The sequence below is a fragment of the Cyanobium sp. PCC 7001 genome, from assembly GCF_000155635.1.
In the GTDB taxonomy this organism is placed as follows: domain Bacteria; phylum Cyanobacteriota; class Cyanobacteriia; order PCC-6307; family Cyanobiaceae; genus NIES-981.
The window spans coordinates 861,051-969,999 of sequence record NZ_DS990556.1 but is presented as its reverse complement, the minus strand read 5'-3'; the positions used below and the strand labels follow the sequence as shown (position 1 = coordinate 969,999).

112 protein-coding genes and 2 tRNA genes are annotated in these 108,949 nt (G+C 69.1%); 63 read left to right on the top strand and 51 right to left on the bottom strand.

Annotated elements, in window-relative coordinates:
* Positions 1-58 precede the first annotated feature (58 nt).
* Positions 59-1,243, top strand: coding sequence for an FAD-dependent monooxygenase (locus CPCC7001_RS04785; protein WP_006910014.1), 1,185 nt, complete (start codon positions 59-61; stop codon positions 1,241-1,243).
* Between the two features lie 9 nt (positions 1,244-1,252).
* On the top strand, positions 1,253-1,465 hold the full coding sequence (locus CPCC7001_RS04780; RefSeq protein WP_006910793.1) for a DUF2949 domain-containing protein: 213 nt from the start codon (positions 1,253-1,255) through the stop codon (positions 1,463-1,465).
* A gap of 5 nt (positions 1,466-1,470) precedes the next feature.
* Here CPCC7001_RS04780 and CPCC7001_RS04775 read toward each other — a convergent pair whose 3' ends face one another.
* Positions 1,471-1,995 (bottom strand): adenine phosphoribosyltransferase, encoded by a 525-nt coding sequence (locus CPCC7001_RS04775; RefSeq protein ID WP_006909458.1) that lies wholly within the window; start codon positions 1,993-1,995, stop codon positions 1,471-1,473.
* A gap of 41 nt (positions 1,996-2,036) precedes the next feature.
* On the opposite strand from CPCC7001_RS04775, the gene CPCC7001_RS04770 reads away from it, so the two are divergent.
* From CPCC7001_RS04770 to CPCC7001_RS15005, 6 genes are all read left to right on the top strand, one after another.
* On the top strand, positions 2,037-2,597 hold the full coding sequence (locus CPCC7001_RS04770) for a DUF3038 domain-containing protein (RefSeq protein WP_006909986.1): 561 nt from the start codon (positions 2,037-2,039) through the stop codon (positions 2,595-2,597).
* Between the two features lie 87 nt (positions 2,598-2,684).
* Positions 2,685-3,287 carry a DUF4335 domain-containing protein gene (locus CPCC7001_RS04765; RefSeq protein WP_006911203.1) on the top strand — a complete coding sequence of 201 codons (603 nt, stop codon included), beginning with the start codon at positions 2,685-2,687 and terminating at the stop codon, positions 3,285-3,287.
* 61 nt (positions 3,288-3,348) lie between these two features.
* Positions 3,349-3,597 carry a hypothetical protein gene (locus tag CPCC7001_RS04760; protein ID WP_043368614.1) on the top strand — a complete coding sequence of 83 codons (249 nt, stop codon included), beginning with the start codon at positions 3,349-3,351 and terminating at the stop codon, positions 3,595-3,597.
* Positions 3,594-3,965: a hypothetical protein gene (locus CPCC7001_RS04755; RefSeq protein ID WP_006910550.1), complete on the top strand. Its 372-nt coding sequence runs from the start codon at positions 3,594-3,596 to the stop codon at positions 3,963-3,965. Before CPCC7001_RS04760 ends, CPCC7001_RS04755 begins: the two co-directional genes overlap by 4 nt.
* A 30-nt stretch (positions 3,966-3,995) precedes the next feature.
* A complete protein-coding gene (gene ppk2, locus CPCC7001_RS04750) occupies positions 3,996-4,934 on the top strand; it encodes a polyphosphate kinase 2 (protein WP_006910653.1) in 939 nt (312 codons plus the stop codon).
* Between the two features lie 239 nt (positions 4,935-5,173).
* Positions 5,174-5,530: a hypothetical protein gene (locus tag CPCC7001_RS15005; RefSeq protein ID WP_006909375.1), complete on the top strand. Its 357-nt coding sequence runs from the start codon at positions 5,174-5,176 to the stop codon at positions 5,528-5,530.
* Between the two features lie 117 nt (positions 5,531-5,647).
* Here the strand turns inward: CPCC7001_RS15005 and CPCC7001_RS04735 are convergent.
* Positions 5,648-5,732 (bottom strand) — tRNA-Ser (locus tag CPCC7001_RS04735).
* Between the two features lie 182 nt (positions 5,733-5,914).
* Between CPCC7001_RS04735 and CPCC7001_RS04730 the strand changes: the two genes are divergently transcribed.
* From CPCC7001_RS04730 to siaD, 4 genes are all read left to right on the top strand, one after another.
* The gene (locus CPCC7001_RS04730; RefSeq protein WP_006910585.1) at positions 5,915-7,084 is read left to right on the top strand and encodes a SpoIIE family protein phosphatase; all 1,170 of its coding nucleotides are present in this window, start codon (positions 5,915-5,917) and stop codon (positions 7,082-7,084) included.
* Between the two features lie 65 nt (positions 7,085-7,149).
* Positions 7,150-7,740 carry a SiaB family protein kinase gene (locus CPCC7001_RS04725; RefSeq protein ID WP_006909068.1) on the top strand — a complete coding sequence of 197 codons (591 nt, stop codon included), beginning with the start codon at positions 7,150-7,152 and terminating at the stop codon, positions 7,738-7,740.
* Between the two features lie 45 nt (positions 7,741-7,785).
* On the top strand, positions 7,786-8,181 hold the full coding sequence (siaC, locus tag CPCC7001_RS04720) for a biofilm regulation phosphoprotein SiaC (RefSeq protein ID WP_043369556.1): 396 nt from the start codon (positions 7,786-7,788) through the stop codon (positions 8,179-8,181).
* A gap of 4 nt (positions 8,182-8,185) precedes the next feature.
* Positions 8,186-9,013, top strand: a complete 828-nt coding sequence (gene siaD / locus CPCC7001_RS04715) for a biofilm regulation diguanylate cyclase SiaD (RefSeq protein ID WP_006911094.1) — start codon at positions 8,186-8,188, stop codon at positions 9,011-9,013.
* 46 nt (positions 9,014-9,059) lie between these two features.
* Here siaD and nrdJ read toward each other — a convergent pair whose 3' ends face one another.
* The gene (gene nrdJ, locus CPCC7001_RS04710; protein WP_006910623.1) at positions 9,060-11,477 is read right to left on the bottom strand and encodes a ribonucleoside-triphosphate reductase, adenosylcobalamin-dependent; all 2,418 of its coding nucleotides are present in this window, start codon (positions 11,475-11,477) and stop codon (positions 9,060-9,062) included.
* A gap of 120 nt (positions 11,478-11,597) precedes the next feature.
* Here nrdJ and CPCC7001_RS04705 point away from each other — a divergent pair, with 120 nt between their 5' ends.
* Positions 11,598-13,394 (top strand): peptide chain release factor 3, encoded by a 1,797-nt coding sequence (locus CPCC7001_RS04705; protein WP_006910463.1) that lies wholly within the window; start codon positions 11,598-11,600, stop codon positions 13,392-13,394.
* On the opposite strand, the gene CPCC7001_RS04700 is transcribed toward CPCC7001_RS04705, so the two are convergent.
* Positions 13,384-13,668 carry a hypothetical protein gene (locus CPCC7001_RS04700; protein WP_043368612.1) on the bottom strand — a complete coding sequence of 95 codons (285 nt, stop codon included), beginning with the start codon at positions 13,666-13,668 and terminating at the stop codon, positions 13,384-13,386. The two genes, CPCC7001_RS04705 and CPCC7001_RS04700, sit on opposite strands and share 11 nt — an antisense overlap.
* A gap of 265 nt (positions 13,669-13,933) precedes the next feature.
* Here CPCC7001_RS04700 and CPCC7001_RS04695 point away from each other — a divergent pair, with 265 nt between their 5' ends.
* Positions 13,934-14,857 (top strand): phycobilisome rod-core linker polypeptide, encoded by a 924-nt coding sequence (locus CPCC7001_RS04695; RefSeq protein ID WP_006909425.1) that lies wholly within the window; start codon positions 13,934-13,936, stop codon positions 14,855-14,857.
* Between the two features lie 34 nt (positions 14,858-14,891).
* Here CPCC7001_RS04695 and CPCC7001_RS04690 read toward each other — a convergent pair whose 3' ends face one another.
* The 3 genes from CPCC7001_RS04690 to CPCC7001_RS04680 all read right to left on the bottom strand — a co-directional run bounded on the left by CPCC7001_RS04690 (position 14,892) and on the right by CPCC7001_RS04680 (position 17,507).
* A complete protein-coding gene (locus CPCC7001_RS04690) occupies positions 14,892-16,049 on the bottom strand; it encodes a cell wall metabolism sensor histidine kinase WalK (RefSeq protein WP_006909943.1) in 1,158 nt (385 codons plus the stop codon).
* 31 nt (positions 16,050-16,080) lie between these two features.
* The gene (locus tag CPCC7001_RS04685; RefSeq protein ID WP_006909321.1) at positions 16,081-16,797 is read right to left on the bottom strand and encodes a response regulator transcription factor; all 717 of its coding nucleotides are present in this window, start codon (positions 16,795-16,797) and stop codon (positions 16,081-16,083) included.
* Positions 16,798-16,874: 77 nt separating this feature from the next.
* Positions 16,875-17,507: a Crp/Fnr family transcriptional regulator gene (locus tag CPCC7001_RS04680; protein WP_006910265.1), complete on the bottom strand. Its 633-nt coding sequence runs from the start codon at positions 17,505-17,507 to the stop codon at positions 16,875-16,877.
* Between the two features lie 260 nt (positions 17,508-17,767).
* Here CPCC7001_RS04680 and CPCC7001_RS04675 point away from each other — a divergent pair, with 260 nt between their 5' ends.
* On the top strand, positions 17,768-18,610 hold the full coding sequence (locus CPCC7001_RS04675) for a cation diffusion facilitator family transporter (RefSeq protein ID WP_225867172.1): 843 nt from the start codon (positions 17,768-17,770) through the stop codon (positions 18,608-18,610).
* Between the two features lie 19 nt (positions 18,611-18,629).
* Here CPCC7001_RS04675 and CPCC7001_RS04670 read toward each other — a convergent pair whose 3' ends face one another.
* The gene (locus CPCC7001_RS04670; RefSeq protein ID WP_006911062.1) at positions 18,630-18,971 is read right to left on the bottom strand and encodes a helix-turn-helix transcriptional regulator; all 342 of its coding nucleotides are present in this window, start codon (positions 18,969-18,971) and stop codon (positions 18,630-18,632) included.
* A gap of 237 nt (positions 18,972-19,208) precedes the next feature.
* Between CPCC7001_RS04670 and CPCC7001_RS04665 the strand changes: the two genes are divergently transcribed.
* The gene (locus CPCC7001_RS04665; protein WP_006909601.1) at positions 19,209-19,511 is read left to right on the top strand and encodes a hypothetical protein; all 303 of its coding nucleotides are present in this window, start codon (positions 19,209-19,211) and stop codon (positions 19,509-19,511) included.
* A gap of 23 nt (positions 19,512-19,534) precedes the next feature.
* Here the strand turns inward: CPCC7001_RS04665 and CPCC7001_RS04660 are convergent, their stop codons facing one another.
* On the bottom strand, positions 19,535-20,113 hold the full coding sequence (locus tag CPCC7001_RS04660; RefSeq protein WP_006910796.1) for a ferritin: 579 nt from the start codon (positions 20,111-20,113) through the stop codon (positions 19,535-19,537).
* A 924-nt stretch (positions 20,114-21,037) separates the two neighbouring features.
* Between CPCC7001_RS04660 and CPCC7001_RS04650 the strand changes: the two genes are divergently transcribed.
* Positions 21,038-22,867: a glycosyltransferase family 39 protein gene (locus CPCC7001_RS04650; RefSeq protein WP_156796678.1), complete on the top strand. Its 1,830-nt coding sequence runs from the start codon at positions 21,038-21,040 to the stop codon at positions 22,865-22,867.
* Here the strand turns inward: CPCC7001_RS04650 and pstS are convergent.
* Positions 22,864-23,853: a phosphate ABC transporter substrate-binding protein PstS gene (gene pstS / locus CPCC7001_RS04645; RefSeq protein ID WP_043369553.1), complete on the bottom strand. Its 990-nt coding sequence runs from the start codon at positions 23,851-23,853 to the stop codon at positions 22,864-22,866. The two genes, CPCC7001_RS04650 and pstS, sit on opposite strands and share 4 nt — an antisense overlap.
* Between pstS and CPCC7001_RS15485 the strand changes: the two genes are divergently transcribed.
* Positions 23,762-24,007, top strand: coding sequence for a hypothetical protein (locus CPCC7001_RS15485; protein ID WP_198006528.1), 246 nt, complete (start codon positions 23,762-23,764; stop codon positions 24,005-24,007). The genes pstS and CPCC7001_RS15485 overlap by 92 nt on opposite strands.
* A gap of 315 nt (positions 24,008-24,322) precedes the next feature.
* On the opposite strand, the gene CPCC7001_RS04640 is transcribed toward CPCC7001_RS15485, so the two are convergent.
* The 4 genes from CPCC7001_RS04640 to CPCC7001_RS04625 form a co-directional block, all read right to left on the bottom strand.
* Positions 24,323-25,798 (bottom strand): iron uptake porin, encoded by a 1,476-nt coding sequence (locus tag CPCC7001_RS04640; RefSeq protein WP_006911340.1) that lies wholly within the window; start codon positions 25,796-25,798, stop codon positions 24,323-24,325.
* A gap of 253 nt (positions 25,799-26,051) precedes the next feature.
* A complete protein-coding gene (locus CPCC7001_RS04635) occupies positions 26,052-27,533 on the bottom strand; it encodes an iron uptake porin (protein ID WP_006910858.1) in 1,482 nt (493 codons plus the stop codon).
* A gap of 109 nt (positions 27,534-27,642) precedes the next feature.
* The gene (locus tag CPCC7001_RS04630) at positions 27,643-28,572 is read right to left on the bottom strand and encodes a CHAD domain-containing protein (protein WP_043368608.1); all 930 of its coding nucleotides are present in this window, start codon (positions 28,570-28,572) and stop codon (positions 27,643-27,645) included.
* Between the two features lie 62 nt (positions 28,573-28,634).
* Entirely contained in the window at positions 28,635-30,128 is a 1,494-nt protein-coding gene (locus CPCC7001_RS04625) for a Na/Pi cotransporter family protein (RefSeq protein ID WP_006909198.1), read from the bottom strand.
* 139 nt (positions 30,129-30,267) lie between these two features.
* On the opposite strand from CPCC7001_RS04625, the gene CPCC7001_RS04620 reads away from it, so the two are divergent.
* The gene (locus CPCC7001_RS04620; protein ID WP_006909274.1) at positions 30,268-31,335 is read left to right on the top strand and encodes an acetate/propionate family kinase; all 1,068 of its coding nucleotides are present in this window, start codon (positions 30,268-30,270) and stop codon (positions 31,333-31,335) included.
* A 22-nt stretch (positions 31,336-31,357) separates the two neighbouring features.
* On the opposite strand, the gene CPCC7001_RS04615 is transcribed toward CPCC7001_RS04620, so the two are convergent.
* Positions 31,358-32,590 carry an FAD/NAD(P)-binding oxidoreductase gene (locus CPCC7001_RS04615; RefSeq protein ID WP_050757188.1) on the bottom strand — a complete coding sequence of 411 codons (1,233 nt, stop codon included), beginning with the start codon at positions 32,588-32,590 and terminating at the stop codon, positions 31,358-31,360.
* 165 nt (positions 32,591-32,755) lie between these two features.
* The gene (locus tag CPCC7001_RS04610) at positions 32,756-32,983 is read right to left on the bottom strand and encodes a DUF3136 domain-containing protein (RefSeq protein ID WP_006911641.1); all 228 of its coding nucleotides are present in this window, start codon (positions 32,981-32,983) and stop codon (positions 32,756-32,758) included.
* A 222-nt stretch (positions 32,984-33,205) separates the two neighbouring features.
* Between CPCC7001_RS04610 and pyrC the strand changes: the two genes are divergently transcribed.
* Positions 33,206-34,255 carry a dihydroorotase gene (gene pyrC / locus CPCC7001_RS04605; RefSeq protein WP_006911064.1) on the top strand — a complete coding sequence of 350 codons (1,050 nt, stop codon included), beginning with the start codon at positions 33,206-33,208 and terminating at the stop codon, positions 34,253-34,255.
* A 27-nt stretch (positions 34,256-34,282) separates the two neighbouring features.
* On the opposite strand, the gene CPCC7001_RS04600 is transcribed toward pyrC, so the two are convergent.
* A complete protein-coding gene (locus CPCC7001_RS04600; protein WP_006909708.1) occupies positions 34,283-35,659 on the bottom strand; it encodes a cation:proton antiporter in 1,377 nt (458 codons plus the stop codon).
* Between the two features lie 169 nt (positions 35,660-35,828).
* On the opposite strand from CPCC7001_RS04600, the gene CPCC7001_RS04595 reads away from it, so the two are divergent.
* From CPCC7001_RS04595 to CPCC7001_RS04585, 3 genes are all read left to right on the top strand, one after another.
* Complete coding sequence (locus CPCC7001_RS04595; protein ID WP_006909412.1) at positions 35,829-37,397, top strand: bifunctional orotidine-5'-phosphate decarboxylase/orotate phosphoribosyltransferase; 1,569 nt, start codon at positions 35,829-35,831, stop codon at positions 37,395-37,397.
* 79 nt (positions 37,398-37,476) lie between these two features.
* A complete protein-coding gene (locus CPCC7001_RS04590) occupies positions 37,477-37,692 on the top strand; it encodes a DUF3136 domain-containing protein (protein WP_006909337.1) in 216 nt (71 codons plus the stop codon).
* Positions 37,693-37,793: 101 nt separating this feature from the next.
* Positions 37,794-40,949 (top strand): efflux RND transporter permease subunit, encoded by a 3,156-nt coding sequence (locus tag CPCC7001_RS04585; RefSeq protein ID WP_006911474.1) that lies wholly within the window; start codon positions 37,794-37,796, stop codon positions 40,947-40,949.
* On the opposite strand, the gene CPCC7001_RS04580 is transcribed toward CPCC7001_RS04585, so the two are convergent.
* Entirely contained in the window at positions 40,946-41,746 is an 801-nt protein-coding gene (locus CPCC7001_RS04580; protein WP_050757068.1) for a potassium channel family protein, read from the bottom strand. The two genes, CPCC7001_RS04585 and CPCC7001_RS04580, sit on opposite strands and share 4 nt — an antisense overlap.
* A 106-nt stretch (positions 41,747-41,852) precedes the next feature.
* On the opposite strand from CPCC7001_RS04580, the gene CPCC7001_RS04575 reads away from it, so the two are divergent.
* The gene (locus CPCC7001_RS04575; protein WP_006911366.1) at positions 41,853-43,037 is read left to right on the top strand and encodes a DUF389 domain-containing protein; all 1,185 of its coding nucleotides are present in this window, start codon (positions 41,853-41,855) and stop codon (positions 43,035-43,037) included.
* On the opposite strand, the gene CPCC7001_RS04570 is transcribed toward CPCC7001_RS04575, so the two are convergent.
* From CPCC7001_RS04570 to CPCC7001_RS04550, 5 genes are all read right to left on the bottom strand, one after another.
* Entirely contained in the window at positions 43,034-44,680 is a 1,647-nt protein-coding gene (locus CPCC7001_RS04570; RefSeq protein ID WP_006909248.1) for a bifunctional aminoglycoside phosphotransferase/ATP-binding protein, read from the bottom strand. The genes CPCC7001_RS04575 and CPCC7001_RS04570 overlap by 4 nt on opposite strands.
* 37 nt (positions 44,681-44,717) lie before the next feature.
* Positions 44,718-45,602: a ferredoxin:protochlorophyllide reductase (ATP-dependent) iron-sulfur ATP-binding protein gene (bchL, locus tag CPCC7001_RS04565; RefSeq protein ID WP_006910747.1), complete on the bottom strand. Its 885-nt coding sequence runs from the start codon at positions 45,600-45,602 to the stop codon at positions 44,718-44,720.
* Positions 45,603-45,701: 99 nt separating this feature from the next.
* Positions 45,702-47,348 (bottom strand): ferredoxin:protochlorophyllide reductase (ATP-dependent) subunit B, encoded by a 1,647-nt coding sequence (locus CPCC7001_RS04560; protein WP_006911396.1) that lies wholly within the window; start codon positions 47,346-47,348, stop codon positions 45,702-45,704.
* Positions 47,348-48,682, bottom strand: coding sequence for a ferredoxin:protochlorophyllide reductase (ATP-dependent) subunit N (locus tag CPCC7001_RS04555; RefSeq protein WP_083782577.1), 1,335 nt, complete (start codon positions 48,680-48,682; stop codon positions 47,348-47,350). The genes CPCC7001_RS04560 and CPCC7001_RS04555 overlap by 1 nt, the downstream gene beginning before the upstream one ends.
* A gap of 109 nt (positions 48,683-48,791) precedes the next feature.
* On the bottom strand, positions 48,792-50,867 hold the full coding sequence (locus tag CPCC7001_RS04550; protein WP_225867171.1) for a transglutaminase family protein: 2,076 nt from the start codon (positions 50,865-50,867) through the stop codon (positions 48,792-48,794).
* Between the two features lie 168 nt (positions 50,868-51,035).
* On the opposite strand from CPCC7001_RS04550, the gene CPCC7001_RS04545 reads away from it, so the two are divergent.
* Positions 51,036-52,163 carry a TrkA family potassium uptake protein gene (locus tag CPCC7001_RS04545; RefSeq protein WP_006909702.1) on the top strand — a complete coding sequence of 376 codons (1,128 nt, stop codon included), beginning with the start codon at positions 51,036-51,038 and terminating at the stop codon, positions 52,161-52,163.
* 4 nt (positions 52,164-52,167) lie between these two features.
* Here the strand turns inward: CPCC7001_RS04545 and CPCC7001_RS04540 are convergent, their stop codons facing one another.
* Complete coding sequence (locus tag CPCC7001_RS04540) at positions 52,168-52,743, bottom strand: hypothetical protein (RefSeq protein ID WP_006909131.1); 576 nt, start codon at positions 52,741-52,743, stop codon at positions 52,168-52,170.
* Positions 52,744-52,873: 130 nt separating this feature from the next.
* Here CPCC7001_RS04540 and CPCC7001_RS04535 point away from each other — a divergent pair, with 130 nt between their 5' ends.
* Together CPCC7001_RS04535 and CPCC7001_RS04530 are read left to right on the top strand one after the other, a co-directional pair.
* Complete coding sequence (locus CPCC7001_RS04535; protein ID WP_006909429.1) at positions 52,874-53,065, top strand: hypothetical protein; 192 nt, start codon at positions 52,874-52,876, stop codon at positions 53,063-53,065.
* A gap of 2 nt (positions 53,066-53,067) precedes the next feature.
* The gene (locus CPCC7001_RS04530; RefSeq protein ID WP_006911648.1) at positions 53,068-54,480 is read left to right on the top strand and encodes a cytochrome P450; all 1,413 of its coding nucleotides are present in this window, start codon (positions 53,068-53,070) and stop codon (positions 54,478-54,480) included.
* Here the strand turns inward: CPCC7001_RS04530 and CPCC7001_RS04525 are convergent.
* Positions 54,418-55,377 carry an EamA family transporter gene (locus CPCC7001_RS04525; protein ID WP_043368605.1) on the bottom strand — a complete coding sequence of 320 codons (960 nt, stop codon included), beginning with the start codon at positions 55,375-55,377 and terminating at the stop codon, positions 54,418-54,420. The two genes, CPCC7001_RS04530 and CPCC7001_RS04525, sit on opposite strands and share 63 nt — an antisense overlap.
* A gap of 35 nt (positions 55,378-55,412) precedes the next feature.
* Positions 55,413-55,976 (bottom strand): hypothetical protein, encoded by a 564-nt coding sequence (locus CPCC7001_RS13975; protein ID WP_006909616.1) that lies wholly within the window; start codon positions 55,974-55,976, stop codon positions 55,413-55,415.
* A gap of 115 nt (positions 55,977-56,091) precedes the next feature.
* On the opposite strand from CPCC7001_RS13975, the gene psbA reads away from it, so the two are divergent.
* The 4 genes from psbA to CPCC7001_RS15000 all read left to right on the top strand — a co-directional run bounded on the left by psbA (position 56,092) and on the right by CPCC7001_RS15000 (position 60,519).
* Positions 56,092-57,171 (top strand): photosystem II q(b) protein, encoded by a 1,080-nt coding sequence (gene psbA, locus CPCC7001_RS04515; RefSeq protein ID WP_006910002.1) that lies wholly within the window; start codon positions 56,092-56,094, stop codon positions 57,169-57,171.
* A gap of 96 nt (positions 57,172-57,267) precedes the next feature.
* Positions 57,268-57,918, top strand: coding sequence for a DUF3365 domain-containing protein (locus CPCC7001_RS04510; protein WP_071778267.1), 651 nt, complete (start codon positions 57,268-57,270; stop codon positions 57,916-57,918).
* Complete coding sequence (locus CPCC7001_RS04505) at positions 57,911-59,200, top strand: FAD/NAD(P)-binding oxidoreductase (RefSeq protein WP_006910723.1); 1,290 nt, start codon at positions 57,911-57,913, stop codon at positions 59,198-59,200. Before CPCC7001_RS04510 ends, CPCC7001_RS04505 begins: the two co-directional genes overlap by 8 nt.
* A gap of 284 nt (positions 59,201-59,484) precedes the next feature.
* Positions 59,485-60,519, top strand: a complete 1,035-nt coding sequence (locus tag CPCC7001_RS15000) for a hypothetical protein (RefSeq protein WP_156796677.1) — start codon at positions 59,485-59,487, stop codon at positions 60,517-60,519.
* 166 nt (positions 60,520-60,685) lie between these two features.
* Here CPCC7001_RS15000 and CPCC7001_RS04500 read toward each other — a convergent pair whose 3' ends face one another.
* The 6 genes from CPCC7001_RS04500 to CPCC7001_RS04475 all read right to left on the bottom strand — a co-directional run bounded on the left by CPCC7001_RS04500 (position 60,686) and on the right by CPCC7001_RS04475 (position 65,939).
* Positions 60,686-61,402, bottom strand: coding sequence for a VIT family protein (locus CPCC7001_RS04500; protein WP_006910917.1), 717 nt, complete (start codon positions 61,400-61,402; stop codon positions 60,686-60,688).
* 10 nt (positions 61,403-61,412) lie between these two features.
* Entirely contained in the window at positions 61,413-62,168 is a 756-nt protein-coding gene (locus CPCC7001_RS04495) for an amino acid ABC transporter ATP-binding protein (RefSeq protein ID WP_006910709.1), read from the bottom strand.
* Positions 62,165-63,421, bottom strand: a complete 1,257-nt coding sequence (locus tag CPCC7001_RS04490) for an amino acid ABC transporter permease (RefSeq protein ID WP_006909453.1) — start codon at positions 63,419-63,421, stop codon at positions 62,165-62,167. The genes CPCC7001_RS04495 and CPCC7001_RS04490 overlap by 4 nt, the downstream gene beginning before the upstream one ends.
* Before the next feature lies 1 nt (position 63,422).
* Positions 63,423-64,418, bottom strand: a complete 996-nt coding sequence (locus CPCC7001_RS04485; RefSeq protein WP_006909448.1) for an ABC transporter permease subunit — start codon at positions 64,416-64,418, stop codon at positions 63,423-63,425.
* A complete protein-coding gene (locus CPCC7001_RS04480) occupies positions 64,418-65,452 on the bottom strand; it encodes an amino acid ABC transporter substrate-binding protein (protein WP_006911813.1) in 1,035 nt (344 codons plus the stop codon). Before CPCC7001_RS04480 ends, CPCC7001_RS04485 begins: the two co-directional genes overlap by 1 nt.
* Before the next feature lie 166 nt (positions 65,453-65,618).
* On the bottom strand, positions 65,619-65,939 hold the full coding sequence (locus CPCC7001_RS04475; RefSeq protein ID WP_043369541.1) for a helix-turn-helix transcriptional regulator: 321 nt from the start codon (positions 65,937-65,939) through the stop codon (positions 65,619-65,621).
* Between the two features lie 268 nt (positions 65,940-66,207).
* Here CPCC7001_RS04475 and CPCC7001_RS04470 point away from each other — a divergent pair, with 268 nt between their 5' ends.
* The 4 genes from CPCC7001_RS04470 to CPCC7001_RS04455 all read left to right on the top strand — a co-directional run bounded on the left by CPCC7001_RS04470 (position 66,208) and on the right by CPCC7001_RS04455 (position 69,245).
* Positions 66,208-67,308, top strand: coding sequence for a rhodanese-like domain-containing protein (locus CPCC7001_RS04470; RefSeq protein ID WP_006910805.1), 1,101 nt, complete (start codon positions 66,208-66,210; stop codon positions 67,306-67,308).
* Between the two features lie 64 nt (positions 67,309-67,372).
* Positions 67,373-67,936 carry a rhodanese-like domain-containing protein gene (locus CPCC7001_RS04465; protein ID WP_006911390.1) on the top strand — a complete coding sequence of 188 codons (564 nt, stop codon included), beginning with the start codon at positions 67,373-67,375 and terminating at the stop codon, positions 67,934-67,936.
* Positions 67,933-68,796 carry a sulfite exporter TauE/SafE family protein gene (locus CPCC7001_RS04460; RefSeq protein ID WP_225867170.1) on the top strand — a complete coding sequence of 288 codons (864 nt, stop codon included), beginning with the start codon at positions 67,933-67,935 and terminating at the stop codon, positions 68,794-68,796. The genes CPCC7001_RS04465 and CPCC7001_RS04460 overlap by 4 nt, the downstream gene beginning before the upstream one ends.
* The gene (locus CPCC7001_RS04455) at positions 68,796-69,245 is read left to right on the top strand and encodes a hypothetical protein (RefSeq protein ID WP_006909291.1); all 450 of its coding nucleotides are present in this window, start codon (positions 68,796-68,798) and stop codon (positions 69,243-69,245) included. Before CPCC7001_RS04460 ends, CPCC7001_RS04455 begins: the two co-directional genes overlap by 1 nt.
* Positions 69,246-69,265: 20 nt before the next feature.
* On the opposite strand, the gene CPCC7001_RS04450 is transcribed toward CPCC7001_RS04455, so the two are convergent.
* The 3 genes from CPCC7001_RS04450 to CPCC7001_RS04440 form a co-directional block, all read right to left on the bottom strand.
* Positions 69,266-70,261, bottom strand: a complete 996-nt coding sequence (locus tag CPCC7001_RS04450; protein WP_006910614.1) for a lytic transglycosylase domain-containing protein — start codon at positions 70,259-70,261, stop codon at positions 69,266-69,268.
* A 56-nt stretch (positions 70,262-70,317) separates the two neighbouring features.
* Entirely contained in the window at positions 70,318-72,501 is a 2,184-nt protein-coding gene (gene katG / locus CPCC7001_RS04445; protein WP_006909365.1) for a catalase/peroxidase HPI, read from the bottom strand.
* Positions 72,502-72,619: 118 nt separating this feature from the next.
* Positions 72,620-74,389 (bottom strand): mechanosensitive ion channel family protein, encoded by a 1,770-nt coding sequence (locus tag CPCC7001_RS04440; protein WP_006911771.1) that lies wholly within the window; start codon positions 74,387-74,389, stop codon positions 72,620-72,622.
* Between the two features lie 82 nt (positions 74,390-74,471).
* Between CPCC7001_RS04440 and def the strand changes: the two genes are divergently transcribed.
* Positions 74,472-75,014: a peptide deformylase gene (gene def / locus CPCC7001_RS04435; RefSeq protein WP_006910009.1), complete on the top strand. Its 543-nt coding sequence runs from the start codon at positions 74,472-74,474 to the stop codon at positions 75,012-75,014.
* Between the two features lie 31 nt (positions 75,015-75,045).
* On the opposite strand, the gene CPCC7001_RS04430 is transcribed toward def, so the two are convergent.
* The 4 genes from CPCC7001_RS04430 to CPCC7001_RS04415 all read right to left on the bottom strand — a co-directional run bounded on the left by CPCC7001_RS04430 (position 75,046) and on the right by CPCC7001_RS04415 (position 78,386).
* Positions 75,046-75,558, bottom strand: a complete 513-nt coding sequence (locus CPCC7001_RS04430) for a hypothetical protein (RefSeq protein ID WP_006910539.1) — start codon at positions 75,556-75,558, stop codon at positions 75,046-75,048.
* 108 nt (positions 75,559-75,666) lie between these two features.
* Positions 75,667-77,223, bottom strand: coding sequence for an NAD(P)/FAD-dependent oxidoreductase (locus CPCC7001_RS04425; RefSeq protein ID WP_006911507.1), 1,557 nt, complete (start codon positions 77,221-77,223; stop codon positions 75,667-75,669).
* A 97-nt stretch (positions 77,224-77,320) separates the two neighbouring features.
* Positions 77,321-77,800, bottom strand: coding sequence for an Hsp20/alpha crystallin family protein (locus tag CPCC7001_RS04420; RefSeq protein WP_006909468.1), 480 nt, complete (start codon positions 77,798-77,800; stop codon positions 77,321-77,323).
* A 157-nt stretch (positions 77,801-77,957) separates the two neighbouring features.
* Positions 77,958-78,386 (bottom strand): VOC family protein, encoded by a 429-nt coding sequence (locus CPCC7001_RS04415; RefSeq protein WP_198006452.1) that lies wholly within the window; start codon positions 78,384-78,386, stop codon positions 77,958-77,960.
* 611 nt (positions 78,387-78,997) lie between these two features.
* Here CPCC7001_RS04415 and CPCC7001_RS04410 point away from each other — a divergent pair.
* From CPCC7001_RS04410 to CPCC7001_RS04395, 4 genes are all read left to right on the top strand, one after another.
* Positions 78,998-80,041 (top strand): retropepsin-like aspartic protease, encoded by a 1,044-nt coding sequence (locus CPCC7001_RS04410; protein ID WP_043368604.1) that lies wholly within the window; start codon positions 78,998-79,000, stop codon positions 80,039-80,041.
* Positions 80,042-80,268: 227 nt separating this feature from the next.
* Positions 80,269-80,919, top strand: a complete 651-nt coding sequence (locus CPCC7001_RS04405; RefSeq protein WP_006911602.1) for a cation transporter — start codon at positions 80,269-80,271, stop codon at positions 80,917-80,919.
* A 27-nt stretch (positions 80,920-80,946) separates the two neighbouring features.
* Complete coding sequence (locus CPCC7001_RS04400) at positions 80,947-81,204, top strand: hypothetical protein (protein ID WP_006910870.1); 258 nt, start codon at positions 80,947-80,949, stop codon at positions 81,202-81,204.
* Positions 81,205-81,261: 57 nt separating this feature from the next.
* Positions 81,262-81,960: a putative 2OG-Fe(II) oxygenase gene (locus CPCC7001_RS04395; protein ID WP_006910716.1), complete on the top strand. Its 699-nt coding sequence runs from the start codon at positions 81,262-81,264 to the stop codon at positions 81,958-81,960.
* 15 nt (positions 81,961-81,975) lie between these two features.
* On the opposite strand, the gene CPCC7001_RS04390 is transcribed toward CPCC7001_RS04395, so the two are convergent.
* Positions 81,976-83,301 (bottom strand): MSMEG_0569 family flavin-dependent oxidoreductase, encoded by a 1,326-nt coding sequence (locus CPCC7001_RS04390; protein WP_006910027.1) that lies wholly within the window; start codon positions 83,299-83,301, stop codon positions 81,976-81,978.
* A gap of 183 nt (positions 83,302-83,484) precedes the next feature.
* Here CPCC7001_RS04390 and CPCC7001_RS04385 point away from each other — a divergent pair, with 183 nt between their 5' ends.
* The 10 genes from CPCC7001_RS04385 (at position 83,485) to CPCC7001_RS04340 (ending at position 91,041) form a co-directional block, all read left to right on the top strand.
* Entirely contained in the window at positions 83,485-83,967 is a 483-nt protein-coding gene (locus CPCC7001_RS04385; RefSeq protein WP_006909830.1) for an MSMEG_0572/Sll0783 family nitrogen starvation response protein, read from the top strand.
* Positions 83,968-83,992: 25 nt separating this feature from the next.
* Complete coding sequence (locus CPCC7001_RS04380; RefSeq protein ID WP_083782666.1) at positions 83,993-85,078, top strand: Nit6803 family nitrilase; 1,086 nt, start codon at positions 83,993-83,995, stop codon at positions 85,076-85,078.
* Entirely contained in the window at positions 85,071-86,198 is a 1,128-nt protein-coding gene (locus CPCC7001_RS04375; protein WP_006910369.1) for an MSMEG_0568 family radical SAM protein, read from the top strand. The genes CPCC7001_RS04380 and CPCC7001_RS04375 overlap by 8 nt, the downstream gene beginning before the upstream one ends.
* Positions 86,199-86,214: 16 nt before the next feature.
* Positions 86,215-86,847 (top strand): MSMEG_0567/Sll0786 family nitrogen starvation N-acetyltransferase, encoded by a 633-nt coding sequence (locus CPCC7001_RS04370; RefSeq protein WP_006909353.1) that lies wholly within the window; start codon positions 86,215-86,217, stop codon positions 86,845-86,847.
* Positions 86,844-87,830 (top strand): sll0787 family AIR synthase-like protein, encoded by a 987-nt coding sequence (locus CPCC7001_RS04365; RefSeq protein ID WP_006909318.1) that lies wholly within the window; start codon positions 86,844-86,846, stop codon positions 87,828-87,830. Before CPCC7001_RS04370 ends, CPCC7001_RS04365 begins: the two co-directional genes overlap by 4 nt.
* 64 nt (positions 87,831-87,894) lie before the next feature.
* Positions 87,895-88,170 carry an MSMEG_0570 family nitrogen starvation response protein gene (locus CPCC7001_RS04360; protein WP_006910508.1) on the top strand — a complete coding sequence of 92 codons (276 nt, stop codon included), beginning with the start codon at positions 87,895-87,897 and terminating at the stop codon, positions 88,168-88,170.
* Between the two features lie 85 nt (positions 88,171-88,255).
* Positions 88,256-88,723 carry a nuclear transport factor 2 family protein gene (locus CPCC7001_RS04355; RefSeq protein ID WP_006909775.1) on the top strand — a complete coding sequence of 156 codons (468 nt, stop codon included), beginning with the start codon at positions 88,256-88,258 and terminating at the stop codon, positions 88,721-88,723.
* Positions 88,724-88,763: 40 nt separating this feature from the next.
* Positions 88,764-89,366, top strand: coding sequence for a triacylglycerol lipase (locus CPCC7001_RS04350; RefSeq protein ID WP_043368603.1), 603 nt, complete (start codon positions 88,764-88,766; stop codon positions 89,364-89,366).
* 55 nt (positions 89,367-89,421) lie between these two features.
* Complete coding sequence (locus tag CPCC7001_RS04345; protein WP_006910348.1) at positions 89,422-90,546, top strand: glycosyltransferase family 2 protein; 1,125 nt, start codon at positions 89,422-89,424, stop codon at positions 90,544-90,546.
* A 24-nt stretch (positions 90,547-90,570) separates the two neighbouring features.
* Positions 90,571-91,041 (top strand): hypothetical protein, encoded by a 471-nt coding sequence (locus CPCC7001_RS04340; RefSeq protein ID WP_071778266.1) that lies wholly within the window; start codon positions 90,571-90,573, stop codon positions 91,039-91,041.
* Here the strand turns inward: CPCC7001_RS04340 and CPCC7001_RS04335 are convergent.
* Positions 91,028-93,256: a beta-glucosidase gene (locus CPCC7001_RS04335; protein ID WP_006911442.1), complete on the bottom strand. Its 2,229-nt coding sequence runs from the start codon at positions 93,254-93,256 to the stop codon at positions 91,028-91,030. The genes CPCC7001_RS04340 and CPCC7001_RS04335 overlap by 14 nt on opposite strands.
* A gap of 682 nt (positions 93,257-93,938) precedes the next feature.
* On the opposite strand from CPCC7001_RS04335, the gene CPCC7001_RS04330 reads away from it, so the two are divergent.
* The 9 genes from CPCC7001_RS04330 to CPCC7001_RS15745 all read left to right on the top strand — a co-directional run bounded on the left by CPCC7001_RS04330 (position 93,939) and on the right by CPCC7001_RS15745 (position 98,172).
* Positions 93,939-94,184 (top strand): GlsB/YeaQ/YmgE family stress response membrane protein, encoded by a 246-nt coding sequence (locus CPCC7001_RS04330; RefSeq protein ID WP_006910538.1) that lies wholly within the window; start codon positions 93,939-93,941, stop codon positions 94,182-94,184.
* A gap of 39 nt (positions 94,185-94,223) precedes the next feature.
* The gene (locus CPCC7001_RS04325) at positions 94,224-94,619 is read left to right on the top strand and encodes a hypothetical protein (protein ID WP_006909363.1); all 396 of its coding nucleotides are present in this window, start codon (positions 94,224-94,226) and stop codon (positions 94,617-94,619) included.
* Positions 94,620-94,650: 31 nt separating this feature from the next.
* Entirely contained in the window at positions 94,651-94,941 is a 291-nt protein-coding gene (locus CPCC7001_RS04320) for a helix-hairpin-helix domain-containing protein (RefSeq protein WP_006910501.1), read from the top strand.
* A 94-nt stretch (positions 94,942-95,035) separates the two neighbouring features.
* On the top strand, positions 95,036-95,656 hold the full coding sequence (locus CPCC7001_RS15480; RefSeq protein WP_006909170.1) for a glycine zipper 2TM domain-containing protein: 621 nt from the start codon (positions 95,036-95,038) through the stop codon (positions 95,654-95,656).
* A 45-nt stretch (positions 95,657-95,701) separates the two neighbouring features.
* Complete coding sequence (locus tag CPCC7001_RS13970; protein WP_006909820.1) at positions 95,702-96,148, top strand: hypothetical protein; 447 nt, start codon at positions 95,702-95,704, stop codon at positions 96,146-96,148.
* Positions 96,149-96,910, top strand: a complete 762-nt coding sequence (locus tag CPCC7001_RS13965) for a S1C family serine protease (protein ID WP_083782573.1) — start codon at positions 96,149-96,151, stop codon at positions 96,908-96,910. It begins immediately after the preceding gene.
* A 6-nt stretch (positions 96,911-96,916) separates the two neighbouring features.
* The gene (locus tag CPCC7001_RS04305) at positions 96,917-97,447 is read left to right on the top strand and encodes a hypothetical protein (RefSeq protein WP_071778265.1); all 531 of its coding nucleotides are present in this window, start codon (positions 96,917-96,919) and stop codon (positions 97,445-97,447) included.
* Entirely contained in the window at positions 97,431-97,835 is a 405-nt protein-coding gene (locus tag CPCC7001_RS13960) for a hypothetical protein (RefSeq protein WP_006909587.1), read from the top strand. Before CPCC7001_RS04305 ends, CPCC7001_RS13960 begins: the two co-directional genes overlap by 17 nt.
* A gap of 43 nt (positions 97,836-97,878) precedes the next feature.
* Positions 97,879-98,172 (top strand): hypothetical protein, encoded by a 294-nt coding sequence (locus CPCC7001_RS15745; RefSeq protein WP_006909665.1) that lies wholly within the window; start codon positions 97,879-97,881, stop codon positions 98,170-98,172.
* A gap of 104 nt (positions 98,173-98,276) precedes the next feature.
* On the opposite strand, the gene CPCC7001_RS04290 is transcribed toward CPCC7001_RS15745, so the two are convergent.
* Positions 98,277-98,801: a thermonuclease family protein gene (locus CPCC7001_RS04290; protein ID WP_225867168.1), complete on the bottom strand. Its 525-nt coding sequence runs from the start codon at positions 98,799-98,801 to the stop codon at positions 98,277-98,279.
* A 57-nt stretch (positions 98,802-98,858) separates the two neighbouring features.
* On the opposite strand from CPCC7001_RS04290, the gene CPCC7001_RS04285 reads away from it, so the two are divergent.
* The 3 genes from CPCC7001_RS04285 (at position 98,859) to CPCC7001_RS04275 (ending at position 101,303) form a co-directional block, all read left to right on the top strand.
* Positions 98,859-100,067, top strand: coding sequence for a sodium:proton antiporter (locus CPCC7001_RS04285; RefSeq protein WP_006909341.1), 1,209 nt, complete (start codon positions 98,859-98,861; stop codon positions 100,065-100,067).
* 76 nt (positions 100,068-100,143) lie between these two features.
* Entirely contained in the window at positions 100,144-100,518 is a 375-nt protein-coding gene (locus CPCC7001_RS04280; protein ID WP_006910178.1) for a glutaredoxin domain-containing protein, read from the top strand.
* A 68-nt stretch (positions 100,519-100,586) separates the two neighbouring features.
* Entirely contained in the window at positions 100,587-101,303 is a 717-nt protein-coding gene (locus CPCC7001_RS04275) for a superoxide dismutase (protein WP_050757063.1), read from the top strand.
* Positions 101,304-101,396: 93 nt separating this feature from the next.
* On the opposite strand, the gene CPCC7001_RS14995 is transcribed toward CPCC7001_RS04275, so the two are convergent.
* From CPCC7001_RS14995 to CPCC7001_RS04260, 5 genes are all read right to left on the bottom strand, one after another.
* Positions 101,397-102,428, bottom strand: a complete 1,032-nt coding sequence (locus tag CPCC7001_RS14995) for a hypothetical protein (RefSeq protein WP_156796675.1) — start codon at positions 102,426-102,428, stop codon at positions 101,397-101,399.
* A gap of 642 nt (positions 102,429-103,070) precedes the next feature.
* Positions 103,071-103,505, bottom strand: coding sequence for a PPC domain-containing DNA-binding protein (locus CPCC7001_RS04270; protein ID WP_043368598.1), 435 nt, complete (start codon positions 103,503-103,505; stop codon positions 103,071-103,073).
* A complete protein-coding gene (locus tag CPCC7001_RS14990) occupies positions 103,502-103,669 on the bottom strand; it encodes a hypothetical protein (protein ID WP_006911450.1) in 168 nt (55 codons plus the stop codon). The genes CPCC7001_RS04270 and CPCC7001_RS14990 overlap by 4 nt, the downstream gene beginning before the upstream one ends.
* Before the next feature lie 517 nt (positions 103,670-104,186).
* The gene (locus CPCC7001_RS04265) at positions 104,187-104,615 is read right to left on the bottom strand and encodes a hypothetical protein (RefSeq protein ID WP_006911769.1); all 429 of its coding nucleotides are present in this window, start codon (positions 104,613-104,615) and stop codon (positions 104,187-104,189) included.
* Positions 104,616-104,629: 14 nt separating this feature from the next.
* A complete protein-coding gene (locus CPCC7001_RS04260; protein ID WP_083782572.1) occupies positions 104,630-104,881 on the bottom strand; it encodes a DUF3721 domain-containing protein in 252 nt (83 codons plus the stop codon).
* Between the two features lie 159 nt (positions 104,882-105,040).
* Here CPCC7001_RS04260 and CPCC7001_RS04255 point away from each other — a divergent pair, with 159 nt between their 5' ends.
* Positions 105,041-105,454 carry a MerR family transcriptional regulator gene (locus CPCC7001_RS04255; RefSeq protein WP_369699342.1) on the top strand — a complete coding sequence of 138 codons (414 nt, stop codon included), beginning with the start codon at positions 105,041-105,043 and terminating at the stop codon, positions 105,452-105,454.
* A gap of 658 nt (positions 105,455-106,112) precedes the next feature.
* Here CPCC7001_RS04255 and CPCC7001_RS15740 read toward each other — a convergent pair.
* From CPCC7001_RS15740 to CPCC7001_RS04235, 4 genes are all read right to left on the bottom strand, one after another.
* Complete coding sequence (locus CPCC7001_RS15740; RefSeq protein WP_225867166.1) at positions 106,113-106,463, bottom strand: CsbD family protein; 351 nt, start codon at positions 106,461-106,463, stop codon at positions 106,113-106,115.
* A 411-nt stretch (positions 106,464-106,874) separates the two neighbouring features.
* Positions 106,875-106,948 (bottom strand) — tRNA-Pro (locus tag CPCC7001_RS04245).
* A gap of 18 nt (positions 106,949-106,966) precedes the next feature.
* Entirely contained in the window at positions 106,967-108,481 is a 1,515-nt protein-coding gene (locus tag CPCC7001_RS04240; protein WP_225867165.1) for a hypothetical protein, read from the bottom strand.
* A partial coding sequence (locus CPCC7001_RS04235) for a hypothetical protein (protein ID WP_198006451.1) occupies positions 108,478-108,949 on the bottom strand: 472 nt, incomplete at its 5' end. The genes CPCC7001_RS04240 and CPCC7001_RS04235, both read right to left, overlap by 4 nt.

Here is a 108,949-nt window from a genome sequence, read left to right as displayed (position 1 = left end):
AGCCAGCAACACCCAATCCATTGAGCTCCAAAGCCGCAGACTGTCTGCGGCTTTTTTCATGCCCAGCTCCTCCATGGCCACTGCCGACCTCCGGGCCCTGGTGCACGGCGCCGGTCCCACGGGGGCGCTCACGGCCCTGGCCCTGGCGGAGGCGGGATGGACGGTGCACCTGAGCGATCCCCTCGACGCGGCCCAGCTCCGGGCCCGCAACCGTGCCTACGCCTTCAACCACTCCAGCCGGCGCCTGCTGGAGCGGCTGGGTCTCTGGGAGCTGGTGCGACCCAGCCTGATGCCGTTCCGGCGCCTGCAGCTCTGCGATCTGGGAACGGGGGCGGAGGTGCCGTTCACGACGGCGGACCTGGGGCGACGAGTGGCGAGCGGCGCCGATGGCAGCGCCGCTGCCGTGGGCTGGATCGGCCTGCATGGACCGCTGATGGAGCTGCTGCAGCGGCGGCTGGCCGCCGAGCCCCGGGTCAGCCAGGCCATGGGGGTGGGCTCCGAGGCGGAACCGTGGCCGGAGACGGCCCCCGATCTGGTGGTGGCGGCGGATGGCCCCCATTCCCCCCACCGCGAGGGCCTCGGCATCCGCGTGTGGCAGCACACCTACTCCCAGAGCTGTCTGACGGCCCAGGTGGCCCTGCGGGGCACCGACGCCGACCAGGCCTGGGAACTCTTCCGGCCGGAAGGCCCCTTCGCCGTGCTGCCCCTGGAGCCCGGCCGGGCCCAGCTGGTGTGGAGCGCCCCTAGCAGCCGCTGCCGCCGGCTGGAGAGCCTCGGTGCCGATGGCTTCCTCGACGCGCTGGCCGGGGCGCTCCCCGATCGCTTCCAGCCGGACGGGCTGCTGGATCAGCCGCGCAGCTTCCCGGTGGGGCTGCTGCTGGCCCGCCGCCTGCAGCGTGGCTGCACGGTGCTGGTGGGGGAGAGCGCCCACCGCTGCCACCCGGTGGGAGGCCAGGGGCTCAACCTCTGCTGGCGTGATGTGGCGGTGCTGCACCGCCTCGCCCGCAAGGCCTCGGCCGGTGCCCTCGCCCCGAGCCGTCTGCCCCGGGCCTATGCGCGGCGGCGCTGGCCCGATCTGCTGCTCACCCTGCTGGCCACGGATCTGCTGATGCGCGTGTTCTCCAACCGCTCCCGCCTGCTGCTGCCGCTGCGGCGGCTCGGCCTGGCGGCCCTGGCCAACCTGGCCCCGCTGCGCCGCCTCAGCCTCGGCGCCATGACCAACGGCCCCTGCCGGCCGTGGTGAGATGACGCCATGGTGAACAGCTCCAGCCCCCAGTCACCGCCGCCCCAGGCCCTGCTGCGCTACCTGCGCCATCAGCTCGGCCTGGGGGAGAGTGCCCTGGCGCTCGGCATCAAGCAGGCCCAGCAGGAGCAGGCACCCCTGCCGGTGGTGCTGTGGCGTTACGGGCTGATCAGCCTGGAGCAGCTGGAGCAGGTGCTGAGCTGGCAGGACGCCAATCTCTGAAGCCGTCAGTCGTAGATGATCAGCGACTCCACCGGCTGGGAGGCCGGCAGCCGCCGTCGCCCCTCCAGGGCGGCCAGCTCGGCCACGAACCCGAAGCCGCAGAGCGATCCGCCCGCCGCCTCCACCAGCTGGGCGCAGGCGGCGGCCGTGCCCCCCGTGGCCAGGAGATCGTCGATCACCAGCACCTTCGGCCCGCCCACCAGCGCATCGCTGTGGATCTCCAGCCGGTCGCTGCCGTATTCGAGGGCGTAATCCACTCCGGTCACGGCCCCGGGAAGCTTGCCAGGTTTGCGCACCGGCACGAAGCCCAGCCCCACCCTGGTGGCCACCGCCATGCCCACGATGAAGCCGCGGGACTCGATCCCCACGATCAGGTCGGGCTGGAGCCGCTCGCACACCTGCTCCAGCTGGCGCATGGCCTCCTGCCAGCCGCGGGGGTCGCGCATCAGCGGCGTGAGGTCGCGGAACAGGATCCCGGGCTTGGGGAAGTCCGGCACGTCGCGCACGTACTGCCGCAGATCGAGAGCCATCGGCGTGACGGTGGGGTGCGGGAGCTGGCATCATCGCAGCCATGAGCCAACCCGCCGCCGCGCCACCAGCGTCCCCCCGCAGCGTCGCCCCGGCCCGGCTTCCCCGCCGGGGACTGGAGCGGCTCGATCTGCTGCTCCTGGCGGTGGAGGCCCTCGACCTCAACGGCGGTGAGGCGATGGTGTGGATGAGTGAGCAGATGGGCTTCACCGGCCTCTTCCCGAACCGGGTGGAGCTGTGGAAACGCCGCTGCTACAACCCCCTGCGCCGCACCACGCGCCGGGGCGAGCTCGACCCGGCCGAGACCGATGCCCTGATCCGCATCCTCTGCGCTCTCGCCGATCGGCTCTATCCGCTGCTGCGGGCCCTTCTCTCCAGCACCGACCCGCCGCAGGTGGTGGCCCAGCGCTGGGAGCTGTTCCAGGGGCGGCTGGCCGCCCTGCTGCGGGAGCGCATGAATCCCCGCCGGGTGGGGGTGCAGCGCCTGCTCGATCCCGAGCTCGGCGCCGGCCAGCGGCGTCAGCTGGTGCAGACCCTGGCCCTCGGTGGTGGCGTGGGGGGCTTCGAGCGGCTGCGCGCCAGCCTGCTCGATCCGGCGGTGTGACACCCCGGCCGGCGCCGCCGGCGCTTCGTTCTACCCGTCCCTTCCCTCCCGCCAGGCGTTGGCCATGGTGATCACCCCGACTCAGCCATGAAGCAGACGCTGCGCTACGAGCAACTGAGCTGCCGCCTTCAGGTCGATGGCCTGCCCGACGTCTCGGCGGGTCAGTCCGGCGATGCCCTCGGCATCATCACCGGCTGGAGTCTGCGCTGGATGGGCAGGCCGGAGCTGGAGGGGCGCAAGGAGCATCTGATCGCCCTGATGGAGGTGGTGCTCCCCTATGCCCGCCACCTGCTCAGTGGGGTGGAGCGCCGTTTCGGCCAGGAGGATTCCCCGGTGGAGATCGGCCCTCGCCCCGCCGGTGGCCACAGCCTGCTGCTGCGCAGCAGCCAACCCGGCACCCCGCCGCTCGAGGTGGTGCTGGACGACGCCGAGCTGGCCGATCTGGTGCGGGTGCTCGATCAGCTGCGGCTGGATGCGCGCCTGCAGCTGCCGCTCGACCTGCCCCAGCCCCGGCCGCTGCGGCCGCGGGAGATGCAGGAGCGGGTGCCGCGGCGCCAGAGGCTGGCGGCCCCGGTGGGCGGTGCCCTCGTGCTGGTGCTGGCGGCCGGCCTCGGCCTGCTGCTCCCGGAACCCCGCCCGCTGCCCGCCCCCTCACCTTCAAGCCCAGCGGCTGGTCAGGATCGGCCCTGAGCCCAAGCGGGCCCTGAGGTTGTGAGGTTGACGCCACCGCCTGGCTGGTCACACTGTGACCATGACGTCGATGACCTGGTCAGAGCTGCGCATCCGGGTGGCCCGGCTCGGGGCCGCTCTGGATGTGGTGGTGCGCAGTGACCCCGAGGTGTGCGGCCTCAGCGGCGACGACTTCCGCCTCTCCCTCCACCACGGCGGCCAGGGGGACTGCTCCGTCGGCAACCTGAGTCTGATCGACTGCCCCAATGAACTGGTGCTGATGGAGTTCGAGCGCTGGATGCGTGGCGCCGGTCACACCCTGCAGGCATGACATCCTCCCGCAGGCCCCTGCTGCAGCTGCCGGCCAACGCGTCGCAGAGCCGCAAGGTGTTCCGCCGCAAGCGCCCCCCCTCCCGCCTGCGGCAGTTCGCCACCGGGGTGCTGCTGGGCAGCCTCGGAACCGGGGTGCTGGTGGCCCTGATGCAGATCCCGGAGCGCTTCAACACCTTCCTGCTGCTCAGCGATGCCATCGCCAATCTCATCGGCGGCCTGCAGGAGTTTCTGCTTGGCCTGGTGCAGTTGCTTGCCGTGGTGCTGCTGGTGGCCGTGGCGCTGGCGGCGCTGGTGTTGATCGTGGCAGGGGTGGTGCGACTGGTGCGCGCCTGCCTGCCCCGCCCCCGCAGCTCGGCCAAGTCCTGAAGCCGTTCACCCTCCATCGCCGCGACCGCCATGGGCAAAAAGAAGAAGAAGGCCAGGCATCAGACCGACGATCAGGAGCCGCTTCAGCCCCACTTCGGGCCGTTCTCCGACCGCTACTACCCCTCGGGCCTGCTGGATGACCTGCGCAACGGTGAAGGCGTGCCGCTGCCTCCCCAGACGGCAGGGCTGGGCAAGCTCGATCGCAAGCTCTACGAGAAGGAGCTGACCCGGCTGCAGGTGGAGCTGGTGAAGATGCAGTACTGGATCAAGGCCACCGGCTTTCGCCTGATCGTGCTGTTCGAAGGGCGGGACGCCGCCGGCAAGGGGGGCACGATCAAGCGCATCACCGAACCGCTCAATCCGCGCGGCTGCCGGGTGGTGGCCCTGGGAACCCCCAGCGATCAGCAGAAGACCCAGTGGTACTTCCAGCGCTATGTGGAGCACTTCCCGAGCGCAGGGGAGATCGTGATCTTCGACCGCAGCTGGTACAACCGCGCCGGTGTGGAGCGGGTGATGGGGTTCTGCACCCCGGAGCAGGTGGAGGAGTTCCTCACCAGCTGTCCGGAGTTCGAGCGGATGCTGGTGCGCTCCGGCATCGTGCTGCTGAAGTACTGGTTCTCGGTGAGTGACGAGGAGCAGGAGGCCCGCTTCCAGGCCCGGATCGACGATCCCACCCGCCGCTGGAAGCTCAGTCCGATGGATCTGGAGGCCCGCGAGCGCTGGGCAGACTTCTCCATGGCGAAGGATGAGATGTTCTCCCACACCAACATTCCCGAGGCCCCATGGTTCACCGTGGAGGCCGACGACAAGCGGCGGGCCCGGCTGAACTGCATGGCCCACCTGCTCAGCAAGGTGCCCTATACCGACATGACACCACCGGCCATCGAGCTGCCGCCGCGGCCGAAACACAAGCCCGTGGAGCGGCCGCCCCGCTGGGAGCAGTTCTTCGTGCCCAATCGCTATCCCTAGGTGCGGCCGGCCTTCAGCCGTGTAACCGAGCGAACCACAGACCCGCCAGCTGCCAGCTGGACCAGAGGAAGGCCGCCAGGAACAGCCAGTTCAGCCAGGCCGGACGCTGTGGCTGCTCAGGTGCCATGGGAGAGGGAGTGCTCGTCGCCCCCCAGCCTGCCACCCACCCCTGCCGCAGGCGCCATGACGTTCCTTGTCTCTTGCTTGCAAGGTGTCAGGGTTTGCCTACGCTCACCAGCATGGGCAACCCGATCAGCCGCGAACTCTTCCTCGAGCGGGCCCTCTCCCGCTTCGGTGATCGTTATGACTACGGAGATATCGTCTACAAAAGCTACAAGACACCGATCAAGATTCGCTGCCGTATCCATCCGGTGAAGCAGATCAGCATCACCCCGGAGAAGCATCTTCAGACCACGGGAGGATGCAAATTCTGTCTGCGCGACATGCGGATCCAGATGCTGGAGCGCGAGCTGTTCCGCCAGAGTGCCGAGCACCCGCCCCTGCAGGCTGGCACCCAGGACGGACGGAACGGCTCCGGGGAGGAGAGCAGAGCCGTGCCCCAGCCACCGGCCCGCTCCAGCCGCCGCCAGGGCTGATTGCCCCCTGCCTGCTGTTGTGACGGCCCAGGCCAGAACTTCAGAGCCAGCCGAGTCAGTCAGCCAGACCAGCCAGCCCTCAGGGCTTCCGAGAGGCTCCAGCGCCTGGAGTGGAAACGGAGAGGGTGGGATTCGAACCCACGGACCCTTGCGGGTCGCCGGTTTTCAAGACCGGAGCCATCAACCACTCGACCACCTCTCCTCACGCGCCACCGCTCGGTTGAGCTCGATGGGGCTCCGCAGGAAGCTCCACGGGGATCCCCTAACGGTTCGGGCATTCTCTCATGCCTGGCCCGGGCCGCCGGCTGGAGCGGAGCAGGCTTCCGGATCCGGATACGAGGCCAGGGGGTGACTGGCTAGGGTGTGGGCTTGAGGTGCTGCGCCATGGCGAGGCAATACGGAGGTGGGCAGAACCTTTCCATTCAGCAAGTTTTCCTTCTGCTGGCCGTCCTCAACGGCTTTGTTCTTGGTTACTTGATCCTTTCAGCCTGGGAGGTGATTCGCACCCCGGGCTCCACAGAGGTCAACGCCTACACCACCTTCTACCTGGCCTTGCTGCTGGTCATCGGTGTGGCCATCTCCTATCAGATCATCTCCCGGCGCGTGGTCAATCCACTGCGCCGCCTCGTGCGGGCCACGTACGCCATCGCCTTTTCACCGGACAAGGCCACCGAGTTGCTGACGGTCGACGGAGGGGATGAAGTGGGCAAACTCGTTGAAGCCTTCAATACGCTTCTGCAGAGGCAGCGTCAAGCGATGGCGCAGCTCGATGACACCAATCGCGAGCTCAGGGCGGCGAACAAGCAGGTGGATGATTCCATTCGCTATGCCGCGCTGCTGCAGCGCTCGATCCTGCCGGATCGCCAGATTTCCGAGCGCTTCGGTGATGATCACTTCGTGATCTGGAAGCCCCGAGACATCGTCGGTGGCGATTATTACCTCTTCCACGAAGATGGTGACCACTGCCTGATTGGGATCGCTGATTGTGCTGGCCACGGTGTGCCCGGGGCGATGATGACCATGCTCGCCCGCGCTGGCCTCGATCGCTCCATCCAGCAGGTGGGGATCCGTTCGCCGGCCCGGGTGCTGCAGACCATGAACGCGGACATGGGGGATGTGCTCAGCGAGGCGCAACGGTCGCGGGTGATCGCCACCTCCATGGACGCCGGCATGGTGTACCTCGACTTCGAGGCCCGGCTCCTGCGCTTTTCCGGAGCCCGCATCTCCCTCTACTGGAGTGATGCTCAGTCCATGCAGGTCGTGAACGGGGATTCCTGCTCCCTGTGGTCCCGGCGGATCGGCTCGTTCCACGACCATGCCATTCCGATGGTGGAGGGTGGCACCTACTACCTCACCACCGATGGACTTCTGGATCAGGCGGGCGGTCACCGCGGCTTTGGTCTTGGCCGGGAAGGTTTTCAACGGTTGATCCAGCAGACCAGTGCCGAACCCTTGCCGAAGCAGGCAGAGGCGATTCACAGGGCAATCCTCCACCACATGGGCGATCACCCCCAGCGGGATGACATCACCATGCTGGCCTTCCGGTTGGTGTGATCGGGCCCACACCGCCCACTGGCGCCCGTGCCTGAGCTCGTTACCATTTGCAAAACTTGGCTCCTGTGGTCGCCCAGGTGATGCTCAATCTTTCCGCGACCGCTTCGGGTACCGAGCTCCAGACCGGTCTGGCGTCGTTGAGGGATTTTTTTCTCGCAGAGCGGATTCTGATCAGTTTCAATGCGCCCGTTACCCGCACTCTCATCTCAGAAATCGGTGTGGCCCTGCGTCAGCACATTGAATCCACGTCTGATCGAAGCCCGGCAGCAATCGACGTGTTCAGTGTTTATATTGAGATGAGTCAGAATATTGTCAACTATGTGAAAGCCAACGGCTTTCAGGACGCCGAGTCACTCGCCACCGTGGTGATTGCGGAAACCGCCGATGGAAGGTACCAGGTGTCAGCTGGAAACATTGTGGAATCCGCCCACGGAGTAGCCTTGGAAGAGCGCGTCAACTATCTGGCAGGCTTGGACAAACAGCAACTCAAGCAGCTCTACAAGCAGCAACTCAGGCAGCCTCGCGTGCAGGTGCCAGGCCGTGGGGCCGGGCTGGGGCTGATCGAGATCGCGAGGAAGTCCACGGCTCCGCTGCAGTGCGGTCTGGGTGCCTGGCTTGGGGGCAACGCGTTCTTTGCCATCCGTGCCACGATCTGATCCGACATGATGAAGCCCCCTGAACGACTCTCCGATTCCCCATCCGTGAGCCCCAGCAGCACGACAACATCGGATCTCAACCTCGCTCCCACCTCCAGTTCGCCCTATGTGCGCGGCGACTGGCAGATGGGGCGTCTGTCCATGGCGGGCGAATCCTATCCCGAAAATGCCCATGAACTGTTTGACCAGGTGATCTCCTGGGTGTGCGCCTACCTGAATGAAACCAGCAAGCCCCTGGATGTGGAATTGCAGCTGGCTTACCTCAACACCAGCAGCGTACGGGGCATGATTGAAATCTTCGATGCCATTCAGGAGGCCTCCGACGGGGGGCGGGAACTCACCGTGACCTGGCTCTGGGACGAAGGCAACCATCGCTCGCTGGAAATGGGCGAAGAGTTCAAGGAGGACTACACCTTCCCTTTCGACATCCGGATGGTCTGAGACCATGACGCGCGCCCAGCCGAGATCAGAGTCGGATCAGCAATTCGAAGAACGGATCACGGCACTGCTGGACAATCCTTCCTACGCAGACCACCCTCTGCGTCTGGCTTTGGCCGAGTTGTTGGAGCGCAGCAAGGCCCAGCAGCAGCGGCTGGAGCGGATCATCAAGATTTCCGATCGTTACCAATCTCTCTTTCACGAGCACGTTTTCGATCTTTCCAGGCGGTATGACCGCCAGGTGCGTTCGCTCACGCGCAACGTACGCCAGGTGGATCAACATCTTGAGGCAATGGAGCAGCGCAACGACGCGCTTCAGCTTTCCGCCACCCATGACATTCTCACCGGCGTGCCCAATCGCCGTCTGATCTCAGAGCGCTGCCGAGCCGAGGATGCCCGCACCACCCGCTACGGCTCCACCTACTCGCTGGCCTTGATCGATGTGGATAATTTCAAGCGGATCAACGACAGCTACGGCCACACAACCGGCGATCAGGTTCTTGTCGAGCTCGCGGCCGTCCTGAAATCCTGTGTGCGGGAGTTTGATTTGTGTGCCCGCTGGGGAGGGGAGGAGTTTCTGGCCCTGTTCGTGGATACCGGCCTTGAAACGGCAGAGATCATTGCCCAGCGAATCCTGGACATGGTGAGACATCTTCGGGTCAAGGCCGGAAGCGAAGAGCTGAGCCTCACGGTGAGCATCGGCGTGGCCCAGCACGCTCCCAGCGAGCTTTACACCAACACCTTCGCGCGAGCCGATCAGGCGCTCTACGAAGCCAAGCATTCCGGGCGAGACTGCTACAAAACATCGGCCCCTCCGCCCGTCGCTTCTGCCTGAACCCCTCCCGCCCACGACACCGGAGCCTGAGCGGCCCAGCAGAGGTTCAGGGCTTGGCCAGCGGCAGCAGGCACTTGTCGGAGTCGCATCCGGCCGGCCCGGCTTCCTGCAGTTCCCCACCGTCGTAGCGCTGGAGGGCCTCGAAGAAGTCCGCCGTGCGCCGGCGCCCTTCCACTTCGCTGTTCAGCCGCTGGTAGGTGGCCAGGTCGATCGGTTCGAAGGGCAGGCGGGGGAAGGTGGCATTGGCATCGAAGCGGGCCAGCAGGGCGGCGGAGATGTAGCCGTGCCCTTGGTCGATGGCGTGGTGAATTGCCTCAGCCAGTGGTTCGATCTCATGCTCCCGGAACTCCACCGTGGCGGAGGTGTTGTGGGCCGTGTAGTGCTGCTGCACTTGCATGTAGAAGTCGAACTGGGCCAGGGCCGAGAAGTTGTTGATCTCCACCGCATCGGCACCGGGAATGTTGGCCCAGCTCACTTCGGTGGGGATCTCCACCAGCCACTCGGTGCAGCGGGGATCGAACGGGTCATCCAGCAGCCGGCCCTGCTCGTCCTTGTCGGACTGGGATGGCACGATCGCGTAGCCGTAGTCCAGGCAGGCCAGAGCCACCGGATCGTTCTTGCGGAAGGTGATGCGGCGGATGAAGCGCTGCGCCTTGGGGGGATGCCAGCCGGGGGAGGCGCCGGTGAGCAGGCTCTTGGTGCCGGCGGGCTGCACGGTGGTGCAGCGGTTGGGCCGGCGGATGCCGTGGCGGTCGCAGTATTCCCACACCGCCTCGTGCACGATCGCCTTCCAGCGGCTGAGGTAATCGGCTTCGCGGGCGCGGAACGCCCGGCCTTCGTCGCTGTCGGGCCGGCCGGCCTCCCACCAGCGCAGCCAGGGTGTGCCGAAGGCATGCACGAAGAAGTCGAACAGGCCGGTGAAGCTCACCCCCACGATCGGATCCCAGGCCCGGCTCTGGCGGTAGCGCTCCACCTCGAAGCGGTGGTTGAGGAGGCAGGCCACGGCGATGCCCCCGGCCCGGAACGCATCCTCCTGGGCCTGGAAATCGGTGGGATGGATCTGGTTGAGATGGATCTCGGCCAGGTTGCAGTGGAAATCGGCGCCGAGGATCTCGCCGCAGGGATTGAGGCCATAGCGGCCCAGGCGGTGCTCCAGCTCATCGGCCTCGAGGCCCGGATGGTGCAGCTGCAGCCACGCCGCGGCCTGCTCGCGGCCCTGATCGCAGTAGATGCCGATGAACTCCTGCCGCAGCTCCGGCGTGGGCAGCAGATCGGCGTTGGAGCGGGCGATCGCCTCGGGGGCGAACTGGATGGCGCCCTCACCGCTCTGGAACTGCTTGGTCACCGCCTCCAGCACCACCTCGCGGCTGGGCCGGGTGTGGAACACCCGGGTGTGGTTGGCCATGCGCAGGGCATCGCGCTCCGGGTCGATGCGCCAGTTGCCGTCGCTGTCCTGCTGCCAGAGGTTGTCCTTGGCGGTGGCGGCGGCACTGTCGTCGGAGGCGAACTGGCGCATGCCGGCGCTGCGGCGGATGTTGCCCGCCACGATCGTGACGGCCGCTTCGTCGATCAGCAGGCAGCACTCCACCGACGTGAGCTGCCGCCCCAGGGCTTTGGCGAGGATCTGGGCCACGCGGCCGTAGAGATCCCTGAGCTTCACCGGGTTGGCCATGCCTCCGAAACCCTTGAGGGTTTCGCCCACGGGACGCACATCCGAGAGATCCACGCTCACCTGGATCTCGCCGGGCTGCTCCGGGCTGCCGAAGCGCTGGTCGCTGCACAGCTCCAGCAGCAGCTGGTAGCTGTCGACCCAGCCCCGGCGGGTGTCCCCCACCTTGATGTGCACGTGGTTGCCGTCCACAGTGTGGCTGGTGTGCTCCTGCCGGGCCTCCGGTGGTGTGGAGCCGATGTCGGTGACGCCGGTGATCACCAGACGGTTGAGCACCACCGGCAGGCGGGCGATCAGATGGGGCTCGATGATGGCGCCGGTGCCGCAGCCCATCATCGCCAGGTCCATCATCAGACCGAAGGCCTCCCAGTCCACCAGGTTGGTGGACGTGCAGTTGTAGGCCCCGGAGAAGTTCTCAGGCTGTTCGATCCAGGGGGTGCCTCCGATCCAGAGCCAACGGCCCGAGGGCAGGGCCTTCTGCTCCTGCTGCATCCGGCGCAGCAGCTGCACCTCGGCCTCGTTCAGGTGGCCTAGCTTGCGCAGGCCCTCGAGGTTGCGCTCCGCCACTTCGTGCCAGCTCTCCCGGCCGCTCGAGGTCTTGCGGGAATAGGTGCGGTAGAAGACGGGATTGGCGGCTGGCGCCGTGGCGGGAAACCCTCCACTGAGCTCGGTGGAAGTGAGCTCGGTGGAAGCCGAGGCCGCGCGCGCAGAGGCCGCACCCTCCGGGGCCATGCCGCTCTCGTGGACAGATGGAGCCTGATCGCTGGCACCGGCACGCGTGGGGGTCAGGGTCACGGAAGGTCGCTGGCCGTCGGGTGAGCGCCACCATAACGCCACCGATGGGGGCAGCAAGGGCTGCGCGGCACCATCCGCAGTGCCTCGTCCTCGGTGGGGCCCTGGCCGTCCTTCCGGGCCATGGCTGCCCCCGTCACCGGCTGGCAGGCTGGGGCCATGGCCAGCTCCACTTCCGGCAGCGGTGGCACCACTGCCACCAGCCCCAGCCCCACCACCAGCCCCGCCCCCAGCTCCACCGCCAGCCCCAGCGCCAGTGGCGATGCCCGCAGCGAGGCCGGCGGGTCGGCCTCCGGCGCCTCTGCCGAGCTGGCGGCGCTGGCCGAGGCGGTGGCCCGTCGGCGCAACTTCGCGATCATTTCCCATCCCGACGCGGGCAAGACCACGCTCACCGAGAAGCTGCTGCTCTACGGCGGTGCCATCCAGCAGGCGGGCGCGGTGAAGGCCAAGGGGGAACAGCGCAAGGTGACCTCCGACTGGATGGAGCTGGAGAAGCAGCGGGGCATCTCGATCACCTCCACCGTGCTGCAGTTCGACTACGCCGGCAGCACCATCAACCTGCTCGACACCCCCGGCCACCAGGACTTCTCCGAAGACACCTACCGCACCCTCGCCGCCGCCGACAACGCGGTGATGCTGGAGGACGCGGCCAAGGGCCTCGAACCCCAGACCCGCAAGCTGTTCGAGGTGTGCCGCCTGCGGCGCATCCCGATCTTCACCTTCATCAACAAGATGGACCGGCCGGGGCGGGACCCCCTAGAGCTGCTCGATGAGATCGAGCAGGAGCTGGGCCTGGCCTGCTGGCCCGTGAACTGGCCGATCGGCAGCGGCGACCGGTTCCGCGGCGTGATCGACCGGCGCAGCCACGCCGTGATCCTGTTCCAGCGGGCCGAGCGGGGCCGGGCGTCGGAGGAGAAGGTGCTGAGCGTGGAGGAGGCCCGCAGCTCCGGTGCCGTGGAGCCTGAGCTGCTGGAGGCGGCCCTGGAGGAACTGGAGCTGCTGGAGGGGGCCGGCGCCGAGCTCGATCTGGAGCGGGTGCATGCGGGCGAGCTGAGCCCGGTGTTCTTCGGCTCGGCGATGACCAATTTCGGTGTGCGCCCCTTCCTGGATGCCTTCCTGGAGCTGGCCCAGAAGCCCACGCCCCGGGCCAGCAGCGCTGGAGCGATCAATCCGATCGGGCCTGGTTTCAGCGGCTTCGTGTTCAAGCTGCAGGCCAACATGGACCCCCGTCACCGCGACCGGGTGGCCTTCGTGCGGGTGTGCTCCGGCAGGTTCGAGAAGGACATGACGGTGCAGCATGCGCGCACCGGCAAGGCGATCCGCCTGTCGCGGCCCCAGAAGCTGTTCGGTCAGGACCGGGAGGTGGTGGAGGATGCCTACCCCGGTGATGTGATCGGCCTCAACAACCCGGGCATGTTCGCCATCGGTGACACCCTCTACCTGGGTCCGAAGGTGGAATACGAGGGCATTCCCTGCTTTTCACCCGAGATCTTCGCCTGGCTGCGCAATCCCAACCCCTCGGCCTTCAAGAGCTTCCGTAAGGGGGTCAATGAACTGCGCGAAGAGGGAGCGGTGCAGATCCTCTACGACACCGACCAGAGCAAGCGCGATCCGATCCTCGCCGCGGTGGGCCAGCTGCAGCTGGAGGTGGTGCAGTACCGCCTCGAGAACGAATACGGGGTGAAGACCCGGCTGGAGCCGATGGGTTTCACGGTGGCCCGCTGGGTGAGTGGCGGCTGGCCGGCCCTGGAGTCGGTGGGGCGGATCTTCAACTGCAAGCCCGTGCGCGATGCCTGGGACCGTCCGGTGCTGCTGTTCAAGAACGACTGGAACCTGAACCAGCTTCAGGAGGACCATCCCGAGCTTGAGCTCAGCACCGTGGCCCCGGTGGTGAGCGGGGTGGAGCCCATCACCCTCTGAGGCTGGGGGTGAGGTCGGGATCGGGCTCCCACTCGATCTTCACCACGTCCACCGGGCCGCGGCCGGTCTGGTTGAGCTGCTGGGCGGCCCGCAGGGCGGCCTCATGGGTGTGAAAGAGGTAGGCCTCACTGGCCACGGCCACGTCGTGCACCCGCTGCTCGCTGCCTTCGATGGCCAGATAACTGCCGTTGTCGAGCCGCTGGATCGCATAGCGCTCAGGGTGGGTGCACTCCATCGGATGGGATGGGTCGATGTCCGGTGCCCAGAAGTGCATCACCGCGTGTCATCCGCTTGGTGTCTTCGGGTCCACCCTAGTCAGGCCGGGATGGGACAACCGCATGGGCGAAGGTTTGTCCACCAAGTTCATGGCTCTTCACACGAACATAAATATTCAATGAATCTGCGCAGCACGGGCCTTGACTCCCCGTAGCGTCGCCTCGCGCACCGCATCGCCTCTTGGCACCCCGTCCGGGTGCCGGATCAGGCGGCGGGTTGCTGCCTTTCCCTTCCCGACAACTGCCCTTCGCCCCCCTCCGCCCATGGCTCTGGTCAAGGCCCCCGTTCTGGGGATTGAACGCTTCGCAGGCGCCCGCAACAAGGAAAACTGGGCCCACGCCAGTGAGGATGACCGCGCCACCATCATCCGCGCCGTTTACCAGCAGGTGCTGGGCAACCAGTACATCATGAAGAGCGAGCGGCTCGAGGGGCTGGAATCCCTGTTCCGCAATGGCGATCTGAGCGTGCGTGAGTTCGTGCGGCTGGTGGCCAAGAGCGGCCTCTACAAGGAGAAGTTCTTCGAGAACTGCAACCCCTACCGCTTCATCGAGCTGAACTTCAAGCATCTGCTGGGGCGGGCGCCCAACAACAGTCAGGAGATGCTGGATCACTTCACCATCCTGCAGGACCAGGGCTACGACGCCGAGATCGACTCCTATGTCGACAGCGATGAATACCAGCACCGTTTCGGTCAGGATGTGGTGCCCTACATCCATGGCTGGGACTATTCCCCGGGCCAGCAGGGCCGCCAGTTCTCCTGGGTGTTCCAGCTGGCCCGGGGTGCGGCGGCCTCGGTGAAGGGCGACTCCGCCGGTGTGCAGTCCCGCCTCAACCGGGTGGTGCATCGCAACCGCCCCGTGGCGGTGAATCCGCCCAGCTCCGGTCCGGCCTACTTCCGCTCTTCGGTGGGCTCCGGTGCGTATGCCAGCGATGGCGGTGAAGCCCCCGCTGCCGTGTTCAACACCGAGCGCACCGACCGCATCAACGGCCTGCCGGTGATGGCCGGCGCCAGGGGTTCCGACAGCAGCAGCGGCCGCCTGGTGACCCTGCTGGTGACCGGCGTGGCCAACAACGCCTACTCCCGCACCGCCGAAACCGTGATCCGCGTGCCCTTCACCCGCATGAACGAGGCCCTGCAGCGGGTGAACCGCCTGGGTGGCCGGGTGGTGGAGGTGAGCGTGCGTTGAGCCCTGGCTGAGCGCTTGGCTGAGCCCGGATTGATCAGCGCTCCCCCGCTCGGGGCGTGAGGGTGCTCGGTTCCCGCGGCAGGATCAGCTCCAGCAACGCACCGCCATCGGGATGGTTGCTGGCCTGAACCCTGCCGCCATGGCTCACGGCGATCTGCTGCACGATCGCCAGGCCCAGACCGCTGCCGCTGCCCCCGCCACCACCGCGGCTGCCGGCGTCCTCGTGCCGGGCGCGGGCGCTGTCGCCGCGGTAGAAGCGCTCGAACATGTGGGTGAGGTCGTCCTCGCTGAGGCCCGGCCCGGCATCACGCACGCTGAGTTGGCACCAGCCACCGCGGCCGGCCAGGGCCACCTCCACCGCCTCCCCGTCGGGACTGAACCGCAGGGCGTTGTCCAGCAGGTTCAGCACCGCCCGGTGCAGCCGCGCCCCGTCGCCCCGGATCGCGTATCCGGCGCCCGAGCCCTCTTCCCCGGCCAGCAGCGTGAGCGCGATGCCCCGCTGGTCGGCCAGGGGTCTCAGACCCAGCCACACCTGCTCCACCAGCTGCACGAGATCCACCCCGTCCACCCGCAGACCCTGGCCGGGCAGGGTGTTCTCCAGCCGCGACAGTTCCAGCAGGTTCACCACAAGGTCCTGGAGCCGCCGCAGTTCCCGCTGCAGCCGCTCCACCAGCCGCGCATTGCGGTCGTTCACCTGGGCGGCCAGGCTGTCGCCCACCAGCAGCAGGGCCGTGAGTGGGGTCTTGAGCTCGTGGGCCACGTCGCTCACCCACCGCTCCTGTTGCTCCAGCTGGGCCTCCAGCGAGCGGCGGCTCTGCAGTTGCACCGCGAGCCAGCCATCGAGACCCGGCACCACCGCCAGATCGAAGTCCTCACCGCCGTAGCGCCATTCCAGCCGTTGCCGCCGCCCCTGGCGCTGCGCCAGGGCGATGGAGCCCAGCAGACCGGGATCGTCGCAGATGGCAGTGATGGGGTTGCCGGCCACCCGCTGGCTTCCTTCCTGCCGGCCCCGCTCGCGGCAGAGGATCCGCTCGGCCAGGGGGCTGATGTGCTGGATCCGCTCCTCCGGATCGAGCAGCACCCAGCCCATGGGGGACGCATCCATCCAGCGCAGCAGCTGGCGCGCGCTGGGGCCGCCGCCGCCATTGCCGGCACGCCTCCACCAGCGGCCCAGCCCCAGGGAGCCCGCCATGGAGCCCGGTGGGCGATGGCCGCCGGCGGACTCAGCCAAAGCGGTAGCCGAAGCCACGCACGGTGACCAGATGGCAGGGCGCAGAGGGTTCCTCCTCGATCTTCTCCCGCAGCCAGCGGATGTGGACATCCACGGTCTTGCTGTCGCCGAAGTAGTCCACGCCCCACACGTGCTCGAGCAGCTTGTCGCGGCTCCAGACTCGGCGGGGATGCTGCATGAACAGCTCCAGCAGGCGGTACTCCTTCGGGGAGAGGTTCACCGGCAACCCATCGCGGGTGACCCGGCATTCCTCCTGATAGAGCTTGATGTTGGCGTGCTCCAGCACCTTCTCGGCCGCTCCCTGGCTGGCGCTGCGCCGTAGCAGGGCCCGGCAGCGGGCCACGAGCTCGCGCATTCCGAAGGGCTTCACCAGGTAGTCGTCGGCGCCCACCTCAAGGCCCAGCACCCGGTCGGTCTCGCTGTCCCGGGCGCTCACCACCAGGATCGGGGTGAAATTGCTGGCGGCGCGCAGGGCCCGGCAGACGTCGAGTCCGCCCAGCCCCGGCAGCATCAGGTCGAGCACCACCAGGGCGAAACCCTCGCCGGGATCGTCCCTGCCGGGCTGGGGCCTGGCACTGCGCTGCAGGGCATTGAGGGCGTCGCGGCCATTGGCGCAGGCCGTGACACTGAAGCCCTCCAGCTCCAGGGCTTCCTGCAGGGTTTCGCGGATGGTCTCGTCGTCTTCGACGACCAGGAGGCGCGCGCGCATGGTGCCATTCTCACCCGGGGCCTGGGCTCCCCAGAAGCCGGGCGGACGGACGGCCTGACGCAGGCCTGGTGGGCGCATCAACCCAGGGGCTGGTGCGCCAGAACCAGATGACGCTCCGCATCCAGGGTGAGCCAGCCGCTGCTGCGCAGCTGTCCCAGTACCCGGGTGATGGTGACGCGGGTGGTGCTCAGGGCGCTGGCCAGGTCGTGGTGGGTGAGCCGCAGGGGCAGCCGCAGCCCCAGCTCACAGGGCTGGCCGTACTCCTCGGCCAGCAGTTCGAGGAAGCCCCGCAGCCGGTCTTCGATGCGGCGCAACCCCAGCAGGGCCAGCATCGCCTCACTCTGGCGGTAGCGGGCGGCCAGGCCCTGCAGCAGGCCGAAGGCCAGATGGGGAGCGGTCAGGATCTCATCGCAGCCGAGGCAGAGCAGATCGGTGTCCACCATGGTGGTGGCTTCGTAGCTGGGCTGGCTGCTGAGGGGATCCCCGAAGGGCTCGTTCGCTCCGGCCAGCCCCAGCATCAGCGCATCCCCCTGGAAGGAGATGGTGCTGAGCTTCACCATGCCGCGCACCACCACCCACACGTTGCGACGCAGCAGGGGCACGGTGCTGCCCGCCGGCAGGTGCACCAGCTGCCGCCGGGCGTAGCTGTCCTCGAGCCACTGCCTGAATCCCTCGCGCTGATCCGCGGCCTGGGAGGGTGTGAACACCATGGGCGGAGCAGCCGGAGGGCGCCATGACGCTATGGACAACGGCGGGGCCGGAGATCAAGGTGCGGTAGTGCGTTGTTTAAGAGTTGGTTAGCCCCGGCTGGCCAGCGTCGCGGCGACGATCATTCCGGCCGGATCCGCAGCCCATGCCCCCGCACTCCCACTCCACCTCCGAATCCCACAGCCACTCCCACAGCCACGCGCACGCTCATGCGCACGCTCAAGCGCATGTTCAGACCGACAACGCCCCCTTCCGCTGGAGTGTGCTGCTGAACACCGGCCTGGTGGTGGTGCAGCTGGTGGTGGGCTTCGGCTTCGGCTCCCTGGCCCTGATCGGCGATGCCCTGCACAACCTCGGGGATGTGCTGGGGCTGGCCCTGGGCTGGGCGGCCGAACGGCTGGCCCTGCGGCCGGCCACCCGGCGTTTCACCTACGGCTACCGGCGCAGCACCCAGTTCGCGTCCCTTGCCAATGCCGCCCTGGTGCTGGCAGCGGGCGGGGTGGTGGTGGTGGAAGGGGTGCAGCGGCTGGGACGCACCGCCGAGATCCATGCGGCACCGGTGGCCTGGGCGGCCCTGGCGGGGCTTGTGATCAACCTGGCCTCAGCCCGCCTGTTCGGCCACGGCCATCAGCACGACCTCAACCGCCGGGCCGCGGTGCTGCACCTGATCACCGATGCGGCGGTGTCGGCGGCGGTGCTGATCAGCGCGCTGCTGATCCAGCTCACCGGCTGGGACCGGCTGGACGCCCTGGCTGCCATCGGCGTGGGTCTGGCGGTGCTCTGGAGTGGCTGGGGCCTGCTGCTGGAGTCCGGCGCGCTGCTGCTGGATGCGGTGCCCCGCGGCGTGGATCTGGGGGCGATCGAGGCGGCGCTGCTGTCGCTGGAGGGGGTGGAGCGGGTGCACCACGTGCACGTGTGGAGCATGAGCACCTCGGCGGTGGCTCTCACCGCCCACCTGCAGCGGGATCCGGCGCGACGGCCCGACCGGGAGCTGCTGCGGGAGGCCCGGCAGCGGCTGGAGGACCTGGGGGTGGGACACACCACCCTGGAACTGGAAGCGCCTGAGCAAGGCCGTGACCCATGGGCCAGCGGGCGGAACGGCTGAACCAGCCCGGGCCTGGCCCCTATCCGGCGCAGGGTGGAGCCGGGCGCTGGCTGTGGGCCTGGAGTTGTTCCAGCCAGTGCTGCAGAGAGCCGATGGCCTCGGGCCGCAGCCGGTAGTAGATCCAGCGCCCCTCTTCCCGCGCCGCCAGCAGCCCCGCCTCCCGCATCACCTTGAGGTGGAACGACAGCTTCGACTGGGCCAGATCCAGATCGGCCCCCAGGTCACACACGCAGCGCTCACCGGCCCCCAGGGCCTCGATCACCTGGAGCCGCAGGGGATCGGCCAGGGCCTTGAGCAGGGCCCTGGCCCCTTCGGCCGACAGGGCGGGCACGGCGGTGGCGGTGGGCTCCAGCACGGGCATGGCATCACAACCGGTTCCGGCAACTCTGATGGATCGGGGCTGCGGCTGGCGGCTGCATACCGTGCCAGCGTGTAACGCTATTGAGAATCGCTTGCAATCAGGCCATGGGCCGCGTACGGTTCGGCCGGTCCTTCCACAGCGCTGCGCCTTCAGCGTGCTGCGCCTCCACACTGCTGCCCCGTTCCGTGTTGGTTGATTGCCGTCAGATCAGGTGCCCTCAGGCCGTTTGCCGCCGCCATGGGATCTGAGCGCCCGTGCGTCTCGCTTTGCTCCGAGAGCCTGCTCGGCAGCCTCTGCCGGGAGGCTGATCGGCTGTGGCAGCGCTGCCGCAGCCTGGCGGGAGCTCTGGAGCGCTGCATGGATCCTCACCTGCGCGCCAGGCTGAGCGCTGAACTGGCGGATCTCCAGCGACGCCGCGGCGAACTGGAGCGGCTGGCCAGGGCCTGGCATCGCCGCGGCGGGCTGGATCCCCTGCTGCTGGCCTTTCTGGCGGAGATCAGCAGCCGCTCGATCGGCCGGGGGGTGGGGGAGGCGCTGTAGCCCCCCTCCCGCCGGCTGGGGCCTCAGGCCAGGTGGGCGGGCTCGTGCTGGTCGTCGCTGAGCTCGCCGTCGATGATCAGCAGGGCGGCGGGCTGGTTCTGGGCGAAGCGCACCCGACCGAGCAGGTGGCCTGCCTCATGCTCCGCGGCAATCTGGCTGTCGACCATCGGATCCAGAAACACGGTGGTGCGCACATCACCGGCCCGTTCAGCCATGGCGTAGAGCTGCTGCAGGGAGGTGGTGACATCGGCCTCCATGAGGAACATGGTGGCGACGATCTCCTCCGGCGACGCCCAGGTCTGCCGTGGCGCCGGCACGTCCTGCAGGATCACGGTCTGACCGCGGGCGATCAGATAGTCGGCCACCTTGGCCGCATGGGTCTGCTCCGCGCTGGCCTCGCTCTTGAGGTAGTGGGCGAACCCGCGCAGCTCCCGCTCGGCGCACCACAGGGCCATGGCGAAGTAGGCGGCACTGGCCCGGCGTTCCAGGCCGAGATGGTCCTGGAGAGCCTCCAGCAGGGAGGACTCCATCGGCTGGGCCATCGCCCTGCCGGCGGGGCCGGTGGCCACGGTGGGTGTGCTGATGCTGGTGGAGAGGGTCATCGGTGCTGGTGTGGAGGGGGCTGGTGAGGACGAGGGCTGATCAGGACGGGGCCTGATTAGGACGGGGGCGTACGTGCTGCCGAAGCCTGAGCAGGGCAGCCTTGGTGCGGAATCCGGGAAAGGCTCTTGGAGGACGGCGCTACGGCCAGCAGGGTGGCGAACTCTGCGGCGTTCGCTGGAGTGTGTGCCAGGGAGCGATGGGGTGCAGAGCCTTGTAAGGGGTGTCGAACACAGCCGAACACAGCTTAGGGATACAGGATCTGCGACTCGAGTCGGCCGGGGAATCTCACCTTGGTCGTGATCTTTCAGTGGTGGTTGTCAGTCATCGATTCGGGTGCGGCGCCTTGATCGCTCCTGGTTTGCTGTATCCAGACAATCCCCGGGAGGTTTCACTGGAGCCTCGCGGAGAGGCCGGCCAGATCATGATCGGCAGGGATGACGAACAAGGATCCATGAATCCTGCTGGCCAACCGGTCTGACCCTGAGGCCAGCTGGAGGCTGGTACCCAGCGGCAAAGGGTTGGTGTTCAGCATGTCTGTCCAGTGCTGTTCAGCAATCGTGCTTGTCACCTGTGCTCGGCACCTGTGCTTGGCAGGGATGCTGGCCTTGATCATCCGAATGGCCTTGATCACCCGAATAGAATGGAATTCTGATCATAGGATCTGCAGGGATGGGGGTGATGCCGTCAGGTTGTTTGGTGTTAAACCCTGCCTGATCCAGGGAGTGAAGGTTGGCGTGTGAGTCGCCGTGCTGAAGATAGCTGCAAATGCTTCTCAACTTCGGAAATTGAGTGGAAAACGTGCTTCAGTTCAATGGCTCCAGCCGGCTCTGGCGTCCCTGGCAGGAGGCGTAAGCTGCGGAGTTTCGGGCCATCGTGTGATCACTTCCGGTTCGGATCATGCTCCTGAGCAGGGATCGCAGGACATGCCGTCAGTCAATGACCCGATGAAGGCTCCAACGAGCGCTCCGGTGCGTGCTCGGGGTTGGCTCGGTTCCCTTGGCTCCGCCGGGCTGATCCTGCTGCTGATCTCCGCCGTGGTGCTGCTGCTGTTCTGGGGCAGCAACATCCTCTACCCGCTGGACAAGACCGAATCACTCCAGCTGGACATCGCCCGCACCATGCATTCCGAGCACAGCCTGGCGGTGCCCCGCGTCAGCGGTGGGCCCTACTTCGACAAGCCACCGCTGCCCTACTGGGTGGCCTGGCCGGTGTTCCAGTTCTTTCCGGCTGATCCCTGGCTGGCGCGCCTGGGGGCTGGAGTGGCCAGCACCCTCGGGGTGGTGGCCACCGTGCTGCTGGTGCACCAGCAGGGCCGTTCCGAGGCGGATCCGCCTCGGCGATCCCTGCTCCGGGCCCTGCTGGCGGGCCTGATCCTGGCTTGCCTGCCCGGCTATGCCGCCTTCGCCCATGTGGCGGTGCACGACAGCTACATCACCACCTGCATCACGGTGGCGGCGGTCGGTCTGTACGCCCTCCTGTTCGGCCGGCCCCTCGGAGCCCCGGGGCCCCGCGGTCTGGCCGTGATCGTGGGCGTGGCCATGGGGGTGGGCTTCCTTGCCAAGGGCCTGCTGGCCTGGGCCCTGCCACTGGCCGTGGTGCTCGGCTTTGCGGCGCTCACCCGCCAGGCGGCGCCACTGCTGCGGCGCTGGCCCCAGCTGCTGCTCAGCGCCGCCCTGGCCGTGTCGGTGCCTCTGCCCTGGCTGCTGGCCGCGTTCCACCAGGCCGGACCTGCCTTTCTCGCCGGCTTCCTCGGCCACAGCAACCTGGCCCGGGTCACCAGCACCGTGGACAGCCACGCGGGGCCCTGGTTCTATTACCTGCCGGTGGTCCTTCTGCTCAGCTTTCCCTGGGGCCTGGTGGCCCTTCCCAACCGGGCACGCTGGCGGCAGCTGCTGGGCCAGGCGCGGCAGCGGGATGCCGGCAACCGCCCCGTCGATCTGCAGCTGTTTGCTTTGGTGTGGCTGGTGCTCACCGTGCTGCTGCTGAGTGTGGCCAGCACCAAGCTTCCCCACTACATCCTCTCCTGCCTGCCGCCCCTGGCGATCCTGGCGGCCTTCAATCTGGTGCCAGAGCCCTGTCCCGCGGCGGCTCGTCAGGATCCGTTCAGCCGCAGTCCGCGCTTCTACGCCATCCTGGGTGCTGGGACCGCGGTGGTGCTGGCGGCCACAGGACTGGTGCTGGCGCCACTGGTGGCCGGGCTGATCAAGCCCGATCGGGTCTTCCCCGACTACACGGCGGCGCTGGTGAGCCATCTGGAGGGCTGGCCCTTCCGGACCCTGCTGGTGCTGATGGCTTTGGCGGTGGCAGGGCTGCTGCTCTGGATCCCGCAGCGCCGAGCCGCCCTGGTCACGGCCTGGACCCTGGTGGCGGTGCTCAGCTTCAGCACCGTGGTGCCCGGCCTGGCCACGGTGTATCGGCAGCATCGCCAGGCGGCGATTCTGGACCTCGCCGATCAGGTGGCCGGACACACAGAGGCGGGAGTGCCGATCGTGATCCTGGGCAAGAGCTACCACTCGGTGGCGTTGCGCAGCGGCCATCCGATCCTGCGGCTGGATGGATGGCCCGAGGTGGTGGCGCTGCAGCGCTCCAGCCAGGGCCATGCCTTCGAACACGGACTGGTGGTGTTCGCGCCGCGGCATCGGATGCTCAGCGATGCCCAGATCCGGGAGGCCGGTCTGCGGATGGCTGCCCTGGATGAACGCCAGAACCTGCTGGCGGTGGAGCTCCGCAGTGCCGGCCCAGCCGGGGGTTAGGAGCCGATCCGCCCCACCGCTTTGCGGGCCGCGTTGAGAACGCTGCCCCGCAGGGGCACGTAGCCCAGGTCATCGGCCCTGCTCTGGGCAGGCCCCAGCAGGTGGTTCATCGCCTTGCGGATCCCGGCGGCCCTGGCGCCGTTTCCGCTCTGGTAGGCCAGGATCCAGGTGAGGGTGGAGATGGGATAGCTCTCGGCTCCGGCGGGGTTGGGATCCTCACCGGCGAGGTTGCCGTCGAGGCGGATGTTGTTCAGCGCCGCAGCTCCGGATTTCACACTGGGCAGCACATACCTGCCCGCCTTGTTCTGCAGCGCGGCGGCCTTGAGCTTGCCCCTCACGTAGGCCTGGTTCACGTAGCCGATCGAACCCGGGGTGTTGCTGAGGATGCCGGCCACTCCCTCGTTGCCCTTGCCGCCCACGCCCAAGGGCCACTTCACGCTCTTGCCCTCACCCACCTTTCTCTTCCACTCCGGGGAGAAGGCGGAGAGGGAATTGGTGAAGGCGAAGGTGGTGCCGCTGCCATCGGAGCGGTGCACCACGTTGATCTTGCCCTTGCCGCACTTGAGCTGCTCCCAGGCCTTGATCTTGCCCAGGAACACATCCACTGCCTGCTTCTGGCTCAATTTGAGCCCTTTGCAGCCCGGGTTGTTGTAGGCGATGGCGATGGTGCCGCCCACGGCGGGGAACTGCACCACGCCGCGCTTCACCTTGGCGGCTTCGGCGGGTTTGATCGGTTCATCGGTGGCGCCGAAGTCCACCGTGCCCGCCACGAATTGACGGACACCGGCGCCGGAGCCCACCGACTGGTAATTGACACGGATACCCTTGCCGGCCGCCGAGGCGAAGGCCGCCTGATAGAAGGGGGCGGGGAAACTGGCACCAGCACCGTTGAGGGTGGAGCTTGCCAGCACGGACGTTGCGGCGGTGATGCTGGCCAGGGCAGCGGAGACCGTGCCACAGATGGAGACCTTCTTCACGAAGGACATGGAAGCCACGAAACTGGTCGCGGCCATCCTCGCCATAGCGAATCCAGGCTTGATTATGGTGGGATTAATGGCAGGTAAAGCTCTGTCTTCTGCTGCCGCGACATGGTTGGGACGGATTGATGTTCGAGTAGAACTGATAGTCCAGCAGGGCTGACTGCTAAGTGGATTGGATGGCTAAGTGGTACTGATTGCTAAGCAGTGATGCTTGCAGCGCAGTGATGATTGCTATGCAGATCTGATTTCTCGGCAGGAATCATTTCTCAGAAGACCTCCATCGCCCGAAGCGATGGAGGCGATCATCGCGGCATCAGAGGAGCGTCAACACCGAGAGCGTCAGCGCCGAGAACAACAGGGTTGGCCTTGGCTTGGCAGAAAAAAGCCCCCGACTTGCGGGGGGCTGGGGCACGCCGTGTGCGGCGGTTGGGAGTGGGGTGCGGAATGCGGAACGTTTCGGGATCGGAATCTGGGCTCAGAACTTGAAGGTGGTCTGAATCACACCGCCCCAGGCATCATCACCGCCGTTGGAGGCCGCATTGGTGCCGTAGAAGAGCGCGGGCGTGATCGAGATGTTGTCGGTGACCTGGAAGCGGTAGAAGATCTCATACAGCCAGGCTTCGTCGCCATCGTCAGTGAAGGGGGGCATGCCAACGGCGAAGCCGGCGGCGTTGCCCTTGATGAAGGCGTCATCCCACTGCAGGCCAGCCATCCACGACTGGGAATCCGGGAAGCCGCCACCGCCGTCGTTGTAGCCGTAGCCGAGGCTGATCGAGGGAATCCAGCCGGTGTCGGTGGGCTGCCAGTAGGCACCCACGGCCACACTGTTGCTGTCTTCGCCAGCCAGGAGCGTGCCCGAGAAGTTGGGGTTGCGGATGCGGGAGGCTTCCGAGCCGTAGCGGTAGCCCACGGCAGCCCCCCAGTTCGCGGCCTTCACGCCCAGCTGGGCAGTGGCGTTGATGCCGCTCTCCTCGCTGAAGGCACCGATGCTGGAGTCGTCAAACCCCGAACCGGACACGTAGTTGGCCGAGAAGGTGGCATAGGGGCGGCCCTTCTCCACCTGCTGCTTCCAGCGGAAGCCGGCGCCGGCACCCGTCGTCTTGTTGTAGACGCCGGAGGCGCCGGCCAGGCCGAAGTAATCGAGGATGCTCGACTTGTAGGCGCTGGGGATGAAGGCCAGCATCTCGGTGTTGCGCACCAGGGCGCCCACCGTGACGTTGAAGGAGTCGCCGACGGGGAAGTCGTAGAAGAGGCGATCGATCTTCACGGAATCATCCGTGCTCGTGGCCTTGTCCAGGGTGAAGATCTGGGAGCTGCTGCCGAAGGGCAGGGATTCGAAGTTGCCGGCGCGCAGGCGGGTGCGCAGCAGGTCCTTGCCGGTGAAGCTGGTGTCGAAGCTGAGCCGCACGTCGTAGTTGAACGTGGTCTGATCCGGGTTGGGGCCCTCGTCCACGTTGTCGAAGTCGGGCATGCCGCCGAGGATCATGCTCACTTCGCCTTTCAGCTTGGTGGTGGTGGAGAACTGGCTGGCCTCCAGTTCACCCACCTTGGCCTCGAGGCCGTCGACGCGGCCCTTGAGGATGGCGAGCTCCTTCTCGAACTCGGCCATCAGGCGCTTGAGCTCATCGGTCACCTCGGTGACGCGATCGAGGCAGGCGTTGAGCAGGGCGGCCGCCTCGAAACGTGTCATGGCCCGCTGGCCCTTGTAGGTGCCGTCGGGATAGCCGGCGACGCAGCCGTAGCGCTCGATCAGGTTCGAGAGGGCCTGGTAGGCCCAGTCGGTGGGCTGAACGTCGGAAAACTGGGAGATGCTGGTGACCTGCTCCTGGGAGGCGTACTGGTTGACGCCGTCCATGTTGAGCTCGGTCCTGATCTCAGAAGCCGTGGCGGCCGCGGCGGCCAGCAGGCCCAGAGCCGCAGGAGCCACCAGCAGTTGCTGGAAGAGTTTCATCGGGTCCTCACACCGATCAGGTCGTTGACGCCAGACAGGCGTCGACGGGACCCTATCGATCGCGGCAGGAGCACCCGGTGACCAATTCGGCCATCGAAGGTGATCTCAGCTACCAGCGGAGGTGCTGTGATGGTCGTGGCCAGGCGGTGAGATCCAGCAGGCCCACCGCGCCAAGAAAAAAGCCCCCCGGATCCCGGGGGGCGGACGCTCGAGGGCGCCTGGGTCGCCGTGAGCTGGGCTGGCCGCTCCGGATTCAGAACTTGAACGTGGTCTGAATCACGCCGCCCCAGGCATCGTCGCCGTCATTGGAGGCTGCATTGGTGCCATAGAAGAGGGCCGGCGTGATCGAAATGTTGTCGGTGACCTGGAACTTGTAGAAGATCTCGTACAGCCAGGCCTCATCGCCTTCATCACCATCCACGAAGGGAGGCATGCCGAAGGCGAAGCCGGCGGCGTTGCCCTTGGCGAAGGCGTCATCCCACTGGAAGCCCACCATCCACGACTGGGAATCGGGGAACCCACCACTGCCGTCGTTGTAGCCGTAGCCGAGGCTGATCGAGGGGATCCAGCCGGTATCGGTGGGTTGCCAGTAGGCGCCCACGGCCACGCTGTTGGTGCTTTCGCCGCTGAGCACGGTGCCGGAGAAGTTGGGCACACGGATGCGGGAAGCCTCGGAACCGTAGCGGTAGGCCACGGCGGCACCCCAGTTGGGGGCCTTCACGCCCAGCTGGGCCAGGGCGTTGATGCCGCCTTCCTCATTGAAGGCGCCCACGCTGGAATCCGCGAAGCCGTCGCTCGACACGTAGTTGGCCGAGAAGGTGGCATAGGGGCGACCCTTCTCCACCTGCTGCTTCCAGCGGAAGCCGGCGCCGGCGCCGGTGGCCTTGTTGTAGGTGCCGGAAGCCCCAGACAGCTGGAAGTAGTCGAGAATGCTGGACTTGTAGGCGCTGGGGATGAAGGCCACCATCTCGGTGTTGCGCACCAGGGCGCCCACGGTGACGTTGAAGGAGTCGCCGACGGGGAAGTCGTAGTAGAGGCGATCGATGATCACCGAGTCATCGGTGGCTTCGGCCTTGTCCAGCTTGAAGATCTGGGAGCTGCTGCCGAAGGGCAGGGATTCGAAGTTGCCGGCGCGCAGGCGGGTGCGCAGCAGGTCCTTGCCGGTGAAGCTGGTGTCGAAGCTGAGCCGCACGTCGTAGTTGAACGTGGTCTGATCCGGGTTGGGGCCCTCGTCCACGTTGTCGAAGTCGGGCATGCCGCCGAGGATCATGCTCACTTCGCCTTTCAGCTTGGTGGTGGTGGAGAACTGGCTGGCCTCCAGTTCACCCACCTTGGCCTCGAGGCCGTCGACGCGGCCCTTGAGGATGGCGAGCTCCTTCTCGAACTCGGCCATCAGGCGCTTGAGCTCATCGGTCACCTCGGTGACGCGATCGAGGCAGGCGTTGAGCAGGGCGGCCGCCTCGAAACGTGTCATGGCCCGCTGGCCCTTGTAGGTGCCGTCGGGATAGCCGGCGACGCAGCCGTAGCGCTCGATCAGGTTCGAGAGGGCCTGGTAGGCCCAGTCGGTGGGCTGAACGTCGGAAAACTGGGAGATGCTGGTGACCTGCTCCTGGGAGGCGTACTGGTTGACGCCGTCCATGTTGAGCTCGGTCCTGATCTCAGAAGCCGTGGCGGCCGCGGCGGCCAGCAGGCCCAGAGCCGCAGGAGCCACCAGCAGTTGCTGGAAGAGTTTCATCGGGTCCTCACACCGATAAGGAACAGACGCCAGACAGGCGCCCACGGGACCCTATCGATCGACACCGCGCAGTCCCCGTGTTCCCGACGGCCCGCGCATGTGGTCTGGGCTACACAGTTGCGCGCTGAGGCGAACTGTTGGCCTGATCCTGGAGCAGGCCCAGCAACAACTGACGCCGTTCTCCGGGGTCGAGCAGGTGTGGCGCCAGTGCGCGCCAGCCGCTCCAGCTGCTGCCCTGCTGCTCCACCAGCAGTGCATGCAGCTCCGGCATCTGGGTTGCCAGGGTCTGCGGTAGTTGCTGCTCGATCGCGTCCCGGAGCACGGCCAGGTCATGGAGGTCGCCGAGCAGCTCCTGGGCCCGCTTGAGCCGCTCCACCCAGCTGAGGGCCGTGTCGCCGGATGCCGGCTGCAGATTTTCGAGTCTGTAGCGGGCACCCTTGATGCCCTTGCGCAGCTCGTGCAGAAGCTCCTGCTCCTCCGCACCGGTGCCATCGGTGAGCCACCAGGCTGGGTGCAGCAGCAGGGTGCCGAGCCAGGGCCACTGCCATTCGGGCAGCCAGTCGCTGAGCGGCTGCTCGCCCAGGGGAGTGAAGCTGGGGTCCCGCAGCCAGCCCTGCAGGGCCTGCAGCAGCTTGAGGTAGCGACCGCTGTGGAGCTCGCTGCGGAGCTCGTGCTGGGCATCGCGGCGCTCCCGCTTCAGCCGTTTGAACACCGGCTTGAGCTGCCGCGTCTCCGCGTCGCTCAGACGGGGCAGCAGCCTGGTGTCCAGGCGCTCCCGGAGCACGTCGAGGTCCCGTGCCAGACCGAGGCGCCGGCCGGAGCGGGCCAGCCGCTGGGCCGAAACCCCCGCCGGCAGGTCCAGGGCCGGCGCGAACTGGATCAGGCAGGTGCGCAGGCGCCGCATGGCCACGCGCATCTGGTGCAGGGGCTCCGGATCCCTGTCCTCCAGCACCTGGGGATGGAGCTTCACCAGGCGCTTGCTGTGGGCGGCCAGCAGCGTGTGCACGTGCTGGCCGGTGGTGTCTGCGGTGCTGGCCATCGCTGCTGCCTCCGTCCTCAGGCCTCCCTGCCCACTCTGCTGGCGGCGGCAGCCCCAGGGCATTAAGAACGGGTTGTGACGGGTTCCATCACCTCCACCAGGTGCCGGCAGATGCGCTGCAGATGCTGACTCACCCGGCGCAGCCAGCGCATCGCCTCCAGCAGGGCCGTGCCCTCCTCCACGGCCAGCGAACCTGCGGCCACCTGCTCCATCACGGCCTGCCGGAACGGATCCACCCGGTGGTGCAGATCCCGGGCACAGGCCTCCGCCAGCGGCAGGGCCTCAGGCCACGCTCCCCGCTGCAGCAGGGGAATGAGTCCGTCCAGGCACTGGAGCAGCCGGTCCCGCTCGGGGCGCAGCGCCGATGCGGTGGCCACCGCCTGACGACGCTGCCGCTCCTCGGTGCAGCGCTCGTGCAGGCGCTGCAGGTGGTCGAGCCCATGGAGGAGATGCAGCAGCCGGCTGCGGGCCGGGTCGTGGGCGCTCGGCAGGTCGATCTGGTCGACGAACAGCTCGATGTGGTCCAGATCGACCGGCCTCAGGCCCGTGCCCTGGGCCAGATCCGCCGGGGCGGTGGCGGGATGGTCCAGCGCTTCATCCAGGCTGCTGAGCAGGGCCACCAGGGTCTGGCGCAGGGCCGTGGAGGCCTGGTCGACCGCCACCATCGCCTCTTTGGGCGGGGTGTCGGCCAGCTCCTCCACGGGGCGGTCGGGGCTGGGGGGCACCACCCGGCGGATCAGGCCGGCGAACGGTGTGGCGAAGGGCAGGATCAGCAGCACGCCGGTCACGTTGAAGCCGGTGTGGAAGGCCGTGAGGGCGAACTCGGGCTCGGGGGACAACCCCGTCTCCGCTCCGAGCCGAAGCGCCCAGAGATACACAGGCAGGAGCGTGAAGGCCAGCACGGCCGTGAACAGGTTGAAGGTCACGTGCGCCACGGCGGTGCGCCGTGCCCCCAGGCCCGCCCCCATCGCGGCGATCAGGGCGGTGACGGTGGTGAGCAGCCCCAGCAGCAGCAGCTTCAGCCGGCCGGAGGGCAGCGCGGCGTCGAAACGGGCCGGATCCAGCAGCAACCCATGGCCGGCCATGGCCTGCTGCAGCCCGCCGATGCCGATGAACAGCAGCGCGAATCCCGCCAGCGCCAGGCCGGCCTGGGCCTGACGGCCGCGACCGAGCAGCCGCAGGCAGGCGCCCACCAGCACCAGCGGCAGCATGATCCGCTCCAGATCGAGCCTGATGCCCAGCAGGGCCACCAGCCAGCCCAGACCGGTGCTGCCCACGTTGGCCCCGAGGATGATCCCCAGGGCGGCCTGGAAGCTGAGCAGCCCCGCACTCACGAATCCCACGGACATCACCGTGGTGGCGCTGGACGACTGCACGATCGCGGTGGTCAGGGCGCCGCTGATGGCGCCGCTCCAGGCCGAGCGGGTGAAGCGCAGCAGGCCCTGGCGCAGCCGCTGCCCGGCCAGGCTGCGCAGCCCCTCGGTCATCAGGGCCATCCCCAGCAGGAACAGCCCGAGGCCGCCGGCGGCGTGAAGAAGCGTGGTGCCTGGGGGCATGGCGCAGGGAACGGAGGCCGCTCAGCCGGCGGAAACGGCCGGCGGGATCCAGGCGGCGGCGGTCCTGGACGCTAGGACTTGCGGGCGGTTCAACAATGGTGCAGCCGCTCGGCGGCAACCGCCCCTGATGCCCGCCCCGATGCCCCCAGCGCTGGTCCTGGTGGTGAATGCCGGCAGCTCCAGCCTCAAGGCCTCGCTCGTGGATGCCGATGGGCAGCGTCCCTGGCAGCAGCAGCGATCCCTCAACCCCGGTGAAACCGGCGGCGTGGAGGCCTTGCTGGAGGGATGGCTGCTGCCGGCGATCACCCCCTGGCTGCCGGGCCTGGAGCGGATCGCGCACCGGGTCGTGCATGGCGGCGAGCGGTTCACGGCTCCGACAGCGATCACCCCCGCCATGGTCGAGGCCCTGGAGGGGCTGGTGCCCCTGGCTCCCCTGCACAACGCCGCGGCGCTGCGGGCCATCCGCTGGTTCAGCGCCTGGGGCCAGGCCGAGGCCCCCACTCTCGCCCAGTGGGCCTGCTTCGACACCGGCTTTCATGCCTCCCTGCCGGAGGAGGCCCGCACCTACGCCATCCCGGCCGACTGGCGGGCGGCGGGGCTGCGCCGCTTCGGCTTCCATGGCCTCAGCCACCAGCACGTGGCCGAGCAGGTGGCGGCGCGCCATCCCCAGGCCCGCCGGCTGATCAGCTGCCACCTGGGCGCGGGCTGTTCCCTCTGCGCCGTGAGCCTCGATCCGGCGACGGGCCCCCGCAGCATGGCCACCACCATGGGGTTCACCCCGCTGGAGGGGCTCGTGATGGCCAGCCGCAGCGGCAGCGTGGATCCCGGTCTGCTGCTGCATCAGCTGCGGCAGGGGCTCAGCGCAGCCGCGATCGATGAGGCCCTGCAGCGCCACAGCGGCCTGCTGGGCCTCTCCGGGCTCAGCGGCGACATGCGCACGCTGCGGGAGGAGGCGGGGCGGGGACACCGCGGTGCCCAGCTGGCGCTGGCCGTGTTCCGGCAGCGGCTGCTGGAGGGGATCGGGGCCATGGCCGCCTGCCTGCGGGGGGTGGACGTGATCGCCCTCACCGGGGGCATCGGCGAACACGACCAGGCCCTGAAGGCCGAGCTCAGCGACGCCCTGGCATGGCTGGAGCCCACCACCCTGCTCACGGTGCCGGCCGATGAGGAGGGGCTGATGGCCCGCCTCTGCCGCGAGGCTGCCTAGCGCTTTGCTTTCGAGCGTCGCTCTAGCGCTTCACGCCGGGGATGAAGCGGCGTTCGTGCTGCGCCCCGGTGAGCATCCGGTTCCAGTAGAGCGAGGGCAGGATCTTGCGCTTCACGAACCACATGATCCAGCGCTCCTTGGTGGGGTCGAGCGGGAAGGAGGGCACCGGCTCCTGCTCGTAGTTGAACTCGGCCATGATCACCTTGCCGTAGCCGGTGATCAGCGGGCAGCAGCTGTAGCCGTCGTAGGCGGCCTCCAGGGGCTTGCCGTCGAGGTGGGCCAGCAGGTTGGCCACCACCACGGGAGCCTGGCCCCGCACGGCGGCGGCGGTCTTGGAGTTGGGGATGCCGCTCACGTCGCCCATCGAGAACACGTTGGGGTAGCGCAGGTGCTGCAGGGTGAACTTGTCCACCTCCACGAAGCCGCTGGAGGCCGCAAGTGGGCTGGAGGCCACCACGTCGGGGGCCGCCATCGGCGGGGTCACGTGCAGCAGGCCGTAGGGGATCACCTCCTCGTGGCTGTTCTCGCCGTCCTTCACCGTGAACACCGCCTCGCGGCTCTCCGGCCGCACCTCGGTGAGCACGTGGTTGTAGCGGGCGTCGATGCCGTGACGCTTCACCACCTCCCGCAGCGGGGCGGCGTAGGTGGGCACCCCGAAGATGCCGGGGGTGGCGGTGGCGTAGATCACGCGGGCCTGCAGCCCCTTTGTCTTGAACACGTCGTCCGCCATGTAGGCGATCTTCTGCGGTGCCCCGGGGCACTTGATCGGCATCGGTGCGCAGGTGAACACGGCGTTGCCGGCGCCGTTGCTGCCGCCCTTGAAGGCCTGGATCGCTTCCCAGGTGTACGGGGCGAACTCCCTGGAATAGTTGCTGCACACTCCGCCCTGGCCCAGGGCTTCGGGCAGACCCTTGATCCGGTCCCAGCACAGCTTCAGACCGGCGGCCACGATCAGCACGTCGTAGCTGAGCTCCTGGCCGCCGCTGGTGCGCACCACCTGGCGCTCAGGATCGAAGCCGGCCGCTCCCTCCTGAATCCAGGTGACGCCGGCGGGCATCACATCGCCCTCGGCCCGGCGGGTTTCCGCCATGCTGAACACGCCGCCGCCCACCAGGGTCCAGCCCGGCTGGTAGTAGTGCTCACTGGCCGGCTCGAGAATCGCCACCTGCAACGCGTTGCGCGCCCGCTTGAGCTGGGCGGCCACGGTGATGCCGGCAGCGCCGCCGCCGACGATCAGGATCTGGTGGTGAGGCATGAACAGCACGGCGCGCTGGGCCGCTCAGGGAAAGTCCTCTTCCATTGAGTCACGCAGGCCGTGCGTCCAGCCAGCCCCAGGGCCACTGGACGGGGAAACTGATGGGAAACTTTCCGCAGGCGTGTCGGTTTCGCCATCCCGTGGGTTGGTCCCAGGCCCTGCGGCTCAGGCGGCCAACTCGTCGACGTCGCGCTTGAGCAGGGCGTAGAGGTAGTCGGGGGACTTGTAGCGGGTGGGCAGACTTTTCTGGAGCAGGGTGAGGCGGTCCCAGCAGATCGTGCGTTGAATGGCCTCCAGCGATTTGCCGTTCTTGATCAGCATCCTCAGGGCCTTGCAGTAGGTGGGATAGCCCGCTTCCAGTTCTCCGATCGTGAGTTTGGCCTCACTGCCCATGGGATCCCCATCGCAGCCACAACCCTAGGAAGCTTCCGGGGCAGCCCACCGGGCCGGGGCCGGACCCACAGATTTCTTTGGAATCCGGCGTTGAAATCCCGCGGCGGCGTGCTGGCAGGGTGGAAGAGGAGGTCTGGCCGATCCCACCTCCACGCGGTGATCCCCGCTTCGGTTCCCACTTCGATGCTTCCCTCGTCGCCCACTCGGTCGCCCACCTCGTCGATGCCCGCCACGATCCGCCTGCGTCAACCCGACGACTGGCATGTGCATCTGCGCGACGGCGCCATGCTCGAGGCGGTGGTGGGAGCCACGGCCCGGCAGTTCGGCCGGGCGATCGTGATGCCCAACCTCCAGCCACCGATCACCACCGTGGCGGCGGCGCAGGCCTACGGCGAGCGGATCCGCCGGGCGTTGCCCGCGGGCAGCGGCTTCCAACCCCTGCTCACCGCCTACCTCACGGAAACCATCGACCCCCGGGAGGTGGAAGCCGGCTTCCGGCAGGGGGTGTGGGTGGCCTGCAAGCTCTACCCCGCCCGCGCCACCACCAATGCCGAGGCCGGGGTGGGTGATCTGATGGCGATCACGCCGGTGCTGGAGACGATGGAGCGGATCGGCATGCCCCTGCTGATCCACGGGGAGGTCACCGATCCGGAGATCGACATCTTCGATCGCGAGGCGGTGTTCATCGAGCGGCACCTGGCGCCGCTGCTCCAGCGCCATCCCGGCCTGAAGGTGGTGCTGGAGCACATCACCACCAGCGACGCGGTGGACTTCGTGCGCAGCGGCCCCCCCCAGCTGGCCGCCACGATCACGCCCCACCACCTCCACATCAACCGCAACGCCATGTTCCGGGGGGGCCTGCGGCCCGATTTCTACTGCCTGCCGGTGGCGAAGCGGGAGCTGCACCGCCTGGCCCTGCGGGCCGCGGCCACCTCCGGAGACCCCTGCTTCTTCCTCGGCACCGATTCGGCGCCCCACGCCCGCTCCGCCAAGGAGTCGGCCTGCGGTTGCGCCGGCATCTTCAACGCCCCCTACGCGATCGAGAGCTACGCCGCGGTGTTCGAGCAGGAGGGGGCGCTGGAGCGGCTGGAGGCCTTCGCCAGTGAGCACGGCCCCCGCTTCTACGGGCTGCCCCTCAACCCCGGCCAGATCATCCTGGAGCGCCGGCCCCATGCCGTGGACGAGCGGCTGGCGTTGACGGATGCGGCCGGCGCGCCGGTGGAGCTGGTGCCGTTCCATGCCGGGGAAACGCTGACCTGGCAGCTGGTCTGAGCGGGCCGGCCTTCTGGGTCTCCCGCGTCAGGGCCCCGCTGCACCGGCGCTCAGGCCCAGGCCCCGGCACACCCGGGGCAGGGTGAAGCCCTGCAGCAGCAGGTTGAGCACCACCACCACGAAAACGATGCCCTGGGCGTTGTGGGCGAGGGGCTCGGCCAGGGCCGGATCCAGGCCCCGCAGCTGGGGAATCGCGCTCACCACGTGATACGAGAGGGCCAGGGGCACGGCCCCCCGCAGACCGCACCAGGCGATCAAGGTGGATTCCCGCCGGCTGAAGGGGGAGAAGGGCTGGAACAGAAGCACCCCCAGAGGCCGGGCCACCAGCATCAGTGCTCCGGCGGCGGCGATGCCCATCGGCACGGCGCCCAGCAGGTCCGCCGGCGACACCAGGAGCCCGAAGATCAGGAACACGGTGATCTCGGTCATGGTGTTGAAGGGCAGCAGCACCTCCTGGATGGTTTCGTGATTCACATCCGCCAGCCGGTAGTTCATGTTGGTCATGAACACCCCGGTCACGTACACCGCCACGAAGCCTGACCCCCCCAGCAGATCGGTGACGCCGTAATCGATGAAGGCGATCGACATGGCGACCACCAGCAGCTGGGCCCGCTCGTGCACCAGGTAATCGATCACGAACTTGGCCACATAGCCGAACAGCACGCCCACGATCAGCCCCGAGCCGATCTGCTGCACGAAGCCCTTGAGGCCCTCCAGCAGCGCCATGGCCATGTAGGGATCGGCCGCGCCGCTGCCGGCGGATGCGCCGGGGGAGGCCGCACTGGTGAACAGCTCGATCAGCAGGCCGTACACCAGCAGGGCGGCCGGATCGTTCACCGCCGACTCGAACTCCAGCAGGTGCTGCAGCCGCAGGGGAACCCCGGGCCGCACCTGGGCCAGCACGCTGAGGGTGGCGCCGGCATCGGTGGAGCCCAGGCAGGCGGCCACCAGGAAGGCCGCGCCGAGCGGGATGCCGTTGCCGAAGCCCAGGGCAATGGCGCCGCCGGTGGCGGAGGAGAGCCACCAGATCAACCCCCCGAGGGCCAGGGAGGTGATCATCACGCCGCCGAGGGCCAGCAGCAGGCCGTACTCCAGAAAGCCCCGGATCGCCTTCAGATCGGTCTTCAATCCGGCATAGAAGAGCAGCAGGGCCAGGGCGAAGATCTGCAGGTTCTCCGCCTCCACATGGGTGATGTCGAGGTAGTTCACGTTCACCAGCAGGCCGAGCAGCAGCACGCCCAGCACCCCCGGGATGCCGAGGCGGATCGAGAAGCGGCTCACGGCCAGCGTGCCGAGGAACAGCACGCCGATGAACAGCAGACGCGCCTGAATCGGCACATCGCTGAGGTTGGCGGACACGACGCTGGCAAGGCTCCAGGGCATGAGCTGGATCGGCACCGGCATCGGAGGGAGCTCTGTTGCGGCGACCGTAGGCACCGGCACCTCTCACCGCCAGCACTGCGGCGATCGGAATCCCCGCGGGCGTGCCCAGGGCGTTCAATAAGAGCTATGTCGGCGGATGTCGCCAGGTCTGGTCCGTGACTTAGCAACAGCCCTAGCCAGCCTCAGGCCGATGGGGTTCTTCGTTCGCCTCACCGACGCCATCGCCGATCGCCAGTCGCTGCTGGTCACCGGTCTGGATCCCAACCCGGAGATGCTGCAGAGCTGGGTGGGCCGCCGCGGCATGGCGGGCCGTTCCTTCCTCAGCCAGGCCCGGCACTGGATCAAGGCGGTGATCGAGGCCACCGCTCCCCACGTGTGCGCCTACAAGCCCAGCCTCGGCTTCTACCAGGCCCTCGGCCCGGTGGGTCTGGAGCTGCTGCTGGAGGTGAGGGATCTGGTGCCGCCCGATCTTCCCCTGATCATCGACAGCAAGCACGGCGACCTCAACTCCTCCTCGGCGCTGGCCCAGTACGTGTTCCGGGAGCTCACGGCCGATGCCGTCACCCTCTCGCCCCTGGCCGGCCAGGACATCGCGGCCCCGTTCCTGCTCTATCCCGACAAGGCGGTGGTGATCACCTGCCACAGCTCGAACGAGGCGGCGCGCCTGATCCAGCACTTCCCCAGCGAGGAGCATCCCCTCTACCTGCGCATCGTGCGCGAGTGCCTGCTCTGGGCCACCCCCGAGCAGCTGCTGCTGGAGGTGGGCACCAGCGATCCTGCGATCCTGGCCCGGGTGCGTCAGGAGGCGCCGGAGCGGTTCCTGATCCTGCGCAGCCTCTGGGGCGTGGAGGAGAAGCTGGAGGCGATGCTGCAGGCCGGCCTCTCCAGCGCCGGCGACGGACTGCTGCTCCCCCTGCCCCAGAACCTGCTGGTGGAGGACGACATCGCCCAGCGGGCCGAAGTGCTCAAGTTGCAGATCAATGCCACCCGCACCCGCTGGCTGGAGCGGCGTGGTGCCGGTGACGCCGAACGCTGCGACGTGTGGCTGCCCGCCCCGCCAGCCCGGCCCTCGCTGGATCGGCTCAGCCCGCGGCCGCCCCTGGAGCCCGCCGGGGTGGCCGTTCAGGCGGTGCCCCTGCAGGAGGCATTGCTGGCTTCGGCGGATGGGCTGGAATCGCTGATCGTGGATCTGTTCGACATCGGCTGCCTGCTGTTCGGCGACTACGTGCAGGCCTCAGGGGCGGTGTTCAACTACTACATCGACCTGCGCCAGATCATCTCCGATCCGAACCTCTTCCACCGGGTGCTGCATGCCTACGCGGGCCGCATGGAGGAGCTGGTGTTCGACCGGATCGCCGGGATTCCCTACGGCTCCCTGCCCACGGCCACCGGTCTCTCCCTGCTGCTGCACAAGCCCCTGATCTACCCGCGCAAGGAGGTGAAAGCCCATGGGGCCCGCCGCCTGATCGAGGGGGATTTCGAGGAGGGGGACCTGGTGGTTGTGGTGGATGACATCCTGATCACCGGCGGCAGCGTGCTCGAGGGCATCGCCAAGCTCGAGAGCTCCGGCCTCCAGGTGCAGGATGTGGTGGTGTTTCTCGACCATGGCGGCGACCACGACCGTCGCGCCAAGGAACGGCTGGCGGCCGCGGGCTACCGCTGCCAGGCGGTGCTGGGCATCGACACCATCACCCGGGTGCTCCATGCCGCCGGGCGCCTCAGCGATGGCCAGGCCGCCCTGCTGCTGCCGGAGCTGTGACGGCGCCCGCCGAAGGCGCCAGACCATGGGCTCCTAGGGTGAGTGTGCGCCCCTGAACCTCCCGGGCGCCACCCTCGCCATGAGCAGCAGCACCGGCCTCACGATCGGGGAACTGGAGGCGAACTACTCCCTGTACTGCAAGGCCCTGCGGCGCCTGCTCCAGGAGGGCCGCAGCCGGGCAGCGATCGAGCGCACGGTGTGCTGGAGCCGCCTGGCCCAGCTCCACATCTGCCTGCCGGGCCGCTACAAGGCGCCGGACTACCTCTGCGTGGTGCTGAAGCGCGATCTGGCTTAGCTCCATTCTCGGCGGGAGCCGATTTCACCTAGAACGGCGCGGCGACGGCCTCTCCCGGGCTGCGCCCATCCCAGCTGCGCCGCCCTGCAGGAATCCCCCGCGTGAAATCGATCTCGGATCCCTTTCTGCGCCGGCCGGTGCTCACGCTGGTGATCAGCCTGCTGGTGCTGCTGGCGGGCTTTGTGAGCCTGCCGGGCCTGCAGATCGAGAACCTGCCCCCCATCGCGCCCGGCCGGGTCACGGTGAGCACCAGCTATCCCGGCGCCAGCCCCGAAGTGGTGGAGCAGGGGGTGACCACCCTGCTGGAGAAGCAGCTCAACGGGCTGGAACGCCTGGATCAGGTGCGATCCACCAGCTCGGCCGGCAGCAGCAGCATCACCCTCAGCTTCGAGGGCGGCGACCCGGAGATCAACCAGATCAACGCCCAGAACGAGGCGGCGGTGGTGAACCCCCGCCTGCCGCCCCAGGTGGCCCGCTTCGGCGTGCGGGTGCGCCGCAGCTCCGACGACCTGCTGATGGTGCTGAGCTTCAGCGCCGACCGTGACCTCTACGACGACACCTTCCTGAGCGGCTGGGTGGAGCAGGTGGTGATCGACCGCCTGCAGCGGGTGTCGGGGGTGGGGGAGGCGCGCCTGTTCGGCGGCAGCCCCCTGGCGTTCCGGCTCTGGCTCGATCCCGCCCGGCTCAACCAGCTGGGGCTCACCATCACCGACGTGCGGGATGCCCTCGAGGAGCAGAACGTGCTGGCGGCCCTGGGCCAGGCCGGCGACGCCCCGGCCCCCGACGATCAGATGCTCACCCTGCCCCTGCGCATGGAGGGGCGCCTGCGCAGCGTGCAGGAGTTCGAGCAGCTGGTGGTGGCGCCGACGCCGGAGGGCGGGGTGACCCTGCTGCGTGACGTGGGCCGCGTGACCCTCGGCAGCGAGAACTACGACGCCATCGCCACCAACCTGCAGGGCAAGGCCACCGTGGCGATGGGCATCTTCCAGCGGGATGGCAGCAATGCCCTCGACGTGAGCCGTGGCATCAGCACCGCCCTCGACGAGATCACCCCGAACCTGCCTCCCGGGGTGGAGTTCCAGGTGATCATCGATGAGGCCGAGACGGTGCGTCAGAACATCGACCGCACCCTGGCCAGCCTGCGGGATGCGGTGCTGCTGGTGTTCCTGGCGCTGCTGCTCGGCCTCGGCAACAGCCGCCTGGCCCTCCTCTCCGCCCTGGTGGTGCCGGTGGCCCTGGTTGGATCGCTCACGGTGCTGCGGCTCACCGACAGCTCGATCAACACCCTCACCCTGTTCGGCATGGTGCTGGCCACCGGCCTGGTGGTGGATGACGCCATCGTGGTGAGCGAGGACATCGGCCGCCGGATCGAGCAGGGCCACCCCCCCCTGCTGGCGGCGCGCGAGGCCATGGCGGAGCTGGGCGGAGCCGTGGTGGCCACCTCCCTGGTGCTGATCGCCGTGTTCCTGCCGGTGCTCACCCTGGGCGGCAGCACCGGACGCCTCTACGCCCCGATCGGCCTCACGATCGGAGCCACGATCGTGTTCTCCACCTTCAATGCCCTCACCTTCACGCCCGTGGCCGCCAGCCGGCTGCTGCCGGCGGGCGGCGGCGGCGAGCCGGCCTGGCTGCTGCGCTGGATCGATCCCCCCAGGCGGGCCCTCGAGTCCCTGGAAGGGCCCTACGACCGCTGGCTCACCCGGGCCCTGGGCTGGCGCCGCCGCATCGTGGCGCTGCTGCTGGTGGGTCTGCTGCTCACGGCCGCGGCCTACCAGCAGCGGCCCAAGGCCTTCATTCCCCAGGAGGACGGCAGCCAGCTGCGGGGCGTGGTGGTGCTGCCCGACGGGATGGCCCTGGCGCGCACCCAGGCCGTGATGGAGCGCGTGCGCCAGGTGATCGCCGAGGAACCCCTGGTGGTGACGGGCAACTTCTACGCCGGCCGCTCCTTCGGCGACAGCGGCCCCAACAAGGGCATTTTCTTTCTGCGCCTCAAGCCGGTCGATGAGCGGCAGGGCAGCGATCAGACCCCCGCCGCCCTGGCCGCCCGGCTGAACGGCCGGCTGGCCGCCAGCATCGGTGATGCCCAGGTGGTGGTGATCGAGGCACCCACGGTGCGCGGTTTCGGCAGCGAGGGCGGCATCGAGTTCGAACTGCTCGACACCAGTGGCGGCCGGCTGAGCCTCACCGAGTTCGAGCAGGTGGCCCAGAGCTTCATTGAGGCCGCCCAGGCCACCGGTGCCTTCGAGCGGGTGAACACCCGCTTCGTGGCGAACGCGCCGCTGGTGCGGCTCGAGCCCGACCGCCTCAAGCTGGGCTCCCTCGGGGTGGATCTGGAGGAGCTGGTGGAGGTGCTGGGGGCCAGCTTCGGCAGCGACTACGTGAACGACAGCTTCGAGGGGGACCGGGTGCGCCGGGTGATCGTGCAGCTGGAGGGGGCCGAACGCCGCAACGTGCAGGACGTGCTGGCGCTGCAGGTGCGTGGGCGGGACGACACCCTCATCCCCCTGGCCGAGGTGGTGCGGGTGGTGCAGGACACGGGCCCCACGGTGATCAACCACACCCGCCTGGTGCGATCGATCGGCATCCGGGCCCAGCCCCTGATGGGGGTGAGCACGGGCCAGGCCATGGACCGGCTGCAGGAGGTGCGTCGGGAGCTCGGCAGTTCCGCCACCGACCTGGAGTGGGCAGGTCTGGCCCGGGAGGAGGCCCGCGCCGGTGGCGCCAACGAGCAGGTGTTCCTGCTGGCGGTGGTGGTGATGGTGCTGGTGCTGGCGGGCCTCTACGAGAACTTCATCGACCCGATGATCATCCTGGTCACGGTGCCCCTGGGTCTGCTGGGCGGCATCGCCGGACTGGCGATCCGGGATCTGCCCCTGGACGTGTACGGCCGCATGGGCCTGCTGGTGCTGGTGAGCCTGGCGGCCAAGAACGGCATCCTGATCGTGGAGTTCGCCAACCAGCGCCTGGCGGCTGGGATGCCCCTCGAGCAGGCCATCCATGGCGCTGCCGTGGCCCGTCTGCGCCCCATCCTGCTCACGGCCATCTCCTCGCTGGCCGGCTTCATGCCGCTGCTGTTCGCCAGCGGTGCCGGTGCCGCCAGCCGCACCAGCATCGGCACGGTGGTGTTCGCAGGCCTGCTCGTGGCCACGGTGCTGAGCCTGTTCGTGGTGCCGGTGATCTACCGGATCGTGAAGGGCTGGGAGCTGGGCCGTCAGCGGTCCCGAGGAGCCCAGGAGAGGGGCTCCGAAGCCTTCTAGGACTCTCTCTCTGTCGTTGTCCCTGGCTCCGTGTGCCGCCCTGGAGCGGATTGGGAAGGCCTGTCGCTCGGCTGGGGCTGGCCCTGCTGCTGGACGGTGGAGAGGCGGCTGATCAGCAGGCCCATCACGGCCGCGATGTAGAAGGTGCCCACCACGGCCAGGCCCACGCTCACCATCTGCGCCATCGGCGTGAGCGGGGTGATGTCGCCATAGCCCGCCGTGGTGAGACTCACGAACGAGAAATAGTTGAGCCGCACGAAATTCAGGCTCCACACCGGGTACACCTCGGCCTCGGTGGCGGGGATGGAGCCGGCGAAGTCCACGTTGCTGAAGCTGCCCGGGTTGGTGGTCTCGAGGGCGGCGCAGATCAGTCCACCGGCCAGTCCCAGCATCAGGTAGCCCGCCAGGGAGCCCCTCAGCACATCCATGCTCACCTGCCGTTCCTGGGCCAGGCCCCGGATCAGCCGGATCGCGCTCCAGTTGCTGAACAGGGCCCAGAGAATCAGCACGGGCACGCCGGAGTGGCGCAGCTGCAGCGGGGTGAGGAACCAGATCAGTCCCATGATCACCGTGCCCCAGCCGAGCAGCTTGAACAGCCGGCGGGGCACGGTGCCGAACTGCAGCTGATCCACGGGATCGCCCAGGCCCCGCACCATCACCAGCCCCAGCAGCAGGTACCCCACGCTGGAGATCCCGTACCAGGGAGGCGGCAGGGTGAAGCAGGCCAGCAACAGCAGGCAGGCCGCCAGCAGCACCTTGTAGGTGCGGTGGAGTCTGCGGAGGCGATGGCGGGTCATCGCGGCCGGGCGATCAGCTGCCACTCTCCAGCACACCGCATGGCTGAACATCGTCTGATCTGAACGATGATCCAGTACAGGGACTCCCTGCCGGCTGCGCGCCCTGATGTCGTCCGTTCTCTCGACCAGCGTTCTGAACCGGCAGTTCCGGACCGACGCCCGGCTCGATCAGGAATACCTGGTGCTCACCACCGCTTCGGGTCTGATCGCCACCCTGGGGCTGCTCGCCAACAGCACGGCGGTGGTGATCGGAGCGATGCTGATCGCGCCGTGGATCCTGCCGTTGCGGGCCACCGCCTTCGCGATCCTGCGGGGCAACCTCCCCCTGGTGGGTCGTGGCCTGCTCACACTCAGCATCGGCGTGCTCACCACGGTGGCGATCTCGGCGCTGCTGGGTGCTGTGGTGGCCCTGCCGGTGTTCGGCTCGGAGGTGCTGGGACGTACCGCGCCCAATGTGCTGGATCTGGCGATCGCCATCGTGGCCGGGGCGATCGCCACCTACGCCAAGGTGCGGGTGAAGGCGATCGGCTCGTTGGCCGGCACCGCGATCGCGGTGGCGCTGGTGCCGCCGGTGTGCGTGTTCGGCCTGCTGATCGCGGCCGGGGAGTGGCAGATGGCGCGGGGGGCCGGCCTGCTGTTCGCCGCCAACCTGCTCGGCATCCTCAGCGGCGCCCTGGTGATGCTGGGGATCGCCCGACCGGAGCTGCGCCAGAAGCTGTTCACCAGCAAGCTCGGCTACATCAGCCTGCTGTTCACCGGTCTGCTGCTGATCCCGCTCAGCACCAGTTTCCTGGCACTCACGGCCAATGCCCGCCGCCAGGCGGCCCTGGATCGGGTGGAGCAGGACATCGCCGAGAGCCTGCGCAAGGAGACCATCACCCTGGGCCAGGACGCCGAGCTGGTGGGGATCAGCATCGACTGGGGCCAGAACCCCCCCCTGATCCGGGCCTCGGTGCGGGTGAGCAAGCCCAACCTGCCCACTCCCCGGCAGGTGGCGGACGTGCAGGACTTCATCAACTCCCGCCAGCCCTACCGCTACCGGCTGCTGGTGCAGCGCACCTCCATCGATGTGATCGGCCCGGAGACCCCGCCCAACCCGGAGTCAGTGGTGGTGTCGCCGGAGACCCTCGCCCCCAGGGAGGCCACACCGTTCGTGCCCTCCGTTCCGCCCCTCCCCGAGGGCAAGGCACCCGGCACGATGGGATCCGATGGCCAGGTGCGCAAGCAGACGCCGAAGCCGGCCCCTTCCGCCAAGGAAACTCCGGAGCCCCAACCCCCTCGGGCGGACTAGGCCATGCCCGTGTCGAACGACCCGGGGGAGCGGGGCCGCAGCCGCTCCCGCACGGCATCGGCCACTCCGGTGCTGGAGGGGCCGATGGTGAGGTTGTGGCGTTGTTCCTCGGCGGTGAGGGGCTCGTGATCGCGCTCCTGCTGCCGCAGCACGGCCAGATCGGCATCGGAGGGGTCCTCCCCCTGGCGCTGCCGTTGCCGCAGCCGCTGCTCGAGCAGGGCCTTGGGCGCCTCGCAGCTGACGATCACCAGCGGTACCCCCGCCCTGGCGGCCACGGCGGCCATGGCCTGGCGGTTCCGGCGTTGCAGGAAGGTGGCATCCACGATTACGGTCTGGCCGGCCCGCAGCAGCGTTTCGGCCAGTTCCGGCAGCACCCGGGAGAACAGCTCCTCCCCCACCGCGGCTGCATAGGGGTCCCCCTGGCGGGGCGGCGGCCCATCGCGATCCGCTCTGGCCACGCCCCAGAGGCCGAACAGCCGCTTGCGTTCCACATCCGAGCGCAGGCGGATGGCACCGAGCTGCTCCAGCAGCCTGCCGCTGTGGTGCGACTTGCCGGAGCCGGACAGCCCGTGGCACAGCACCAGACCCTGGGGGCGGGGCTCGGCGGTGCGCTCCGCCAGGCGGATGTAGCGCTCCACGCTGACCTGGTCAGCGGCCAGGGCCGCCACCTTGGCCCGCACCAGGGCCCGGTAGCTCACGTACCAGGCCCAGAGCTCCAGCCCGCGGTAGTCGCCGCTCTGCTCCAGCCAGCGGTTGAGCAGCCGGGAGCCCAGGGCCTGCTCTCCGTGCTCCTGCAGGTCCATCACCAGAAAGGCGATGTCGCTGATCGGATCGATCCAGCGCAGCCCGGGGTTGAACTCCAGGCAGTCGAACACCTCGATGGCCTCGCGGCGCAGCAGCAGGTTGCCGAGATGGAGATCGCCGTGGCATTCCCGGATCCGGCCGCTGGCCAGCCGGGCGGCGAAGCGGCTCCGCAGCTGGCGATCGGTGCGCTGGATCCAGGCCTGGAGCCGCTCGAGCCGCGGAGCCAGCCCGGGATCGGCGTGGCGCCGCAGGCTGGTGACGTTGGCCAGCACCGGCTCCAGCACGGCCTTGGGGGTGCCATAGGGGCCATCCCGCTCGGCCTGGGCGGCCTGGCCATGGAAGCGGGCCAGCGCATCCGCCAGCCGGTCGATGTGGCGGCCGCTCACCTTGCCCCGCTCCAGCACGGCCGGCAGCAGGGCCTCCTGGGGGAACTGCTCCATCCGCACCGCATACTCCCGGGCTTGCCCGCTGCTGGCCGCCGGCTCATCCGTGGCCTCGGCGATACGGGGTTGGGCCGGGCTGCCACCGATCGCCACCACGCCGCGGTAGAGCCGCGGGTTGAGCCGCCGGTTGAGCCGCACCTCCTCATGGCAGCAGCGCCGGCGCCGTTCCAGGGTGCTGAAGTCCACGAAGCCGAAGTTCACCGGCTTCTTGATCTTGTAGGCGAGGCTGCCGGTGAGCACCACCCAGGAGATGTGGGTCTGCAGCAGCTGGAATCGGCTCACCGGATGGGGATAGGCCTGCGGCCGGAGCAGGGCCTGAATCAGCTCCGGCAGATCAGGGGAGCACTCCTGGGAGTGGTCCTGAGAGGGGTCCTGGGAGGGATTGTTGGGACCCATCGCCTGGACGGACTGGAGAACGTACCGGCCGAAGGCCTCAGTCGAAGCCGAGCAGATCGAAGATCTCGCGATCCTTGAGCGATTCGGCCTCCAGGGGCCGCACGTTCTCCAGCATGGCCTGGGCCAGCCGCAGGTATTCCTGCTGCACGGCTTCCACTTCCGGGCTGGCCTCCATCTCGAAGATGGTGCACTTCTTCAGCCGCGAGCGGCGGATGGCGTCGAGGTCGGGGAAGTGGGCCATGGTGCGCATCCCCACCCGGTCGTTGAAGCGGTCGATCTGGTCGGTGTCCTTGCTGCGGTTGGCCACCACGCCACCGAGCCGCACCTTGTAGTTCTTCGCCTTCGCCTGGATGGCGGCGATGATCCGGTTCATGGCGAAGATCGAGTCGAAGTCGTTCGCCGTCACGATCAGGCAGTAGTGGGCGTGCTGCAGCGGCGCCGCGAAGCCGCCACACACCACATCGCCCAGCACATCGAAGATCACCACGTCGGTGTCCTCCAGCAGGTGGTGCTCCTTGAGCAGCTTCACCGTCTGGCCGGTCACGTAGCCGCCGCAGCCCGTGCCGGCCGGCGGACCGCCCGATTCCACGCACTGCACCCCGTTGAAGCCCTCGAACACGAAGTCTTCCGGCCGCAGTTCCTCGCTGTGGAAGTCCACCTCCTCGAGGATGTCGATCACGGTGGGCACCATCCGCTTGGTGAGCGTGAAGGTGGAATCGTGCTTGGGGTCACAGCCGATCTGCAGCACCCGCTTGCCCAGCTTGGAGAAGGCGGCCGAGAGATTGGAGGAGGTGGTGGATTTGCCGATGCCCCCCTTGCCGTAGACGGCGATCACGAGGGCGCCGGTCTCGATGCCGACACTCGGATCCTGGTGGACCTGGAGGCTGCCTTCTCCGTCGGGGCGGCGCAGGGTGGTGGTCATGGGAGGGGGTGTCCTGGAAGGGGTGGAAGAAAGGAAAGGGAAGAAGAGGGGAGAGAGCTGTGGCAGGGAATGGCTGAGGCCGGCAGGGCGGCGTCGGCCTCAGGCCGAGAAGTGGGCCTTGGCGGCGTAGAGGGCCTCGCTGTCGATCCGGGCGAGGCCATGCTCACGGGCGTAGGTCTCGGTGTTGCGCCGCACCTTGCCCCGCACGAAGAAAGGAATCTTCGCCAGCTCCGCCTCGCCGCTCGGATCCCAGCTGGGACCCGTGGTCGAGCCCGGCGCCGCTGGCTCCTCCTGGGGTGAGTCGGCCACCTCGGCCGGCTGGCTTCCCACCGGCGCGCTGCCTCCAGGCGGGCTGCCGCCCAGGTGGCTGCGGTGGCCCTCCACGAATTCGAAGTCGTGGCGGAACATGCCGATCAGGTGTTCCTCCAGGCCCATCATCAGCGGGTGCACCCAGCTGTCGAAGAGCTCGTTGGCACCCTCCCAGCCCATCTGGGGGGCATGGCGGGCCGGCACGTCCTGCACGTGCAGCGGCGCGCTGATCACGGCGCAGGGGATGCCCAGCCGTTTGGCGCTGTGGCGTTCCATCTGGGTGCCGAGCACCAGCTCGGGCATGGCCTCGGCCATGGCCCGCTCCACCTGGAGGTAGTCGTCGGTGATCAGGGCCTCGAGGCCCAGCTCCCGCGCGGCGGCCCGCACCTCGCGGGCCAGCTCGCGGCTGTAGCTGCCCAGGCCCACCACCTGGAAACCCAGCTCCTGGCTGGCCACCCGGGCGGCGGCGATGGCGTGGGTGGCGTCGGCGAAGATGAACACCCGCTTGCCGGTGAGGTAGGTGGAGTCCACCGATCGGGAATACCAGGGCAGGCGGCTGCGGAGCTCGTGCCCGCCCTGCAGCGGCTGTGTGCCGGCCTGTTCGCCCGTATCCACGGGTTCATCCATGCCCAGCACCTGGCGCAGCTCGGCCAGGAAGGCCCGGGTGGCGCCCACGCCGATCGGCACCGTGCGCACCACGGGCTGGCCGAAGCGCCGCTCCAGCCAGCTGCACACCGGCCCGGCCACCTCGGGGTAGAGGCACACGTTGGCGTCGGCCGTCGGGATGCGGAGCAGTTCGCCCGGGCGGGCCTCGAGGGGCGCCACCACGCTCACGTCGATGCCCTCGGCGCCCAGCAGCCGGCTCACCTCGCGCACGTCGTCGCGGCAGCGGAAGCCCAGCAGACTGGGCCCCAGCAGGTTGACCCGGGGCCTCCGCCCTTCCTCCCGCCAGCGCGTGGGCGAGGGTGCCGGTGTGCCCGGGGCGGGCAGCTGGTCTTTGAGGAGCTGGCGCACCAGTTGATAGAAGGTTTCGGCCGCCCCCCAGTTCTCCTTCTTGGAATAGGCGGGCAGGTCCAGGCTCACCATCGGGATGCCGCCCAGGTCCATGCCGGCCGCCAGGGCGCCGGGCTGGTCCTGGATCAGCTCGGCGGTGCAGCTCTCACCCACCAGCAGCGCCTCGGGCTGGAACCGCTCCACGGCCTCGCTGATCGTGCGCTTCACCAGCTCCGCCGTGTCGCCGCCCAGATCCCGGGCCTGGAAGGTGGTGTAGGTGACGGGCGGCCGCCGGTCGCGCCGCTCGATCATGGTGAACAGCAGATCGGCGTAGGTGTCGCCCTGGGGAGCGTGCAGCACGTAGTGCACACCCTGCATCGAGGCGGCGATCCGCAGGGCCCCCACATGGGGCGGGCCTTCGTAGGTCCAGAGGGTGAGTTCCATCAGGAGAAGCGCAGCAGATTGCGGCGACGCAGGGGTCGGGAGAACAGTTCGGCCAGATCGCCGGCCTGGTCGCAGCCGTGGATCGGGCTGAACACCAGCTCGATCGACCACTTGGTGGCGATCCCTTCGGCTTCGAGCGGATTGGCCAGCCCCAGGCCGCACACCACCAGATCCGGCCGGGCGGCCCGCACCCGATCGAGCTGGTTGTCCACGTGCTGGCCTTCGTTCAGCTGGGTGCCGGGGGGCAGCAGGGCCATCTCCTCGGCCAGCAGAGCACGGTCGAGGTAGGGGGTGCCCACCTCCACCAGCTCCATGCCGCATTCACGCTGCAGGAAGCGGGCCAGGGAGAGCTCGAGCTGGGAATCGGGCAGGAGGAACAGGCGCTTGCCCTCCAGGATCCGGCGGTGGGGCTCCACGGCCCGCCGGCCGCGCTCGATCAGGGGCTCGAGCACCGCGGCGCTCTGGGCCTGTGGAATGGCGAACGCCTCAGCGGCGGCGCGCATCCAGGCGGCGCTTCCCTCCACCCCGAGGGGGTAGGGGGCGGCGATCAGCCGGGCGCCGCGGGCCATCAGGGCCCGGGCCGTCGCCGAGAGGAACGGCTGGGCCAGCAGCAGCCGGGTGCCGGGCCCCACGGCCGGCAGGTCGCGGGAGCTGCGGGGCGGCAGGCTGCGCACCCGCTCGATGCCCATGCGGCCGAACAGGCTCACCAGGCGATCCTCCACCGCATCGGCCAGGGTGCCCACGATCAGCAGCTCCGAAGCCGGGGCATCGGCTGACTCCCGCGGCGCGCCCGGCATCAACGGCACCATCGCCAGCAGGGCCTGGTCCTCGCCCTGGGTGAAGGTGGTCTCGATGCCGCTGCCGCTGTAGTTGAGCACCCGCACCTGGCCCGCCAGGCGGGTGTTGAGACGCTCGGCCGCCTTGGCCAGATCGAGCTTGATCACCTCGCTGGGACAGGAGCCCACCAGGAACAGGGTGCGGATCTCGGGGCGGCGCGCCAGCAGGTCGGCCACCAGGCGGTCGAGCTCCTCGTTGGCATCGGCCAGCCCGGCCAGATCCCTCTCCCCCAGGATCGCGGTGCCGAAGCGCGGTTCGGCGAAGATCATCACCCCGGCGGCGCTCTGGATCAGGTGCGCGCAGGTGCGCGAGCCCACCACCAGGAAGAAGGCGTCGGGCATGCGCCGGTGCAGCCACACGATCGAGGTGAGGCCGCAGAACACCTCGCGCTGGCCGCTCTCCTTGCGCAGAGGCAGCGCTGCCTCCCGGCTCTCCTCGCGCGCCTCCTGCCGCACCTCTGACGCGGTGGCCGAAGCCACCGAAGTCGATCCACCCATGCGCAGCTCCGCTGCAGCGTTACTCACCACTGCTAGGGGAGAACGGTGCCCTTGGCAGTGCTCAGGCCTCGAAATGGGCCTGATCGGTGGGCTTTGTCATAGGGCGGGGTCAGGGTTCGCTGAGCCGCAGGTCCACGCTGCAGGGCCGGGCGGGCTGGCTCTGCCAGGGGGCGGCCAGGGGAAGGGGCACCGCCGTGGGGGGCTCCGGGGTGAAGGTCCTGGCGTCGGTCTCGAGCCGCCACTGGGCCAGGGGCAGGCAGGAGTCGCCGCTCCCGGCCGCTGCACCCGCAGCGCCCCCGGCCTGCACCGGCAGCAGTTGGAGCACCAGGGGCATGTGGGGATCGATGGCGGGGTGGAAGCAGGGGTAGAGGCGGCTGGCCCGGTAGCGCACCGCCAGGGGCTCGCTGTCGTGCAGCGGCAGCGGCCGGCCGTTCAGCAGCAGCCGGCAGCTGCGGCGCAGGGCCGGGTCGGTGATCACCTCGAAGCGGCGCAGGGAACTGTCGACGAAGCGGCTGGTGAACCCCCCTTCCCGCGGCGTGTCGCTGATCAGGGGCCAGGGCTCGAGGGCTGGCCGCAGCTCCAGCCGCCCCGGTCCGGCCTGGGGCTGCCAGTGCAGCAGGGGGGGGAAGCGCCAGTCCCACACGGCCCGGTAGGGCTCGGGATCCAGGGGCAGGCCGGCGGCGGCCAGCTCCGCCAGGATCGTTTCCAGGTCGGCCCAGAGCTGGCTGGGCAGCAGCATCCGATCGTGCAGAGCCAGCCCCCAGGGCTTCAACCGGCGGGGGCGCCGCTCCGGATCGAGCAACAGGGCGGCCATGTGGCTCCACAGGAGGGCAATGGCAGCCATCCAATCGGTCCGGGGCAGGGACTCGATCGCCCGGAATTCGATCAGCCCCAGGCAGCCCGCCGGCGCTCCGGGGTTCCAGAACTTGTCGAGGCTGATCTCGCTGCGGTGGTTGTTGCCGGAGCGATCGGCATGGAGGTGGCGCAGCGTTTCGCCGATCAGCTCACGCTGCTCCCCCTCGCTGGCCTCCAGCACGCGGTAGGCCAGCTCCAGATCGAACAGATCGCCCAGGGCCTCATCGGGCCGTGGCGCCTGGGAGGCCGGCCCCACGCTGGAGCCGCTGAACAGATAGGCCAGGCTCGGATGGTGCTGGAAATAGCGCAGGATCCCCACCAGCCAGGCGGGCCTGGGGAAGAAGGGATGGTCCTCGAGGCTGCGGCTGCCCCAGAGCAGGTGGTTGCCCCCCCCGGTGCCCTCCTCGGCTCCCGCGGGGTTCCGCTTCCAGCTGCGCATCCCCACGGCCGCCGCGGCCTCCTCCAGCAGCACCATCCAGTCGCGGTAGGCGCTCCAGCTGTCGCACACCGGCAGATTCACCTCCAGCACGCCCGGATCGGCGGTGAGGCCCAGCACCTCCCAGCCCTCGGCCGCATCCACCGGCAGCAGTCCGCTCAGATCGGGCTGACACAGGGGCGTGCCGCCGCGGGGGCAGCTGGCCAGGGCGCTGATGGCGCGCAGCAGGGTTTCGGTGGGCTCCCGTTCCAGGGGAGGCAGGAACAGGTCCCAGCCGGCGGCACCGAAGCCGCCGCCGATCTCCAGGGTGAGCAGCTGGCAGGGCAGGTCGTCGGGGAAGTGCTCCAGGGGCAGGCGCAGCCCGGCCGGACCGGGGGCTTTGGTGAGACGGCGCTCCTCGGGGGCCAGATCCCAGCGGCCGCTGCGCCATTCCCCCAGCTCGCAGGTGAGGGGCACGGCCCAGACCGCCGCATCCGGATTCTGGGCGTCCTCGAAGCGCAGGGGGTGCAGGGCCGTGCCCAGCCGTTCGCCCAGGCGGGCCAGCCAGTCCTCGGCGGCAGCGGCATCGAGGGGATCCCCGGCCTCGGCCGCCCGCGGCCAGGGGGCAATCGGCCTGGCCTCCCGGCCGGTGATCAGCCGCAGGGCCCAGCGGGGGTTCACCTCGCCCTCGTAGCGCTTGCCGCTGCAATAGAGGAGGGTGCTGCCGGGCCAGGTGCGCTGCTGGATCGCCCGGGCCAGGGCCCGGGCCATCGGCAGCTTGGTGGGGCCATCGGCCGCCACCGACCACTCCAGCCCCTCGGGGTCGTCGGGCACCAGGGTGGGTTCACCCCCCAGGGTGAGCTGCACTCCCGCCGCCTGCAGCCGCGCCTCCGCACGCTGTGCGGCTTCATCCATCCAGGGCATCGTGGCTGCGGGGAGGGGACGAGGGGAGAAGGTTCGGTTGAAGCGAAGGCCGACGCCCACTCCAGCCGATGCCCGCTCCATTGTTCTGCCCAGGGATGCGGGCCGGCAAGGAGCTTGGTTTAATGGCGCAGCGATCGGGGACTGCGGATCCGGATCCCCATGGCCAGCTCCAGCTGGCGGCCCTGGCGCCGTCGCCGCCCCCCCTCCACGCGCATCCGCCGGCCCTGGCGGGCGCCGCTGGCCCTGGTGCTGCTCGTGAACCTGGCCGCCATCGGCTACCGCCTCACCGAGGGCTGGAGCTGGGCCGACTGCTACTGGATGGTGGCGATCACGATCAGCACGATCGGCTACGGGGAGGTGCAGCCCCTCTCCCCCTCAGGCCGGGTGGTCACGGCGCTGCTGATCCTCGGTGGCGTCGTGGTGGTGCAGATCAGCATCCAGGGGGTGCTGGGGCTGTCCGAATCGGGCTATTTCCGGCGCCTGCGCGAGCGCCGCTTCCGCCGCTGGCTCAAGACCATGCAGAACCATGTCATTCTCTGCGGCTACGGCCGCATCGGCCGTGAAATCGCCGAGCAGCTCACCCGGGAGCGGGTGCCGCTGCTGGTGGTGGAGATGGACCAGGAGCGCCGCGACGCGGCGGAGGACCGGGGCCTGCCGGTGCTGGTGGCCGATGCCACCCTCGATGAAACCCTGCTGGAGGCCGGTATCCACCATTGCCGCTCCCTGGTGGCGGCCCTGCCCAGCAATGCCGCCAACCTCTACGTGGTGCTCAGCGCCCGTGGCCTGGCCCCCAACTGCCGGCTGATCGCCCGCTCCGACAGCGACGAGGCGGAACGCAAGCTGCGCCTCGCCGGCGCCGACCAGGTGGTGAGCCCCTACGTGAGCGGTGGCCGCATGATGGCCGCCACTGCCCTGCGCCCCCTGGCGGTGACCTTCATGGATCTGCTGGCCGGCAGTGACTGCGAGGTGGAGGAGTTCCGGCTGAGCAGCGACCCCCAGGCCCTGGGGCCGCTGCTGGGCATGAGCCTGGGGGAACTGCAGCTGGGCCGCCGCACCGGAGCCCTGGTGCTGGCGGTGCAGCCCGCTCCGCTGGCCACTGAGGCGATGCGCCAGTACCGCGGTGCCAGCTACGTGCGCGAACAGCAGACCCTGATCGCCAATCCCGGCAGCGAGCATCGCCTGGCCCCGGGGCAGATGCTGGTGGTGATGGGCAGCAAGCAGCAGCTGGAGGGTGTCACCACCCTGCTGGGAGCGGCGCTGAGCAGCGTGGACCACATGACCGGCTGAGCGCTCAGCTCTCGGCCTCCTCAAGGATCTGCCGCTGCAGCTCGATCTGGTAGCCCTCCACCATCGCCTCGAGGGCGGCCTCCTCCTCCTCGTCCACCTGCAGGGCCTCGGCGAGGGTGAGATCCGGCACCTGGGCGGTGCCGATCGCCGTCAGGGCGATGCCGAGAGAGGCGCTGTCGCGATGCCAGATCGAGGCCGCCTCGGCCAGCTTGGTGAGCACCTCGTCGTCCACGGCCTCGCCGCTGCGCTGGGCCAGGGCCACGGCCAGGCGCCGGTCATCGAACACGGCCGCTGCGGCCAGATGGGCGGCGTGCAGGGCGCCGAGGCTGTACACCGCCTCCGAGCGCAGGGTGAGCAGGCTCTTGCTCAGGGCCCGTTCCCGCACCCCCTGCCAGGGCACCGAGGGGGTGGAGTCCAGGCCGGCCGCCGGAGCCTCATCCAGGCTGTCCATGGCCGGCAGCTTGGGATTGCCGGGGGGCAGAACGGTGACCCCGTGCTCGGCCCTGGCAGCGGCACCCACCGGGTCGAGCCGTTCGCCGATCCGCCGCAACCACCGTCCCACCCGTGCGCGCATGCCCATGGCCCATCCGCCTGCCGCTGGCACCACTGTGGCTCCTTCCGCCGTGGTGTGCCTTGCCCCAGGCGGAGATCCGCACCCCCAGACCTGGCCGATCTTTGTAACGTGTTGTAAAGACACGCGACGTTCCACCTTGGATTCCCTCTCCCTCAGCCGCCAGTTCGCCATCGAGGCCCATGCCCGGGCCATCGATTCCTGCGACGACATCGACGACCTGCGCGCCGTGGCCAAAAGTCTGCTGCAGGCCTGGCAGCTGCAGGCGTCCATGAGCGAAGACCTGGTGGGCCAGCTGATGGGCCTCCAGCCCCGGGTGCCGGGTCACTGACCGTGCCCGACGGCCTCAAGCCGCTTGCTCAGTGGCCGGCTTCCGCCCCGCGGCCGCTGCCCCGCACCGGCGCCCTCAGCGGCGTGCTCGAAGCCCTGGCGTTCTTCCGCGATCCCGGCTTCGCCGAGCGTCGCTTCGATCGGTTCGGCAACGTGTTCGAGACCGTGCTGCTCGGCCAGCCGCTGGTGTTCATCCGCGGCTCGCGCGCCCTGGAGGATCTCTTGGCCCAGCCGGAAGCCCTGGAGGGCTGGTGGCCCGCCAGCGTGAAGCAGCTGCTGGGCCCGCGCTCCCTCGCCAACCGCAACGGTCACGATCATCGGGCTCGCCGCCGGGTGGTGGGCCAGCTCTTCTCCGCGGCCGCCCTGCAGCGCTACACCCCGGCGATCAAGGCCCAGGTGGATGACCTGCGTGATGAGCTGCTGGTGTCGGGCGGCCCGGTGCCCCTGGCGGCCCGGCTGCGGCGCTTCGCTTTTGCGGTGATCGCCGGCGTGGTGCTCGGGCTGGAGGGGGACGATCGCGAGGCCCTCTTCCAGGATTTCGAGATCTGGACCCGGGGGCTGTTCTCCTTCCCCGTGGCCCTTCCCTCCAGCCCCTTCGCCAGGGCGCTGGCGGCACGGGAGCGCCTGCTCGGGCGTCTGGAGCAGGTGCTGCGCAGGGCCCGGGAACCTGGCTGCTCCGTCAGCGGCGGCCTGGATCTTCTGGCGGGAGGCGTGGATGAGGCCGGTGTGCCCCTCAGCGATCCCGATCTGGTGGAACAGCTGCTGTTGCTGCTGTTCGCGGGCTACGAAACCACCGCGTCCTCGTTGAGTTGTCTGATGCTGGCGCTGCTGCAGCACCCGGCCCCGCGGGTCTGGCTGCTGGAGGAGATCGACACGCTCCCCTGGCCCCCGGACGGCGGCAGCGGCACCAGGGCCGTGGGCGCTCCGCGGCTCGACGTGAGGCTCGATGCAGTGGTGCGGGAGGTGATGCGGCTGGTGCCCCCGGTGGGTGGATTCTTCCGCCGCACCCGCCAGCCGCTCGTGCTGGATGGGGTGGCGGTGCCGGCCGGCCGGGTGATCCAGGTGGCGCTGGCGTCTTCCAACCGTTACGGAGCCTGCGGCCAGGAGAGCGCGCCGGAGGCGTTCAGGCCCGAGCGCCACTGCGATGGCAGCTGGACCTCCCCCCTCTGGCCCTTCGGCGGCGGCGAACGGGTGTGCCTGGGCAAGGCCCTGGCTGAACTGGAGATCCGCCTGCTCACCATCGGGCTGCTGCGCGATGTGGAGCTCGACTTGCTGCCTAACCAGGACCTCGGCCTCGCGGTGATCCCCAGCCCCATGCCCCGCGATGGTCTGCTGGTGCGGGCGCGCAGGCGCTCAGCCGAGGGCACCCCAGAGCACGGTGGCGGCGCCGGCCAGCATCAGGGCGGCGGCCACTAGTCGCCGCCGCCCTTCGGGTTCGCCCAGGGCCAGCACCCCCGCGCCGCTGCCCAGCAGGGTGCTGAGCCGCTTGAGGGCAATCACGTGCACCACTGCCGTCTGGCTGATCGCCTGCATCTGCCACACGGTGCCGACCGCGCCGGCGAAGCCGGCCAGCAGGAGCCCCAGGCTCAGGGCCCCAGGCCAGCCCGGGGTCTCGGCCGCTCTCCAGGCCGAAGACGAGGCCGAAGACCTGGCCGGTGGCGCCGCCCCGGCGGCGAGCGGCAGGGAGAGGCCCAGCAGCGTGCCGCCGATCGTGGCTTGCAGCGCCATCACCCAGAGCAGGCTGCCCCCGGCCCGCACACCGAGCTTGTCGACGCTGGCGCCGATCCCCCACAGCAGGGCCACCAGCAGCATCCAGCGGCAGCCGGCGCTGGTCCACAGCCGGTGCAGGCCGATGCCAGCGGGACGCTGCCCGGCCCGCCCGAGCAGCAGGGCCCCCAGCACCAGCAGCCCAACCCCCAGCGCAGCCGTGGGGCTGGGCTGCTCCCCGAGCACCCACCAGCCCGCCAGCAGCAACACCAGTGGCGAGAGGTTGATCAGGGGCAGCACCAGGCTGAGATCTTCGAGGGCCAGGGCACGGCCGTAGCCCCAGAAGGCCAGGGCATTGAGGCTCCCCCCCAGCAGCAGGGCCGCCACGAAGGCCTGCCACTGCACCGGCGGGCCGCCCGCCAGCAGCACGGGCAGCACGAGAAGCAGGGCCGCCAGCGCGCTGCTGGTGCCGATCACCCTCAGGGTGCTCCAGCCCGAGTGGCGCAGCACCGCCCGCAGAGCCAGGTCGCGCACGGTTTCACCGGCGGCGGTGCCCAGGGCGAGCAGCACCCAGGAGCTGGGTCCGGCGATGGCGGCGATCCGCAAACCAGGGCCATTGAACCAACGCCAACGGATCGGTGTCAGGGCGTGCTGCGGCTGAGCTGCTGGAGCACGGCCGCCGGTTCCGGCCCCAGAGTCACCCGGGCGGGATCCAGGGGCGGCCCATCCCCCGGATCCAGCGGGATGCGCAGTTCCAGCGGCCAGCCGTCCCGCGGTGCCGGCTGCAGGAGTTCACCCCTGAACTGGGCGGCGCCGGCGGGCCAGGGTTGGGTGGCCTCGGGCACCAGCTCACCGCTGCTGTTGGCCAGGCTCCACGTCTGCTCCTGCCCATCGGCGAGCACCAGGGGTGCCTGGTGGTCGGGCCTGAGCCCCGCGGATCGGGCGGTGAGGCGCAGGCGCCACTGCCGGGGAGCAGTGGAGTCCGGGTCCGTGGCGTCCCCCACCGGCAGCAGGGTCAGCCCCCAGCTCCGTCCGTTCTGGTCGCGCACCCTCCAGCTGCGGGGTAACGCCACGGTGGGACCGGGCGTGGAGGGCCCTGCGGTGGAGGGCCCGACAGCGCCGGCGGGCAGGGCCGGGCCCAGCAGGAGAAGGCCGCCCAGGGCCAGGGCCCAGAGGCGTCGCAGAAGTTGAGCACGAATGCGCATATGGGCTGTTCCGTGATAGGCGCCTAAAACGCTAGCGTTATGCACGGAGGGTCCTCGTCCCGCGTCTCCCGTGCGGCCGGGCCGGGCCTCCCCGATCCACGTTCCTGGGAATCCGATGACCACAACCCGTCTGGCGTCCCCGCGGCGCCAACCCTGGACAGCCTTCAAGGACTGGATCACCAGCACCGACAACCGCCTCTACATCGGCTGGTTCGGCGTGCTGATGATCCCCACACTGCTGGCGGCGGCGATCTGCTTCGTGATTGCCTTCATCGCCGCGCCCCCCGTCGACATCGACGGCATCCGTGAACCCGTGGCCGGCTCGCTGCTGAGCGGCAACAACATCATCACCGCGGCGGTGGTGCCCACCACCAACGCCATCGGCCTGCACTTCTATCCCATCTGGGAGGCCACAAGCCTCGAGGAGTGGCTGTACAACGGCGGCCCCTACCAGCTGATCGTGTTCCATTTCCTGATCGGCATCTTCTGCTGGATGGGCCGGGAATGGGAGCTGAGCTACCGGCTCGGCATGCGTCCCTGGATCGCCGTGGCCTACTCGGCCCCCGTGGCGGCGGCCACCGCCGTGCTGCTGGTGTACGCCATCGGCCAGGGCTCGTTCTCCGATGCCATGCCGCTGGGCATCTCCGGCACCTTCAACTTCATGCTGGTGCTGCAGGCCGAGCACAACGTGCTGATGCATCCGTTCCACATGCTCGGCGTGGCCGGCGTCTTCGGCGGGGCCCTGTTCTCCGCCATGCACGGATCGCTGGTCACCAGCTCCCTGGTGCGGGAGACCACCGAAACCGAGAGCCAGAACCGGGGCTACAAGTTCGGCCAGGAGGAGGAGACCTACAACATCGTGGCCGCCCATGGCTATTTCGGCCGGCTCATCTTCCAGTACGCCTCCTTCAACAACAGCCGCAGCCTGCACTTCTTCCTGGCCGCCTGGCCGGTGGTGGGCATCTGGTTCGCCGCCCTGGCGGTGGCCAGCTTCTCCTTCAACCTCAACGGCCTCAACTTCAACCACTCGATCCTCGACAACCAGGGCCGGGTGGTGGAGACCTGGGCCGATGTGCTCAACCGGGCCGGTCTGGGCATCGAGGCGATGCACGAGCGCAACGTGCACAACTTTCCGCTGGATCTGGCCCTGGTGGAAACAGCTGCCGTGCCCCTGACGGCACCGGCGATCGGTTAGTGGGACTTTGACCCCCACCGAGCCGAAGGTCGCTCCCGGGCCCGGATCCGTCCGGGCCTTTCTCCCTTTTCCCAACCGCCACTCGCTGACCTCACCATGAACCCTGTGCTCTCCAACATCCGGCGGCTGGGGCCCCTGATGGCCACCTCCGCCGCCCTCATGCTGCTCGGAGCCTTCCTGATCGGTGTGGCTCCCTGTGCCGCCCTGGCGGCGCCGCCGGAGGCCCCGGTGAATCCTGAAGTGCTCGCCAAGGCGGTGGACCAGATGGAGCAGCTCGACCGGCTGCGCATCGGCCTGGCCGCCACGCTCGAGGGCAGCACCGAGGAGCCCACCATGGCCACCATGAAGGAGGTGTGCATGCCCGTGGGCCGCCGCGCCGCCGCCATCGGCCAGGAGAACGGCTGGAGCGTCCGCCAGGTGGCCACCAAGTACCGCAACCCCGACCACGCCCCCGCCAACGCCCAGGAGCGGGAGGTGATCGATCTGTTCTCCCGCCATCCCCAGATCCAGGGTCTGTGGCAGCCCGCCGCTGCAGGCCAGCCCGCCGGCGTGAGCTACTACCGCCGCATCGATGTGCAGCCCAGCTGCCTGGCCTGCCACGGCAGCAAGGACAGCCGGCCGGCCTTCGTGAAGGAGCGCTATTCCCAGGACCGGGCCTTCGACTTCAAGCCGGGCGACCTGCGCGGCATGTACGCCGTGTTCATTCCGGAGGTGGCCCAGGCGCTGGAGGCCGCCACCGGTGGCTGAGCTCCATGCCCGGGTGCTGATCGCCGGCGGCGGCACCGGCGGCATCACCCTGGCCAGCTGGCTGCGGCGGCTGCGCCCCGACCTCGAGGTGGCGGTGATCGAACCGTCGCCCTTCCACGACTATCAGTCGGGCTGGGTGCTGGTGGCCGGCGGCTTCGTGGATCTCGCCAGCACCCGGCGGCAGGAAGCCGCCGTGATGCCCCCCGGGGTGCGCTGGATCCATGGCGCCGTGGCGGCGTTCGATCCCGACCATGACGCCGTGGAGCTCGCCGATGGCCGGCGCCTGGGCTACGACGTGCTGGTGGTGGCCCTGGGCCTCCAGCTGAACTGGTCGGCGGTGCGCGGCCTGGACGCCTGCCTCGGCCGCCATGGCGTGACCAGCATCTACAGCCGCCCGCTGGCCAGTTACACCCGCCACTGCCTGGAGACCTTCCAGGGCGGCACGGCGGTCTTCACCCACCCCGCCACGCCGATCAAATGCGGCGGGGCTCCCCAGAAGATCATGCACCTGGCCGATCAGCGGTTCAAGGCGCGCAGTGGGGTGGGCGTGCGCTCCCGGCTGCTCTTCTGCACCGCCCAACCGGCCCTGTTCCCCGTGGCGGCCTACAGCGAGCGGATGGTGGCCATCGCCGCCGAGCGCGGTGAAGAGGTGCGCTACCACCACGAGCTGGTGGCGGTGAACGGGGCCGAGCGCATGGCCACCTTCCGGGTGGCGGAGCCCGGGCAGCCGGAGCGCGAGGAGGTGATCGGCTTCGATCTGCTGCATGTGGTGCCACCGATGGCAGCGCCGGAGGTGGTGGCCCGCAGCCCCCTGGCCGTGAACCCCGAGGAGGGCTGGGTGGAGGTGGATCCCCGCACGGGCCAGCACCCTCGCTACCCCCATGTGTTCGCCATCGGCGATGTGGGCTCCTTCCCCACCGCCAAGACGGCGGCGGCGGTGCGCCTGCAGGCTCCGGTGGTGGCGGCCAATGTGCTGGCCGTGCTCGAGGGCCGCGCCCCACAGCCCGGCTACGACGGCTACAGCGCCTGCCCCCTGATCACCAGCGACCACTCGGTGATGCTGCTGGAGTTCGACTACCGCCAGCAGCCGGTGAGCAGCTTTCTGGTGAACCCGGTGAAGGAGCGCTGGTTCACCTGGCTGCTGGAGCGCTTCGGCTTCCCCTGGATCTACTGGAACCGGATGCTCACCGGCCAGCCCCATGAAGCCGCCTACCTCAAGCCCTTCGAGGGCATCGCCCGGCGGCTGGGGCTGATGCGCTGGCAGAACAAGCCGAGGCACTGAGTTCCACGGCCTGAATCGGGGCTTGGCCCGGCAGCGTGGGATGGCCCAGGGATGGGAGATCGCTTTGCCATGCTGATCGTCCTTGCGGTGACGGCCTCCAGATAGACGGCCTGCTCGTCATCTACAGCATGCTTCGAATGGGAAGAGGTCAACCCAAGACCAAACCCAGGTCATCCATGACAGTGATTGGGTTGATCGTGGTTTCGTAGAATGAGTTAACATCGGTCATCGGTGTATGGCATTTTGCCTGCCGCACGTTTTACCGGGGCGATTCATTGAATACGATGCAGGTCAAGACCGTGTACTTGCATGTAGGCCTTCATAAAACTGCCTCAAGCTCCTTTCAGCGAACCTGCAAGAAGAATCGAAAGCGCCTGCTGAGGAAAGGACTCAACTACCCCCTGTTTGCATGCATCGAAAAGCCTGACGTCGCTATTCGTAATCACTCGATTCCATTGTACTCCGCGTTTTCGGACGATCCAGCTTCCTATCATATGAACATCAAATGGAAGATCCAGGATCTAGATCGGGTTAATGTCAATTATTTGAACGTTCTTGATGCGGCGCTGGATGGTCCGGGCGATGTGCTTTTACCGGGTGAAGACATTTCATCGCTAAGCGCGACAGCCCTCCGGAGATTCTCTGATGCGCTCACCAGTAAGGGGCATCGGTTGTCAGCGATCGCATTGGTGCGATCTCCCTATTCATTTCACTGTTCGGCCCTGCAGCAAATGATCAAGGCAGGGAGATCTTTCGATTTCAACAATACCGCATGGATAACCAGTCAACGTCAAACTCTTGAGCGGCTGCTTGCTGTGTTTGGCGAGGCGATCACCATTCATCCCTTTTCCAAGGCCTGCTCCCACAGGCGTGGCCCTGTCGGATTCTTGTTCGACCAAGTTGGTGTGAAAGCCCTTCATCGCTATTCGATTGTAGAAGCCAATCAGTCAAAAGGTAATCTTGCAGTGCGGATGCAGAATCTGATCAATCAAAGATATCCTGCCATTCTTGAAGGGAGGCTGAATGAGTCGCACTACAGAATCATGAGCTTATTGAATAACGGGCAAAAATTCTTGCTTACTTCCAAGGAGCTCGCTTCCTGCAAGGAATTTCTTCTTCAGGAGAATGCCTACATGGGCGAGCGTTTTGGGCCTGACTATTGTGACCAGGAGTTTCCGGTCGTGGATGAGCTCTCTGCAGAGGTTGTCATGGCCTCGATGGTTGAGGTACTCAGACCCATCGTGAACGGGATTCTTCGTGAATCGACCCCATCGAGCCCCATGGAAGGCTCAGACTCCATGGAAGACGGTTCAGGCTGAGATGTCGCGGCGAAGTCCGCAGGGTATGGCTCCAGCCAAAGCCGCCCCGGGAGCGTTGATCATGGGCAGAACGGGGTTGAACCGAGAATCCAGGCTCCCGTTGTCCCATGCGCCATGGGCCGCATGGAAAGGCCTCCCGGATCACACCCTTGGATCACCCCTTGGATCACACCGTGGTGCCGAACAGCTTTCCCACCGCGGCAGTGAGCCCCATGGCCAGGGCGCCCCACACCAGCATCCGCAGCGCCCCCTGGCGCAGGGAGGCGCCGCCGGCCCAGGCGGCCAGGGCCCCCAGCCCCGCCAGCACCAGCAGGGCCGTGAGCGTGGTGGCGGCGGCGATCCGCCCCGCGGGTGCCAGCAGGATCGCCAGGATTGGCACCAGGGAGCCGAGGATGAAGCTGGCAGCAGAGGAGAGGGCCGCCTGAACAGGCCTGGCCCGCAGGTGTTCGGTGAGTCCGAGTTCGTCGCGGGCATGGGCGGCCAGCGGGTCGTGCCGCATCAGCTGCAGCGCCACTTGGGCGGCCAGCTCCCGCTCCAGACCCCGCTCCACGTAGATGTCGGTGAGCTCGATCAGCTCCCCGGCCGGATCGGTGTGGAGTTCCATTCGCTCGCGGGCCAGGTCGGCCTGCTCCGTGTCGGCCTGCGACTGCACCGACACGTACTCGCCTGCGGCCATCGACAGGGCGCCCGCCACCGTGGCCGCCACTCCGGAGAGCAGGATCTCGCTGCGGCCGGCGCCGGCGGCGGCGATGCCCACCACCAGGCTGGCCACGGAGATGGTGCCGTCGTTGGCCCCGAGCACCATGGCCCGCATCCAGCCCACGCGGTCGGTGCGGTGGTGTTCGCTGTGGTGGCGCCGGGCCCGGGGATGCTGTTGCGCCATGCCGCTGCCCTCAGAGGATCTGGTCGAGGAAGCGCCGGGTGCGCTGGTGGCCGGGGTTGGAGAAGAACCGCTCCGGCGGCGCCACCTCCACCACCTCGCCCCCATCCATCAGCACCACCCGGTGGGCCACCTGCCGGGCGAACCTCACCTCGTGGGTCACCACCACCATGGTCATGCCGTCGGCGGCCAGACCCTGCATCACCTCCAGCACCTCCCGCACCATCTCGGGATCGAGGGCGCTGGTGGGCTCATCGAAGAGCATCAGCTGGGGATCCATGCACAGCGAGCGGGCGATCGCCACCCGCTGCTGCTGGCCGCCGGAGAGCTGGCCCGGGAATTTGCCGGCCTGCTCGGCGATGCCCACCCGCTCCAGCAGCTGCATGGCCCGCGCCTGGGCCTCGGCCCGGCTGCGGCGCCGCACCAGCACCGGCGCCAGGGTGAGGTTCTCCAGCACCGTGAGGTGGGGGAAGAGGTTGAACTGCTGGAACACCATGCCCACCTCGCGGCGGATGGCGTCGATGTCGCGCAGGTCGGCGGAGAGGGGGCGTCCGTCGATGTGGATGCTGCCCTGCTGGAATTCCTCGAGGGCATTGAAGGTGCGGATGAAGGTGCTCTTCCCCGAGCCCGACGGCCCCATGATCACCACCACCTCCCCCCGCTCCACCGTGAGGCTGGCCCCCTTGAGGGCCTGGAAGCCGTTCGGGTACCACTTGTGCACGGCCTCGGCCCGCAGGATCGGACCGCTGGACAGGGCGGGGGAGGTCATCGGGCGCTGGCGGTGTGACGGGGATCGAGGCGGTGTTCGAGGGCGCGGCTGCCGAGGCCCAGGGCGGTGCAGCAGCCCCAGAACAGCACCGCCAGGGTGAGGTACACCTCGCCGTAGTCCCCCAGGAAGGCGGGGTTGGCCATCACGGCCCGGGCGGTGCCGAGCAGCTCCAGCAACCCGATCAGCGACAGCAGGGTGGTGTCCTGCAGCAGGGAGATGAACTGGCTCACCATCACCGGCAGGGCCACCCGCAGCGCCTGCGGCAGCACCACATGGCGCAGGGTCTGCAAGGGGCCGAGACCCAGGGAGCGGGCGGCCTCGCGCTGGCCCTTGGGCACGGCCGCCAGACCCGAGCGCACCGCTTCGGCCAGGTAGGCGGCGGCGAAGAAAGTGAGCACCCAGGCGGCGCGCCATACCCGCTCGGGTGCCAGGCCACCCGGCAGCAGGAAGCCGAGGATGTTCTGCCCAAGAAAGAGCAGGGTGATCAGCGGGGCACCGCGCACGAACTCGATGTAGAGCACCGAGCCCCAGCGCAGCAGGGGCAGATCGCTGCGCCGTCCCAGGGCCAGGGCCACCCCCAGCGGGAAGCAGAGCAGGATCGCGAAGCTCGCCTGCAGCAGGGTGAGCAGCAGGCCGCCCCAGTCCGAGCTCGGTACCCGCGCCAGGCCGATCCCGCCGCTGATCAGTTCCATCCCGATCAGGTAGAGGGCCGGCCACAGCAGCGCCAGGCTGCGCAGGGCCCATGAACCTTGCCGGGGGCTGAGGGCCTGGCCGAGCCGTCCTGCCAGCCAGCGCAGCGCCAGCAGCAGGGCGGCCAGGCCCGCCCAGCGCAGCTGGATGGAGGCCGAGAGCTCCAGGGCCCAGGGGGTCCAGAGGGCCAGGGCCACGATCAGCCCGCAGGCCCAGCGGTCGGCCGGCGGCCAGAGCCGGCCCTGGCGGTCGGGGCGCGGCTGGCTGCGCAGCAGGCCCCAGCTCAGGCCGGCCGCTCCGCAGAACAGCGCCAGCAGCAGCCACAGCCGCCACTGCTGCGCCAGGGGGTAGCGCCCCACGGCGAAGAGGGTGCTGTTCAGCCGGATCACGGCCCAGTCGGCGCGGCCGAAGGCCCAGCGCAGCAGACCGGTGAGGGCGCCCCCGATCACGCCCAGCAGCACCAGGGTGATCAGCCCGTCGGTGGGGGTGGCGAACAGGTCGCGGCGGAGACGGCCCGCCAGGGCTGCCGCGGGGGAGGCCGGCGTTGGCGAGGAAGGTGCCATCTCAGCGCTCCCGGATCTGCACCAGCCGGTTGAGGCCGTTCATCACCGCCGAGATCAGCAGGTCGAGCACCAGATAGGCCGCCAGCAGCAGGATCACCATCTCCACGGCCCGGCCCGTCTGGTTGAGGGTGGTTTCGGCCACGGCGTAGAGATCGGGGTAGCCCACGGCCACCGCCAGCGAGGAATTCTTGGCCAGGGAGATGTACTGGGTGTTGAGGCCCGGCACGATCACCCGCAGTGCCTGGGGCAGCACCACATGGCGCACGGAGGCCAGCCAGCCCAGGCCCAGCGAGGAGGCCGCCTCCCACTGGCCCTCGGGCACGGCGGCGATGCCGGCCCGCACGACCTCCGCGATGTAGGCCCCGGAGTACACCACCAGGCCGCAGAGCAGGGCGCCGAACTCCACGCTCAACCGCAGCGGCGCCTGCCACACCCCGTTCACCAGGGTGGGGCCTGCCCACTCCCAGCCCGGTCCGAAGCCGGCCAGATACAGCCCGGACTTGGCCAGGGTGAGGCCGGGGAGCTGGAGGGCGGCCGCCCCGTTGGGCAGGGCGAGGAACACCACGAAGTACCAGAACACCAGCTGAAGCAGCAGCGGGATGTTGCGCACCACCTCCACATAGCCCCGCACCAGCCCCCGCAGCAGACCGTTGCTGCTGAAGTTGGCCATGCCCGCCATCGTGCCCAGCAGGGTGGCGCCGATCAGGCCGCACACCACCGCCCGCAGGGTGTTGGCCAGCCCGGCCAGCAGCGCGCGCCAGTAGGGCAGGGCGGCGTCGAAGGGGATGGTTGATTCGCCGATGTTGAAGCCGGCGGGCTGGCCCAGCCAGCGCCAGGTGAGCAGCAGGCCGGCGGCGGTGAGGTTGCGGATCAGGTTGCCCAGCAGGAAGGCGACGACCAGCAGCACCACCAGGGCCACCGCCGCCTGCAGCAGCCAGGGCAGCAGGCGCCGGTTGCGCCACCAGGGAATCACGGCCGGGGTCTGGGGCAGCGCCATCAGCGGAAGGGCTGGGCGTAGATCAGGCCACCCTCGCTCCAGAGGCGGTTGAGGCCCCGCTCCAGCTTGAGCCGGGAGGTGGTGCCCACGTTGCGCTCGAAGATCTCGCCGTAGTTGCCCACGGCCCGGATCGCCCGCACGGTGAAGTCGGCGGGCAGGCCGAGCTGGCGACCGAAATCCCCCTCCACGCCGAAGAAGCGCCGCAGGTCGGCGAGGTTGGTGTTGGCCTGGGCTTCCGCCAGCTTGCTGTCGAGATTGGCCTGGGTGATGCCCCATTCCTCGGCCTGCATCAGGCTGAACACGATCCAGCGCAGGGCATCGGCCCAGGCCGGATCGGCGTTGGTGGTGGCCGGTGAGAGGGGCTCCTTGCTGAGCACATCCGGCAGCAGCTGGTGGTCGTCCGGCGCGGGGAAGCTGCTGCGCTTGCCGGCCAGCTGGGAGCGGTCGCTGGTCACCGCGGCGCAGCGGCCGCCCAGGTAGGCGGCGTAGGTCTGGTCGCTGGTCTGGAACTTGAGCGGGGTGTAGGGCACGTCGATCTCCCGCATCCGGTCGGCCAGGTTGAGCTCGGTGGTGGTGCCGCTCTCCACGCAGATCGCCTTGCCTGAGAGGCCCTTCAGATCGGTGATGCCGCTCTTCACCGGCGCCATCACCCCCTGACCGTCGTAGAAGGTGGTGGGGGCGAAGCTGAGGCCGTTGCCGCCGGCGGCGTCGCGGCTGAGGGTGGCCGTGGTGTTGCGGGCCAGCATGTCCACCTCGCCGCTGGCCAGGGCCGCGAAGCGCTCGCTGGAGTTGAGGTTGCGGTACTCCACCTTGTCGGGATCCCCCAGCACGGCCGCGGCCACGGCCTTGCAGGTGTCCACATCGAGCCCGGAATAGCGGCCATCGGGCTCCACGAAGCTGAAGCCGGGCAGGGTGCCCTCCACCCCGCACACCAGCTTGTCGCGGGCGGTGATGCCGTTCAGCTTGGCGCTCTGCAGGCCCGATCCATCCGGGGGGGCGCAGGCGGCCAGGGGAATCAGCCCGAGCAGGGCCACCAGCGCCGCGCCCCGCCTGGGTCCGACGACCGCCCCCGGGGCCGGTGCGGGCAGCGGGCGGTGGGGAGCTCGCGGAGCAGCAGGCATGGCGCCGATCCCCCGATGGGGTCAGAAGTGGCGCGATCCTGTCACGATCCGCCGCAATGCGCTGTCAGGCGAAGCCGCCTCAGGCGGCGCCGAGCTGCTGCAGCTGGGCCTCCAGGCGCTGCCGCAGGCGGGACTGCACCAGGGTGCAGAGGTCGTCCACCAGTTCGCTGTCTGCGTGCCAGATGGTGCGCACCCCGTCGCGCTCGCAGCGCACCAGGCCGGCCCGCTGCAGCTGGCCCAGCTGGCGGCTGATGTGCGACTGCGAAAAGCCCGTGGCCTCGATCAGGGCGGCCACATCCATCGGCCCCTGCTTGAGCTGGCAGAGCAGTTGCAGCCGCGCCGGTTCACTCAGGATCCGGAAGAACTGGCAGTACTCCTCGAGCAGCTGGAGAGAGGGCATGGTGCCCGGGCCGGCCATGGCGATTCTTTATGACGCTAAAAGCATTCTGCCATGGTCTTCGCCGGGCCGCCGGTCGCGGCAGCCAGCACGAAGAACGGCGGATCGATTGCGTTGTTCCCCTCTATGCGGCTATCGTCATAACAGTCTGCAGGGATGCCGCATGGCCGTCTCTTCTCCCGGGGGTGTCGCCCCCACCGCTCAAGCCGCTGCCGCCTCAGCTGCCGCCTCAGAGGCCACCCCGGCTGCCGCACCGGCCGGTGCATTGCTTTTGGCCGCCGCCGCGGGAGGTGCTCCGCTGCTGCTGCGTCAGCTGTTCGACGCCGACACCGGCACCTACACCTATCTGCTGGCCGACGTGGCCAGCGGGCAGGGCGTGATCATCGATCCGGTGTACGAGCAGCACCGCCGCGACCTCTCCCTGGTGCAGGAACTCGGCATCGCGCTGGTGGCCTCGCTCGACACCCATGCCCATGCCGACCACGTGACCGGCAGCTGGCTGCTGCACGAAGCCACGGGCTGTGCCATCGGCCTGGCCGCCGCCGCCGGCGCCGAGAACGTGACCCGGCCCCTGGCCCATGGGGATCGGGTGAGCTTCGGCCGCCGCTCCCTGGAGGTGCGCAGCACGCCGGGCCACACCAACGGCTGCGTCACCTACGTGCTCGACGACCTGTCGATGGCCTTCACGGGCGATGCCCTGCTGGTGCGCGGCTGCGGCCGCTGCGATTTCCAGCAGGGCAACGCCCACACCCTCTGGAGCTCGATCACCGGCCAGATCCTCACCCTGCCGGACACCTGCCTGCTCTATCCCGGCCACGACTACACCGGCCGCGGCGTCACCTCCGTGGCGGAGGAGAAGGCCTTCAACGCCCGCCTGGGGGGCAGCGCCACCGAGCGCGACTTCGTGGGGCACATGGAGAACATGAAGCTGCCCCACCCCCACCGCATCGCCGAGGCCCTGCCCGGCAACATGCGCTCGGGACGGCCGCGGCAGCCGGAGCCCCAGGCCAGCTGGGCGCCGCTGGTGCGCAGCTATGCCGGCCTGCCGGAACTCTCCCCCGCCTGGGTGGCGGCCCACAGCGGCGATGTGGCCCTGGTGGACGTGCGGGCACCGGAGGAATTCAACGGCCCCGACGGCCGCATCCCCGGCAGCCAGCTCCTGCCCCTGCCGGAGCTGGAGGCCCGTGCCGCCGAGCTGCCCCAGGACCGGCCCCTGGTGCTGGTGTGCCATTCGGGCAGCCGTTCGGCCCTGGCCACCCAGCAGCTGATGAAGGCCGGGCGCGAGCAGGTGGCCAACCTGCGCGGCGGCCTGGGCCGCTGGCGCGACGAGGGCTACCCGGTGGAGACCGGCGCCCCGCCGGCCGGAGCCTGACATCTCGACATCCCTGCTTTTTTCCCACGTCCGATCTGATTCCCCCCACCTCACGCAACCTCCGATGACCACGACCTCCCCCCCCACCAACCGCGGCTCTGATGCCCCCATCGAGCTCGCCCGGATCTCGCCCCAGCAGCTGGCCGACCGGCTGGCCGCCCGGGCGGTGACCGTGATTGATGTGCGTGAGCCGGTGGAATACGCCGGCGGGCACATCGCCGGCAGCATCAACGTGCCGCTGGCCCGCCTCGGCCGCACGGACCTGCCGAACGGCCCCCTGGTGCTGGTGTGCCACAGCGGCAACCGCAGCTCCAAGGGGTTGGGGCAGCTGCTGCAGCAGGGCCATCCCGATCCGGTGATGGACCTGGAGGGCGGCGTGCCCGCCTGGCAGCGGGCCGGCTATCCCGTGCGCCGGCTGGCGGGGGCGCCGCTGCCGCTGATGCGGCAGGTGCAGATCGCCGCCGGCTCCCTGGTGCTCCTGGGGGTGATCCTCAGCCAGACGGTGGCGCCCGGCTGGATCTGGCTGGCGGGCTTCGTGGGGGCGGGTCTGGTGTTCGCCGGCATCAGCGGCTTCTGCGGCATGGCCCGCCTGCTGGCGGCCATGCCCTGGAACCGGGTGAGCCTGTGATCGAGGCCACGGCCCTGCTGCTCCTGGCAGGGGGGGGCCTGATCGGCTTCCTGCTGGCGGTGCTCGGGGCCGGAGGTTCGATCCTGCTGCTGCCCCTGCTGGTGAGCGGCGCCGGGCTGCCCACCCGCCAGGCGGTGCCGCTCTCCTTGATCGTGGTGGCCCTGCTGGCCCTGGGCAATGTGGGGCCCTACCTGCGCCGGCGTCAGGTGGCCCTGCGCCCCGCCCTGATCCTCGGGTTTCCTGCCCTGGCCGGCAGCTGGATCGGCGGCAGCCTGGTGAGGGCCGGCCTGATTCCGGAAGCCGTGCAGCTGGGGGTGTTCACGCTGGCGGCGCTGGTGGCCTCCTGGCTGCTCACCCGCCGCCGCAGGCCCCGCGACGCCAACACGCCCATGCCCCCTGCCGGCGGCGGCGCGCCTGCCCTGGCCCTGCAGGGGGTGGTGGTGGGGCTGCTCACCGGCGTCGCCGGCGTGGGCGGGGGCTTTGCGATCGTGCCGGCCCTGGTGCTGATCGCCGGCCTGCCGATGGCCCTGGCCAGCGGCACCAGCCTGGTGCTGATCGCGGTGAATGCGGCCGTGGCCCTCCTGGCCCTCGGCCACTGGCCCGCCAGTGCCGTGCCACTACTGCTGCCCCTGCTAGTGGGGGGTGCCGGCGGGGCCTTCGTGGGCCAGTGGCTGGCCCCCCACCTGAACGATCGGCGGCTGCGGCAGGGCTTCTCGGCCCTGCTGATCGGCTCGGCCCTGCTCACCGGAGCCGAGGCCTGGCGCCGCCATGAGCCCCCGACGGCTGCCGCCGCTCCCCCTGCCACCGTGGCCCGCTCCGGGCCCACGCCCCTCGCTTCTGTTCCTCCCGCTCCCTGCTGATGGACCAACGCCTGTTTCAGTTCCGGCTGCGCAGCAGCCACCCCGCGCCCGAGCGCGCCACCGGTGACCTGGTGGTGGAGTTCCTCACTCCGGAGGGGCAGTGGGAATCCCAGCAGCTCAGCCTCACCATGCCGGGTTTCCGCCTCTACCTGATTTCCCTGCTGCTGTGTCAGCACACCTATCTGGTGGCCAACGCCCGCGAGCGACAGCTTCCCCTGGAGCGGGTGGAGGCCAGCTTCGAGGTGACCACCAGCAGCACCTGGATCGTGGAGCGGGTGGAGGGCGACTTCCGCATGGGCCTCGATCCCGCAGCCAGTGCCGAGGAGCGCGACCGGGTCGATGCCGAGGCGATCGCCTGGATGCAGGAGCGCATGACCCACTGCCCGATCTCGCGCAACCTGCCCGAGGGGGTGCCGAAGCAGATCGGTCTGCGGCTTGCCGAGGCCTGACGTCGCTCAGTGGCTCGAGCTCAGTAGCCCGAGGAGCCGGGCGGCGGCGCACTGGCAGGCGAGCGCTGCAGGAAGGCCGTCACCGGGATGCGCTGGGGCTGGTCGTAGCCCACCGGCAGCCAGAGGTCGCCGGCGGCGGTGCCGAAGTGGATCTCCCAGTGGTAGAGCCCCAGATAGGCCCGCGGATCCTCCTCGATCAGAGAGGCGTAGTGGAGCACGGCGCGGCCGTAGTGGTCGCTGTTGTTGTAGCCCCACAGACCCTTGCGGATGTCCTGGAGCCCGCCGCGGCGCACCAGGTAGCGGGCGGCGGCCTGGATGGCGTCATGGGGATCGTGGATGTCCCCCTTGCCGATGCCCCGCTCGGCCCAGGTGGTGGGCAGGAACTGCATCGGCCCCTGGGCGTTGGCCACCGACACGCCATCGATGCGGCCCATGCCGGTTTCCACCAGATTCACTGCCGCCAGCACCTCCCAGGCAATGCCCGTGGCGGCCTCAGCCTTCTTGTAGTGGCTGATCAGGGCCTCGGGCGGTTCGGGCGCGATGATCCGCCAGGCCGGCAGGGAGGTGGGTTTGGTGCCGCCTCGGTGCATGGCGAGGAACTCACGCCGCGCCGCCAGGTGCCGGTCGAACACGCTCTGCCAGCGCTGTGGCAGTTGCTGGCGCACCAGGGCCGATTGCTCCGGCTTGTGGGAGAGCACCCGGTAGATCACCTGCTGCTGGTGTCCCAGTTCGGGCAGCTCCGCCTCCGGGGTGTCGGGCGAGCGGATGGCGGCCTCCACCCGGGCCAGCAGGGCGGCCAGCTCCCGGGGGTCGGCGGGCACCAACGGGTAGTGGCGGCCGTCGGCGGTGCGGCTCAGCCCGGGGTCGCTGGGCAGCAGGGCGGTGGTGGTGGGCTCGGCTTCCACCTGCTGGGGCCGGGTGGCCGCCAGGTAGGGATGGAGCCAGGCCCCCAGACCCCCCAGGGCCAGGGCGGCGCCGATGGCGACACCAAGACGGCGATGGGCAAGCCGGGGCATGGCCGCGCTCCTGGGTTGTTGTGCCCAGGCTATGGCTCCTGGCCAGCCCCCTGGCCTCAGCGCAGGTCGAAGCGGTCGAGCTCCATCACCTTGCCCCAGGCGGCGACGAAATCCGCCACGAACTTCTCGGCCCCGTCGCTCTGGGCATACACCTCGGCGATCGCCCGCAGCTGGGAGTTGGAGCCGAACACCAGATCCACCCGGCTGGCGGTCCAGCGCAGGGCACCGCTGTGGCGGTCGCGGCCCTCGAAGCTGCTGGCCTCCTCGCCGCTGGGCGTCCACACCGTGGCCATGTCCAGCAGGTTCACGAAGAAGTCGTTGCTGAGGGTGCCGGCCCGGGTGGTGAACACCCCCTGGCTGGAGCCGCCGGTGTTGGCCCCCAGCACCCGCAGGCCGCCCACCAGCACGGTCATCTCCGGGGCGCTGAGGGTGAGCAGCTGGGCCCGATCCAGCAGCAGCTCCTCGGCCGGCACGGCGAAGGAGCGCTTCTGGAAGTTGCGGAAGCCGTCGGCCTGGGGTTCCAGCACCGCGAAGGCCTCCACATCGGTGAGCTCCTGGCTGGCATCGGCGCGGCCGGGACGGAAGGGCACCGCCACGGCATGGCCGCCTGACCGGGCGGCGGCTTCCACAGCGGCGCAGCCGCCCAGCACGACCAGATCCGCGAGCGACACCCGGGTGCCGTCGCCCTGGGCGGCGTTGAAGCGCTGCTGGATGCCCTCCAGCACCGCCAGCACGCGGGCCAGCTGCTCGGGCTCGTTCACCTCCCAGCCGTTCTGGGGGGCCAGGCGGAGGCGGCCGCCGTTGGCGCCGCCGCGCTTGTCGGAGCCGCGGAAGGTGGAGGCGGAGGCCCAGGCGGTGGCCACCAGCTCGGCGGTGCTGAGGCCGGAGGCCAGCAGCTCGGCCTTGAGCGCCGCGATGGCGGGCTCCTGGATCAGGGGATGGTCCACCGCCGGGATCGGGTCCTGCCAGAGCAGGTCCTCCTCGGGCACCTCGGGGCCGAGATATAGGGCCTTGGGGCCCATGTCCCGGTGGGTGAGCTTGAACCAGGCGCGGGCGAAGGCCTGCTGGTCCTGGTGGAAGCGGCGGGCGATCGGTTCGTAGAGCGGGTCGTAGCGGAGCGAGAGATCGGCGGTGGTCATGATCGGCGGATGCCGCTTCGCCGGATCGTGGGCGTCGGGGATGAGGTGCTCCTCGCGCACGTGCAGCGCCTGCCACTGCCAGGCCCCGGCCGGACTCTTCACCAGTTCCCAGTCGTAGCCGAACAGCATCTCGAAGTAGCCCCGGTCCCAGCTGGTGGGGTTGGGCTTCCAGGCGCCCTCGATGCCGCTGGTGGTGGCATCGGCGCCCTTGCCGCTGCCGAAGGCGTTGCGCCAGCCCAGGCCCTGGTCCTCGAGGGCCGCGCCCTCGGGAGCGGGACCCACCAGTTCGGGGCTGCCGGCACCGTGGGCCTTGCCGAAGGTGTGGCCCCCTGCCACCAGGGCCACGGTCTCCTCGTCGTTCATGGCCATGCGGAGGAAGGTCTCGCGCACGTCGCGGCCCGAGGCCACCGGATCGGGCTGACCGTTCGGACCTTCCGGGTTCACGTAGATCAGCCCCATCTGCACCGCGGCCAGGGGGTTTTCCAGCGTGTGGTCGTCGCTGTGGCGCTCATCGCCCATCCAGCTGGTCTCGCGGCCCCAGTAGATGTCCTCCTCCGGCTGCCAGATGTCCACCCGGCCGCCGCCGAAGCCGAAGGGGGTGAAGCCCATCGATTCCAGGGCGCAGTTGCCCGCCAGGATGATCAGATCGGCCCAGGAGATGCGGTTGCCGTACGTCTGCTTGATCGGCCAGAGCAGGCGCCGGGCCTTGTCGAGGTTGCCGTTGTCGGGCCAGCTGTTCACCGGCGCGAAACGCTGGTTGCCGGTGCCACCGCCGCCGCGGCCGTCGCCGGTGCGGTAGGTGCCGGCGCTGTGCCACGCCATGCGGATGAACAGGCCGCCGTAGTGGCCCCAGTCGGCCGGCCACCAGTCCTGGGAGTCGGTCATCAGGGTGTGGAGATCGCGCTTGAGGGCGGCGAAATCCAGCTGGCCGAAGGCCTCGGCGTAGTCGAAGCCGGACCCGAGGGGGTTGGAGGCCGGCGCGTGCTGGTGAAGGATGCCGAGATTCAGTTGCTGGGGCCACCAGCGGCGGTTGGGAGCATCGTCCTGGGCCGTGGCGGCCCCGGCCCGTGCAGCAAACGGGCAGCTGCTGATGGCGGTCATGCGGAAGCGGTCAAGGGGTGGCGGTCCTGCGGATCTCTGCCCTGAGGGGGCAAGTCCCTGCGCCTCCTGGACCGTAATCAGCCCCCGTGGGGCGGGGAGCGGTGCGTCACATCCCTTCTCAGGGCGTCAGGTTGGTCTGGCGCGGCGTGCCCAGCCGGATCCCGGCCTGGCGCAGGTTCTGCAGCAGGCGCAGGCGGAACTCGCGGCTCACGTCCCACTGGCGGCCCGGGGCGGTGTCGATCCAGGTGGTGATCGCCACGCCGGCATGGCTGATGGCATCGATGCCGAGCACGGCCGGGGGCGCCAGGATGCTGGCCGCCCAGTCCGGGTCCCGGTGCAGCTGCTCGCCGGTGGCCCGGGTCACGGCCAGGGCCTCCACGGGATCGCTGTCGCAGTCCACCTCCACGCTCACGTTCACCCGCGACCAGTTGCGGGTGAGGTTGTTCACCTGGGTGATGGTGCTGTTGGGAATGGTGATGAACTCCCCGCCGGGGCTGCGCAGCTGGGTGACGCGCAGGTTGAGGCTCTCCACCAGGCCTACCGAGCCGGAGGTGTTGATCACATCGCCGATGGCGAACTGATCCTCCGCCAGGATCAGAAAGCCGTTCACCAGATCGCGGATCAGGTTCTGGGCGCCGAAGCTGATCGCCAGGCCGAGCAGGCCCCCGATGGCCAGGATCGAGCTGCTCGGCACCCCCAGCACCCCCAGCCCGGACAGCACCCCCACCAGGGTGATCAGCACCACCAGCATGCCCTTGGTGGCATCGATGATGGTGGAGAAGCGCAGCTGCAGCCTGCGGCTCTGGTCGGCGGCACCGCCCACCACCGGATGGCGGGCCTCCCAGCGGGCCTCGAAGCGATCCAGCAGGCGTGTGCAGAAGCGGATCGCCAGGGTGGTGCAGAACCACACCAGCAGCAGCTTGAGCGGCAGGCCGGCGAAGTCGCGGCTGAACATGGCCAGCCCTGGGAACTGCCGCAGCAGCAGGTAGATGCCGCCGTACCAGAGCAGCAGCACGGCCCAGAACAGCAGCCACTGCAGCAGGCCCCAGCCGTTGAGGCGCCGTTTGAGCGGCAGCCGGTCGAGGGTGGCCTCCACGAACTGCTGCCGGCCGCGGAACAGGGCGTCCTGGCCATCGGCGTCGCCCTCCGACGGCTGGGAGGGGGCCTCCTGTTCCACCTGCTCGCGCATGGCCTGCAGCCGCTGCTGGAGCACCAGCTGGCGCCGGGCGATGCGCCGCTTGATCAGGATGATCACACCGGTGGCCGCCACCATCCCCAGCAGGATCCGCACGAAGCGCCACAGGCTGCGCCTGAGGTTCTCGGGTTGCAGGCTGAGGTCGTAGTCGCGGATTTCCCGCTCCAGCTTGCCGCGCCAGCGCTTGGCGAGCTCCTCCACCGCGACGCCGTGGAAGTTGGCATCGGCGCTGGTGACCGAAGCCAGCACCATCGGGCGCGGGTGATCGTCATCGCGCACGGTGATCACGGTGACGTTGTTGAGCTTGGCCGTCTCCACCCGCAGGCTGTCGCCCCCCATGCCCCGCTCCAGCGCCGCCAGTTCCACGCGGGCGTGAATCTGGCGGGCCCGCTGTTCCACGGGAACGACGTCCTCCGGGGGCTGGCTTCGGTCGTAGACCGTGGGGGAGGCGATCTTGAACAGCTGGCGGCCGTCGATCGGCGAGGTCACCGGCGTCACCTCGATGTCGCCGAAGCGGTTCACACCGTCGGGCACCACCCTGCCGCCGGCGCCGGTGAGGTTCTCCCCCAGGCTGATCTGGGCCTGGGCCGGCAGCACAGACAGCAGGAGGCTCAGCAGCGGGGCCAGGATCAGAGCCAGCAACGCGTGCCGCACCCGGCGGTTGCCTCGGTGGATCGGGCCGATCTGCGGCATGGTCCGGACGCTCCGTTGCAGGGATGGTTACACAGGCGGCCGGATCCAAAGGGCAGGCTTGGACGCAGCTCGTGCTGCCGCCATGGCGATTCGACCGGTGCTGCGCCTCGGGGATCCTTTCCTGCGCCAGGTGGCGGTGGCGGTGCCGCGGCAGGCGATCGGCTCCCCTGAACTCTCCGCGCTGCTGGACGATCTGCGGGACACCATGGCCGCCCGTGATGGTGCCGGCCTGGCCGCACCTCAGATCGGTGTGGCCCTCCGGGTGGTGATCTTTGGATTCACGACCAATCCCCGCTACCCCGAAGCACCACCGATCCCCGACACCGTGCTGATCAATCCTGTGCTCACACCCCTGGGAAGTGCCCGCAGCAGCGGCTGGGAGGGGTGCCTGAGCGTGCCGGGGCTGCGGGGGCTGGTGCCCCGCTGGGACCGCATCCGCTACACGGGCCTCGACGAGCAGGGCCGGCCGCTGCAGCGGGAGGTGGAAGGCTTCCATGCCCGGGTGGTGCAGCACGAATGCGACCATCTCGATGGCGTGCTGTTCCCTGACCGGATCGAGGACCGCACCGCGTTCGGGTTCAGCGCCGAGCTGGCGGCGGCCGGACTGCTGCCGGTTGCGGGCTGAGCGCTGTTGTGCTCCCAGCCCTCAGCAGCGCTCAGGCCGCCTGGGCCGGGCGCCGATCTCCGTCCACGAAGCGGCGCAGGTTGACGCCGGCCTCGAAAGCGGCGCGGCTGAGGTCGGCCTGCTGCTCCGCGCTGAGGCCGTCCCAGAAGGCATGGAACAGATCGAGGGAGGCCTTGCCGATACCCACCGCCCCCACCAGGGTGAGCGGCAGGCTCAGCCAGGGGAAAACCAGCAGCACCATGCCGAGGGCGGCACTGACCACCGCGCCCTGCTTGCTCGATTCCCACACGGTGGCGGCAATGGTCTGGAGCTGGGTGGCCCGGTCGATCTCGCCGCGGCGGCGCATGGCCTCGGTGCGCATGGCGCTGAGCAGGGCCTGATAGATCGCGTAGACGGCGATCCCGCCCACGGTGGATTCGGCCACGAACTCGCCGCCACCGGCGGGCCCGCCGCTGCCGTTGAGGTCGAAGGAGGCCAGGCCGGCCGCCGGAGCGACTTCCCAGCCGGCGCGGGGAATGCGGAAGGGATCCCGTTCGCGGCCCATCGGGAAGCGGTGGCAACTGGAACCCAGTCTGCCTGGTTTCGGCTGCATGGTTCTGGCAGCCTGGTCTGGGTTGCCAGGTTGCAGCCTGGGGGCTGGTCCGCGCGGAACTCAGCGGCCGGCCACCAGACGTTCGTAGTGGTCGAGGGCGCGGAGGTGTTCACGCTCGGCCCTCAGGCCGATGAAGCCGTCGGGGCGCACCGCCAGCAGGGTGAGACCCGCCCCCGCCGGGGGGGTGGGGCCAGGCCGCAGCGCCACGACGGTCTGGGGCAGTGCCGATCGGGCGGCCCGGGTCTCCAGCTGGGCGCGCAGGCTGTCGAAGCCCCCTCGGTCCCGGTCCGCTGAGCCCAGCAGCACCAGGGTGTGCTCCGGCCGCTGGGTGAGCGTGTGCAGGTGACATCCTCCCTGCTCCGGAGACAGCCGGATGGTGGTTGGCAGCCGTTGTCCCGCGCCCGGCTGGCCGCCCAGTCCTCCTTCCGCCAGCCACTCGCAGAGAATCGGCGACCCTGCGTAGCCCACGTTCATCTCGGTTTCGGCCACCACCTCGTGCTGGCGGGCCACGGGATCGGCGAGCATCGCGGCGATGGCCCGGTTCCGCGCCGCACGCTCCTGTGGATCCCGCAGTCCATGGGCCTGCTCGGTGGCCGCGCCGGAGCGGGTGATCCGTTCGGCCACCGGGCGCCGTTCCAGGCCATAGCTGTCGAGCAGGGCCGGGGTGGCGGTGCCGTGGTGCACCAGCGCCAGCTTCCAGCCCAGGTTGGCGGCATCCTGCAGCCCGCAGTTCATGCCATGGCCCTCGGCGGGTGAGCACACATGGGCCGCATCGCCCGCCACGAACACGGCGCCGGAGTGGAAGGCCCTGGCCACCCGGGTGTGGCAGTGGAAGCGACTGGGGTTCTCCACCTCCGTGAAGCGGGCGCCGGGCAGATAGCGCTGCAGCACGGCGCCCGCTTCTGTCACCAGGTCGCTCTGCTCGGAGCTGGGGCGCAGGTACACCCGCCAGCGCCGGCCGGGCAGGGCGGTGAGGATCAGCGGCGTGGCGTCCAGGTAGGCGGCGTTGGCCTCATGGCTGTCCCGCCAGCCCTCCACACCGGCATCGAACACGGCCCAGGGCCTGGCGATGGCCTCCCCGTCGAAGGCGATGCCGGCCAGCTCCCGGGTGGTGCTGCGCAGGCCGTCGCAGCCCACCACCCAGCGTGCCTGCACCCGGTGCAGCTGCTCGCCGCTGGCGATCGTGGCGATCACCCCCTCGCCGTGGGGCTCCAGTCCGATCAGGCGCCAGCCCCGGTGGATCGTGCCGCCGTGGCGCTGCAGGTGGCCGCTGAGCAGGCGCTCGGTGATTTCCTCGGACAGTCCCAGATTGAAGCCGTAGCGGCTGCCACAGCCGGCCAGGTCCAGCTCTCCGAGCCGCTCGCCATCGGCGTGGATGAGGATGTGGCGCTGGCGGCAGCCTGCGTCCAGAAACTCCTCCTCCAGCCCCAGGGCCTCGAAGATCTCCAGGGAGAGGGGGTGGATGACGGTGGCACGATCCCAGTGCAGAGCCTCGGGCCGTGCCTCGATCAGGAGGGTGGGCACCTGCCTGCGCTGCAGCTCGGCGGCCAGGAGCAGGCCGGTGGGTCCGGCGCCCACCACGAGAACCGAGGTGTGCTGGGGAAGGGATGGAGGCACCGCTTCAGAGCTGCCGCAGAAAGCCCCCGGCGGGAGCCGGGGGCGCGTTTGACCATTCTCCTGGACGCTGCGGCGCTGTGGCGCAAGGGGGTGTGCCTCAGCCCTCCACCTTCACCTTCACGGTGGTGTGGGTCTGGGCCTTGGGAGCCGTCACGGTGAGCAGGCCGTCGCGGTAGGTGGCGTTGAGGTTCTGGGCCTCGATCGGCGTGGGGAAGCGGAAGCTGCGGCTCCAGGTGCCGTAGCGGAACTCGCTCAGCAGCGGCTCGGCGGCGGCGCGCTGTTCGGAAGCAGCGGCATCGCCGGCGGCGGCCTCCCGCTGGGAGCGGCGTTCGGCGCTGATGACCAGGGTGCGGTCGGTGGCCTTCACATCGAGGCCCTCACGGTCCACTCCCGGGAGTTCGAGGATCACGGTGTAGGCCTCGGCGGTTTCGTGCACTTCGGCGGCCGGGACCCGTTCGCTGCCGTGCAGCTGCTGGGTGAGTTGATGCTCCAGCCGATCGAACAGCTCGAAGGGGGTGGTGGTGCGCAGACTCAGCATGGTTCTGGTGGCGAAGGTGAGGTTGTGGCGGGGTCTCATCGCCCCCGTGCAACAACCTTCGCCGCTGGGCCATGGGCGCGGGAGCGGGTGAACCGAACGCTGGGATTCGGCCCTCACGCCCAGGGTCGGGAGACCCGAATCCGCTGGGGTGAGAACCGAAGGGCCCGGTGCTGGCTGGGCTCATGGCTGCCCGGGTTCATGGCAACACCAGCAACAGCAGCCGGTTGCCCTCCGGATCGAGCAGCCAGGCCTCGGCTCCGAACGGTTCCCGTCGTGGAGGATCGAGCCGTGAGGCCCCCTGCGCCAGGGCCTGGCTGATCCAGGCGTGCAGCACCGCTGTGGCGTCGGCCCCGGCGGTACGGCGCTGCAGGCAGAGGGCCAGCCGCCCCGGCTGCCTGGGCTGGGGCCGGCTCCGTGATGGGGCGTAGATCTCCAGCCATCCTCCCGGTGGCCAGGGCACCCGCCAGTGGCCAGCACCCAGACCCGCCTGCGGCTCCGCCGCCAGCAGGGAGCCATAGAAGCGGGCCAGACGCGCCGGATCGTCGGCCGCCAGCACGAGGGATCCACCCGGTGGCCCGTCCAGGGATCCGCCAGGTGATCCGTCTTGCTCGCCCGTCGCCGTCATGTCTGCTGCCATCGTGACCGTTCTTCGCCGCCCCCGAGGGCTTCCACAACAAAGCCCGGAGCGTGGGCCCCGGGCTCTTGTCTGCTCAGCCGTGGTGCCCGCTCAGGGGAGCGGGGCGCAGCTGCGCGGTCGGTGGATCGTCAGATCGCCTGGATTATGTGGTTGTTGGAGAGCGGAGCTGCTGGCGCTGGCACCTGGGGCCATGGGTCCAGGAGGACGTTCCGCTGGTATCCGGGGCACCTGGGAGCAAGGTCGAGGACTCGCCCGTGAACGGTGCAGTGGACGGCGAAGGCTGGAGGGAGGGAAAGCCCTGCGGCTTCACACAGCCTGCGACAGGCCTGGAACGTCAGTGATCCGTTGAGAGTGTTGGAGCAGGGGCCGGATCGTCAGCGCGCTCCTGACATCTGCTGCGGGGGGGTGTCATCCATCCGTGGAGCCTCCGAATCCCGATGTGTCCACCCTCGCCGTGTTCCCTGCGGCCGGCAAGCCTGCGCCCGCCAGCCTTCACGGCTCTTGATCGGTGGCAACCCACCGTTACGAACCGCCTTCACGCCGATTCATGCCTCTGGCCTGTCGCCGGGGCCAGCCCCAAGCTGAGGGGACACGGGCCGATGGCGGTGGCGATTCCAGGGCTGGCGCCGGTGGCCGCGGCGCTGATCCAGATGCAGGGGCCGGCCCTGGAGGCCGGGGTGCTGACCGGTTCGATCGCCCTGCCGCTGGAACGTGCCCGTCACGGCGATACGCCCGTGCTCACCTTCCGCAGCCCCACCGGCAGCGGCGCATCGGGCGCGACGGGGGGCGCGACGGTGGGCGCGACCGGGGCCGCGACGGTGCGGTTTCTGCTCGATACCGGAGCCTCCTCCAGCCTGTTGTCGCCGGCCCTGGTGGCGCGCCTCAGCCTCTCCAGCCGGGTGATTCCGCTGCGCCAGTTCGCCCTGGCGGGAGCCGGTGAGGGCTGCGGCGCGGTGCAGCCCCGCCGCGCCCGCCTGCCGCTGCTCACCGCCGGCGGTCCGGGCTCGGCGCGGCTGAGCCTGAGCGGCGCCGAGGTGCTGGTTCTGCCGGTGGCCGGTCTGCCCGCTGATGTGGATGGGGTGCTGGGCGCGCCCCAGTTGCGGCAGCTGCCGCTCTGGGTTGACCCCCGCGGCGGCCAGCTGGCATTCGGGCCCGCTGCGCTGCGGCTGGCCGCTGAGGCCTCCCGGGGCGATTCCGCTGGCCGGAGGCCCGTCACCCACGCCCTGCGCTGGCAGCGGGGTGTGCCCCTGATGGCCCTGCCCCTCGCGGCGGTGCCCGGGCAGCCCGCCGCTCCGCTCAGCGTGCCCGCCCTGGCCGACACCGGGGCGGAGGGGCTGTTCCTCACCCCCGGCCTCACGGCGCGGCTGATGCCGGTGGGCCCGAGCCGGCCGCTGCGGGTGGCTGGCTTCTGCGGTGAAGAATCGGCCCGCTGGGCTCCGATGCTCGGCCCCCATCTGCTCCCCCTACCTGGCCATGGGGGCCATCTGCCCGCACCCGTTCAGGCCATCACCACGGCCAATCCGGTGTTCGAGGCCCTCGGGGTGGAGGCGATCGTGGGGCAGGAGCTGCTGCGTTCCCACCCCCAGCTGTGGCGGCTGGATGCGACGCCTCCGTTGCTGCGGCTCTGGCCCACCCGGCCGTAGAGCGGGTCAGCCGATCGGCACCAGCACCCGGGCGAAGCCGAGGGCGAAGACGATCTGGCGGATCGGCACACCGAACACGGTGGAGACAAGGTCGATCGCCAGGGTGGTGAGCACGGCCTCCGAAAGAGTGATTGTGAATTGATACGAAGAAACGTAACACGTCTTCTCAGGAAGGCTGCCGCCGCAGGCGCCCGGCCTGACTGTTCAGGTTTCGCTGCTCCGGGACGATGACAGGGCGCCCGATCCCTTCCCCGGGTGCCTGCGGCTGCGGGGCCGAAGGGGCGGAACGCCTCGAGCGGAGCACGCTGCGCTGGCTGCTCGCGATCAACGGCGCGATGTTTCTGCTGGAAGCGGGGCTGGGCCTCTGGGGCCGGTCCACGGGCTTGATCGCCGATGGGCTGGACATGCTGGCCGATGCCGCGGTGTATGCCCTCAGCCTCCTGGCCGTGGGCCGCGGCACGGCACGTCAGCGCAGGGCGGCGCGCCTGAGCGGCTGGCTGCAGGTGGGGCTGGCGGCGCTGGTGATGCTGGATGGGGTGCGCCGCTACGCCCTGGGCAGCGAACCCATGGGGGTGCTGATGGCCTCGGTGGCGGCCCTGGCTCTGGCCGCCAACCTGCAGTGCCTGGCTCTGCTGCAACGCCATCGCGATGGTGGGCTGCACATGCGGGCGTCGCTGATCTTCTCCACCAACGACACCATCGCCAATGCCGGCGTGATCGTGGCCGGGCTGCTCGTGACCCTGCTCGGCAGCCCCCTGCCCGACCTGCTGATCGGCCTCGTGATCAGCCTGCTGGTGCTGCGGGGCGGCATCCGGATCCTGCGCCAGTCGGCGGACGGGGCCGACGGCGGCCTGAGCAGCCGCAGCCGTGGTGGCTAGCAAGGGAGGGCCGAACGAAGGGAGTGCGTGAGCCCAACCAAGCGGATCGCCATCAGCGGCATCGTGATCGAGGTGCCGACCGAACCCCCCTCCCCCGACCAGTGTCCCCTGCAGAGCCGGATCGAGTGCAGCTACGGCCTGTGGACCATCGAGGTGTGGCGGGACGGGGAGCGCCGCGCCAGCTTCGGCCCGGAATCCTTCACCACGGCCCTGGTGCGGGCCCTGATGCGAGAGGATCTGGGCGATGTGGTGCCGGATCAGGTGGTGTTGCGCTGGGAGGACTGATCCGCCGGCGAATCTGCAAGAGTCGCCGCGGATGCGACCTTCCGGATGGCAACCAGCATGGAGGTGCTGAGCCTCTTCCCGCGCTACCTGCTCAAGGGGGTGTTGCCATCGGAGCAGCTGCGCGGTCTGCAGGCCCTGGCCCATACGGTGCTGGCCGATCCGGCCCTGGCCCCCGACGCCTCCCTGAAGCTGGCGGGGCAGCTGGCGCTGCAGCGGGAGCTGGGCCCCCAGTACCCCGAAGTGGTGACCCTCTGCTCGGAGGTGCTGCTGCCGGCCTGTGAGCGCTGGATCCGCCACGTGATCGACCAGCAGCCGCCGGAGGCCCATGGACCCTGGGCCCGGGGCCGCTACCAGCTCCAGATGATCGACATCTGGCTGAACGTGCAGCGGGCGGGTGACTACAACCCCACCCACACCCATGGCGGCACCTTCTCCGGGGTGGTGTTTCTGGAGGTTCCGCCCCAGATCACGGCGGAGCGTTTCGACGGCCAGCTCTGCTTCTACGGCCCGGAGGACTGGCACATCCAGAGCTTCCGCACCGGCATGGCCCACTACGTGGTGCCGGTTCCGGGGGACTTCTACGTGTTTCCCGCCTGGCAGCCCCACTCGGTGGCGCCGTTCCGGGGGCAGGGCGACCGGCTGTCGCTGGCCTTCAACGTGGTGGCGGTGCCGCCCCAGGCCACCCCATCCACGCCGGTGCCGACAGGCAACGTGTCGCTGTCCACCAGCCGCCGCAAGCCGGGCGGCTTCCGCTGAGCAGGGGGCCCCTGCTCAGGAGCCCAGCAGGGCCGTGCACTCCAGCCGCTCGTGGCGGATGTCGGAGAGCTGCAGGCGCAGGCGGATGGTTTCAGCCAGGTGGTCGGCATCCTCGGCCACGCCGCCGAAACGCCCTGAGCCCCAGGTGTGCAGCCAGGGCAGCCCCAGCATGTAGAGCCCGGGGCTGGGGGTGACCCCCCGTTCGTGGGCGGGGTAGCCGGCCCCGTCGAACACGGGCACGTCGATCCAGCGGAAGTCGGCCTGGTAGCCGGTGCACCAGATCACGGCCGCGAGGCCTTCCTGCTCCAGATCCAGCTGTTCCTCGTCGCCGCAGGCGGGATGCCAGCAGGGCTCGTAGGGGGGCTCCTCCGGTGCCTCCAAGCCTTCGCGCTCGATGTAGCTGTCGATGCTGGTGCGGATGCGGGCGTAGACCGCATCGGCCTGATCGAGGTTGATGCCCAGGTCGCCGGCGAAGCGGATGTGCTGGGGGCCGAGCTCCTGCAGCCGTCCGTGCAGCACCATGCCGTTGCGGGCATGGCGGCGCAGATCGATCTCCCGTCCCCCGTCGCGACCGGTGAGGTAGTGGTTGGTCTTGCCGCGCACCAGCCGGGGATCGGGGTGCTCGGTGATCGGCATGGTGTAGTAGCCCATGCGATCAAGCCAGTCCACCACGTCCTTGCCGCGGTAGCGGCGCGGCGAGCGGGGCGCCGAGCCCACGCTCAGGTGCACCCGCCGTCCGGCGAGGAAGAGATCCTCGGCGATCTGGCAGCCCGACTGGCCGCTGCCCACCACCAGCACGGCACCGGGCGGCAGCTGCTCGGGGCGGCGGTAGTCGCGGGCATCGAGCTGCAGCACCCCGGAGGGCAGGCGTTCGGCCTGGGGATGGCGCTTCGGGATGTGGTAGCCGCCGGTGGCCACGATCACGTGGGCCGCGTCGATCGTGCCCTCGCTGGTGCTGAGGGTGTAGGTGCCTCCCTGCAGGCTGAGGCGCTCCACCCGCACGCCCTCGCGCACATCGGCGCCGATGGCGTCGGCGAAGCGGCGCACGTAGGCCACGATCTCGTCCCGCCCCATGAACCCATCGGGGTCATCGCCGTCGTAGGGGAAGTCCGGCAGGCGGCACTGCCAGTTGGGTGTGACCAGGCAGAAGGAATCCCAGCGCTGCTGGTCCCAGGCGTGGGCCACGCGGTGCTGCTCCAGCACCAGGGGGCGGATGCCGCGGCGCTGCAGGCAGGCCGCCGCCGCCAGACCGGCCTGTCCTCCTCCGATCACCACGACGTCGCGCCGTTCGCTGGAGGGGTTGGCGGCCTGGGACACCTGGAACACGGTCGGAACCTTCACGCGCCGATCGTGCGCACGTGACGCGCCAATCGAGAGAAGTGAATTCTCGGTGATTCCGAGGTTTTGGCTGGTAGCCGATGCCACCGGGAGCTGGCCTGGAATTCCGTTGCATTCGTCACATAAAGCAACGCTGAAGCTGTGGGACGGTCAACGCTGCTTCAGCCCTGCGGCCGCCCCACATCCATGCCAGAAGTCACCCGTCCCGCCAACCAACCGGGAGAGTTCCTCGTTGACTACGAGGAGAAGGTGTTTCCCGACGTCAAAGCGGAGCCCGGCGAGAAAGCTCTGATCACCTTCCACACCGTGGCCTTCGAAGGGTCGATCGGCCTGGTGAATCTGCTCCAGGCCAGCCGCCTGATCACCAAGGGCTTCGACACCTCCATCCTTCTCTATGGCCCCGGCGTGACCCTCGGGGTGCAGCGAGGTTTCCCCAAGCTCGGCGATGCGGCCTTCGACGGCCATCTCAACTTCAACGCCCGCCTGCAGAAATTCATGGGGCAGGGGGGCAAGGTGTATGCCTGCCGCTTTGCCCTGCAGGCCCTCTACGGCCATGGCGAAGGTGCGCTGATTCCAGGCATCACGCCGATCAACCCGCTCGATGTGCTCGACATCGTGCTGATGCACCGCAAGGAAGGGGCCTTCATTCTCGACACCTGGACCCTCTGACCACCTGATTGCCCCGATGATGTCCATGGCCCGACCCATCACCGTTGCCGCGGCGCAGATCCGTCCGGTTCTGTTCAGCCTGTCCGGCTCCGTGGCGCGGGTGCTGGCGGCCATCGACGAGGCGGCCGAGGCGGGAGTCGAGCTGATCGTCTTCCCGGAAACCTTCCTGCCCTACTACCCCTACTTCTCGTTCGTGGAGCCCCCGGTGCGGATGGGGGCCTCCCACCTGCGCCTCTACGAGCAAGCGGTTGTGATTCCAGGCCCGGCGATCGAGCAGATCGCCGCCGCGGCCCGCCGCCACCGCATGCATGTGCTGCTGGGGGTGAATGAGCGCGACGGCGGCAGCCTTTACAACACCCAGCTGCTGATCGACGCCTCCGGCAGTGTGGTGCTCAAGCGCCGCAAGATCACCCCCACCTATCACGAGCGGATGGTGTGGGGCCAGGGCGATGGCGCCGGGCTGCAGGTGGTGCCCACGGCCCTGGGGCGCATCGGTGCGCTGGCCTGCTGGGAGCACTACAACCCCCTGGCCCGCTTCGCCCTGATGACCCAGGGGGAGGAGATCCACTGCGCCCAGTTCCCCGGCTCCCTGGTGGGTCCGATCTTCTCGGAGCAGACCGCCGTGAGCCTGCGCCACCACGCCCTCGAGGCCGGCTGCTTCGTGGTGAGTTCCACCGCCTGGCTGGATCCGGCCGACCATGCGGCCATCACCCCGGACACCTCCCTGCACAAGGCGTTCGAGGGCGGCTGCCACGCGGCGGTCATCAGTCCGGAGGGGCGCTACCTGGCCGGTCCGCTGCCGGAGGGGGAAGGCCTGGCCATCGCCACCCTCGACCCCACCCTGATCACCAAGCGCAAGCGGATGATGGACAGCGTGGGCCACTACAGCCGTCCCGACCTGCTCGGTCTGCGGCTCAATGCCACCCCGGCCACCCAGGTGGACCCGATGGCCGCTGGGATGGCGCCCGCTGCACTGCCCACAGCCGATCTGCCCACAGGCGAACTGTCCTTGGACGCCTTGTCGCCTGTGGCGACGCCCCCGCCGGAGAGCCCACCCGCGGCCGTCGAGCCGGCACCAGCTGCCCTGAGGGGAAACGCCGCCCATGTCTGACGCGTCAGCCCTGCCCCTGAGCGGCGAGCAGCTCGGCCGCTTCCTCACCGATCTGCAGGTGCAGGGGGTGGTGGATCCCGCCGTCGCCGGCAACCAGGGGCGCCGCGGTGGGGCGGGCCCGTCCGACCACCGCGCCCTCACCATCGCGGGCACCACCGTGATGGTGCCCGTGTACAACGCGGTGTCGCAGGACTCCCCCTTCCAGCTGGCCGAGGCGGCCGATGGAGCCGTGGCTCTGCAGGACAGGGCCGGCGCTGTCGCCGCAGCGGTGCAGCCACCGCCCCAGCCCCGCTTCTACGACCTCAGCACCGCCGACGGGATTCCCTACAGCGCCATCGCTCTGCTGCACGGCCGCGACGTGCTGGCCACCACCCTGCTGCAGACCTGCATCCGCTTCCGTGACCGCAGTCAGTCGTGCCAGTTCTGCGCGATCGAGCAGTCGCTTGAGGACGGCCGCACCGTGGTGCGCAAGACGCCGCAGCAGGTGGCCGAGGTGGCCGAGGCAGCGGCGCGGCTCGATGGGGTGCGCCAGCTGGTGATGACCACCGGCACCCCCAACAGCGACGACCGCGGCGCCCGGCTGATGGCCGAGACGGCCGCGGCGGTGAAGGCCCGGGTGAACCTGCCGATCCAGGGCCAGTGCGAGCCGCCGGAGGATCCCAGCTGGTACCGGCGCATGAAGGAGGCCGGCATCGACAGCCTCGGCATGCACCTGGAAGTGGTGGAGCCCCAGGTGCGGAAGCGGATCCTGCCGGGCAAGAGCGAGCTCACGCTCGAGCGCTACTACGAGGCCTTCGCCCAGGCGGTGGCTGTGTTCGGCCGGGGCCAGGTGAGCACGTATCTGCTGGCCGGTCTGGGGGACAGCGCCGAGGCGCTGATCGCCTGCAGCGAGTGGTTGATCGATCTGGGCGTCTACCCGTTCGTGGTGCCGTTCGTGCCGATCGCCGGCACACCGCTGCAGCACCATCCCGCCCCCAGCACCGACTTCATGGTGGGGGTCTACGGGGCGGTGGGGCGGCTGCTGGCGGGCTCCGACATCCGCTCCGACCGCATGGCGGCCGGCTGCGCCAAGTGCGGCGCCTGCTCCGCCCTCTCCCTGTTCGAAACCGCCGCGTCCTGAGGCCCTGCGCCGCTCCATGTTCTTCATCGACCCCAGCAGCCACGACATCGGCCGCAGTCCCAGTTCCGCCCCGGCGGCGTTCACCCCGTCGGTGCGCTGGGGCATTCCCCTGGAGGCGGAGGATTTCGAGCTCTCCCCCACGGCCAGCTCCCAGGATTTCTCCTTCCACGTGCTCGGCCCCGAATCCCGCCTGCTGCCCAGCTACTGGGACCTGCGCAGCCGCATCTTCTGTGAGGAACAGCACCTGTTCGAGGCGTCCGACCGGGATGAACTCGACCGGAACGCGCACCCGATCGTGGCCCTCTCCCACCACAGCGCCCGGGCCGGCGAGGCGGTGGGTGTGGTGCGGATCGTGGAGCTGAGCCCGCGGGTGTGGCAGGGCGGACGGCTGGGGGTGGATGCCGATTTCCGCCGCCTCAACCAGATCGGCAAGGGCCTGATCTGGAAGGCGGTCACCACGGCCCACGGCTGGGGCTGTGACCGCTTCCTCGCCACCGTGCAGCGCCAGAACGTGCCCTTCTTCCGGCGGTTGCACTGGCGGGCGATCGAGGCGCTCGAGATCCGAGGCCTGCCCCATCAGCTGATGGAGGCCGACCTCAGCTACTACCGCCCATCGCGCGAACGCCGGCCGCTGGAAGCGGCTGCATGACCCCCGCCGAGCTGGAGGCCCTGCGCCTGCGGCTGAGCCGCCACCCCGGGCTGTGCGGCAAGGAGGAGATCCAGCTGCCGGCCGGGATGTTTCCCCAGCTGCCCTTTCCCGGGCTCGGCCCGGCGGCCGCCATCGGCGACGATGCCGCTCTGATTCCGGCCAGCAGCGGCCCTCTGCTGCTCGCCTCGGAGGGGATGGATCCGGCGCTGGTGGAGGAGGACCCCTGGTTCGCCGGCTGGTGCGGCGTGCTGGTGAACCTCAGCGACATCGCGGCCATGGGCGGCCGCCCGATCGCCCTGGTGAACAGCCTCTGGGCCAGCGGCGAGACCCAGGCGCGGCCACTGCTGGCGGGATTGCGCCGGGCCGCCGACACCTTCGCGGTGCCGATGGTGGGCGGCCACACCAACCTGCACAGCCCCTACAACGCCCTGGCGGTGGCGGTGCTCGGCACGGCGCCGGGCCCGGTGCTCTCGGCGCGGGCGGCCCGCCCCGGCGACCGCCTCCATCTGCTGGTGAACACCCAGGGGCGCCTCTACCGCCACTACCCCTTCTGGGATGCGGCCACCCAGGCCGAGCCCGCGATGCTGCGGCGCCATCTGGCCCTGCCGGTGGAGCTGGCCGCGGCCGGGCTGGTGCGGGCGGCCAAGGACATCAGCATGGGCGGCCTGGTGGGCACGGCGGAGATGTTCGCCGAGGCGGCCGGCTGCGGCCTGGAGATCCAGCTGGACGAGCTGCAGCCACCCGCCGGCCTCAGCCTGGAGGCCTGGCTCACCTGCTTCCCCAGCTTCGGCTTCCTGCTGGCGGTGCCGCCGGAGCGCACGGCCGAGCTGGCCCGCTTCACGGCGCCCCATCCGGAGCTGCTCTGCGCGGAGATCGGCCGCTTCCTCGCCGGTGCCCCCCAGGTGCTGCTCGCGGCGGGAGCGGGGCGCTGCCCGCTGCGGCCACCGGGCCGGGTGCTCACGGGCTTCAGCGCCGATCTGTGACGGTCGCCACGGCGACGGGGTGGGGTTTCTGGAACGATGCCGCCCAGCTCCCGAGCCGTGCTCCGTGCCCGAAGTCCATCTCACCCTCCAGTGGCCGGATGGCTCCCGTTCCCAGCTCTATTCCCCCTCCACCGTGATCCTGCAGCACCTGCCCCCCGGCCGGCAGTTCACGGTGGCGGAGTTGGAATCCCGTGGCCTGGCGGCCCTGGCCGAGGCCTCCGAGCGGGTGCGGGCCCGCTACGGCTTCGCCTGCACCCGCACCGATGAGGAAGCCCGCAAGCTGCAGCACAGCCTGGCCGGCTTCAGCGCCGAGCAGCTGGTGCAGATCCAGGCGAGCTGACTTCAGCGACACGACCCAGGGGACCTGATCCAGGCCCATCGCCCCTTCCCATCCCTCCACACACCCACCCAGTCCCCGCTCCCCCATGACGCCCAAACCACCCCTGCCCCCGTTCGATCGCGAGGGCGCCATCCTCAAGGCCCGCATGGCCGAGAACGCCTGGAATTCCAGGGATCCGGCCCGGGTGGCGCTGGCCTACAGCGAGGACAGCGTGTGGCGCAACCGGGCCGAGTTCATCCGGGGCCGCGACCAGATCGAGGCGTTCCTGCAGCGCAAGTGGGCCAAGGAGCTCGACTACCGGCTGATCAAGGAGGTGTGGGCCTGGCACGACAACCGCATCGCCGTGCGCTTCCAGTACGAGTGGCACGACGACGCCGGCAACTGGTTTCGTGCCTACGGCAACGAGAACTGGGAGTTCGACAGCGAAGGCCTGATGCGCCGCCGCGAGGCCAGCATCAACGACGTGCCGATCCGGGAGAGCGACCGCCGCTTCCACTGGCCCCAGGGTCCCCGGCCGGACGACCATCCCGGCCTCACCGAGCTGGGGCTCTGAGCGGGCGAGTCAGAAGGCTGGCTGGGGGTTGAATGGGGGAGTGACCCCGACTCCCCGGCCTCCCCTGGTTCTGGTGCATGGCCTGCTGGACACGCCCGCCGTGTTCCGCGGGCTGAAGCGGGAGCTGGGCGGCCGCCGGGAGCCCCTGCTGATTCCGGCGCTGCCACTGCGGCTGGGCCGCACGCCGGTGCTGGAGGCCGCCGACCTGCTCGGCAGCCACATCGAGGCCGCCTTCGGGCGCCAACAGCCGATCGACCTGCTCGGCTTCTCCATCGGCGGGGTGATCGCCCGCTGCTGGATTCAGCTGCTGGGGGGACACGCGCGCCTGCGCCGCTTCATCAGCGTGGGCAGCCCTCAGCAGGGCACGCTCACGGCCCAGCCCTGGCCTGCCCGCCTGTTCCGGGGCATCGGCGATCTGCAGTGGGGCAGCGCCCTGCTGGAGCGGCTGAACCAGGATCTCGATCCCCTGCGCCGGATTGAGTGCCACAGCTTCTACTCCGGCCTCGATCTGGTGGTGCTGCCGGGCTGGCGGGCGGTGCTGCCGGTGGGGGCGCGCACCATGCTGCCGGTGCTCACCCATCCCCAGCTGCTGCGCGACCGGGCGGCGCTGCAGCCCCTGGCCAAGGAGCTGCTGCGGCCCTGAGCCCGGGCTGGCCCAGCTCCCTAGGCTGAAGCCATCAATAGAAGCGCAGGCCGCGATGGGATGGCTGGGAGTCTCCCTGGTGGTGCGCTGGCTGCTGGGCTGGGGCCTGGCCCTGCGGCTGCCGGAACTGCCTGCCCCAGCGCAGGCGGTGGAGGGGCGGCGCGTCTCGGTGCTGATCCCGGCCCGTAACGAGGAGGCCACCCTGCCCCATCTGCTCACGGCGCTGGCGGCGCAGACGATCACGCCCCTGGAGGTGATCGTGGTGGACGACCACTCCAGCGATGGCACCGCCGCCATTGCCAGGCAGGCTGCCTTGGCCGCAGGTGAAGCCCAGGGGCCGTTGCCGATCCGGGTGCTGCAGCCGCCGCCGCTGCCCGCCGGCTGGTGTGGCAAGACCTGGGCCCTCCACCACGGCGTGCTGGCCAGCCGCGGCGCGGTTCTGGTGTTCCTCGACGCGGACACCGAGCCGGAGCCCGCATTCCTGGAGCGGCTGCTGGATCGGCACCGGGAGCTGGGGGGGCTGGTGTCGGTGCAGCCGTACCACCGCACCGAACGCCCCTACGAGCAGCTCTCGCTGCTGTTCAACCTGGTGGGGCTGATGGCCGTGCCCCTCGGAGCCGGCTGCGGCGTGGCCTTCGGGCCGGCGCTGGCCTGCAGCCGGGCCGACTACGACCGGGCCGGCGGCCATGCGGCCGTGGCCGGCAAGGTGGTGGAGGACTGGTTCCTGGCGCACTGCTTCGAGGCGGCCGGTCTGCCGGTGAGCGCCTTCATCGGTGCGGGCCAGATCGCCTACCGCATGTACCCCGGCGGGCTGGGGGAGATGGTGATCGGCTTCGACAAGAACTTCGCCACCGCCGCCGGCGAGGTGCGCTGGCCATGGATGCTGGCGGTGCTGCTGTGGCTCTCGGGCCTGTTCTGGGCCGCCTGGTGTCTGCCAGCGGCCCTGCTGGGCTGGCCCCTGGTGGGCGATCGCTCCCTGCTGGTGAACGGGCTGGTCTATGCGGCCTTCGCCCTGCAGCTGCTCGTGCTCACCCACCGGGTGGGCCGGTTCCGCTGGATCAACCTGCTGTTCCCGATCCCGGTGCTGTTCTTCCTCGGGGTGTTCGTGCTGGCGATCCTCAACCTGGAGCGGGGCCGGGTGCACTGGAAGGGCCGGGTGTTCAGCACCCGCTCGCCCTGAGCGCCTGGCCATGAACGCCACACCATGAACGACGCGGCCAGCCCCACCCTGATGCCCCTGCTCAGCTCGGTGGGCTACTGGCTGCTGCTCTCGCTGCTGGTGGGCGGCGCGGCAAACCGGCTGCCGCCGGCCTGGCTGCGCTGCCCGCCGCTGCGCCCGTGCGGCCCCATTGCGCTGGGGATCCGCCACTGGAAACGCTGGATCCCGGACGCCGGCCCCGCCCTGCCGGGCGGCGTGCGCAAGTCCGCCCTGGTGCAGCGGGATCGCCCGGCCCTGGAGCGGCTGGCCCTCGAATGCCGCCGCGCCGAGTGGGTGCACTGGTTGCTGTGGGCAGCCGCACTCCCCACCGCCCTGTGGCTGCCTCCTGCGGCGGTGGCGGTGAATCTGCTGTTCGGCACCGCGGCGAACCTGCCCTGTCTGCTGCTGCAGCGCCACAACCGCCGCCGCGTGCAGGCGGTGCTGCAACGGATGGACACGAGCCTCAGCCGTCGATGACGGCGTGCTTCAGCTCCACGGTCACCGCCTGGCCGGGGTCGTCGGCATGGCGGGCCACCACCAGCCGGTGGCTGCCGGCCTCCACCACGAAGGCATCCCGGCCGGCATCGAAGCAGGCCAGCTGGCGCAGGGGGATCACCAGCCTCACGGGTCGCTGCTCCCCCGCCTCCAGCGGCACGCGCGCAAAGGCCACCAGGGTGCGCAGCGGCCGCTCCATCAGCTGGCCCGGGGGCTCCAGATACACCTGCACCACCTCGGCGGCCGCCATCGGCCCCTCGTTGGCCACGCTCACCCGCAGCTCCACGCTCGCCCCCGCGGCATTGCTGTCTTCGTCCCTGGCTCGAAGTGCGGCCTCTGGAGCGCCCAGGCTGAAGCGGCTGTAACTGAGCCCGAAGCCGAAGGGATAGGCCGCCTGGCGCCCGTGGCGCTGCAGCCGCCGGTAGCCGTACCAGAGGTCATAGCGCACCTGTGGCGCCCGCGGCTCGAAGGGGGGGAGGTCCGCCCCGTTGCGGGGCAGGCTGAAGGGCAGCCGCCCCGAGGGCGACACGGCGCCGAACAGCACCTCGGCCAGGGCATGACCCCCCTGCTCACCCGAGTACCAGAGCAACAGCAGCCCCGGCACCTGGTGGCGCCACTCCTCGCAGAGGATGGCGCCACCGCCCATCAGCACCACCACGGTGCGGGGGTTGGCGGCGGCCACGGCCTGGATCAGGGCCACCTGCTCGCGGGGGAGGCGCAGGTCGGTGCGGTCGCCGGCGGCGAAGTCGCCGCGCAGGGGCGGGGAGGCGTGGCTGGTGAGCCAGGCGAGCAGGTTCGCCAGCGGCTGCCACAGCCGGCGCGACAGACGCCGGCCCAGCCGCCGCTCCAGGGGCTCCGGCGGGGGGATCTGCCCCAGGATCGGGGCGATGTCGCCCGGGTGGATGTGCTCGCCCTCGAGGCTGCTGTCCAGCCCCACCACCACCACGGCGGCCTCGCAGGTGGCGGCCAGGGCGGCGGCGGCAGCGGGGTCGCGGCCGTCGGTGTGGGGGATCGCCAGATGCGGCCGGGCGGCCCGCAGGCCCTCCAGCGGGGTCACCACCGCGCCCGCCGGCGGCCGGGTGTCGGACGAGCCGCGATCCCCCAGGTTCACCGCCGCGGCCAGGTGGCCCAGCACCGCCAGCGACCTGATCTCGTCCAGGGGCAGCACGGGCCGGCCATCGGGCAGGGGCTGGTTGCGCAGCAGCACGATGGATTTTGCGGCCGCTTCGCGGGCCAGGGCGCGATGGGCCTCGCAACGCCGCAGCGCGGCAGAGTAGGAGCCGGCGGGCAGCCGCAGTTGCTGGCGCAGTTGCCGCAGCACCGCATCGTCGATCCGCTCCTGGCTGAGGGTGCCGCTGGCCAGGGCCTCGGCGGCGCAGCCGTGCAGCACCATGCGGAACGGCATCTCCAGGTCCTGCCCGGCCTTCAGGCCGGCCACGCCGTCGCGCAGGCCGAAGATGAAGTCGGTCACCACCAGGCCCTGGAAACCCCAGCGCCGCTTGAGGATGGCGGTGAGCAGCTCCGGGTGTTCGCCGCACCAGAGGCCGTTCACCCGGTTGTAGGCGCTCATCACCGAGCCGGCGCCGGCGTCCACGCAGGCACGGAACTGGGGCAGGTAGAGCTCGTGCAGCACCCGGGGGCTGGCCTCCACATCCACCAGGAAACGGGAGCTGTCGATCGAGTTGAGCGCCAGGTGCTTCACGCAGGCGATGGTGTGGCGCTCCAGGCCGCGCGTCATCGCCGCCCCCAGGGCCCCCACGTGATGGGGGTCCTCGCCGTAGGTCTCCTGGGCCCGCCCCCAGCCGGGATGGCGCAGCAGGTTGACGCACACCGCCGCCACCCAGTTGGCCCCGAAGGAGCGGGCCTCCCGGCCGATCGCCTCGCCGATCCGCTCCTCCAGCTCCGGATCCCAGCTGGCCCCGCGGGCGATCGCCACAGGGAAGGTGGTGGCGCCGCCGGTGAGCACCACCCCGCGCGGGCCGTCCACGAACTGCAGCCCCGTCAGCCCCAGCCGCGGCACCACCCCCGCCGGCCAGGGGTGCCGGTGGGAGGCATCGTGCAGGGCGATGTCGGCCATGCCCGACCAGAACGGCGTCGAGCCGCTGAGCAGGGTGAGCTTCTCGGCGATGGTGAGCTGATCCAGCACCTGCCGGGCCTGGGCCTCCAGCGGGTGTTCGGCAGCGCTCCGCTCGGCCATCCCTCCATCCTGATCCCAGCGTCAGCCGCGGGCTGCGGCTGTTGGCTCCAGGGGTGGGATGCGGGAGTCGTTCATGAAGCTGTCTTGCCCGGGGTGAAGAGCGGTGTCGAGCCGGCCGTTCCTCCTCGCCAGCGGCAGTCGGCGGCTCCATGGTGGAGGCATCGGATCCCGGAGGCTTCCTTGGCCGACACTCCACCCCATCAGGTGTGAGGAGAGCACTGACGCTCGGACCCTGCTCCAACAATCTCTCTCTATCTCTGGCTTTCTTCGGTGGGCTGAACAGCGGTTCACTCCGTCCCAGCCACGCCCTCCACTGCACCGTTCACCGGTGGGATCCGCTCCCGCCTCCAGGTGCCCCGGAGTGAACGGGAAGCCCTGATCGAACCATGGCCCCAGGTGCCAGCGTCAGCAGGATTGCCCCAAGGGCAAATCCAGCCTCCCTTAATCCGATCCACGGCTCAGTCCACCCCGGCCTGCGTGCCGGCGGTGGGTCTGGGTGCAACGAAGCCCGGAGTCTCCACTCCGGGCTTTCATCTGGGTGTCCTGGGGCGGTGAGGGACTGTTGGCGCGGGTGACGATGGACAGCCGAGTCGAACTCCCGTTGACCCGCTCATCCCAGCTTTCGGACTAGGTTTCGGAACTTGTTGACAGATGTCTTCGCGGCATGGGGGGCCTTGGGTTGATGACGGTGATCTGGTTTCTGGTGGTGGGTGTGGTGGCCGGATGGCTGGCCGGGGTGCTGGTGAAGGGCGGCGGCTTCGGCCTGATCGGTGATCTGGTGGTGGGGGTCATCGGGGCCCTGATCGGCGGCCTGTTCTTCACGGGCCTGGGCAGCGCCCTCGGTGGCGGTGTGCTCGGCAGCATCCTGGTGGCCACCCTCGGAGCGGTGCTCTTCCTGGTGGTGGTGCGGGTGATCAAGCGGGCCTGAGCCCCGGATGCACTGACCTGCAGACCATGGAGGTTCACGATGTTGAGCTGGAGGACAGTCCTGGCCCTCGTCGCCCTTTCAACCGGCCTCGGCCTGGCAGCCATCCCTGGCAAGGCAGCCGAACAGCTGGAGCAGATCCCCGCGGCCTTCCACGGCATCTGGATGGCGGAACAGCGCCACTGCAACGCCCCATCCACCGATGAGTCGTGGCTGCGGATCGATGCGAACGGCATCAGCTTTTACGAGAGCGCCGGCCCCGCATTGGCCGTGGTGGCCATGGGGCCCGAGGAACTGGGGCTGATCACGGAACTCTCCGGCGAGGGCGAAACCTGGTTGGAGCTGCTGCGCCTGCGCCTGGAGGCCGGCGGCCGCCTGGCGCTGGAATCGGTTGGCGCGGAGGGGGCGATCAGGCGGGTGCGGTGTTCAGGGCTTTGAGCCTGGTCGATTCACCGGATTGCCCTGAACCATGCACCCCAGCCGCTGCAACCACGAGTCCCTTGCTGCGCTGACTGATCTGCCCAATGTGGGGCCGGCGATCGCCAAGGCCCTGCTGTCCCTGGGCTATCGGGTACCGGCGGACCTGAACGGCGCCGATCCCCTGGATCTCTACAACCGGCTGGGAGACCTGCGCGGCTGCCGCCAGGATCCCTGCGTGCTGGATGTGTTCATTGCGATCACGCGCTTCCTGAACGGTGAGCCGGCCCGGCCCTGGTGGGCGTACAGCGAGGATCGGCGCCGACGCCACCCGGATCTCTGAGCACCTTGAAAGCCGCATCCAGCCCCTCGGAGACGGCGGCCAGAACGGGCTGATGGAGGGTGTCCACACTGGCGCTCCTCCGGGGTGCTGCGGGTTGGGCAGGATCGAGGTGTCGGTGACCATCGGCATTGGGCACCGGCAGCATCTTGATGCTCCCGAGCCGGCCCATGCCTCGGGCCAGGCCTTCCAGTCCCTCGCTCCTGCGGGCCTCACCAGACGTCGTCCGCTCGCTGAACTGGAACGCCACGCACGGCAGTGCGCCCGCCGCCTCCGTCAGGGCGAGGAAACGTCTGATCCAAAGGATCTCTATCGAGGAGGAACGCTGGGCATGCCCAAGACCGTTCTCGCGTTCGCCGCAGCAACCCTGGCCCTCACGAGCCTGGGAGTCGCGGCTCCTGCCGCTGCCCAGCCACCACCATGGGCCCCGGCCCATGGACGGCGGGCAAAGGAGCGTGCTGTTTACGACAGTCGCGGTGGCTACATACAACCCCGCCGCATCACGCGTGACAGCTACCTCTGGCGGGGGTCCAATGGCCGGTATTACTGCAAGCGCGACAATGGCACGACCGGCCTGGTCATCGGCGCAGGCGTCGGTGCGCTGGCGGGCTACGGGATTGCCGGCAGCGGCGACCGGACCCTCGGCGCGATCCTCGGTGGCACCGCCGGCGCCCTCATCGGCCGCGAGATCGATCGCGGCAGCCTGAGTTGCCGCTGATACGGCCCTGGGTTGGCTAAGCAGGAAGAGGTGAGGTTGGGGTTGGTGGCTCGCCGCTCAACCCTGGCGGCCTCACCCAGTTCTGTCGATGCCGATGCCGATGCCGATGCCAGCGCCTGTGGCCTGCGGTTGCGGTACTCCAACTCGGCTCTCAATGCCATGGCCCGCCTCTTCTCCTCCCTTGCCGCCACCACCCTGGCCGCCCTCGGCCTCCAGGGCTGTGTGATCGTGACGGCGCCCCAGACCAGCTCTCCGCCGCCCCCCTGGCGCCAGCCCCAGAGCAGCTCCACCCCAGTGGTGGCGTCCCGTCCCCCGGGCCGTTGCGGTGGTGATCCGCAGACCCCCGAGCAGATCTTCGCAGTGGCCCGCGATGGCGTGGCGGTGGTGTCCAGTGGCAGCGGTCAGGGCAGTGCCTTCGTGGTGCGCCAGGAGGCCGGCCGCACCCTGCTGCTCACCAATGCCCACGTGGTGGCGGGTGCCTCAGAGGTGTAGCTGCGCTGGCGTGACGGCCGCTCCCAGGTGGCCGAGGTGGTGGCCGATGCCGGTGGCGATGCGCCGGCCACTGATCTGGCCCTGCTGGCGGTGAGCGGCAGCCAGGGAACCCCGTTGCAGCTGGCCAGCACGGCCCCCTCGGTGGGGCAGAGCGTGGTGGCGATCGGTGCCCCCAAGGGCCTGGCGTTCAGTCTCAGCAGGGGTGTGGTGAGCCAGCTGCGCGACGGTGGCGAGATCGTGCAGACCGATGCAGCCCTCAACGGCGGCAACTCCGGCGGGCCCCTGTTGGATGACCGGGGCTGCGTGGTGGGGATCGCCACCTTCATCCTGCGGGATTCCCAGGGCCTGAACTTCGCCGTGTCGAACCAGGTGATCCGGCCCTTCCTCAATGCCCCCCTGATCGCCCGCGCCCCCGCCCCCGCCCCCGCCCCCGCCCCGGCCGTGGGCGGGGCGGGCGAGCTGGCCAGCGCCAGCTGTTTCTTCCGCAGCTTCAAGCAGAGCCAGGGTGAAGAGATCGGCTGCAGCGTCCATGCCCGGCTCAACGCCAATGGCCACACCGTGTATGACGTGGCCTGGGCCGACGGCTACCGCAGCTCCTATGTGTTCTGGAGCGATGGCGCCGTGGAGATCCTGGCCAAGGGCAGCAGCGGTGAGCCCGAGCTGCACCGCGGCCGCTACCGGCCCCACCGCCGGGGTGTAGAGATCTCCAGCAACGAGGGCAGCATCACGGTTCTGCCCGCTGCCGATCCCGTTGTGAACTGAATCCCCATGCCCGAGCTTCCATCCACCACCACCTTCCCGGCCGAACCCGATCAGCTCGAGCGCGAGGAGCTGGAAACGGTGTATCTGGAGCTGCGCAGCAGCTACCGCTCGCTGATGATCAGCCGCGGCGTGTACCGCGGCCAGGCCCAGCGCGGCCGCGAGGCGATGACGACCCTGGAGCAGAGACTGTGGGCGATCGCCGCGCGGGAGGCCTCGGTGCGCCGTGAGGCCTACGAAATGCTGGAGATCGTGACCACGGTGATCGGCGATCTGGAGGATGCCGGCGATGACCTCACCAACGAATTCGCCTTGTATCAGAAGGGCCGCACCACCTATGCCGGCGGCGGTTTCCTCGGCCGCCTGATCCGGGCCGTGATCAGCTTCATCGGCCGCTGGACCAAGACCAAACAGAACCTCGACACCCTGCTGGAGAAGCAGCAGACGATGCGGCAGCAACTGGATCAGGGCAGCTCCATCCCAACGGAGGCGGAGGGGACGGTGGCGGATGGGAAGGAGGCGGATGGGAAGGATCGCTGACACCCTCCGCCAGAACCTGCGCACCGTCGCCCAGTCGGATGCCCGCAGCCTGCGGGCCCTCGATGCCGAACTCCAGGCTGCGTCGCTCCACAGCCTCACCAACAAACAGTTGCAGCAGCGCTGCAAGGCCCTGGGGCTGCGCGGCTATTCCCGCGCCACCAAGGATGAGCTGGTGGCATTGCTCTCCGGTACCGCCCGGTCCGAGGCCATCCCGCCAGCGCCAGCGCCAGCACAAGCGCCCGCGGCAGGCCAGGACCTTGCCAGCCTCCATGCGCGGCTGGAGCGGCTCGAGGCCCTGCTGGAAGCGGTGGCCCGCCGGGTGGGTCTGGAGGAGGGCGAGTTGCGGGCTCTGCGTCAGGCAGGTCCGCAACCCCCGTCCGGCCCATAGGTTGAGGGCTCCGTCCCCCCAGCCGCCTCGGGCTGCCGGTCTGATGCCTGCTCTCCTCCAACCCCGTTCGCTGGCCCTGCTGCTGGGCGGGGCCGTTCTGGGCGTGCTGCTCAACCACCTGCTGGCGGCAGCCGGGCTGGTGGCGGCCAGCACCTGCCTGCCCGTACGGGCCGTCCTCTGGCCGCTCGCGGCGGTGGGCATCGCCGCCCTGCTGGCCCAGGCGGTGGTGCTGGTGGCACGGCTGGGCATCCGGGTGGAGATCTTCACCCGCACCCCGGTGGAGGTGGCCACTCCACGGCGGCCCCTTCAGGCTGAGGTGACGCGGGTGCGGCTTTGAGTCGGGGGCAGAGGCCCGAGCGGGGATCGGAGCTCGCCGAGCTTGGTCTGGCGATCAGGGCTCCAGCAGGAAGACAGTCGTCGGGAGATTCATCCGCTGAGGCTCTAGCTCCCCTTCGTATCCCGTGAGCGCCGGAACTGCCATGGCCGGTCGATGCCCCCGGGCACCTGCCAGACGCCGCGCCGCCGCCGCCGTGCCCTGGCTTCGGCCGCCAGGTAGGCCGCGGCATCGCACTGGTCCACATGGCGCCGGGACACGAACGCTTCGCCGTCCTCCACCAGCGCCAACCCCAGGTTGATCGCGCCGATCACCTCGGCCACCACGCGCCCATTGTGGTCGCTGCTTTTCACCAGCAACCGCACCGGAGTGCCGATCGCCAATCGCTTGCGCAGGTATGCCCGGGCCTGGGCTCCATTCGGCCGCTGGGCCAGTTCGGGAGCGTCGATGCACGCCAGCCGCACCGTGAGGCTGCTGCCGTTGCGGCGCACGCGCAGGGTGTCTCCATCGCCGATCGAGAGCACCGTGGCCATCACCGGGCGGGGCTTTGCCTGGCGGCTCTCGGCCGTGGCGCAGCCGGGCGCCGCGAGCCCCAGCACCAGCGCCATGTGCAGCACAAGGACCCTGGGCATGGCCGCACTCCCCCACCAGACTTCTGCTTCAGCATCCGATGGCGCCCCCTCTGACCCATGCCCACCATCGAATCGGTTGAGCTGCTGCTGCTGGTGGCCGCGGTGGTGGCCATGGTGGCCCGTCGGTTGCGGCTGCCCTACAGCGTGGGCCTGGTGCTGGGAGGCATCGCCCTGGCCTGGCTGCCCTTCGGGCCCGGCATCGCCCTCACCCGGGAGCTGATCTTCAACGCCTTTTTGCCGCCCCTCATCTTCGAGGCCGCCCTCTACATCGCCTGGCCCTCCCTGCGCCGCGACCTGCCGGTGGTGCTCACCCTGGCCACCGCCGGTGTGGTGCTCTCCGCCGGAGTCACCACGGTGGGGATGCACGTGCTGGCCCACTGGAGCTGGCCGGCGGCCCTGCTGTTCGGCGTGCTGATCTCGGCCACCGATCCGGTGTCGGTGATCGCCACCTTCAAGGAGGCGGGGGTGCATGGCCGGCTGCGGGAGCTGGTGGAAGCGGAGAGCCTGCTCAACGACAGCACCGCCGCCGTGGCCTTCGGCATCGCCATCGCCTTCGCCACCGGCGCTCCGATCACGCCGATGGGCACGCTCCAGGTGCTGGCCGTCACGGTGGCGGGCGGCGTGGCCTGCGGCGCCCTGGTGGCCGCGGCCCTGCTGGCCCTGGCCGGCCGCACCGAAGACCCGCTGGTGGAGATCACCTTCACCACCGTGGCCGCCTACGGCTCCTTCCTGCTGGCGGAGCACCTCGGCGTGTCGGGGGTGCTCGCCACCCTCACCGCCGGCATCCTGCTGGGCAACATCGGCCCCCTGGGCGCCATCTCGCCGCAGGGGCGCGAGGCCGTGCAGTCGTTCTGGGACTACGCCGCCTTCGTGGTGAATTCCCTGATCTTCCTGCTGATGGGGATGCTCGAGGCCCACCAGAGCTTCAACCGGGTGCTGCTGCCGATCGGCATCGCCATCGCCCTGGTGATCGCCGGACGAGCCCTCTCCACGTATCTGTGCTGCGCCCTGTTCCGGTTTTCAGCGTTGCGGGTGAAGGCCAGTCACCAGCACGTGCTGGTGTGGGGCGGTCTGCGCGGTGCCCTGGCCCTGGCGTTGGCTCTGGGCCTCCCCACCAGCCTCCCCTACCGCGATGCGGTGGTCACCGTGGCCTTCGCCGTGGTGGCCTTCTCGGTGATCGTGCAGGGGCTCTCGATCACGCCGGTGATGCGTGCCCTCGGGGAGATCGGGCCGGGGATCGGAGAGCAGCTCCCTTCGGCATCCTGAGGGTCGACATCCTGAGGGCAATGAAGCGGCAGGCACCATGGCGCGCTCTCGATCACGGCTCGCGTTGCTGTGGGCCATGCTGTTGGGCCTTCTGCTCACCCTCATCCCTGCAGGGGGCCTGACGCAGCCCCGCCCGGACCCCGGTGAACTCCAGGTGTTCGTACGCGAGGGTTGCCCCCATTGCGCCGCGGCGGAGGCGTTTCTCGCCGAACTGGCCCAGCAACGTCCGGACGTCCGGGTGCGCCTGCGGCGGTTGGAAGCGGATCCCACCGCCCTGGAGGATCTGATCGCCCAGTCCCGGCAGGCCGGCGTTCAGGTGCCCGGGGTGCCCACCTTCTTGCTGGTCAGCGGGCTCGTGGACGAGGCCTTCATGGCCGCCTGGCTCATCATGTTCCTGCTGCCGGGGGTGGTGAAACTCAGCGGGTTCTGGCGCAGCGGCCCGGGTGGCTGATGTGAGCCCTGCGCCAGGACGGGCCCATCCGTCAGGCTGTTGTGATCACGCCCTGCTTGTTTCGATCCATGCGTCCACCGTTTCTGGGGCGGGCCCTGCTGGCCTGCCTGACCCCCCTGCTCCTGCTGCTGGGCCTGGCCTCACCAGCCTGGGCCACCTACACCCTGCCGCCTTTGCCCTATCCCGCCGAGGCCCTGGAGCCGGTGATCGACGCCCCCACCATGACCATCCACCACGACCGCCATCACGGTGGCTACGTGGCCAAGTTGAACGCTCAGATCGAAGCGAATCCGGCCCTCGAGGGCCTCAGCCTGGAGGCGCTGCAGGGCCAGATCTCGCGCTTTCCCGAGGCGGTGCGCAACAACGGCGGCGGCCACTGGAACCACAGCCAGTTCTGGGCCGTGATGGCGCCGGAGGGCCAGGGCGGTGAGCCCTCGGCCGAGCTGCTGACGGCCATTGATGCCAGCTTCGGATCGCTGGGGGCGATGCATGAGCAGTTCAACCAGGCGGGGGCCGGCCGCTTCGGTTCGGGCTGGGCCTGGCTGATCCGCCGGCCCGACGGCCGCCTGGCGGTCACCAGCACCCCCAATCAGGACAACCCGCTGATGGATCTGCCCGGCATCGAGCGGGGCACACCGCTGCTGGGGCTGGATGTGTGGGAGCACGCCTATTACCTCAACTATCAGAACCGCCGGCCCGATTACATCCAGGCCTGGTGGTCACGGGTGAACTGGAAGGAGGTGAATCGGCGCTACGGCGAAGCTGGATCCAGCTCCGTGATCTGAGCTGCTGAACCAGCTGACTGGTTCCGATCCATGGCGTTGAGGAGCGGTGCATGGATCGTTGCCACGCGAAGAAGGATTCAACCAGAAGACTCGTTAGATGAAGCTACCCAGTCCGGCAGCAGTGACGTTGAATGTGCCGGACTTCAAAGCAAAAGAACCTCTACTGCTCCCGCCAATGATCTCGAAACCACGGATGTTCATGGTTTGGCCCGAGCTGGTGATGGTGCCTGCTGCTCTGTTGACAGCGTAGCTTCCCTGTCCAAGGAAGATCTTGTCATTCTTGCCACCTCCGCCTTCAAAGAAGCCTGTTCCGAATCCCAGGAGTCTGTCGTTGTCCTGACCCAGCCGTGTTCTGCCCGTACCTGCGAACCCACCTTGCAGCGCATTCACAACATCCTTCCCCTTCCCAGTGTCGATCAAGGCGTCGTTGTGGACTCCTGAGGAGCCTGCGGTGCCAATGCCCGTGATCCGGTCATTCCCCCGGGCCGTCTTGATCTGGGAGCTGCTGGTGATGAGAATGCCAGCATTGTCGTCTGGATTTCCGTTGCCAGTGGAGTTGCCGGTGATCTGATCACGGCCATTACCAGTCTGGATCTGTGCACCATCCTTCAGCAGAATTCCAACGGATTCCCCTGAGCTCCTTGGATCGCTTGTCCCGAGGATCCGGTCGTTGCCGATTCCCGTCAACACTCTGGCGTTGCGGCTGATCTGAAGGCCAAAGGACCAACCCTGCCCCTGGATCCGATCGCTTCCAGCGCCCGTGTTGATCACGGAGAAATCTGAGTTCTGAATGCCAGTTGCAATGCTGACTCCCTTGAGGATGTCAATACCACTTCCGGTATTGATCACGGAGCCATTGACGTTGACAATTCCAGGCGTTCCACTGGCCGGGGAACCCAGGCCCTGGATGCGGTCTTTCCCAGCCCCTGTGAGGATCTCGCCACCATTCCCATTCCAGAGGCCCGCACGATTGTCGCCGTTCCCGAGTCCTCGAACGAGGTCTTCCCCTTGGCCGGTCTTGATGCGACCGCTGTTGAGGAGCCCCGTTGCCAAGGTGCCTCCTGTGGCCTTGATGCGGTCGTTCCCTCTTCCCGTGAGAATCAAGCCGAAGTTGGTGATGCCCACCAAGCCTGAGGCGTCTCCTTGTGCAACGATCTTGTCATTGCCGGCCCGTGTCGTGACCCGGTCTGCGGTTGGCACTAGCCATCCGATGATTGATCGGGCTGTATCGGCCTGGGAGGTGAACCCGACTGTCGAAAGCAGCTCCAAGGATGGAATCACGCTCTTGAAGGCTATTTCCGCTCATTCTATCGCCCTGAGGTTGAAACGATCGCTCAACGCGCTGACGTTTCAGTTTCTTGCTCGATGGCTGAATGCTGACAATCAGGCCCCAGGTCTTGCAAGTTGTTGACTCACTGTTGCCGCTGCCCTGCTGAGAATTCGGCATGGAGCCTCGTTGACAAGATTCAGGGTGAGGGTGATCCTCCTGGGGCATGATCCTTGTTCTCACGACCTGTTCAGGGGCTTCACCTGCGTACCTCCGATGTTATCTGCTCTGATTTCGCAGCGGAGTTGAACATCACCAGTTCAACATGACCAGTTGAACATCACCAAGTGACAGCTGCTGATTGGGCATGAATCCCTTTGCTGGTCGTGAGTGTTGCCTGTTGCCTTCGCCATGGCCCTGATGTTCTCCGCTGTTCCTCCTTCAAGGGGTCTGCCATGGCTGGGAAGGCGGCACCATCGCTGGAATGGCCTGGTTGGTGGTCATCCAGGTGGAGTGCCAGCTTCCTTCCCCCTCTCATGATCTGAGGCGCTGATCTGCAGTTCGGGGTACCCCGTGGCCGGATCCAGCTCCCTGCTGAATTGCCATCCAGGCAGGAGACCCACCACCAGCTCGGCGGTGGTGTGCACCAGCGAACCCCGGCCCAGATGCCCCCCGATCACCCGTCCGGTGCCGTCGGCCACGGTGATGTGCAGATGGACGCCATCTGGGGACAGCGTGCCGGCGAGGCTCAGAATCTCCAGATCTGCGCGGATCCTGCTGACGTCATCCGCTGCCGCAAAGCGCAACTGTGCCTGAGACAGGCTGCCGACGGCGCTGATCACACAGCCGGCCTGCTCCGGCTGCAGGGCCATCCAGCTCTCGAGCGCCTGGCGCAGGTCATCCCCCGGCGAAAGCCGCAGCGGCACCACTCTCATGGCCCTGCCTCCTCCACCAGATGTTGCACCATCACCAGGGCATCCACATCGCCGGCATTGGCCACATGGGCTCCGAGGTAGAGGGAACTGGGCCTCAGGTCGCGGGTGCCCACGATCCCATCGAGACCATCCTCCGCCACCATCACGGCCCGGCTCTGTTCCACCCGCGGGACCCGTACCTCCTGTTCGGTGATCTCCGGGTCATGGGGGACGGTTTCACTGGGCCTGGCTCGTAGGGGCGGATCAGCAGCGGTGGTTGGGGAGGGGTCAGCAGGGGAGTCCCTGGACTGCACTGTGCCGCGCCAGCAGCCGCTTCAAAGGGCTCAAGGGAGAGAGAGTTCAGGCCTCCGTCAGGACCCGACGGAGAGACATTGGCTTGTCGCTGGCGGCAACCCGAACACGCTCTGCCCATCTCGATGTTAATATAGGTAACAGTTGATTTCTAATGTTTGAATTGCACCGACAGCTCGACGCTTTATCCGATGGTTCTGGCCACACATGGGAGTGGCTTCTTTGGGTCCTTGGCTGCTTGATGATTGGCTTCCTTCTGGCGAACGATGGTTCCCTGCCACGAAGGGAGTCTCTGCAGCCCAGCCCTGACCCAATGCAACGTTTGCAGACCAGCTGAATCATTCGGCCGCGAGTTGTCGCCGCCCTGAAGTGACCCGCGATCCTTGCGGTTCACTCGAGGGGATGCTCTGAGCAGGGCATCCAGAGCGACCCCATGGCGTGCGCACCGCTGCAGCCCAGTTTTCTGGCTTCCTCCAGAGCTCGCTGGCGGCTTGGATAGGCCATCAGCTGCGGTGGACTGGGTGCCTGCGAGCCATGGTGATGCTGGTGCAGGGCACTGGGTGGTGCCCCCAGGCGCCGGGGCCCCATCCCGTCGGCACCCGTCCACCAGACCCCCATCACCGTCACGCCCGTCACCAGCACGCCCATCCCCACCACGCAGGCGTTGATCACGCCCATCCCCACCACGCCAAGGCTGATCACCCCCATCGGCACGACGCCGATGCTCACCACCCCCATCGGCACGATGCCGATCGAGATGATGCCCAGGGGCGCCACACCGAAGGCGATCCGCTTGGGCTTCTCGCCGCACTGAGCCATGGAGCTGCTTGGCCTCAGTGGGCGTGGGTGGTGCCGTTGGGGGTCCCGTGCTGGGCACAGGGCATCCACTGGTTCCCCATCCGGTGGGCGCCGGTGCAGTTGAAGTGCAGCCTGGCGGCCTGTTCCGCCTCTGCCTGGGTTGGGTAGAGGGCCGGCACACCGGCAGGCCCGGCGGCTGGCGCGGCCAGGCCGGAGCCTGCGAGCAGAAGGTTGGCGCCCAGGGCGGCGGATGCCTGGACTCCCCATGGCCAGTAACGGTGCGGCATCGAACGGGTTGGGACCCCAGGGGATTCAGAGGCCTACACCCTAGGGCAACTCTCCAGTCAGTCGCACTGACAGGAGAGTCAGGCGGGACGTTGAGCAGCCGTTGCCGGACTTCCAACCATGCCTAGAGTGGAAAAGATTCCACTCAGTGGAGGGTTCCTGTGGTGGCGCCCCCAGCAACGCTGTCGACAGCACCGGCCCCTGGATTCCGCATTGGTGAGGCGGCCAGGCGTACGGGCCTCTCCGTGAAGACGATTCGCTTCTACTGCGACCAGGGACTGCTCCAGCCCATGGCGCGTTCGGAGTCGGGCTACCGACTCTTCGATGCAGACAACCTCGCGGAGCTCACGATCATTCGGGCCCTCCGCGCGATGGATGTGACCATCCCAGAGCTCATCAGAATTCTGGAGGTGCGTCGATCCGGCCTCTGCAATTGCTCGGTTCTGAAAGACAGCATCGCGGCCAAGATGGCATCGATTGACCAGCGGATCTCCGAGCTCAGTGCGATGAAGGCGGAGCTGGCTCGTCTGCTGGACAGCTGGCAGGACTGTGGGGGCGCCAGGCCACAACCCTGATCGCCTTAGCCGTCCTACAGCGATTGCCTGATCGCGACCCCATTCATCGTGGTGTTACCCCGGTGTGGCTGCTTCTGGCTGGAAGGGTTCTTGGGCTGAAGCTTCTTCGCTGACACCTGTGGTTAGCACGTCCGGCAGGCCCAGGCGTTCTCCCTCTTGGGGATCTGGAGCACTGTGCAGCATCCGGCCAGACTGCTCCGGGGACTGCGCCATGAAGCGAACCAGGTGCACAGCGGAGCAGACCATCCCCAGGCGCTAGGCGAATGCTTCTGCAAAACAGTAGAAGTTTCTGGCCGAGGCTGAGCTGGAGAAGGCGAAGCTCTTGCCGCAGGATTCTGCGCAGCAGGTGGAGCGGGCCGAGGGAAACTTCTGAGCATGGAGCGGTGATGCAGCGCTGTCGAGGCTTGCGACGTGATGACTACCGCTTCTCAGATCGCTGCTCGGCACCTCCGATTGCCTGCTCGGAACCGGGGTGAAGCTCGTCAGAACACCGAGCAGCCAGGGCATGACGTGGATAAGCGGATCAACCCCAACATGTGGTCTCTCTGAAGAGGTCAACAGTTGGGGGTGAAAGCTTCATCAACCTGGTCGAATCATGGCTAACCAGGCCTATGGGAAGATGCCGCCACTCCTCAGGCAGTGGCGGCATCCGCGATATTCAGCTCACATCATCAGCCATTTTCCCGGCGGCATCACTCACGTTCTTGCCGGCGGACTTGGCTGCATCCTTGACATCCTCAGCGAGGTTCATCGCTGAGGCCTGAACCTGCTTGGCCTTGCCCTTGATCTGATGACCGGTGTCACCTGTCAGTTCTCCGTAGGCCGATTCCAGCCTGCCTTCTGCATTTTTGGCTGTGGCGTCTAATTTGTTTGACATGGTTAAAAGTGTGATGGGTTGAGGCTGTTGACTCGCCGCCAGGGCCGTGCCGGCCAAGGGGATGGTGATTGTGATCATCACCACCGCAACTGCCATGAGCCAGGCGGTAATATCTTTCAGGCGTAGGTTCACAGAGGTCCTCGGTGATTTCTTCCACTTAACTCTAGCCATGTCTGCTCAAGGGGGGTCAGACTGGTGTGACGATGTCTTGAGGTCACACCGATCAGGCCCTCGACTTGTGTTGCAGCCTGGGTATTCGACGACATCACGATTGTTGAAGCCATCATTCCTCCTTCCGGCTCCAGAGACCAGCCGATGCTGTCCACGACGTGCGGCTGAAGGCCCCGTGGACTGGGATCACGAGCTGCACCGCGTTTGCCATTGCCGTTACTGCTGAGCGGCTGGTAGAGGCCAATGGATTCCGGTGTGCAGTTCCGAAACACCGAGGAAGGCCCGCTCCTCACCATCGGCACGAATCTCGCCGTCGCCGTCCTGATCGGCACCGCCTCAGATCGGGCTGAGCTTGGCCTTGCTGTGACTGAATCGGGGCGACAGGATTCGAACCTGCGACCTAGTGCTCCCAAAGCACCCGCGCTACCAAGCTGCGCCACGCCCCGATGGGCGGATCATAGGGGTCAGCGGCTGGGCCTCCAGAGCGTGCAGGCCGCCACCACCCTGCCGTGGCGCTCGCCCACCAGGCAGGCGGCGTAGCGGTTGGCGGGTCGTTCCAGAAGGATGCTGCGGTGCAGGGGGGAGCGCAGCCATGTCGCCACGGTCCTGGCCGGATCCCAGCCGGCCGCGGGTGCTGGACAGGCCAGCACCTCACTGCTGGGCATGAGCGCGCCGGTGGCGGCCATGCTCTGTTGGAAGCGTTGCCAGAGCGGCAGGTCGTGGTCGCAGCGGCCGCCACTGAGCATCGGCTCGAGAAGCTGCTGCAGGTAACGCACGGCCTCGGCCTGAAGCGGTGGCGGCAGGCTCTGAAAGGGGCGCTGGCCGTGGGCCGTGCGCATCCGCTGCAGCGCTGCCTCCAGGCCGGCAGGTGCCGCTGCCTGTGCCTGGGTTGGAGCTGAATCTGGTGCCGGGGCTGGGGGCGAGCTCGGGCTGCAGGCATCGCCGCGGCCGTCGCCATCGGCGTCGAGCTGCCAGGGATCAGCCAGTTGTGGGCAGCGATCGCGGCCATCCGGAATGCCGTCCAGGTCGTGATCGTCCCGTTCCGCGGTCGGATAGCAGCCGTCGTCGCTGGAGCTGCCGCTGGCGCCGGCGCAGGGGCGGTAGGGCAGGCCGTCGAGCCGCTCCACCGGCAGCGGACTCGGCTGACCGAAGCGTGACCCGCGGCTCTGGCCGCTCCGGCCGCGATCAACCTGGCCGGAGCGCTCCAGCAGCTCCTTGAAGCGCAGCACGGCAACCCGATCGGCCTGGTCGCCAGTGCCCTGGTAGGGGATCAGATCAGACCCATAGGCCGTTCGGCGGTGTGTTCCGCCCAGCTCGCGGATCACGGCGTTCTCGTCGCGCACCGGCTCGCCTTCGAACTCGGGACGGGGATCTCCATGGCGCGATCCCCAGGCGCCCCAGTCGGGTGGATCGCGCAGATGGTCCAGCTCATGGGCCAGGATCCGGGTGAGCTGCCAGCGCGTCACCTCCCGGGCCAGCTCGGGATGGGCCTCGTCCGTGAAATGGCGGCCGGTGGCTTCGATGTCGCCCAGATCCAGCACCACCGACCCCGGCGTGGAGGAGGAGCGGGCTGGATGGGCGCTGCCCGGACCCACCGCCGGGTGATCACGCCAGACAAAGATCTCCAGCAGCGGCGGCAGCCCGTCGACGCCGCGGCCGTTGCGCTCGCGGCTGCAGGCCTCCGCCAGCTTGCTGCGCATGTCTGCCGAGCCTTGCAGGGCCTGCTCCAACGCACGCTTCACCGCCAGCACGTCGCGGCTGGCCTGGGCAGCCTCGTCCGCGTCCGCCATCCGGTAGCCAAGGGCCGGAATCACCAGGGTGCAGTCCGGTTGGCCATCGCCGTCGGTGTCGGCCTGAACCCGCGCCTTCGGTGGCAGGGTCTGCCCGAGGGCTGGAGCAGCTGCGGTGACCAGCGCGATCGCCACCGCCAGCGCACGGACGGCCACCACCGGCTCGACGTTCATGGCGTGGCCCCTCATGGCATCGCCCTCTCCAGCACCGCCCAGGTCGCGAAGCCGGGCGGCCCCTGCGCCGGACTGCCGGCCCATGGCGGCGGGAAGCGCAGGGCCTCGTTGCCCAGGCGCGTGTAGGCCACCCAGCGGAAGCGGGAAGCCGGCAGAAGCTCCACCCGCGTGAGGATCTCCAGCCGCTGCAGGTTGGCCTCAGCGGTGACGCGCACCGTGCCCACCGGGCTGGTCCAGCCCCGGCGGGCGTCACAGCGCGCCATCACCCGCGCAGTAGGCCTGATGTCCACAGCCTGCGCGCCATCACGCAGCGGCTCCGTCGGCTCCGGCTCGATCAGGAATCCCACCTCCAGCCCCTGGGCGGCCAGCGCGGCCGTGCAGGGCGGCAGGCCCGCCAGGCGCTGCCACAACCGCACCTCGCGGCCCCGCACCCGGCCGAACTCCAGCGCCGGTGTGTCGATACCGGCGGCCCGGGTCTGTGGG

Excerpts from the sequence above, each read along its gene's own strand:
- CPCC7001_RS04785 (WP_006910014.1), top strand. The coding sequence starts at position 59 with ATGCCCAGCTCCTCCATGGCCACTGCCGACCTCCGGGCCCTGGTGCAC.
- CPCC7001_RS04780 (WP_006910793.1), top strand. The coding sequence starts at position 1,253 with ATGGTGAACAGCTCCAGCCCCCAGTCACCGCCGCCCCAGGCCCTGCTG.
- CPCC7001_RS04775 (WP_006909458.1), bottom strand. The coding sequence starts at position 1,995 with ATGGCTCTCGATCTGCGGCAGTACGTGCGCGACGTGCCGGACTTCCCC.
- CPCC7001_RS04770 (WP_006909986.1), top strand. The coding sequence starts at position 2,037 with ATGAGCCAACCCGCCGCCGCGCCACCAGCGTCCCCCCGCAGCGTCGCC.
- CPCC7001_RS04765 (WP_006911203.1), top strand. The coding sequence starts at position 2,685 with ATGAAGCAGACGCTGCGCTACGAGCAACTGAGCTGCCGCCTTCAGGTC.
- CPCC7001_RS04760 (WP_043368614.1), top strand. The coding sequence starts at position 3,349 with ATGACGTCGATGACCTGGTCAGAGCTGCGCATCCGGGTGGCCCGGCTC.
- CPCC7001_RS04755 (WP_006910550.1), top strand. The coding sequence starts at position 3,594 with ATGACATCCTCCCGCAGGCCCCTGCTGCAGCTGCCGGCCAACGCGTCG.
- ppk2 (WP_006910653.1), top strand. The coding sequence starts at position 3,996 with ATGGGCAAAAAGAAGAAGAAGGCCAGGCATCAGACCGACGATCAGGAG.
- CPCC7001_RS15005 (WP_006909375.1), top strand. The coding sequence starts at position 5,174 with ATGGGCAACCCGATCAGCCGCGAACTCTTCCTCGAGCGGGCCCTCTCC.
- CPCC7001_RS04730 (WP_006910585.1), top strand. The coding sequence starts at position 5,915 with ATGGCGAGGCAATACGGAGGTGGGCAGAACCTTTCCATTCAGCAAGTT.
- siaD (WP_006911094.1), top strand. The coding sequence starts at position 8,186 with ATGACGCGCGCCCAGCCGAGATCAGAGTCGGATCAGCAATTCGAAGAA.
- CPCC7001_RS04705 (WP_006910463.1), top strand. The coding sequence starts at position 11,598 with ATGGCTGCCCCCGTCACCGGCTGGCAGGCTGGGGCCATGGCCAGCTCC.
- CPCC7001_RS04700 (WP_043368612.1), bottom strand. The coding sequence starts at position 13,668 with ATGCACTTCTGGGCACCGGACATCGACCCATCCCATCCGATGGAGTGC.
- CPCC7001_RS04695 (WP_006909425.1), top strand. The coding sequence starts at position 13,934 with ATGGCTCTGGTCAAGGCCCCCGTTCTGGGGATTGAACGCTTCGCAGGC.
- CPCC7001_RS04690 (WP_006909943.1), bottom strand. The coding sequence starts at position 16,049 with ATGGCGGGCTCCCTGGGGCTGGGCCGCTGGTGGAGGCGTGCCGGCAAT.
- CPCC7001_RS04685 (WP_006909321.1), bottom strand. The coding sequence starts at position 16,797 with ATGCGCGCGCGCCTCCTGGTCGTCGAAGACGACGAGACCATCCGCGAA.
- CPCC7001_RS04680 (WP_006910265.1), bottom strand. The coding sequence starts at position 17,507 with ATGGTGTTCACACCCTCCCAGGCCGCGGATCAGCGCGAGGGATTCAGG.
- CPCC7001_RS04670 (WP_006911062.1), bottom strand. The coding sequence starts at position 18,971 with ATGCCCGTGCTGGAGCCCACCGCCACCGCCGTGCCCGCCCTGTCGGCC.
- CPCC7001_RS04665 (WP_006909601.1), top strand. The coding sequence starts at position 19,209 with ATGGGATCTGAGCGCCCGTGCGTCTCGCTTTGCTCCGAGAGCCTGCTC.
- CPCC7001_RS04660 (WP_006910796.1), bottom strand. The coding sequence starts at position 20,113 with ATGACCCTCTCCACCAGCATCAGCACACCCACCGTGGCCACCGGCCCC.
- CPCC7001_RS04650 (WP_156796678.1), top strand. The coding sequence starts at position 21,038 with ATGCCGTCAGTCAATGACCCGATGAAGGCTCCAACGAGCGCTCCGGTG.
- pstS (WP_043369553.1), bottom strand. The coding sequence starts at position 23,853 with ATGTCCTTCGTGAAGAAGGTCTCCATCTGTGGCACGGTCTCCGCTGCC.
- CPCC7001_RS04640 (WP_006911340.1), bottom strand. The coding sequence starts at position 25,798 with ATGAAACTCTTCCAGCAACTGCTGGTGGCTCCTGCGGCTCTGGGCCTG.
- CPCC7001_RS04635 (WP_006910858.1), bottom strand. The coding sequence starts at position 27,533 with ATGAAACTCTTCCAGCAACTGCTGGTGGCTCCTGCGGCTCTGGGCCTG.
- CPCC7001_RS04630 (WP_043368608.1), bottom strand. The coding sequence starts at position 28,572 with ATGGCCAGCACCGCAGACACCACCGGCCAGCACGTGCACACGCTGCTG.
- CPCC7001_RS04625 (WP_006909198.1), bottom strand. The coding sequence starts at position 30,128 with ATGCCCCCAGGCACCACGCTTCTTCACGCCGCCGGCGGCCTCGGGCTG.
- CPCC7001_RS04620 (WP_006909274.1), top strand. The coding sequence starts at position 30,268 with ATGCCCCCAGCGCTGGTCCTGGTGGTGAATGCCGGCAGCTCCAGCCTC.
- CPCC7001_RS04615 (WP_050757188.1), bottom strand. The coding sequence starts at position 32,590 with ATGCCTCACCACCAGATCCTGATCGTCGGCGGCGGCGCTGCCGGCATC.
- CPCC7001_RS04610 (WP_006911641.1), bottom strand. The coding sequence starts at position 32,983 with ATGGGCAGTGAGGCCAAACTCACGATCGGAGAACTGGAAGCGGGCTAT.
- pyrC (WP_006911064.1), top strand. The coding sequence starts at position 33,206 with ATGCCCGCCACGATCCGCCTGCGTCAACCCGACGACTGGCATGTGCAT.
- CPCC7001_RS04600 (WP_006909708.1), bottom strand. The coding sequence starts at position 35,659 with ATGCCGGTGCCGATCCAGCTCATGCCCTGGAGCCTTGCCAGCGTCGTG.
- CPCC7001_RS04595 (WP_006909412.1), top strand. The coding sequence starts at position 35,829 with ATGGGGTTCTTCGTTCGCCTCACCGACGCCATCGCCGATCGCCAGTCG.
- CPCC7001_RS04590 (WP_006909337.1), top strand. The coding sequence starts at position 37,477 with ATGAGCAGCAGCACCGGCCTCACGATCGGGGAACTGGAGGCGAACTAC.
- CPCC7001_RS04580 (WP_050757068.1), bottom strand. The coding sequence starts at position 41,746 with ATGACCCGCCATCGCCTCCGCAGACTCCACCGCACCTACAAGGTGCTG.
- CPCC7001_RS04575 (WP_006911366.1), top strand. The coding sequence starts at position 41,853 with ATGTCGTCCGTTCTCTCGACCAGCGTTCTGAACCGGCAGTTCCGGACC.
- CPCC7001_RS04570 (WP_006909248.1), bottom strand. The coding sequence starts at position 44,680 with ATGGGTCCCAACAATCCCTCCCAGGACCCCTCTCAGGACCACTCCCAG.
- bchL (WP_006910747.1), bottom strand. The coding sequence starts at position 45,602 with ATGACCACCACCCTGCGCCGCCCCGACGGAGAAGGCAGCCTCCAGGTC.
- CPCC7001_RS04560 (WP_006911396.1), bottom strand. The coding sequence starts at position 47,348 with ATGGAACTCACCCTCTGGACCTACGAAGGCCCGCCCCATGTGGGGGCC.
- CPCC7001_RS04555 (WP_083782577.1), bottom strand. The coding sequence starts at position 48,682 with ATGGGTGGATCGACTTCGGTGGCTTCGGCCACCGCGTCAGAGGTGCGG.
- CPCC7001_RS04550 (WP_225867171.1), bottom strand. The coding sequence starts at position 50,867 with ATGGATGAAGCCGCACAGCGTGCGGAGGCGCGGCTGCAGGCGGCGGGA.
- CPCC7001_RS04545 (WP_006909702.1), top strand. The coding sequence starts at position 51,036 with ATGGCCAGCTCCAGCTGGCGGCCCTGGCGCCGTCGCCGCCCCCCCTCC.
- CPCC7001_RS04540 (WP_006909131.1), bottom strand. The coding sequence starts at position 52,743 with ATGGGCATGCGCGCACGGGTGGGACGGTGGTTGCGGCGGATCGGCGAA.
- CPCC7001_RS13975 (WP_006909616.1), bottom strand. The coding sequence starts at position 55,976 with ATGCGCATTCGTGCTCAACTTCTGCGACGCCTCTGGGCCCTGGCCCTG.
- psbA (WP_006910002.1), top strand. The coding sequence starts at position 56,092 with ATGACCACAACCCGTCTGGCGTCCCCGCGGCGCCAACCCTGGACAGCC.
- CPCC7001_RS04510 (WP_071778267.1), top strand. The coding sequence starts at position 57,268 with ATGAACCCTGTGCTCTCCAACATCCGGCGGCTGGGGCCCCTGATGGCC.
- CPCC7001_RS15000 (WP_156796677.1), top strand. The coding sequence starts at position 59,485 with ATGCAGGTCAAGACCGTGTACTTGCATGTAGGCCTTCATAAAACTGCC.
- CPCC7001_RS04500 (WP_006910917.1), bottom strand. The coding sequence starts at position 61,402 with ATGGCGCAACAGCATCCCCGGGCCCGGCGCCACCACAGCGAACACCAC.
- CPCC7001_RS04495 (WP_006910709.1), bottom strand. The coding sequence starts at position 62,168 with ATGACCTCCCCCGCCCTGTCCAGCGGTCCGATCCTGCGGGCCGAGGCC.
- CPCC7001_RS04490 (WP_006909453.1), bottom strand. The coding sequence starts at position 63,421 with ATGGCACCTTCCTCGCCAACGCCGGCCTCCCCCGCGGCAGCCCTGGCG.
- CPCC7001_RS04485 (WP_006909448.1), bottom strand. The coding sequence starts at position 64,418 with ATGGCGCTGCCCCAGACCCCGGCCGTGATTCCCTGGTGGCGCAACCGG.
- CPCC7001_RS04475 (WP_043369541.1), bottom strand. The coding sequence starts at position 65,939 with ATGCCCTCTCTCCAGCTGCTCGAGGAGTACTGCCAGTTCTTCCGGATC.
- CPCC7001_RS04465 (WP_006911390.1), top strand. The coding sequence starts at position 67,373 with ATGACCACGACCTCCCCCCCCACCAACCGCGGCTCTGATGCCCCCATC.
- CPCC7001_RS04455 (WP_006909291.1), top strand. The coding sequence starts at position 68,796 with ATGGACCAACGCCTGTTTCAGTTCCGGCTGCGCAGCAGCCACCCCGCG.
- CPCC7001_RS04450 (WP_006910614.1), bottom strand. The coding sequence starts at position 70,261 with ATGCCCCGGCTTGCCCATCGCCGTCTTGGTGTCGCCATCGGCGCCGCC.
- katG (WP_006909365.1), bottom strand. The coding sequence starts at position 72,501 with ATGACCGCCATCAGCAGCTGCCCGTTTGCTGCACGGGCCGGGGCCGCC.
- CPCC7001_RS04440 (WP_006911771.1), bottom strand. The coding sequence starts at position 74,389 with ATGCCGCAGATCGGCCCGATCCACCGAGGCAACCGCCGGGTGCGGCAC.
- def (WP_006910009.1), top strand. The coding sequence starts at position 74,472 with ATGGCGATTCGACCGGTGCTGCGCCTCGGGGATCCTTTCCTGCGCCAG.
- CPCC7001_RS04430 (WP_006910539.1), bottom strand. The coding sequence starts at position 75,558 with ATGGGCCGCGAACGGGATCCCTTCCGCATTCCCCGCGCCGGCTGGGAA.
- CPCC7001_RS04420 (WP_006909468.1), bottom strand. The coding sequence starts at position 77,800 with ATGAGACCCCGCCACAACCTCACCTTCGCCACCAGAACCATGCTGAGT.
- CPCC7001_RS04415 (WP_198006452.1), bottom strand. The coding sequence starts at position 78,386 with ATGACGGCGACGGGCGAGCAAGACGGATCACCTGGCGGATCCCTGGAC.
- CPCC7001_RS04410 (WP_043368604.1), top strand. The coding sequence starts at position 78,998 with ATGGCGGTGGCGATTCCAGGGCTGGCGCCGGTGGCCGCGGCGCTGATC.
- CPCC7001_RS04405 (WP_006911602.1), top strand. The coding sequence starts at position 80,269 with ATGACAGGGCGCCCGATCCCTTCCCCGGGTGCCTGCGGCTGCGGGGCC.
- CPCC7001_RS04395 (WP_006910716.1), top strand. The coding sequence starts at position 81,262 with ATGGAGGTGCTGAGCCTCTTCCCGCGCTACCTGCTCAAGGGGGTGTTG.
- CPCC7001_RS04385 (WP_006909830.1), top strand. The coding sequence starts at position 83,485 with ATGCCAGAAGTCACCCGTCCCGCCAACCAACCGGGAGAGTTCCTCGTT.
- CPCC7001_RS04380 (WP_083782666.1), top strand. The coding sequence starts at position 83,993 with ATGGCCCGACCCATCACCGTTGCCGCGGCGCAGATCCGTCCGGTTCTG.
- CPCC7001_RS04375 (WP_006910369.1), top strand. The coding sequence starts at position 85,071 with ATGTCTGACGCGTCAGCCCTGCCCCTGAGCGGCGAGCAGCTCGGCCGC.
- CPCC7001_RS04370 (WP_006909353.1), top strand. The coding sequence starts at position 86,215 with ATGTTCTTCATCGACCCCAGCAGCCACGACATCGGCCGCAGTCCCAGT.
- CPCC7001_RS04365 (WP_006909318.1), top strand. The coding sequence starts at position 86,844 with ATGACCCCCGCCGAGCTGGAGGCCCTGCGCCTGCGGCTGAGCCGCCAC.
- CPCC7001_RS04355 (WP_006909775.1), top strand. The coding sequence starts at position 88,256 with ATGACGCCCAAACCACCCCTGCCCCCGTTCGATCGCGAGGGCGCCATC.
- CPCC7001_RS04345 (WP_006910348.1), top strand. The coding sequence starts at position 89,422 with ATGGGATGGCTGGGAGTCTCCCTGGTGGTGCGCTGGCTGCTGGGCTGG.
- CPCC7001_RS04340 (WP_071778266.1), top strand. The coding sequence starts at position 90,571 with ATGAACGACGCGGCCAGCCCCACCCTGATGCCCCTGCTCAGCTCGGTG.
- CPCC7001_RS04335 (WP_006911442.1), bottom strand. The coding sequence starts at position 93,256 with ATGGCCGAGCGGAGCGCTGCCGAACACCCGCTGGAGGCCCAGGCCCGG.
- CPCC7001_RS04330 (WP_006910538.1), top strand. The coding sequence starts at position 93,939 with ATGACGGTGATCTGGTTTCTGGTGGTGGGTGTGGTGGCCGGATGGCTG.
- CPCC7001_RS04325 (WP_006909363.1), top strand. The coding sequence starts at position 94,224 with ATGTTGAGCTGGAGGACAGTCCTGGCCCTCGTCGCCCTTTCAACCGGC.
- CPCC7001_RS04320 (WP_006910501.1), top strand. The coding sequence starts at position 94,651 with ATGCACCCCAGCCGCTGCAACCACGAGTCCCTTGCTGCGCTGACTGAT.
- CPCC7001_RS04305 (WP_071778265.1), top strand. The coding sequence starts at position 96,917 with ATGCCCGAGCTTCCATCCACCACCACCTTCCCGGCCGAACCCGATCAG.
- CPCC7001_RS13960 (WP_006909587.1), top strand. The coding sequence starts at position 97,431 with ATGGGAAGGATCGCTGACACCCTCCGCCAGAACCTGCGCACCGTCGCC.
- CPCC7001_RS15745 (WP_006909665.1), top strand. The coding sequence starts at position 97,879 with ATGCCTGCTCTCCTCCAACCCCGTTCGCTGGCCCTGCTGCTGGGCGGG.
- CPCC7001_RS04290 (WP_225867168.1), bottom strand. The coding sequence starts at position 98,801 with ATGCCCAGGGTCCTTGTGCTGCACATGGCGCTGGTGCTGGGGCTCGCG.
- CPCC7001_RS04285 (WP_006909341.1), top strand. The coding sequence starts at position 98,859 with ATGCCCACCATCGAATCGGTTGAGCTGCTGCTGCTGGTGGCCGCGGTG.
- CPCC7001_RS04280 (WP_006910178.1), top strand. The coding sequence starts at position 100,144 with ATGCTGTTGGGCCTTCTGCTCACCCTCATCCCTGCAGGGGGCCTGACG.
- CPCC7001_RS04275 (WP_050757063.1), top strand. The coding sequence starts at position 100,587 with ATGCGTCCACCGTTTCTGGGGCGGGCCCTGCTGGCCTGCCTGACCCCC.
- CPCC7001_RS04270 (WP_043368598.1), bottom strand. The coding sequence starts at position 103,505 with ATGAGAGTGGTGCCGCTGCGGCTTTCGCCGGGGGATGACCTGCGCCAG.
- CPCC7001_RS04265 (WP_006911769.1), bottom strand. The coding sequence starts at position 104,615 with ATGGCTCAGTGCGGCGAGAAGCCCAAGCGGATCGCCTTCGGTGTGGCG.
- CPCC7001_RS04260 (WP_083782572.1), bottom strand. The coding sequence starts at position 104,881 with ATGCCGCACCGTTACTGGCCATGGGGAGTCCAGGCATCCGCCGCCCTG.
- CPCC7001_RS04240 (WP_225867165.1), bottom strand. The coding sequence starts at position 108,481 with ATGAGGGGCCACGCCATGAACGTCGAGCCGGTGGTGGCCGTCCGTGCG.